The organism is Lysobacter capsici, from assembly GCF_018732085.1.
Taxonomy (GTDB): domain Bacteria; phylum Pseudomonadota; class Gammaproteobacteria; order Xanthomonadales; family Xanthomonadaceae; genus Lysobacter; species Lysobacter capsici_A.
The window spans coordinates 2751672-2867014 of record NZ_CP076103.1 but is presented as its reverse complement, the minus strand read 5'-3'; the positions used below and the strand labels follow the sequence as shown (position 1 = coordinate 2867014).

The following is a 115343-nucleotide window of genomic DNA, read 5'->3' as shown; positions in this document are numbered from 1 at the left end:
CCGCGCGCACACCGGCATCGCCCGCGCACTGCGCCAGCGCATCGCGCTGACGATCGAGCTTGTCTTCGAGCGTACGCACCTGGTTCTCCTTCTCGACCCGGTTGAACCCGAGCGGTCCGAAACCGCGCGAACGCACGAACGCGATGAAGGCCGGATCGCGATACAGCCCGGCCAGCTCGCGCCCGGTGTCGTACAAGGCCTGGGTGCCGGTCGCGCAACGCGCCGACTGCGCCTGCGCCGCATCGAGCTGCTTGGCCAGCGCAATGCGCTCGGCTTCCTTCTGTTGCGCCAGCTGCGCGGCCTGCTGTTGCGCCGCCTGCCACTTGCCGGCGCTCGCGCGCGCTTGCTCGGACGCGGCCGCGTTCTGCTCGATCTGTCGCTGCAACGCCGCCAGCCGTGCGCTGTCGTCGCGCACCGCAGGTTTCGCGGCCTGGGCCTTGAGCGCGTCGCGCTCGCGCTCGGCCGAGGCGGTCGCCGCCTGCTGCGCGGCCAGTGCGGCTTCGGCGGTGCGCAGGCGCGCGCCGGTGTCGCGCAGCGCATCGCGCAGGCGGGTCTCGTTGGCGGTCTGCGCCTGCGCGCCGGGCACGACGAAACACAGCGTCAGCGCCAGTGACAGCGACAAGCCGCGGGCGATCGAACGACGCACAATCCGGTTCGGATCAGGCATGCGTACCGCACGGGCAGGCATGCGCGTCACCGCCGCGCCGGTCGCCCTCGACACCATCGCATCGCAACCCGATGGGTTCGACGCACACAAACGCTCAGGATGCAGACGCATCTTCATCGCTCCCGTGCTCAGAATTCAGTACTGAGATCGAGCTGGACCACGTCCACCGAATACGGCGCACCGGTCATCTCGTTCGCGCTGAGCCAGCGCAGCCCCAGCCAGGTGTTGCGCGCCAGGCCAAGCGCGCCGCCGACGATGAAGCCGCGCGCGTTGGTGCCGCCCAGGTGGAAGTCCGAATCGGTGAAGGCGTCCGGCACGGCGTCGGATTCCAGGCGCTTGTAGCCGATGCTCGCGTTCCAGTCCCAGGCCTTGGCGATCTTCGGCTGACCGACCAGCAGGTTGACGTAGTAACCGCTGTCGCCGCCGTCGTGCTGCAGCGGCTCGATGTTGGGCTTGAAGTTGTTGAGCGGGCCGAGCGCCTGGATGCGCTTGGCGTCGTACTTGAGGTTCTTGACCACGTCGGCCTCGATCACGATCTTGACCGGATCGAAGCTGGCGATCTCCAGCGCCGCGTGCAGGTTGGCCACGCCGAATTCGCTGGCGTAGCCGAAGTACTGCAACTGCGGGCCGTCGGGCGCGCCCGAGGCCGGCACGATGTCGCGGATCGCGAACATGGTGTTGCCGAACTGCTGGAACTGCGGCCGCGACAGATCGGTGTCGCACACGTCCTTGGAGGTCGGCGCGATGCACGGCGACGAGCGCTCGCCGTTGATGTGGTCGAACAGGAAATACCCCAGGCCGAACTTCAGTTTCACGTCGTCGCTGAATTTCCAGTCCGCGCCGGCCTGCACGCCGTACAGCCATTTGTCGCGGCTGCTGGCCTTGTCGGCGCGCTGGGTCGAGCCGAAATCGAAGTCGGTGTTGAAGATCGGGAACGCGCCGACGTTGACGTAGGGATGGAAATCCGGGCCCAGATCGAACTCGGTCTTGACCGCCACGCCGTCGAAGCCCAAGTCGGTGTCGAACAGCAGATCGCTGGTCCAGAACGGACTGGGCGCGCGGCCGATGTCGGCGGTCAGCCAGTCGGTCGGCTTGAGCCGCAGGTAGGCGCGATCGAGCCACAGCGAGTACTTGGACAGATTGCCGCCGGCGCCGAGGGTCTGGTTGGTCGACACCGGGCTGCGGTCGCTGCCGGTGGCCATGCGCAGGTCGGCCTCGACCCAGTCGGCGATCTGCGCGTGGACGCCCAGGCGCGCGCGCATGCGCATGCGGCCGCGGTTCTTGGTGGTGTTGACGGTCGGCAGCGGATTGGACAGCGGATCGTTGACGTCGTAACCGGTGCCGGCGTTGAGCATGCCGAAATTCGGGAAGTCGTTGTAGTTCTCGCCGTCGTTGAGCACGTCCTCGGCGCGCGCGCGCAGGTCGCCGTAGACGCTGATGCGCTGGGTCCATTCGGGCAGCGCGTTCGGCGCCGCCCAGCCTTCGCTCTTGGCCTGCTGGGTGACTTCCGCGCGCAGTTCGTCCTTGATCTGCTGACGCACGACTTCGGGAATGTACGGCACGACCACCGCGCCGGGCGCGGTCTGGTACGCCGGCTGCGCGGCCACCGCCGTCGCAGGCCGGGTCGCGGCGCTGGCGCTCGCCTCGGCGATCAAGTCGTCGGCCTGCTCGCGCGTCATCACGCCTTTGGCGACCAGCAGATCGATGAGCTTGAGGGTGACTTCGGGGCTGATCTTGGACGCGTCGACCGGCGGCGCGGCCAGGGCGGGCGTCATGCACAGCGCGGCCAGCGCCAGCGTCAATGCGCTCAGTGTCAATGCGCTCAGCGTGAAGCGGCGATGCGGATTGGACAATGCGGTCATGGTGGTTCCCGGTGAGACGAAGACGAAACATTCGGGCGCGCTCACAGCGCTAGCCCGGCGAAATGGCGCCGATGCGCAGGTTGATCGGTTGCGGCATCTGCTCCGGCGGCGGCTGCGGCAGCGCGCGGCCCTGCAAGGCGGCGACGATGGCGCGGTCGAGGTCGGGCTTGCCGGTGGAGGTGATCACCTGCGAACGCTGGATCGTGCCGTCGGCGTTGAGCCACATCGCGACGGTCGCCGAATAGCGGCCCTTGCGGGTTTTCTCGTCGCGCTGCAGGTACTGCTGCACGTTGCGCTGGACCATCGCGGCATAGCCGGCATACGGATTGCCGCCACCGCCCTTGCCGCCGATGCGGGTGCCGCCACCGCCGCTGCCCGGGGTCAGGCCGAATTCGTTCGAACCCGGTCCGGCGTCGGCGGTGAGCGGATCGCCCGGCGGATCGGCCGAGTCGTCCTTGGGCGGATCGAGCGATTCGAACGGCGTGTTCTCGACCAGTTTTTCTTCCTCCGGCACCTTGTCGGGTTGCGGCGGAGGCGGCGGCGGTGGAGGCGGCGGCAGGATCACCTGGGTGATCCGCGGCGGCATGCGCTTCTGGGTCGGGCCGGCATCCTGCATCAGCGACCACACCAGCCACGCGAGCACCGCGAACACGCCCAGCGCGCCGAGCACGGTGAGCGCGCGCGACCAGCGCGAAGGTTGTCCGTAGGAACGGCTCACGATCCCCGCCCGCTCAACCGGCGGCCTGGCGCTGCGACGCCAGACCGATCGAGGAAATGCCGAGCTTGCTGCACAGGTCCAGCACCGCCATGACCTTGTCGTACTGCACCGCGCGATCGCCGCGCAGGATCACCGGCAGTTCGGCGTCGTTGGCCAGCGCGTTGCGCAGTTGCTGTTCGAGCTCGCTCATGCTGACCGGCACCGCGTCGATGCTGAGCTGGCCGGCGTTGTCGATCGCGATCACCTTGGTCTTGGGCACCGACAGCGGCTGGCTCGCGCTGGCCTTGGGCAGGTCGACCTTGATCCCCTGCACCGCCGCGGTGGTCATGATGATGAAGATCACCAGCAGCACGTAAGCCAGATCCAGCATCGGCGTGATGTTGATGTCGTCGTAGGGTTTCTTGCCCTGCACCTTCACGGCAGCGTCTCCGTCGACACGCTGCGGGTCAGCTGCGACGGCAGCGGCGCGTCGCCGGCATAGTCTTCGGCGATGCGCTTTTCCAGTTCGTCGACGAACACCTGCATATCCGCGCCGATCGCTTCGGTGCGGCTGAGCAGATAGTTGTAGCCGAACAGCGCCGGGATCGCGACGGCCAGGCCGGCGACGGTCGCCAGCAGCGCCGCGGCGATGCCGGGCGCGATCGCGTTGATGTTGACGTCGCCGGCCGCGGCGACCGCGGCGAAGGTGATCATCACGCCGACCACGGTGCCGAGCAGGCCGAGGAAGGGGCCGCCGGAAATCGCGATGGTCAGCAGCACCATCATCTTGTTCAGGCGCTGGCCTTCGCGCACCGCGGCGGCGTCGAGCGCGGAACGGATCGCGGCGATCGACTGGGTGCGCACCACCGAACGTCCGCCGCCGGCGGCGACGCGGTTGCGCAGTTCTTCCAGGCCGACTTCGAGCAAGCGCGCGAGATTGGATTTTTCGCCGTTGAGCGGGCCGCTGTCCTGCGCGCCCTTGACCCAGGCGGCGTCGTGCAGCGGGTACTCGCCGGCGTACTTGCGGAACGCCTGCAGGAAGCGCTCGTTGGCCTTGGCGGTGGCGTTGACGAACACGCCCTTGCCGATCATCACCCACCACGAGATCACCGCCATGAAGCCGAGGATCACGATCACGATCCAGGCATCGACGGTCAGCGCGCTGAACAAGATGCCGAAGTAGTTGTGGCCGCCATCGCCGGAGCGTTGTTCGACCGGCTGGAACGTAAGCAGGCGCGCGTCCAGGCCCTGGCTGTGCGCGGCGGCCTGGATCAGGCCGACCGGACGGGCGATTTTCGACACCTGCACTTCGTCGATCAGGCCGATGAAATTGGCGCGCGCAGCGTTGCCGTCGGCGGCTTTCTCGCCGCCGATCGACAGGCCCGCGTTCGCCGCCGGCAAGGCCGCGGCGACTTCGCCGACCGGCGCGCCGTTGAGGTACACCGTCACCTTGTTGTCGCCGGCGCGTACCGCGACGTGCGCCCAACTGTCACCGGTCAACGGCGCGCCGGCGGAGGTGCGCAGCACGCCGGCGGCGCTCGGCACTTCGGCGTACAGCACGCCCGCGTCGAGCAACACGGTCAGCGCGCCGGGCAAGGCCACGATCACGCCGCTCGCGTTCGCCGCGGCCGGTTTTATCCAGGCCGACACCGTCAACGCCTGCGCGGCGGTGATGTTCAACGACGACGAGGCCGGCACGTTCAACGGCGTCTGGCCGTTCATCTGCAGGCCCGAACCGATCAACGCGGCCTGGGCCAGGGTCAACGGCGGCCGCGCGTTGTTGGCGTAGGCGGTCTGGTCGTTGCCGGCGGTGCCCTGGTCGGCGAAGTGATACACCGCGACGCTGTCGGCGTCGTAGCTACCCTTGGCGTCGCTGCCCGGCGTCGCTTCGGGGTTGCCGAAGTAGACGTAGATCGACGCCGCCGCGTTGGCTTGCAGGTCCGGCAGATCGACCCAGGCCAGCGCGACCTGATCGACCAGGCCGTCGTATTTCTCGAAGTGGTACTTCAGCGGCGTGCGGTCGTCAGCGGCGATGAAACGCACGTCGCTGCCGTCTTCCTTGGCGTCGGCGAAATTGAAGTTGCCCGAGTGCAGGCGCACCAGTACCTGGGTGCGGCCGCCGGGTTCGCTCACGCCGGCGCCGGCCGAGGTGGTGTTGAGATCGACCTTGGCCCGGTAGTTCCACTTGCCGTCCCACCACGAGGCCGCCATCGCCGGCAGCGAGAGCAACAACAACACAGTGGCCAGCATCACGCGCAATCGGTTCACGACACATCCCCAGTAGGTGTAGTTCGGCCCCGCATGCGCGCCGGGCCGGCAAATCAACAGGTCGCGACGCCCGCGAGGGCGGCGCACCGGTGTTGCATGGTCAGAACTCGCCCCACAGGCGTACGCCGACTTCGACCCCATCGGGTTTGCGGTCGCGGCCGTTGGGGCTGGACAGCGGCTTGGCGACATCGACCGAGCCGTTGAAATGACCGAAGGCTTTCAGCGATGCGCCGAAGCCGGCGCTGACCAGGGTCTCGCTGCGCAGCTGATCGGGCAGCGGATCGTTGATCCGCGCATAACCGGCATCGACGAACGCGCGCAGGCGCAGTTCCTGGAACGCATCGCCGAGCGAATCGGAGAACGACGGCGTGCGCGCTTCAAGCGTTGCCGCCGCGCCCAGGTCGCCGAGCGATTCGGATTCGTAATAGCCGCGCACGCTGTCGAGGCCGCCGATGCTGAATTGCTCGTTGCTGATCAACGGCTCGCCGGCGAACTGGCTTTGCAGGCGCAGCATCAACTGCGCGTCGTTGCTGTATTTCCAGGTGTGCGAACCGGAGGCGCGCAGGTAGAAGAAATTCGGCTGCGCCTGATAGCGCTTGGCGTCGAACGCAGCGCGGCCGTCGCCGACGCCGCGCAGGTTGAACACCGCCGACAGGGCCAGGTCGCTGACCGAGCGCTCTTTCACCCAGTCGGCGTTGTAGTTGACGCTGATCGGCAGGTATTCGATCGGCACCGAACCGCGGTCGGCGCCCTGCACCAGGTTCTCGTTGAAGTCCTTGTAGTCCAGACCCAGGCTCAACGAGTGGAAGAAGCCTTCGCGCGCGGCGAACGAACGCATCAGCCGCACGCCGGCCAGGGTGCCGTTGCCGATCACGTTGAGATCGCCGACCACCGCGATGTCGCTCTTGCTGCGCACCGCGTAGCCGAGCAATGAATAAGGCGAGGCGCCGAAGCGCGCCAGGTACGAGGCCGAGAACACTTCGGCGTCCGAACGCCGCTGCGGCGCGATCTGCGCCGACAGGCTGATGCTGTGGCCGCGCTGCCACAGATTGTCGTAGCGCACGCTCGCCGCGAGGCGTTGCTCGGTGGTGTTGGCGCTGTTGCGGTTGTTGAGTTCCAGCGAGCCGTGCAGCGGCAGGCTGTCTTCGACATTGAGGTCGACATCGACCGTGTTCGGCGTGGCGCCGGCCTTGATCTCCGGGGTGACGCGGCGATCGGGCCATTGGTTCAGCGCAACGATATCGCGCTGCACGTCCTTGAAATTCGGCACCTGGCCTTGCGCCAGCGACGGCGCGGCGCGCTCGATGTCGTCGGGCGAAAAGTAATCCGCGCCGTTGACCCGCAGCCGGCCGACCTTCTGTTCGTTGACCTGCAAGGTGACCAGGCCGGTGGACGCGTCCTGCTCCGGGATCACCACGCTGACGGTCGGAAAGCCCTTATGGTCGTACAGCGCCTGCAACGCGGCGCGCGCGGCTTCGACATCCTGTTCGCTGCGCTGCGGCCCCAGATGCGGGTACACCGCCTTTTCTATATCGAGATTGCTCAGCTGGCTGTTGCCGAGCACCTGGTAGGCCATCACGTCGAAGCGAGCGATCGGCGCGGCGGCTTGCGCCGCCGTCGAGGTTTCCTGCGCGTGTAAGCGCGCCGGTCCGAGCAAGCTCAGTCCGACGGCTGCGATGAGGCGTAGAGACATCGAGCCGAAACCATCCCTGTTGCGCCGTCCCGAGTACCGGTCGGCAGACCGCGCAAAGGTAGGTTCGCTATGTGACGGTGTTGGAACTGCTACATGACAAGGCACATAAACTTGGTCATGTGGCTGTCAATGATCGAGGCCGAATGTCACAAGTTGCTGCGGTGACCAGCGAATTACGCACTGGATCACCTGCCATCTCATTGCGAGATGAGCGGTATCACACAGGTGAGAAATGTTGCGCGTTGTAGTTGCAGGTTCGATACATTTGTTTTCGCGGACTCTCGCGAACGCTGTCGATTCGTTCGTTTGCTCGGGTTTCGTGGTGTTTTATCCGCGGCGTGATTGCGCGCGCGTGCCGAGCTTGATCGATTGATGTTGCGGATACGCAACATCATCGGCCGATGCGATCGGAATGATCCGTCGCTGGCGATCGCTCGCGGCGAAACGCGGCGTCCGACTTCGCGACAAACGATCCGCAACGCAACTGTGCATGACCATCGCATCGATCGGCTTGGAATGTGTCGCCGTGCCACTTGCAACAGCGTCGATGCGCACGGCGAATTCGGCATTACCGATTTGTGGCAGTGGCATGTGCGCAAGGCTGTCGTTGGCGACGTGTTCGGGTACCGAAACCAGCCGCATCGGTGTACCGGGCGTGCTGGGTTCGCGCCGTGGATGCGTCGAAAGGCGGTCGGGTATATCGCCCACGCCGGCCGGCTGCCTCTCCAGCCGGCCAGCTGTCTTTCCAGATCGAGACTGACCGCGAATTCCGCGGCAGTGGCGGGCTGGTGCCCCCTTTGAAAAAGGGGGCGGCATCCGTGCAGCGGATGCGGGGGATTTGCTTTTGATCTTGCTCGTTCGGCTGGCGTTGCCTCAAAGCAAAAGCAAATCCCCCTCGCCCCCCTTTTACAAAGGGGGGAACGGCAACGGCAAAAGCGGCGCGGCTAGTTCGCCGAGCCGCTTGCGCTCGGCGCGGCCGCAGCCTTCGCCGCATCTTCCTGCTCGAGCACCGACAAACGCTCGAGGTTCTGCATCGACACCAGGTGCGTGTAGATCAAGCCGAGCGCACCGGTGCGCAACAGGTCCGGAATCACCGCGTCGCCGAGCTTGAGCAGGCGCTCTTCGGAAACCACATAGACGCCGCCGAGTTCGCGCTGCTGGCCTTCCCCGCCGAAACGGATCACGCGCTGCTCCAGCAAGTCCAGTTCCTTCAGGCGCGCGGTGAACGCCGCGGTGCGCTTGAACTCGCTGTGGAAGTCGGACAGGAAACCCATCGCCCGTGCGAGGTTCTCGCTGTCTTCGCCGTCTTCCTTGAACAGCAGGTCGCCGTCCTCTTCCGACAGGCCGTCGTAGGCCATGTCCACGCAGACCGTCAGCGTGCCGCTGTCGCGGTCCTCGGCCAGCATGAACGGGTATTGGCGCAGGAACGCCGGCACGTAGCCGCGCTTCCAGCGCGAATTCTCATCGACATACAGGTTGTGCTGGTTGCGCAGGCCGACCACCACCGCCGGCAGAAAATCGCCGTTCTCCAGGCGCGCGAACACGATCGTGTACTCGGACGCGGCGTGCGGGAACTCGACCGTGGTCAGCGGCACCGAATTGAGCTGGGCGGCGAAACGGGCATTGTGCGTGGCCGTGCGCAGGCGCAGGCGGCGATGGGTGTGGCGGTTCAACGGTACGACGCGGTCGTAAATCAGCATGGTGTTCCAGTTCCTGGTGGCTAAGCCGGGGCGAGGTCCCGCCGCCGGGGCGGGTGCGGCGAAGATGCGCGATCAAGGTGACAGTTACAACGCCAGGAAGACATGCCGCCCCGACCCGGCGGCATCGGCAAGGCCGGCGCATAGCATCGTCGGCGTGGCCCAGGCACTCATAAAAAGCCACTTTCGCGTGCATTGACGCCTGTCAAAGGTGTCATCACATCGGCTCCCATATCGTGATTTGCGGCACACAAAAGACCTGTGTGCCCTTTATGCGAGAGGGGAACAGGCTTTGTTCAAGGTGTCATTGCGGGAACACGCTCTGTTGAGCGTGCTGGTGGGACTGCAGCGCGGGGTGCAGCCGGAAACCAGCCATATGAAACATGCGCTGATCGAGGACGGGCTGGCCCTGAGCCAGGACGGCCGGCTGTCCCTGTCGGACGCCGGCACCACCTTGCTGCAGGCCTTGCAGCATATGGTCTGGGCCGAGGTCGAATCGCTGCAGCAGGTGCTGGCCAACAAGTCGCAGGCGCCCAGCGACGAGGTGCTGCGGATGACCCGGGTGCGGCCGAATCCGACGCTGGAGTAAGCACGGCTCGCGGCGGCGCGCGCGGATGCAACGGCCGCCGGCCAGTTCATCGATCGCGGACGCCGGCTGCCGCCCTCACAGCTTCGGCCACAGCGATTGCCCGACCCGCCAGCCGATCACGATCGCCAGCAGGCCCAGGCCGACATGCGCCGCGATCGTCAGCGCCAGCCAGTCGTAGCGCGCCGCGCGCAGCAGCGCGAGCAGGTCCACGCCGAACGCCGAGAACGTGGTCAGGCCGCCGAGCACGCCGGTCAGCAACAGCGCGCGCCAGAAATCCGCATCGTCGCGCTGACCGAGCCAGACCAAGAGCAAACCCGCGCACAGGCAGCCGACCACGTTGACGCACAGGGTCGACAACGCCGGCCACGGCGCCGACGCGCGCGGCAGCAGCGCATTGGCGCCGTGGCGCAGCATCGCGCCGAACGCGCCACCCAGGCCGACGGCAAGCAATTGCAGCAAGGCGGTGCGGGTCATCCGGTGGCTCCCTGGGTGCTCGAATGGCGCCGGTGCAGGCGGTGGTGCAAGCAACGGCAACAACAACAACAACAACAACATCGACATCGACATCGACGATGCAGCGTCAATACAAACAGCGTCGCAAGTCCGAAATATTTTGTGGGAGGGGCTTCAGCCCCGATGCTTTTCGCTCAGATTGCCTGGGTGCACCACTCCTGAGCGAAAAGCATCGGGGCTGAAGCCCCTCCCACAAAAGACCTCGCGGCTACGCTGCGCTTGCGAATTCATTCGTCGTCGCCCTCACCCCGCGCCTGCTCGCGCTGCGCCCGCAACCGGCTCAGCTTCTCGCGCAGCTTGATCTCCAGCCCGCGCTCGACCGGCTGGTAATACACCCGCTCGCCCATCGCATCGGGAAAACCGGTCTGATCCAGGGCGATGCCGCCCTCGGCATCGTGGTCGTACTGATAGCCCTTCGAATACCCCAACTGCTTCATCAGCTTGGTCGGCGCATTGCGCAGGTGCAGCGGGACGTCCTGGGTGCCGTGCTCGACCACGTCGCGCTTGGCCGCGTTGAACGCGGCATACGCGGCATTGGATTTGGCCGTGCTCGCCAAGTAGATCACCACCTGGGCCAGGGCCAGATCGCCCTCGGGGCTGCCCAGCCGGTCGTAGGTGTCCCAGGCGTCCACCGACATCTGCAAGGCACGCGGATCGGCCAGGCCGATGTCCTCGACCGCCATCCGGGTCAGGCGCCGCGCCAGGTAATGCGGGTCGCAGCCGCCGTCGAGCATGCGCGCGAACCAGTACAGCGCCGCGTCCGGATTGGAACTGCGCACCGACTTGTGCAACGCCGAGATCTGGTCGTAGAACTGCTCGCCGCCCTTGTCGAAGCGGCGGGTGCGGTCGGCCAGGACTTGCGCCAGCGTGTTCGCGGTGATTGCGCCGTCTTCGTCGGCGGCCAGTTCGGCGGCGATTTCCAGCAGGGTCAGCGCGCGTCGCACGTCGCCGTCGGCGGCGGTGGCGATCTGCATCAGCAACTCGTCCTCGACCCGGATCGTCTGCTCGCCCAGGCCGCGCGTGGGGTCCTGCAACGCACGCCGCAAGGTCTGGGCGATGTCGTCGGGCGACACCGCCTCCATCACGTGCACGCGGCAGCGCGACAGCAGCGCCGAATTGAGTTCGAACGAAGGGTTCTCGGTGGTCGCGCCGACGAAAACGATGGTGCCGCGTTCGATATGCGGCAGGAACGCGTCCTGCTGGGTCTTGTTGAATCGGTGGACCTCGTCGACGAACAGCACCGTGCGGCGGCCGTCGGCGAAGCGGTGCGCGGCCTCGGCCAGCACCTGGCGCACCTCCGGCAAACCCGACAGCACCGCCGAGATCGCCTTGAACTCGGCGTCGGAGTAATGCGCCAGCAGCAGCGCCAGGGTGGTCTTGCCGCAGCCCGGCGGGCCCCACAGGATCATCGAATGCACGCGTCCCGACTCGACCGCGCGGCGCAAGGCCGAGCCCGGCGCGAGCAAGCGGCGCTGGCCGACCATTTCGTCCAGGGTGCGCGGGCGCATGCGCTCGGCCAGCGGACGCAGGCCGTCGCGATCGACACTGAGCAGGTCGGGGCGGTCGGCGGCGGTCGGGGTGGTGCGGCGGGCCACTGCTCGAAGGGGTCCTGTTGCAGGTTCGCGGGGGCGGACACGATAACAAGATCGGCCGCGGCGGGATGCGAATGGGGTTTGCCGGATGCGGCCGGCGCGGCCGCGGCCCGGGCCGGCGCGGGGCGTAATCCGCTGCGCGAGCGACGGCGGGCCGCGGCCGTGACGGCGCGTTGCGCGGGCCGCCGCGGCCTTCCTGCGCCGGCATCCCCGTCCTCCTGGCCGACATGCGCCGCTCGGCAACCGCCCACATCCGCACTCACACGCCCACAGCCACGGCGTTGATACCCGTATGCGCGCCGCGCATCGGCAGCCGCGCGACCGCTTCGCGCGCCGCAGCCATCACCTTCCTTGCCGATGGAGCCCGACGGATGGCGAATTTCGACCTGTATCTCCCGCAACTGCTCAAGTTCGAAGGCGGCTGGGTCGACGACCCGGCCGATCCCGGCGGCGCGACCAATCTGGGCATCACCCTGAGCACCTTCCAGCACTACGCGCATCCCCTGCTCGGCGTGGCGCCGACCCTGGCCAACCTGCGCGCGCTCGACGCCGCGCAGGCCGGGGCGATCTACCGCAAGATCTACTGGGATCCGATCGACGGCGACGCGATCGAACTGCAGTTCCTGGCCGAGATCGTGTTCGACTTCTCCGTCAACGCCGGCTTCCACGCGATCGCGCTGTTGCAGCAGTTGCTCGGCCCGCCACTGACCGCTGACGGTCGCTTCGGTCCGCAGACCCTCGGCGCGCTGCAACGCGCCGATCAGGCCGCGCTGTACGTGCGCTATCGCCAGGGCCGGATCGACTACTACCGCAACCTCGCCGGAACTCACCCGGTGCTGCGCCGTTTCCTCAGCGGCTGGCTCAACCGGGTGCTGTGGTTTCCGCCGCAGGTGCCGAGCAACGCAGCGGCCACGCCGGGCAAGGCGAACAACGGCCCCGGACGCTGGGCCGCGTCATCCATTTTCGATGCGGTGAGCGGGAGCCGGACGACGACGTGACGTCGCTCGCCTTCGTTGCGTTTAGCCGCTCTCTTGCCGATGCAAGCGCAAAGCGCAATCGCGAACGCGCTCGTTCCCACTGCATCGTTCGTCGGGCACCGCATGCCTCGCACCTGACGATGCTGCCGACAACGCCGCATCGCTCAAGCCGCGCCCAGAAACTCCAGCACCGCGGCGGCGAACTCCTCCGGGAACTCGATATTGCCCAGATGCACCGCCGGCAGCACCAGAAGTTTCGCGCCCGGCACCGTCGCCGCGATCGCGTCGCTGTGACTGGCCGCGGTCACGGTGTCGTATTGGCCGGCGATCACCAGCGTGGGGCGATCGATCAGCGCGATCGTGCGGCGCAGGTCGGCGTCGCGCACCGCCGCGTACGAACCGGCCAGCCCCTGGCGATCGGTCGCCAGCAGCATGGCGCGGAAGGTTTCGACGATCGGTAGCCCGGCGTCGAGCATGGACTTCGGAAACCAATGGCCCAGGAACATCTGCGCGGTCTCGCCCATGTCCGCCGCGCCCAGCACCGACGCGATGCGTTCGTCCCATTGCCCGGCCGGGCCGAGATAGGACGAGGTGTTGCTGAGGATCAGGCGGTCGATCCGCTCCGGCGCATGCACGCCGAGCCACTGGCCGATGAAGCCGCCCAGCGACAAGCCCAGGAAATGCACGCGCTCGATATTCAAGGCATCGAGCAATTCGATCGCATCGCGGCCCAGGCGATCCATCGAATAGGCTCCGAGCGGAACCCCGGACGCGCCGTGGCCGCGGGTGTCGTAGCGCAGGACGCGGAAATGCCGGGCCAGCGCCTCGACCTGCCCATCCCACATGCGCAAGTCGGTGCCGATCGAATTCGACAGCATCAGCACCGGCAGGCCGGCCGCGCCGTCGATGCGATAAGCGATGCGGGTGCCGTCGCCGGCGGTGACAAAAGACAGGTCGTTCATGATCGGCGCCTCTGGATACGGTGCTTGGAAGCGCCGCGCCGGATGTCGCCGGCCGGCTCGCCTCTGCAACGGCGGTTGCCGTGGCGACCAGAGTGATTGCGGCCGAGCCGAACTGATATTACAAAGATCGCACACACTTTGTAAGAAAACCGGACATGAGCGCTTTCACCCTGCACGACCTGCAATGCTTCGATGCGGTGATCCGCGCCGGCGGCTTCCAGGCGGCCGCGACCGTGCTGCACCGCTCGCACCCGGCGGTGTTCGCCGCGGTCGCCCGGCTGGAAACCCAGCTCGGCCTGCGCCTGCTCGACCGCAGCGGCTACCGCGTGCAACCGACCGACGCCGGCCGCTCGCTGCATCGCCGCGCCCAGGCGCTGCTGCGCGAGTCCGAACAACTGCGCTCCCATGCCGCGCAACTGGCCATGGGCGAGGAAAGCGAACTGCGGGTAGTGATCGGCGACCTGTGCCCGCGCCCGCAGTTGCTCGCCCTGCTCAGCGCCTTCTTCAGCCAATGCCCCGGCACCCGCCTGCACCTGCACTTCGAAGCGGTGACCGGCCCGTGGGAGCGCCTGTTCGACGGCGACGCCGACCTGATCGTGCACCGCATCGACAAGACCGACCCGCGCCTGGAATGGATCGACCTGTGCACGGTCCCGCTGCTGCCGGTGGTCGCGCCGGGCCTGCTGCCGTTTCCGGTCACCCGCGCGATCACCCCGGCGCAGATGCGCGATGTCACCCAATGCGTCATGCGCGACACCGCGCGCCATTCGCCCGACATCAACTACTTCATGATCGAAGGCGCGCACCAGTGCGTGGTCGCCGATCAACTGATGAAGAAGGAAGTGATCCTGCACGGCATGGGTTGGGGTCACCTGCCGCGGTTCCTGATCGAACAAGAGCTCGATGACGGCCGCCTGCAGTCCATCGCCGGCCGTCATCTGCCGGGCGGTAGCGAGGAACTGGTCGCGGCGCGGCGCAGCGATCGGCCGCAGGGGCCGGTGGCGAACCGGTTGTGGGACTGCATTCGCGAACGCGCGCCGCGATTGCGGGCCGAACTGGAGCCGGCGGCATCCTTGGCGCGCAAGCGCGCGAGCGCCGGCAAGCGACGCGGCGCGCGCGCCTGAGCCTTCTCGTCCAGTTCGATCGCCTCCAGCGAATCGCACACGACCCAACGCCTGTCCAGGGTCAACACCAACTTCTTCTCGCTGCCGTCCAGCGTAGGCGGCGGCACCGCATTGACCCGCAACACGCCGCTCAACGCCTGCGCCAGCGCCTGGATCACCGCGTCCGGCCCTCGCGCGAGCATGCCGTTGCCGCTGGCCAGCAAGCGCTAGGAACGCTCGGCCGGATAGCACAGCACGCTGGCCGGGTCGCGCCAGCCTTGCGACGACGACGCGATCGCCGCATGCACGGCCAGACAGACCTCGCCGGCCGAAGCGGCCACGCTGGAAAAGAACAACTGCGACTGCGGTCCCTGGTGATTGAGCCGCAAGGGATGACTGGAATCGCACGCGATCTCGCGGACGCCGCCGAGTTGGCAATGCGCCTGCGTCGGCGAGCGGCAATGCAATTCGACCCGGCGCCGGCGGCAGGACTGATCCCAGTGCTCGAATTCCACCGTGATCGCCAGCAATTCGTCGCGTGTCCAGTGCATCGCGGTCAGCCATGCTTCGGAGCGTTCGCGGATCTTGCAAAAGTGCGGCGAGGTTCATCGCACTGAGCGTCCGTGTCGATCGCCGGGCCTGGAACCTCACGATAACGACCGGCCGCGCGCCGCGACGCGTGAGCCGCCGCGATGATGCGGCAGCTTGCGCACACCCCGCATCGACGTGGGCGCGATGCATCGCCCCTACAATCGCATCCAGCTTCGCCAACCCCGCAGTGGCGTCCGACCGAGCCAGACCATGCCCTCACCCGTAACGATCCGCCCCGCCCGCCGCGAAGACCGCGCCGTCCTGCTGGCGATACTCGCCGAAACCTTCGCCGACACCTGGCGCCCACAGCTGAGCGCCGCGGCGATCGACGACTACCACCGGCGGCGCGTGGCCGAGACCTTCGTCGATACAGTCCTGCCCGCGTTTCTGGTCGCCGAACTCGACGGCGCGGTGGTCGGCTTCGGCAACCGCGACGCCGGCTTCGTCGATTCGCTGCACGTGGCCGCCGCCGGGCGTCGGCGCGGTGTCGCCCGCGCCCTGATGGCCGGGCTGGAGGCGCAGATGCGCGCCGACGGCATCGCGCTGGCGGCGCTGGAAACCGATACCTTCAACGAAGGCAGCCAGCGGTTGTATCTCGCGCTGGGCTACGTCGAGGTGGCACGTTATCCCGACGAGGAGTGGAACAGTGGCCTGACCACGATCCGTTACGAGAAATCGCTGACGCCTTGAGGCACGGCGCACGCCCGTTTCGTTACGCGGCATCCATCGCGAACGCCAGGCAATAAAAACGCGGGCCGAAGCCCGCGTTTCTTGTTCGCTGCGCGGTGCTGCGCGCCTCAGCCTTCGCCGATCACATCCACGCCCTTGGCCGGGGTGTATTTGAAGGTGCTCGCCGGGAAGCTCGGGTTGCGCTTCCAGCCGCTGAAGCTGATCTCGGTCTTCTGGCCCAGCGCGTCGACGATTTCCATCTTGGCCAGGCCGCTGGCGTTGAAGCCGAGCTTGGCGTTGCGGAAGCTGGCATCGCCCGGGGTCTTGGGCTCCAGCGCCAGCCAGTTCAGACCGCTGCGGCTGCCGTTGTCCTTGACCACGAACATCGCATCGAGCTTGCTCGGGTCGATCAACGCGGCAAGCGGGCTGTTCTGTTCCTCGACGCCTTGCGGGCGCACGCTGACCTGCTGCAGGTCGGGCTCGTAGACCCAGACCTTCTTGCCGTCGGCGACGATCAGCTGCGGGTAGGGCTTGGTGTATTCCCAGCGAAACAGGCGCGGCGCCGACAGCGCGACCTGGCCACTGGAGGATTCCTTGAGCTTGCCGTTGGTGTCGAACACCTGCTGGGCGAACTGACCGTCGAGCCCCTTGAGGCCGCGGGTGAAGCTGCCCAGGTCCTCGCGCGCGCCGGCCGTGGCGGCGCCGGCGAACAAGGCCGTGGACAGCGAAAGCGCGATGGCGGCATGGCGGACGAGACGGTTCACGGGAAGCTCCTCAATGACGATGGCGGCAGTGTGAACAGGCGAGCCTGAACGCGGTATCGACGCCGGGCCGCGCGGTTTACCGGGCGCAATGGAAGGTCTTTTGTGGGAGGGGCTTCAGCCCCGATGCTTTCCGGTCAGGTAGCCCGAACATTCGGCACTGCTGATCGAAAAGCATCGGGGCTGAAGCCCCTCCCACAAAAGACCTCGGCGCCTGCAAGCGGCCAGCGCTTGCTTCTAGCGACGCTTACCCGGCAACCGTTTACTTCGGCGGCGGCGGCGCCAGCACGCTGCGGTCGCCGTTGTGCTCGGGCGGGGTGACGATGCCGGCCGCTTCCATCGCCTCGATCAGGCGCGCGGCGCGGTTGTAGCCGATCTTCAGGCGCCGCTGCACGCCGGAGATCGAAGCACGACGCGTCTCGGTGACGATGCGCACCGCCTCGTCGTACAGCGGATCGGATTCGTCGCCGCCGCTGCTCGCGGTTTCCGGCAGGCCGGTCGCGCCGACCACGGTGCCGTCGCCCATCGTCTGCACTTCGTCGAGCACGCCTTCGATGTAATCCGGGCGGCCGCCGATCTGCTTGAGGTGCTCGACCACGCGATGCACTTCCTCGTCCGACACGAAGGCGCCATGCACGCGCTCGGGCATCGCCGTGCCCGGCGGCAGGTACAGCATGTCGCCGTGGCCCAGCAGGGTTTCCGCGCCGGACTGATCGAGGATGGTGCGCGAGTCGATCTTGCTCGACACCTGGAACGCGATGCGGGTCGGGATGTTGGCCTTGATCAGGCCGGTGATGACGTCGACCGACGGACGCTGGGTGGCGAGGATCAAGTGAATGCCGGCCGCGCGCGCCTTCTGCGCCAGACGGGCGATGAGTTCTTCGACCTTCTTGCCGACGATCATCATCATGTCGGCAAATTCGTCGATGAAGATGACGATGAACGGCAAGGTCTCGAGCTGGCGCGGCGCTTCGTCCAGGTCCGGATTGGGCTTGAACAGCGGGTCCATCATCGGCTGGCCCGCGTCCTCGGCGTCGCGGACCTTCTTGTTGAAACCGGCCAGGTTGCGCACGCCGACCATCGACATCAGCTTGTAGCGGCGCTCCATCTCGGCCACGCACCAGCGCAGGCCGTTGGCGGCTTCCTTCATGTCGGTGACGACCGGCGCGAGCAGGTGCGGGATGCCTTCGTAGACCGACAGCTCCAGCATCTTCGGGTCGATCATCAGCATCCGCAGTTCTTTCGCCGAGGCCTTGTACAGCAGGCTCAGCACCATCGCGTTGACCGCGACCGACTTGCCCGAGCCGGTGGTGCCTGCGACGAGCAGATGCGGCATGCGCGCCAGATCGGCCACGGTCGGCCGCCCGGCGATGTCCTTGCCCAGCGCCAGGGTCAGCGGGCTGCCGGACTTGTCGTATTCCTTCGAACGCAGCAGCTCGGACAGGAAGATCATTTCGCGGGTGGTGTTCGGCGTTTCCAGGCCGATCACCGACTTGCCCGGGATCACGTCGACCACGCGCACCGACTTGACCGACAGGCCGCGCGCGATGTCCTTGTCGAGCGAGCTGATCTGGCTGACCTTCACGCCCGGCGCGGGCTGCACTTCGAAACGGGTGATGACCGGGCCGGGGTACGCGCCCATGACCTGGGCATCGATGCGGAAATCCTTGAGCTTGAATTCGATCTGCCGCGACAGGGTTTCCAGGGTTTCTTCGCTGTAGCCCTTGGGCTGCGGCTTGGGATCGTCGAGCAGCGCCAGCGGCGGCAGGCCGCTGCCGTCGCCGGTGTTGAACAGCGGGATCTGGGTCTCGCGCTTGGCGCGTTCGCTCTTTTCCACCACCGGCGCCGGCGGCGGTTCGATCTTGACCTTCTCGCGCTTGGAGCGCAGCTCGGTGTCGACCTTGCGCGCTTCCTCGCGCTCCTCGCGCATGACCTGGGTCTGGCGCCATTCGGTCGCCTGCTGGCTGCCGCGGCGGAACAGCTTGCTCAGCACCGGGCCGAGCGCCAGGGTCCACTGGCCCAGCTTGTCCATCACCGCGAACCACGAGATGCCGGTGGCCAGGGTCACCGAGATCAGCAGCAGCGCGAGCAGGAACAGATTGCCGCCGACCGGGCCGAAGCCCGAGTACAGCGAACGCCCGACCAACTGGCCCAGGATGCCGCCGCTGCCGGCGGAAAAATCCTCGGCCGGGCCGAAGCGCAGTTGCAGCAGGCCGGTCGCGGAGACCAGGAAACCGACGATGCCGATCAGGCGCAACGCCGGGCCGAGATCGGCCTCGCCGTCGCCGTCGGTGTCCATGCCGAACAGGGCGATCCAGGCGATCGCGCCGAGCATGATCGGCAACAAGAACGCGACATAGCCGCACAGGTAGAGCAGCACGTCGGCGATCCAGGCGCCGACCCGGCCGCCGAGGTTGTGCAGCGGCGCGGTGATCGAACCCGAATGCGACCAGCCGGGGTCGTTTGGCGAGAAGGTGACCAGACTGGCCAGCAAGTACAGCAGCAGCGGCGCGATCACGATCAGCGCGATGTCGCGCATGAGGCGCTGGCGCTTCGGGGACGGCGCGTTTTTCACCGCTTCGGGTGGCTTGGCCTTCTTGCGACTGGCTGTGGGAGCGGACGCCACCGTGATGTGCTGCCTTAGGATGGTTTCGTTAGTTGTTGAATATACAGGAAAGGGCTGCAATCGGCGTGTAGGCGCCTAGCGCTGGCCGGCGCCTGTTCCCGCCCGCCCCGCAACGCTATTCGCCTTGCCCCAGCGCCAAAAACGAAGGGCGGCCAGCGAACGGTAGCATCAAGCCCCGTCCCCTTGCCGCCCCGCGCTGGAACCCGGTCGGATCGGCCGAACCGATTCCCGATTCCCGACTCCCGATTCCCGGCTGTTACAGCTTCATGCCCTGCAACGCCGGATGAATCAGCTGGCCGCCTTCCACATTGATGCCGCGCACCAGCGCCTGGTTGCCGCGCCACTCGCCGCCGGCCAACTTGTTGACCCACGGCAGGATCGCCGCACAGATCGCCTGCGAGGAGGTCTGCGGCACCGCGCCGGGCATGTTGGTCACGCAGAAGTGGGTCACGCCCTCTTCCACGTAGGTCGGCTCTTTCCAGGTGGTCGGACGCGAGGTCTCGAAGCAGCCGCCCTGGTCGATGGAGATGTCGACCACCACGCTGCCGTCTTCCATGCCCTTGAGCATTTCGCGGGTCAGCACGTGCGGCGCGCGTGCGCCGGTGACGAGCACGGCGCCGATGACGAGGTCGGCCGAAGCCACTTCGCGCGCGACCACGTCCACGTACGGGAACAGCGTGGTGACGTTGTTGCCCAGGCGCATCATCTGCTCCATGCGGTCCTGGCGCATTTCAAACACGGTCACGTTGGAACCGCCGGCCGCGGCCAGCGCCGCCGACGCGCCGCCGGCCTGGCCGGCGCCGAACACCACGACCTTGCCGCGCTCGGTCGACGGCAGGCCGCCGAGCAGCTTGCCCTTGCCGCTCATGGGCTGGTGCAGCAGGTGGGTGCCGACCTGCACGCCGATCTTGCCGGCGATGATCGACATCGGCGCCAGCAGCGGCAGGTCGCCGTTGGGCAGCTCGACGGTCTCAAACGCCACGCCGGTCAGGCCGATGTCGAGCAGTTGCTTGGTCAGGGTCGGCTCGGCGGCCAGGTGCAGGTAGCAGAACAGCAGGTGATCCTTGCGCAGGTGCTGCAGGTCGCCGGCGATCGGCTCCTTGACCTTGACGATCAACTCGCCCTTTTCGTACAGCGCCGCCGCGTCGGGCGCGATCTTCACCCCCAGGCGGATGTAGTCGGCGTCCTTGAAGCCGCTCTTGATGCCCGCGTCCTGCTCCAGCCAGACCTCGTGGCCGCGATTGACCAGGTCGCCGGCCGCGGCCGGAACGAGCGCGACGCGCCCTTCGAGAGTCTTGGTTTCCTTCGGTACGCCGATACGCATTGCAATCTCCGGTGCGGCCTGGAAAAACGCCGCATGCGCGGCGCCCCTGGCCATGTTGTCTTGAGTGTCGTGTGGGGGAAGTGTCGCGTCTGAGCTTGGGATCTGACTTGGAATCGCTGAGCTTGGCCGCTGTGTCTGATGGGAGTCGCGTCGGAAGCGTGTGACCGGCGAGCCATTGCAAGGAACGCCGTTTGTCGAATCGGTGCCTCTAAGCGGGCCGACCCGGCGGCCTTTGTACGACCATCGCCCGGCAATACGCCAGCGTGCGCTTTGGCGGTTCGCTCGCAGCGCCGGCCTCGTGCCGTGGCACGCACCGTTGCATCGGCGCGATACGCCTTGTGTTGCCGGGACCGCGCCTCCAAGCTATGCCCTGTTCCGGAATCTTCTACACGCCGGCGTATGGCCGAAGCTGAGGATTCCTTCTGCGCTCAGCGCATTCCCAACTGCCCGCGATTATATACATGACCCCTTCGAAGCACTCCCGTGTCGTCATCCTCGGTTCCGGCCCGGCCGGCTGGACTGCCGCCGTCTACGCCGCCCGCGCCAACCTCAAGCCGCTGGTGATCACGGGCCTGCAGCAAGGCGGCCAGCTGATGACGACCACCGAAGTCGACAACTGGCCCGGCGACGCGCACGGCCTGATGGGTCCGGATCTGATGACGCGCATGCAGGCGCATGCTGAACGCTTCGATACCGAGGTCGTGTTCGACCACATCCACACCGCGGATTTGTCCAAGCGCCCGTTCCGGCTCAAGGGCGACAGCGGCGACTACACCGCCGATGCGCTGATCATCGCCACCGGCGCCACCGCCAAGTACCTCGGCCTGCCGTCGGAAGAAGAATTCAAGGGCCGCGGCGTGTCCGCCTGCGCCACCTGCGACGGTTTCTTCTACAAGGACCAGGACGTGGCGGTGATCGGCGGCGGCAACACCGCGGTCGAAGAAGCGCTGTACCTGTCCAACATCGCCCGCAAGGTCTACCTGATCCATCGCCGCGACACCCTGCGCGCGGAGAAGATCATGCAGGACAAGCTGCAGGCCAAGATCCAGGCCGGCAAGATCGAACCGGTGTGGCATCACACCGTCGAGGAAGTGCTCGGCAACGACGCCGGCGTGACCGGCGTGCGGGTCAAGTCGGTGCAGGACGGCTCGGTCCGCGACCTCGCCGTGCATGGCCTGTTCGTCGCCATCGGCCACACCCCGAACACCAGCCTGTTCGAAGGCCAACTGGCGATGAAGAACGGCTACCTGACCATCGAGACCGGCCTGGACGGCAACGCCACCCGCACCTCGGTCGAAGGCGTGTTCGCCGCCGGCGACGTCGCCGACCAGGTCTACCGCCAGGCCATCACCTCGGCCGGGTTCGGCTGCATGGCCGCGCTGGACGCCGAGAAGTTCCTCGACAAGGACGCCTGATCGATGGCGCACCGGTCCGGGAAATGGCTGGCGCTGACCATCGCGCTCGCGGCATGCGCACCCGGATGGGCTTCGGCCGCCAATCCACCCAATCCGGTTTGCCTCAACCAGGCAGAGTTCATCGAACAGGGGCGGCAGACCGTCAGCCCCGCTGCATTCAAGCTGATGTACGACCCTGCCGCGAAGTCGTCCTTCCTGCAAATGTTCAAGGCGCTGTTCGAACAGCGCAACGTGGTTGAACAGGCCGCGCAGTCTGGCGATGCCAAGGCCCGCGCGTGGCTTGGCGTGATTTGGGCGCAGTGCCGGTTGGATGGCTTCGAGTACGCGCCGGAAAAGCTCGAACGCGGACTGGAGTATCTCAATATTGCCCAGGCCAATGGCGACAGTGAAGCGCCATATTTGCTCGCCATGTATCGAGTCCTGGGCTGGGACGGCCAACCCGCCTCCTTGCTAAGGGCTTATCCGCTGATGGTCGAAGCCGGAAAGCTCAAGCCCCGTGCGCAGGCCGATGGCGTCGCCAAAGAGCCCGGCGACGATCAAAAAAGCAGCGCCGTTTACACCATCGCACTACAAGACCTGCTCGAAGCGCGCTTGAGTTCGGCCAAGAAACTCGTCAACTCGCCCTCCGCCACACCGATCAAGGTGATCGCGCGCTACCCAACCTGCGAAAAGAGCGTGCAGCTTGAGCCGACGCCCGAGACGGTCAATCGCGAAGCCGTGCTCAACCTGCTCAACGGCGTCGCTGCGATGCTTCCTGTCGACGGCCTGGATTGCAGTCAGCCGGCACTACGGGTGCCTTTGACATTCGGCGCTGCGGCAAAACCTTGATCCGATGACACCAATGGCGAACCGCGAACACAGCGACGCCTCGCTGCAACTGCGCCTGTTGGGTTCGCTGAGCGAAATCGACGCGGCGCAATGGGACGCCCTGCACGACGGCACCAATCCCTTCATCGCTCATGCTTTCCTGCACGGCATGGAAATTCACGGCTGCCTGCGCGAAGACTGGGGCTGGGCGCCGCATCACCTGACCGTGTGGGACGGCGACACGCTGATCGCGGCGATGCCGGCGTATCTCAAGCAGAACTCGCACGGCGAATTCGTGTTCGATCACGCCTGGGCCCATGCCTACGCGCAGCACGGCCTGGACTATTTCCCCAAATGGCTCGCGGCGGTGCCCTACTCGCCCGTCACCGGCCCGCGCCTGCTCGCGCGCGACGACGACCACCGGCGGGTACTGATCGCGGCGATGGCGCAGTTGTGCGCGCGGCAGAAGCTGTCGTCGGCGCATGTGAACTTCCACAGGCACGACGAGGATTCGTTGTTCGACGGCGACGATGCCGGTGGCGACTGGCTGCCGCGCATCGACGTGCAATACCACTGGCGCAACTTGCCCGATGCACAAGGCCAGCGCTGGAACGACTTCGAGCAATTCCTGGCCGCGTTCGATCACAAGCACCGCAAGAACATCCGCCAGGAGCGGGCCAAGGTCGCGCGCGCCGGAGTGACCTTCCGCGTCGTCGAGGGCCGCGACGCCAGCGCCGACGATCTGGCGACGATGCACCGCTTCTACCTGACCACTTTCGCCGAATACGGCAACCACGCCGCGCTGACCCTGGAGTTCCTCCAGCATCTCGCCCGCGAAATGCCGCGGTCGCTGGTGATCTTCCTGGCCCAGCGCGACGGCGAAGCGATCGCCGGCGCCCTGTGCTTGCGCGGCGGCGACACCTTGTATGGCCGCTACTGGGGCAGCGAGGTCAACCTGCCCGGGCTGCACTTCGAGACCTGCTACTACCAGGGCATCGACTACTGCCTGCGCGAAGGGCTCGCCCGATTCGAACCCGGCGCCCAGGGCGAACACAAACTCGCACGCGGCTTCCTGCCGAGCTTCGTGCATAGCCGCCACTGGATCGCCCACCCCGGCTTCCGCGACGCCCTGCGGCCGTGGTGCCGCGACGAGGCGGCTTCGGTCCGGCGCTATGCGCAGACGTTGAGTGCGCATTCGCCGTTCAAGTGAGGGCGGGAGTCGGGAATCGGGAATCGGGAATCGTTGAGATTCTGGCATCGTTGACCAGCCACAATCACGTTCCGAAGGTCAGATCGTCTTCCAGCATCTGCGCCACCCGCTTTTACGTTTCCCGATTCCCCATTCCCCATTCCCGACTCCCGAACAAAATGCGCCGCCTCCCCTTCCTGCTGGCCCCCGACCCCGCCGCGCCGTTCCCTCCGGGCGAACAGGCGCTGCGCGAGCCCGACGGGCTGCTCGCGGTGGGCGGCGACTTTCGCCCCGAACGCCTGCTCAACGCCTACCGCCACGGCATCTTCCCGTGGCCGTCGGACGGCTATCCGTTGCTGTGGTGGTGCCCCGACCCGCGCACCGTGTTCCGCACCGACGCGGTGCGGCTGGCGTCCAAGTTCCGCCGCGCGCTGCGACGCAGCGACTGGGTGGTGCGCGCCGATACCGCGTTCGAGCAGGTCATCGCCGCCTGCGCGCAGGCACCGCGGCCGGGCCAGGACGGCACCTGGATCAACGACGAACTGCGCGAGGCCTATGTCGCCATGCACCGGCTCGGGCATGCGCATTCGATCGAGGTCTACGACGGCCACGAATTGGTCGGCGGCCTGTACGGCATCGCGATCGGCCGGATGTTCTTCGGCGAAAGCATGTTCAGCGCCCGCCCGGGCGGTTCCAAGGTGGCGATCGCGGCCCTGGCCCGGCATCTGCATGCCTGGGGCTGGCCGCTGCTCGACGGCCAAGTCGAGAACCCGCACCTGCTGAGCCTGGGCGCGGTGTCGATGCCGCGGACGCAGTTCCTGGCCCAGGTCGAGCGGCTGACCGCGCTGCCGGGATTCGCATCGGGGCCGTGGACCGCGCATTTCGGCGACTACCCCGCCCGCGCGCTGGCCGACCCGGCCGGGGATGACGCGCCGCACGCAGGCGCCTGAGCACCGCGCAGCCTGCCATTGCGCCATGCCGCGCCGTCGCCGATCGACGGCCCGCGGGCGGAGTTAACGGTTTTTTTGCGCCGGGGCCGTTGCCGTGGCAGAATGTGCGGCTTCGCGGGCGCGCGACGCCCATCCTCGCGACATCGCGACTCCTCCTTGAGAACCACATGGCAAAAGACGACGTGATCGAATTCGAGGGCACGGTGGCGGAAACTCTTCCGAACACCATGTTCCGTGTGCGTCTCGAAAACGGGCACGAAATCATCGCCCACATCTCGGGTCGCATGCGCAAGAACTACATCCGCATCCTGACCGGCGACAAGGTCAAGGTGGAGATGACGCCCTACGACCTCACCAAGGGCCGCATCACCTACCGCATGAAGTAATCGCGGTAACTATCGAAAAAGGCGGCCATTGGCCGCCTTTTTCATGCCTGCGTCTCGGCCGGGGCCGGGCGCGCCGGCCGCCCTTACACCGGGCAGTTGTTACGGCGCTGACACGCGATCAACTTGGTCTCGCAGTCGGTCGCGGTGGTCAGGTTGCAGCGGTCGTAGGCCTGCCAGCAGGCCGTACAAGGATTGACCGGCGCGGCGCCCGCGCTGGCGACCAGCGAGCCGGCGAACACGAACCCGGCCAATGCGCTCAGCGACAGATGCTTCAACGTCATGGTGAACCTCCCTATTCCTTGAGTGGCGCGGCGAGCGTGCGAGCGCCCGCCGGTCCGCAACGATCGGTCGCGGACCGGCGAGCCTAGGCCCGATCCTGGCCGGGGCCCGTGACCGGGCGCCCAGTTCGGCCGCGCCCGTGATGCACGAGCGGGCATCGCCCGCATCGCGCCCCGCTCAACCGCCGGCGCTTACTCCAACGGGCAACCCGCCCCGATCAGGCAGGCGCTGAAGTCGCTTTCGCAGACCATGTCGTCTTGCGGGCCGCCGCTTTCGCTCATGCACACGTTGTAGGCGATGCGGCATTCGCGGCAGGGGTTGAGCGGCGGACGGGCGAAGGCGACGGCCGAGCCGGCGAAGACGAAGGCGACGACGGCGGTCAGGGTGAGCTTGCGCAAGTTCATGTGGTGCTCCTTTTCCATGGATCGGCGCGGGACCGCGGCCCCGGCCGGAGTGGCTGCGCCGCGAACGCGGTCGCAGTGGCGAATCCCGGTGCGTGCGAGCGGCCGGGACGGTTACTGCAGGGGGCAGTTCCTGCGGCGCAGGCAGTCGTCGCGCTTGTACTCGCAATCGAGCTGGCCCAGTTGCATGCAGCGGTTGTACAGGTCGTGGCAGACCTGGCAGGGATTGACCGCGGAACTCGCGGTGGTAAACGCGCCGCAACCGAACACGAAGGCGGCGAGCGCCGCTAACGCGGGTTTGGACAGTTTCATGATGATCGTCTCCGGATCGGTCAGGCCGTCGCTCAGGACGGCCGCCCGCGCCTTGCGGGCCGGTCGCACGCTAGCACCGTCGCGGCGGGCGAATCGAGCTGCACTGCGGCATGCCGATGCGCCGCATGCTCGCGACGACGTCCGGCGAACGATGAAAAAATCCGAGCGCGGGCATCGAAGCGACGACTCGATCACGAAGCACGCTCGCCCGCCGTCGCAGCCGCGCAGTCGCGACGACGACGCAATCCACGCAAACAGCGCGCGACTCAACCGTTTCGGCAAACTCCGCGCGCTCATCGATGCGAAAATCCGCCCACTCGCATCTGACCTGCAACAATGCACGATGCATGCAACGGGCCGATGGTTTACAGCCGATCGCATACAGTGACGAAGGTCATAGCGACTTCTTTCAGATTCCATATGCGTGCGATGCGTCTAGATTTCGCGGCAAGCTCAATCCGAGCCAGCCCCATCGAGGACGCCCCCAATGTCGCTGCTACGTACCGTCACCCTTACCTGTCTGCTGAGCCTGTCCGCCACCGCAGCGTCCGCGGCCACGCTCGATTCCTGCGTCGACCTGGGCGACAGCTCGCAGATCTCGCGCGCCGGCGCGCAGTTCGTCGTGGTCAAGCACGACAGCGAGTTCTATCGCGTCGGCTTCCGCCAGACCTGTTCGGACCTGACCACCACCAACAAGATGGAAATCTCCAGCGAGCAGCAGGCCAACCGCCTGTGCCCGAGCGGCAGCGTGGTCAAGACCGCGCGCGACACCTGCGACGTCGCCAAGGTCGACAAGATCGACGAGGCCGCCTACGACCGTTACCGTCGTCAGCGCTGAGCCCGCGCTATTGCGCTTGCCGCTTGAGTCCAGCGTGGCGAGCGTCCGAAGCGAAAAGGCGGCCGCAAGGCCGCCTTTTTCGTATCCGGTGCGAACGCGAGCGCCCTCGGCCCAGCCGAGATGGCGCGAAACGCGCGGGCCCGTGCCGGACCCGCGCGCGCTGCTTACTCCAGCCGATCTCACTCCAGCGGACAGCCCGCCGCAATCAGGCATTGACTGAAGGGCGTCTCGCAATCGCGGCTGCCGTCGGTGCCGCCGTTGTTCATGCAGCTTTGATATTGCGCACGGCATTGCTTGCAGGGGTTCAGCGGCGGCGGAACCGCCGCGACCACCGACGCGGAAAACGCGAACGCGGCCAACGCCGCGAACAGGGTCTTGCGGGACTTCATGCAACCTCCTTATCCATGCATCGCGGACAACACGCACCGGCGCGCTAGGTCGAGCGCGCCACTCACCACGGCGGATTCGGGCAGCCGTACCGGGTCAGGCACTGCGAGAGCTGGTAGTCGCAGTTCTGCACACCGGAGTTGACGCATTTGTTGTAGCGCACCCAGCAGGTATCGCAGGCATCGGCGGCCATCGCGGTGGTGACCACGGCGCAGCCGAACACGAACGCGGCCAAGGCCGCGAGAGAGCGTTTCTTCATCGAATCGGACTCCTGTTTCCAGTGAAAGCGGCCAGCCAGGCCGCCGCCCGCAATCCGCGGGCGACTGGACGCTAGCACCGGCATCGCTTCGCGCTGGCGAGCCCTGGCAGAACCGACAGGTCGCATGCGGCGGCAGACGCCGCAGTTGCGACGCGCGACGCGTTTCGCGCACTCGATCACGTTGCGATGTTGCGCGGTGCAGCACGGTACGCGTCGCGATTCGATCGCTATCCCAAGGCGGCCGACGCGCGATGCATCCAAGCCGACATTGCGCAGTGGCGAACGGCGCGGCGATCGTCACGTAGCGCGGCACGCGCCTTGCAGCCACCGCGCCACGCCAGACCCCGCGACCGCATCTCCACGAACGAAAAAGGCGGCCCGAAGGCCGCCTCTCTCTCATGCCGCCGCAAGCCGCGGCGTCGGATCACACCGTCGCCGGCAACAGCTTCTCCGGCTCGGCGTGCGCCTCGACCACCAGTTCGTCGTTGGCGACGTCGATGGTGACCCGGCCGCCGTCGATGAGCTTGCCGAACAGCAGTTCGTCGGCCAGCGGACGCTTGATCTTGTCCTGGATCACGCGCGCCATCGGACGTGCGCCCATCAGCGGATCGAAGCCGTGCTGGGCCAGCCAGTCGCGCGCGGTCGGCGTGGCGGTCAAGGTCACGTTCTTCTCGTGCAACTGGCTTTCCAGCTCGATCAGGAACTTGTCCACCACCCGCAGGATGTGCTCGAAGCCCAGCGCCTGGAACTGCACCACCGCGTCGAGGCGGTTGCGGAATTCCGGGGTGAAGGCCTTGCGGATCGACTCCATCGCATCGGTGGAGTGATCTTGCTTGGTGAAGCCGATCGAGCGCCGCGAGGCCTGCGCCGCGCCGGCATTGGTCGTCATCACCACGATCACGTTCTTGAAGTTGGCTTCGCGACCGTTGGTATCGGTCAAGGTGCCGCGGTCCATGACCTGCAACAGGATGTTGAAGATGTCCGGATGCGCCTTCTCGACCTCGTCCAGCAGCAGCACGCAGTGCGGGGTCTTGACGATCTTCTCGGTCAACAGGCCGCCCTGGTCGAAACCGACGTAGCCCGGAGGCGCGCCGATCAGGCGGCTGACCGAATGCGGCTCCATGTACTCGGACATGTCGAAGCGCACCAGCTCGATGCCCAGTTGCAGCGCGAGCTGCTTGGTCACCTCGGTCTTGCCCACGCCGGTCGGGCCGGAGAACAGGAAGTTGCCGATCGGCTTGTCCGGATTGCCCAGCCCCGAGCGCGCGAGCTTGATCGCCGAGGCGAGCGTCTCGATCGCCGGGTCCTGGCCGAAGATCACCATCTTGAGGTTGCGCTCGAGATTGCGCAGCACGTCCTTGTCGTTGGCCGAGACCTGCTTGGTCGGGATGCGCGCCATCTTGGCCACGATCATCTCGACTTCCTCGATGTCGATCACCGCCTTGCGCGCCGACTCGGGCAGCAGCCGTTGCCGGGCACCGGCCTCGTCGATCACGTCGATCGCCTTGTCCGGCAGCAGCCGGTCGCCGATGTGCTTGACCGACAGATCCACCGCGGCCTGCAACGCCTCGTCGGCGTAGGTCACGCCGTGGTGCGATTCGTACTTGGGCTTGAGGCCCTGCAGGATTTCGTAGGTTTCGCCCACCGTCGGCTCGACGATGTCGATCTTCTGGAAGCGCCGCGCCAGCGCGCGGTCCTTTTCGAAGATGCCGCGGTATTCCTGGAACGTGGTCGAACCGATGCAGCGCAGCTCGCCCGAGGACAGCGCCGGCTTGATCAGGTTGCTCGCGTCCATGGTGCCGCCGCTGGCCGAGCCGGCGCCGATGATGGTGTGGATCTCATCGACGAACAGGATCGACTCGGGCTGCTTCTTGAGCTGCGCGAGCACGGCCTTGAGGCGCTTTTCGAAATCGCCGCGGTACTTGGTGCCGGCGACCAGCGCGCCCAGGTCGAGGGCGTAGATGGTCGCGTTGCGCAGCACTTCGGGCACTTCGCCGTCGACGATGCGCTTGGCCAGGCCTTCGGCGATCGCGGTCTTGCCCACGCCGGCCTCGCCGACGTAGAGCGGGTTGTTCTTGCGCCGGCGGCACAGCACCTGGATGGTGCGCTCGACTTCGTCGCCGCGCCCGACCAGCGGGTCGATCTTGCCCTCGCGGGCGAGCTGGTTGAGGTTGCTGGCGAACTCGGCCAGGGCGTCGGACTTGCCTTCGCTGTCCGGGCCTTCCGGCGGCTTGGCCTCTTCCTCGTGGTGGCCCTGCCCGTCTTCGGCGCTGTGCTTGACGATGCCGTGCGACAGGTAATTGACCACGTCGAGCCGGGCCACGTCCTGCTGGTTGAGGAAGTAGACCGCGTGCGAGTCCTTCTCGCCGAAGATCGCCACCAGCACGTTGGCGCCGGTGACTTCCTTCTTGCCCGAGGACTGGACGTGGTAGACCGCGCGCTGCAGCACCCGCTGGAAACCGAGGGTGGGCTGGGTGTCGCGGTCGACATCGTCGGGCAGGACCTGGACCGAGGTCGCGATGGCCTGCTCGAGATCGCTGCGCAGGCGCAGGAAGTCGGCGCCGGTCGCCTTGAGCACGGCCTCGGCCGAGGGGTTGTCGAGTAATGCGAGCAGCAGGTGTTCGACCGTCATGTACTCATGGCGCGCTTCGCGGGCGCGCTTGTAGCACTGGCCGATGCTGTATTCGAGATCCTTGCTGAACATGGGGCGTAGCCTCCAGAACGTATGCACGCTACGTGGGGGCGCTCGCCGGCTTTTCCATGCCCCGCCCCAACGGGTGCGACAGCTCCCTTTTAGGCCCTTTCCATCGTGCACAGCAAGGGGTGCTGATGCAGTCTTGAAAATTCGTTCACCTGGGCGACCTTCGACTCGGCCACTTCGCGGGTGAAAATCCCGCATACGCCGCGGCCGCGGGTATGCACATGGAGCATGATCTGGGTCGCTTTTTCGACATTCATCGGGAAAAAGCGGGTCAGGACCTCGACAACGAAGTCCATCGGGGTGTAATCGTCGTTAAGCAGCAGTACGGAATACAGCGGCGGACGGGCGACTTCGGGCTTGCCGGTTTCCACCAGCACGCCGTGACTGTGTTCGTGTTCGGTCTGTTTTGCCATCGGACGATTATAGACCGCTGCCCCGATCCGGGCGTGGGGTGGAGGTGGCGCGGGCGCGCGGCGGCCGCGTGGCGACATGGACGCACCGCACGGCCGCATTGCAAAATGCCGCAGCGCCGCCATCTGTGTCGGAGCCGTCGGACTCAATTGCGCCGCCGCCGTCGAATTCAAGGACCTTCATGCGCCTGCCCCGTTGTCTGCTGCCCGTCGCCCTGCTCGCGCTGTCGCCGGTGGCCGCTTTCGCCGCCGCCGAACCGGCCGCCCAGGCGGCGCCCAAGCAAACGCAGGCCAAGCAGGCTCAAGCCAGCCAGGTGGAAGCCAGGAGCGATCGCGGCGACGCGGCCCGGGCCGAGCCCGACGCCAACGCGTCCAAGGCCGGCGATGCGCGCATCCGCCAGCAGCTCGACGCGCTGGGCTACAAGTACCAGGTCGACGAGGACGGCGATTTCGTCCTGACCTTCGGCCTGGACGGCAAGCGCAGCCAGATGGCCTACGTGCTCTCCAGCACCCAGAGCTACGGCAACCTGCAGGTGCGCGAGGTCTGGTCGCCGGGTTACCGCGGCGCCGACCAGGACTTTCCGGCCGATGTCGCCAACCGCCTGCTCGAGGACAGCCACCTGAGCAAGATGGGCGGCTGGGTCAAGCAGGACGGGGTCGCGGTGTTCGTGGTCAAGCTCGATGCCGGCGCGGCCCAGGACGACCTAGACGACGCCATCGACTACGTGGTCCGCGCCGCCGACCAGATGGAAGCCCTGCTCACGCCCGGCAAGGACGAATTCTGACGTGAGCTACCGCGAAGGCCGTTTCTGGCAACCCGACGTCACCGTCGCCACGATCGTGGTCGAGGGCGGCCGCCTGCTGATGGTCGAAGAGACGGTCGGCGGACAGTTGGTGATCAACCAGCCCGCCGGGCACCTGGAACCCGACGAAAGCCTGCTCGACGCCGCGCTGCGCGAGACCCTGGAGGAAACCGGCTGGGACGTGCGCCTGACCGCGTTCGTCGGCGCCTACCAGTGGAAAGCACCGTTGCAGCCCGACGGTTCCGGCGGCCGCCATTACCTGCGTTTCGCCTTCGCCGCCGAGCCGGTCCGGCACCACGCCGACCGAGCGCTGGACGAAGGCATCGTGCAGGCGCTGTGGATGACCCCGGCCGAACTGCAGGCGCGCGCGCCGCAGCACCGCGGCCCGCTGGTCTGGCAGGTCGTCGCCGACTACCTGGGCGGACGCCGCCACTCGCTGGACCTGGTGCAGCACATGGTCTCGCCCGAACCGCTGTGACCGTCATGGCAGGGTCGGCGGACACCATCGTGGGCATGTCGGGCGGGGTCGATTCCTCGGTCGCCGCGCTGTTGCTGCGCGATTCCGGCGAAGCCCTGTCGGGATTGTTCATGCAGAACTGGGCCGACGACGGAAGCGGCGACTGCCGCGCCGAGGACGACCGCCGCGATGCAGTCGCCGTATCCGGCCGGCTGGGGCTGCCGATCCACTTCCGCGATTTTTCCGGCGAGTACTGGGCCGGGGTGTTCGAACACTTCGTCGCCGAATACGCGGCCGGCCGCACGCCGAATCCGGACGTGCTGTGCAACCGCGAAATCAAGTTCAAGCATTTCCTCGACGCCGCGCAGCAACTGGGCGCGCGCTACATCGCGACCGGCCATTACGCGCGGGTCGACCAGGCGCCCGACGGTCGCTTCCGCCTGCTGCGCGCGCTCGACCGCGGCAAGGACCAGAGCTATTTCCTGCACCAGTTGGGCCAGGCGCAGCTGTCGGCGACCAAGTTCCCGCTCGGCGAACTGCTCAAGCGCGATGTGCGCGAGATGGCGCGCATGGCCGCGCTGCCGACCGCGGCGAAGAAGGATTCCACAGGCATCTGTTTCATCGGCGAGCGCGATTTCCGCGAGTTCCTGTCGCGCTATCTGCCGGCGAAGCAAGGCGAGATCCGCACCCCGGACGGGCGCGTGGTCGGTACGCATGCCGGGGTGTTCTACTTCACTCTGGGCCAGCGCGAGGGCCTCAACATCGGCGGCGTGCGCGGGTTCGAACCGGCGCCGTGGTACGTGGTCGGCAAGAACGTGGCCAGCAACGTGCTGTACGTCGACCAGGGCAGCGACAGCCCGTGGCTGCACTCGCAGCGGCTGCGTTCGGAAACCGCGCACTGGATCGCCGGCGCCCCGCCCGCGGCGCGTTTCGCCTGCACCGCACAGACCCGCTATCGCCAGGCCGACCAGGACTGCGAGGTCACGGTGCTCGACGACGGCAGCGTGGAGGTCGTGTTCGGCGAACCGCAGCGCGCGGTCACCCCGGGGCAGTCGCTGGTGCTGTACGACGGCGAGGTCTGCCTCGGCGGCGCGGTGATCGCCACGACCGACGCGCCGGCCTGCGACCGGCCGCTTTCATCCCCCTCTTTTCTTACCGCGAGCTCGTAATGGCCGATCTTTCCGAACGCGTTCTCGCCCTCGCCGGCCTCGCCCAGGCCCTGGCCCAGGTGCGGCGCATCGCCGATACCGGCCAGGCCAACGCGGCCGTGCTCGGCACCTGCCTGGACTCGGTGTTCCGAATCGACGCGTCCTCGACCGCCGCGGTCTACGGCGGCGGCGCCAACCTGCGCCCGGGCCTGACCTTGCTGCAGGACTATCTGGTCAATCGGGTCAGCGACGAACACCTGCCGCGCCTGGCGATGGCGGTGTTGCAGCTGGAGCGGCGCTTCGTGCGCGACCAGGCGATGACCGACAAGGTCCTGCGCAGCATTCACGACCAGGCCACCGCCGCGCATCGCCTCGGCAGCAGCCATCCGGACGTGATCGCCGCCCTGGGCGGTCTGTACGCCGACACCCTGAGCCACCTGCGTCCGCGCGTGCTGGTGCAAGGCAACCCGCATTACCTCGGCCAGCCCGGCGTGGTCGCCGAAGTGCGCGCCGTGCTGCTGGCCTCGGTGCGTTCGGCGGTGCTGTGGCGGCAGTTGGGCGGCAGCTATTGGGACATTCTGCTGCGGCGCAGGGCGATGGTGGATTCGATCGAGGAGCGGTTGGGCTGAGGATTGGCGGCGGCGATGCTGTCGTTCAAGTTGAGGCGGGCGCCGCGATCCGGGCGTCGCGGCGTGTGACCTGAAAAGCCCCATATAGCTGACGCCGCACGGCGCAATCCGCGGTCGCAGCTTGCGCAGCTCCTACAGGGGGCTATCGAGCCGCATCGCGACTTGGAGGAGCGACTGTAGGAGCGGCGCAAGCCGCGACTGCGACACCACGCTTATTGCGCCACGTGCCGCGGCTTCGGGGCCGCAACTGGCGAGCGAAATAACTCGCACGGGACGCAGCGCCTGCAATCGAGGTCCGCCCGCGTTGCGGCCTCAGTAATTCATCCGGTATTCGCAGCCCACCATGGTCTTGCCCGGATGGGTCGTGATCGTGCTGACGGTCTGCACGATCGTGGCTTCGATGCCGTCGCCGATCGGCTGCACCCGCACGGTGCGCGTGCGGATGTGCTGGGCCAGCGGTTCGGTGCTCGGGGTGAGCTTCAACTCGGCCGACAAGGCATCGACGTGATCGCCGTCCAGCACCGCCAACAAGCCCTGGCCCGCCATCATCACCTGCTTGGTCGCATGGCCGTACACGGTCACCGGCGTGGGCAGGTTCATCACCGCGACGAAGGAATTCTCGTCCTTGACCAGGCTCCATCCCGCCAACGCCGGTTGCGCCGGCTTTTCGTAGTAGATCGGCGTCAGCGCGCTGCCCAATCGTTCGTATTCGGCGCGATCGGCCTGGCAGGTCAGCACCTTGACCAGTTCGGCCTGCACTTGCGCCGCGTCGCGGTAGTTTTCGTCTTCGGCGGCGGCCGCCAGCGGCAGGGCGAAGAGCGTCGCCAGCACGGCGGCGGATACGACACGGAACGAGCATCGGTTCATTGCGAAATCCTTGTCGGGGTGGGTTGATGACGAACGGATGGGGCGAAATCCCCCACTCGCCCGTCTTGATCGACGCGGTCCATGCCGACCTGTCCGCAGACTGCGAAGTCGTGGCGGGACGACGCCATGGCTATTGGGCTGTGCCGAAGTAAAGCTGAGCCCGCTTGCGCGACCACGACGAGCGAGGCCGTCGCGGCCTGCATTCAAGCAACGCCAAAGCCGCCGGCACAAGCGCACCGGCAAACAAAAACCCCGGCCGTAGCCGGGGCTTTGTCCGTGCTTGCCGCAGCGCCGAATCAGGCCGCGGCGACGGTGTCGGCGACCGACTTGTAGTCTTCGATCTGATCGAAGTTCATGTAGCGGTAGATCTTGTCGCCGTCGGCCTTGAGCACGCCGACATCGGTCATGTACTCCTCGCGGGTCGGGATGCGGCCCAGACGCGAGCAGATCGCGGCGAGTTCGGCCGAACCCAGGTACACGTTGGTGTTGCGGCCCAGGCGGTTCGGGAAGTTGCGCGTCGAGGTCGAGAACACCGTCGCGCCCTCGCGCGCCTGCGCCTGGTTGCCCATGCACAGCGAGCAGCCCGGCATTTCCATGCGCGCGCCAGCGGTGCCGAAGGTGCCGTAGTGGCCTTCCTTGGTGAGCTCGGACGCATCCATCTTGGTCGGCGGCGCGACCCACAGGCGGGTCGGGATGTCGCGCTTGCCTTCGAGCAGCTTCGCGGCAGCCCGGAAATGACCAATATTCGTCATGCACGAGCCGATGAAGACTTCGTCGATGACCGCGCCGGACACCGCCGACAGGGTCTTCACGTCGTCGGGATCGTTCGGGCAAGCCACGATCGGCTCGACGATCTGGTTGAGATCGATATCGATGACCGCGGCGTATTCGGCGTCGGCATCGCCTTCCAGCAACTGCGGGTTGGCCAGCCAGCCTTCCATCGCCTTGATCCGGCGCTGCAGCGAACGCGGGTCGGCGTAGCCTTCGGCGATCATCCACTTGAGCAGGGTGATGTTGCTGGTCAGGTACTCGATGATCGGTTCCTTATCGAGCTTGACCGTGCAACCGGCGGCGGAACGTTCGGCCGAGGCGTCGGACAGTTCGAAGGCTTGCTCGACCTTGAGCTGCGGCAGCCCTTCGATTTCGAGAATGCGGCCGGAGAAGATGTTCTTCTTGCCCTGCTTGGCGACGGTCAGCAGGCCGCTCTTGATCGCGGCGAGCGGAATCGCGTTGACCAGGTCGCGCAGGGTCACGCCGGGCTGCATTTCGCCCTTGAAGCGCACCAGCACCGACTCGGGCATGTCCAGTGGCATGACGCCGGTAGCCGCGGCGAACGCGACCAGGCCGGAGCCGGCCGGGAACGAGATGCCGACCGGGAAACGCGTATGCGAGTCGCCGCCGGTGCCGACGGTGTCGGGCATCAGCATGCGGTTGAGCCACGAGTGGATCACGCCGTCGCCCGGACGCAGCGCGATGCCGCCGCGGTTGCTGATGAAGGCCGGCAGATCGTGGTGGGTCTTGACGTCGACCGGCTTCGGATAGGCGGCGGTGTGGCAGAACGACTGCATGACGAGGTCTGCGCTGAAGCCCAGGCAGGCCAGATCCTTCAACTCATCGCGGGTCATCGGACCGGTGGTGTCCTGCGAACCCACCGAGGTCATCTTCGGCTCGCAGTAGGTGCCCGGACGGATGCCCGGCTGCTTGCCATCGACTTCCGGCACGCCGCAGGCGCGGCCGACCATCTTCTGCGCCAGCGAATAACCCTTGCCGGTGTCGGCCGGGTTGGTCGGCAGGCGGAACAGGGTCGAAGTCGGCAGGCCGAGCGCTTCGCGCGCCTTCGCGGTCAGACCGCGACCGACGATCAGCGGAATGCGGCCGCCGGCGCGGACTTCGTCGAGCAGCACGTCGGACTTCAGCGCGAACTGCGCGATGACTTCGCCGTTCTTGAGCGCCTTGCCCTCGTACGGACGCAGTTCGACCACGTCGCCCATGTTCATCTGCGACACGTCGAGTTCGATCGGCAAGGCGCCGGCGTCTTCCATGGTGTTGTAGAAGATCGGCGCGATCTTCGAACCCAGGCACACGCCGCCGAAGCGCTTGTTCGGGATGAAGGGGATGTCTTCGCCGGTGAACCACAGCACCGAGTTGGTCGCCGACTTGCGGCTGGAACCGGTGCCGACCACGTCGCCGACATAGGCCACGAGGTGACCCTTGTCCTTGAGCGATTCGATGAAGGCGATCGGGCCGCGCTTGCCGTCCTCTTCCGGCTCGATGCCGTCGCGCTTGTTCTTGAGCATCGCCAGCGCGTGCAGCGGGATGTCCGGACGCGTGGTCGCGTCGGGCGCGGGCGAGAGATCGTCGGTGTTGGTTTCGCCGGTCACCTTGAACACGGTGACGGTCATGCTCTGCGGCACTTCCGGACGGCTGGTGAACCATTCCGCGTCGGCCCAGCTCTGCAGCACGCTGCGGGCGTGGGCATTGCCCTTCTCGGCCTTTTCCTGCACGTCGTGGAAGGCGTCGAACACGAGCAGGGTTTTCTTCAGCGCTTCAGCGGCGATCGGCGCGACCTGCGCATCGTCGAGCAGCTCGACCAGCGGCAGGATGTTGTAACCGCCGAGCATGGTGCCGAGCAGTTCGGTCGCGCGTTCGCGGCTGATCAGCGCGTTCTTCTCGCTGCCCAGCGCGAGCGCGGCCAGGTACGAGGCCTTGACCTTGGCCGCGTCGTCGACGCCGGCCGGAACGCGGTAGGTGATCAGGTCGAGCAGGAACTGTTCCTCGCCGGCCGGCGGCGCCTTCAGCAGCTCGATGACATCGGCGGTCTGCTGGGCGGTCAGGGGCAGCGGCGGAATGCCCAGCGCGGCGCGCTCGGCGATGTGGTGGCGATAGGCTTCCAACATGAACAAATCTCCGCGTGAATCTGGGTGGAAAAATTTGAGTAGACGGGCTGGGTAAACGGGTAAAGCGAAACGGGTTGGGTAACGCGCTTGGGTCAGAACACAAGCGATTGGATCAACCGGGTGTTACGTGGCTCAGGCTTGCGGCACGATCAGCTTCAGGCCCTTGAAGTAGTCGCGGTAAAACGTGTCGTTCCAGGTGATCAGGCCGTCGCACTGGAGCAAGGCGTGGGCACCGGTCAGGAAATCGCCGAGGCCGCGCGGTCCGCCGCCGCGCTGGCGGTGACGGCGATGCATCTCGCCCGCGCGCAACGCCGACTTGGCTTCCAGCGCGCTGAAATGGATGCCCATTTCTTCCAGCGCTTCCTGCACTTCGGCGCCGCCGCGCAGCGCCGCGCAGATCTGCGCCAGGCTGATGTCGCACACCACCACGCGGCCGCCGACCAGGCTTTGGCGCAGGCAGGACTCGACCGCGTCGGCCTGCGGGCCGTCGCTCAGCAGTTCGATCAGTACCGGCGAGTCGACCGCGATCACCGGCTCATTCCTCGTCGCGCGTCGCGCGCTCGGCGTCCGCGGCCGAGTCGAAGCCGTCCAGGGCGAACTTGCCGCGCGCCTTGGAGATCGCGTCGTCGACGCTCTTGCGCAGGATGATGCGGCTGCCGTCCAGCTCGACCTTCAGCAGCGTGCCCTTGGTCAGGCCGAGGGCATCGCGCACCGATTTGGGAAGGGTGATCTGGCCTCGTTCGGCGACGGTCGCTTCCATGGGCAGGCTCCAGCAGGTATGTACGCATTATACATACCTGAGCTGGCATACCGGCGGCGGCCCCAGCGGTTCCGCGGGCTTGCGAACGCCGGCCGCGGCGGTCAAAAAACCAATTGCAGACGGGTATTTAGCGTGTATCCCTCATCGGCTACGAGATACTTGCCGCTACGGTTGTCGGTCTGCCAGCGCACCAGGTCCAGCATCAGCCGACTGTAGTCGTTCAGGTACCAGTTGGCGCCGACGGTCCAGGCATGGCCGGCGCCGCCGCCGGGCAGATCGCGGAAATCCGCGTTTTCGTAACGGGCCTTGAGCTCCCAGGCGCCATGTCCGCCGGCCGTGACCGGGCGTTCGACCTTGACCCGGCCCCAAGTGCCGGTGTCGGCCACGTAGGCCGGCGCGGCGCCGCTCACAAACCAGCCGGCGGAGACGGCATAGGCATCGTAGTCGGCGGCGTAGTTGCCGCGGCGGTCCAGCCCTTCGATCCGGCGCCAGCCCCATTCGCCCGAACTCCAGAACGGGCCGGCCACCGTCGCCAGTTCCACGCCGTGGCCGCGTCCACGCTCGGCGCCCGTCACGCTGCCCGGCGCGATCTTGACCTCGTCGTTGAAGTGGCCGCCGATCGCCGCGGCGCGCACCACGCCGGCCGATCCGGCCGCGATGTCCTCGTGAAACGCCCAGGCCCCCAGATGCACGACCGCGCGCTCGCGCTTGAGCGGATTCCAGTGCGCGCGCGCCGCCCAGGTCAGGCTGTCGTTGCCGTCGCCGGCGTTATCCAGATCGTTGCCCGCCACCGACACGCTGGCGTGCCAGCCGCGGCCGAAAACGCGTTCGGTCAGCCCGACGCCGAACAGCCCGCGCTGCGGCAGCACCAGCGTCCCGACCACGTTGCGCTCCTGGAACGGCGTGTTGGAGGTGCTGCTGGAACCGTCGATGCCGCGATCGTTGAGCCGGTTGCCGACGCTCAATTCCGACTTGCGGCCGAACAGCGTGTGGGCGAAGGTCGCGTAGGCGGACTTCCAGCTCACGCCGTTGTCGGCGAAGTCGCCTTCCAGGACCCAGCCGATGCCGCCGTACGCGCCCTCGGCGCCCAGGCGCAGCGAACGCACTTCGGTGCCGCTGAGGTTGCGGCCGGCGAAATCGGAGCCGCCGGTGCTGGAGGCATCCAGGAACACGCGGCCGCGCGGCCGGAACACGACGCGGCCGTCGGCGCTGGTGAATTGCGGCGCGCCCTTGCTCCAGCTCACGCTCGGCTGCTTGCCCTGGGCCTGTTCGAGCTTGTCCAGGCGCGCGGCCAGGCCGACGGCTTCGGGCGCCGACGCGGGCGCCGGCGCCGGCGTCGCGGCGGCCACGCCTTCGACCGCGGCCAGGCGCCGCTCCAGCCGTTCGATCCGGGCCGCCTGCGCCTGTACCAGTTGCAGCAGTTCGGCGGCGTCGGGCGTCGGCCCGCGGGTCTGGGCGGCGACTTCGCCGCTGCCGCTCGCGGCGGCGACGAGCATCGCCAATGCGATCGGATGCAAGCCAAAACGATTCGTCACGAGCTTTCTCCAGGCAACAAGGCGCCGCTGGCGCTGCGCGCCAGGATTCGTGTCGCAAGACAGATCCGCGGCTAAGGGAGGTGGATGTCCGCCGCGGCGCGCTGCCGCGGCGGGGCCGGCGCGCGGGCCGGGCTCAGGCGCTTTCGCGCGCCGCGTTCGGACGCCACGCGATCAGGCGGTTCTCGGCGATATCCAGGAAGGCGTCGATGATCAGCACGAACACGGCCAGGATCGCGATGCCGGCGAAGACGCCGACGGCGTTGAAGTTGCCCTCGGCCTGGGCGATCAGATAGCCCAGCCCCGCCGACGCGCCGAGGTACTCGCCGATGATCGCGCCGACCACGGCAAAGCCGACCGAGGTGCGCAGCGAGGACAGGATCCAGCTCGCCGCGGCCGGGAAATACACGTGGCGCAGCAGATCGCTGCGGCCGGCGCCGAGAATGCGCGCGTTGGCCAGCACCGTCGGATTGACCTCGCGCACGCCCTGCATCGCATTGAAGAAGGTGGTGAAGAACACCAGCGTCACCGCCAGCGCCACCTTCGACCACAGCCCCAGGCCCAGCCACAGCACGAAGATCGGCGCCAGCACCACGCGCGGAATCGCGTTGAAGCCCTTGATGAAGGGATCGAGAATCCGCGCCGAACGCCGGCTCAGGCCCAGCCAGACGCCGCCGGCGACGCCCAGGGTCGTGCCGATCACATAGCCCAGCCCGGTCTCGGCCAGGGTGATCCCGACGTGCTGGTAGAACCCCGGGTCGGACAGCCACTCCCAGGCCTGCTGCGCGATCGCCATCGGCGCCGGGAAGAAGAACGGGTCGATCATCTGCGCCGATACGCCGGCCTGCCAGCCGCCGAACAGCACCACGACCAGCAGCAGTTGCACGATGCGGTCAGTCACGTTGTTGCGCATAGGTCTTCTCCACTTCGCCGCGCAGGCAGGCCCAGATGTCGCGGTACAGGTCGATGAAACACGGGTCGAGCTTGATTTCCGCGACGTCGCGCGGGCGGTCGAGCGGAACGTGGAAACTCTCGACCACGCGGCTGGACGGGCCGGCCGACAGCACCACCACCCGATCGCCCAGGGCGATCGCCTCTTCCAGATCGTGGGTGATCAAGATCACCGAGCGGCGCTGTTCCTGCCACAAGCGCAGCAATTCGTTCTGCATCAGGTGCCGGGTGTGGATGTCCAGGGCCGAGAACGGCTCGTCCATCAGGATCACCTTGGGCTCCACGATCAGGGCTTGCGCCATCTGCACGCGTTTGCGCTGGCCGCCGGAGAGTTGGTGCGGATAGCGCGCCTCGAACCCGGTGAGCCCCACCTTCGCCAGCCAGGCACGCGCCCTCGCCTCGCGCTCGGCCGCCGCCACGCCGCGAAAGCGCAGGCCAAGTTCGACGTTCTGCAAGGCGGTCTTCCACGGCAACAACGCGTCCTGCTGGAACAGGTAGCCCACGCTTTCCTGCACGCCCTTGACCGGCTTGCCGTCGATGGCGATACGGCCCTTGGCCGGCGTCAGCAGCCCGGCCACGGCATTGAGGATGGTGCTCTTGCCGCAGCCGGTCGGGCCGACGATCGCGAGGAATTCGCCGTCGCCGACGCCGATATCGACGTCGCGCACCGCGGTGAAGTCGCCGAACGACATGGTGATGCCTTCGATCGCGACCAGGGCGGCGGCGTTCGCGCCGGCCGGGTCTTGGTGCAGTTGTCGCACCGTGGCGGTGGTGGCCATGACGTGCGCTCCCATCGGTCAGCGCGACGACGCGGCGAGCGCGTCGTCGACGAAACGGTTGGTGTAGGTCTTGCTCAGATCGATCTGGGCAGCGGCGACGCTGCGATCGAATTCGCGCAAGACCGCCAGCGGCGTTTGCAGATCCGCCGGCACGAACCGGCCGTCGCGCGAGAAGATCGCCTTGGCGCGCGCCACCGCCTTGGCGTAGGCGGCGCGATCGCCGGAAACGTAACGGTCCGGCAGCGCGGCCACGATCTGCTCGGGCGGCGTGTCCTCGATGAAGCGCAGCGCCTTGAGCTGGGCACGCGCGATGCGCTCGGCGACCTGCGGATGCTTTTGCAGGAACGCGCTCTGCGCGTACAGCACCGAGGTCGGATACAGGCCGCCGTAGACCTCGCGCGCGCCCTCGTCGCTGCGCGCGTCGATCAGGATGCGGCCGATGCCGCGCGCCTCGATCAAGGTCGCCGCCGGATCGTAGTTCACCAGCAGATCGACCTTGCCCTGCTGCAGCGCCGCCACCGCGGCCGCGCCCGAGCCGACGCCGATGATCGACACCGCGTTTTCGTCGATGCGGTGGCGCGCGAGGAAATGGCGCACGAAGAAATCCGACGACGAACCCGGCGCGGTGATGCCGATCTTGAGGCCACGGATGGTCTGCGGCTGCTTCGGATCGAAGCGCGTGTCGTTGCGCCCGGCCAACACCAGCCCGGAATTGCGCGACAACAGCACGAACGCGGAAACGTCCTTGCGCTTGGCCTGCATCTGGATGGTGTGGTCGTAGAACCCCACCGCCACGTCGGTGGAACCGGCCACCAGCGCCTGCAACACTTTCGAGCCGCCCTGGGCGAAGTTCTCGGTGCGCACGTGCACGCCGGCCTCGGCGAAATAGCCCTTGGCGTCGGCGACGAAGAACGGCAAGTTGTTGAGGTTGTAGGACCCCACGCTGATGCGCACCGGCCTGCGTTCGCCGCCGACGATGTCGCCCTGGCCGCAGCCGGAGAGCGCCGCGGCGGCCGCTACCAAGGCGGCAGCGGCGGCGGCTATGAATTTCTTGCTGAACATCGATCCCTCCCAGGATGTCGTGTGCCTCATGAAAACCGATCTGAAGGCCCGCCCCTCACTGTCGTGGTTCGGGCCGTCGATAGCTACATCCTCGCGGCCCCGGACTCGGGTACCAGCGAAGTGAACACGCGCCCTTCCAACAGGCGCCGCGCCGTGCGCACCACGCTGGCGATGGCATCGCCCGCAGCCGTGCGTTCGAGCCGCACTTCCAAGGTGCCGCTGGGATGCTCGAGCGTGATCGGCTTAGCCAGATCGCGCTCACGCAACATCGCCTGCGCCACGGTTCCTTCGGTGGCGCAAGCCGTGGCGATGCCGACCGCGCCGGTGATCGCCAATGCGCTGTGGCACCGTTGCGGCATGAAATAACGCACTTGCAACGTGCCGCCATGCATCGGCGGCGACAGCAGCACCGGCTTGGGAATCACCCGCTCGGCAGCGTCGGCGATGCCCATGCGGTGGCCGGCTTCGATCCGTATCTTCTCCAGGCGCCGCAGCAGCGCCGCATCGGCATCCAGACGCGCCGGCGCTTCGTCGCCGCGCAAGCCCAGCGCCTGGGCCGGCACCAGCACCATCGGCATGGCGCAGTCGACGCAACTCGCGTCGACGCCGTCGATGCGTTCGCTGGCGTGACCGGTGGGCAGCAGGCGGCCGGTGCGGGCGCCGGCCGCATCGAGGAAGGCGAGCGAGATCGGGCTTCCCGCGCCCGGCGCGCCGGCGATGACGGTATCGCCTCGGTACTTCACCCGGCCGCCCGGCGTCTGCACGGTCGCGACCACGACCTTGCCGGTATTGACGTTGTGGATGCGCACCTGCGTCTGCGGATGCCGCGCCTGGACCAATCCGGCCTCGATCGCGAACGGCGCCACCGCGGCGAGCATGTTGCCGCAGTTGGGCGTGGTGTCGACGACGCGCTGATCGACCCGCACCTGCGCGAACAGGTAGTCCACGTCGGCGTCGGCGCGCGACGCGCGGCCGACGATCGCGACCTTGCTCGACAGCGGATTGCCGCCGCCGATGCCGTCGATCTGCAACGGATGGCCCGATCCCATCACATCGAGCAGGAAGGCATCTCGCAAGGCCGGGTCGGCCGGCAGGTCGTCGGCCAGGAAAAACGGCCCCTTGGAGGTTCCGCCCCGCATCAGGACGCAAGGCACGCTTAGCAGGTCGCTGGACATAGGCCCCACGGATTGATACCTGTATCGGATCAATGCGATCCAGTGATGCGATGCTGGCACGCCGTGATTTATCTGAGAAATGCTATTTTTCGAAGGATTGATCCACTATGAGCATCAATTGCGAAATCCTCGACCTGCGCGCTTTCCTCACCGTCAGCGAGACCCGCAGCTTCCATCGCGCCGCCGAAGCCCTGCACATCTCGCAGCCGGCCTTGAGCCGGCGTATCCAGAAACTGGAGGAAGCGGTCGGCGCGCCGCTGCTGGAGCGCACCACGCGCAGCGTGTCGCTGACCGCGGTCGGGCAGAACCTGCTGCCGTTGGTGCGGCGCATGCTCGAAGAGTTCGACGGCTCGCTGTTCGCCGCGCGCGGCATCGACGACGGACGCGGCAGCCAGGTCACCATCGCCTGCCTGCCGACCGCGGCGTTCTATTTCCTGCCCAGCGTGATCGCGCGCTTCCACGAGGAGCATCCCAAGGTGCGGTTCCGCATCCTCGACCTGCCCGCCACCGACGGCCTGCAGGCGGTGGAACGCGGCGAAGTCGAGTTCGGCATCAACTTCATGGGCGCCTCCGACCCGGAACTGAACTTCGACGTGCTGGTCGAAGACCCGTTCGTGCTGGCCTGCCGGCGCGACCACCCGCTGGCGCGCAAGCGCAAGGTGAGCTGGAACGACCTGGCCAGCCATCGCCTGATCACGGTGCACCGCACCAGCGGCAACCGCATCCTGCTCGACGGCGCCCTCGCCCGCGAGAACCTCAAGCTCAGCTGGTTCTACGAAGTGACCCATCTGTCGACCTCGCTGGGCATGGTCGAGGCCGGCGTCGGCATCTCGGTGCTGCCGCGGATGGCGACGCCGCAGCAGGAGCACCCCATTCTGGTCACCCGCCCGCTCGAGCACCCGGTGGTCTCGCGCACCATCGGCATCGTCCGTCGGCGCAACGCTGTGTTGTCCGCGGCGGCGGAAGAGTTTCTGCAAATGCTCAAAACCACCTGGCAGGGCGTGGCGAAATGACCTCGGCGCGGCGAGGCCGAGCGCCCGCGCGCGCATTCGTCGACACGCCGTGCACAAAGTTGCAGCGACAAGTGGTGGATAATCGGGCTCACCGCCCCGCCACGCATTGCGCCGTCCGCTCCACCGCAAGCAGATCCTCGCCCGGCGCGAGGCGCGAGCCAGCATCTCCACAGGAGTTCACCGCATGAGCGACTCGTTTTCCACCCGCCGCCAGTTGTCCGTCAACGGCCGCGACTACACCTATTTCAGCCTGCCGGCCCTGGGCGAGCGCTACGACATCAGCCGCCTGCCCTACTCGATGAAGATCCTGCTGGAAAACCTGCTGCGTCACGAAGACGGCGGGATGACGGTCGGCAAGGACCACATCGAAGCGGTCGCACAATGGGACGCGAACAAGGAACCCGACCAGGAAATCGCCTTCATGCCGGCGCGCGTGGTCCTGCAGGACTTCACCGGCGTGCCCTGCGTGGTCGACCTGGCGGCGATGCGCGACGCGGTCAGCAAGCTTGGCGGCAAGCCCTCGCAGATCAACCCGCTGATCCCGTCGGAACTGGTGATCGACCACTCGGTCCAGGTCGACGTGTTCGGCAGCCCGCAGGCGCTGGACCTCAACGGCAAGATCGAGTTCGAACGCAACATGGAGCGCTACAGCTTCCTACGCTGGGGCCAGAAGTCGTTCGAGAATTTCAAGGTGGTACCGCCCAACACCGGCATCGTCCATCAGGTGAATCTGGAAAACCTGGCGCGCGTGGTGATGGGCCGTGAGGTCGACGGCGTGCTGCAGGCGTTCCCCGACACCGTGTTCGGCACCGACAGCCACACCACCATGATCAACGGCATCGGCGTGCTCGGCTGGGGCGTGGGCGGCATCGAGGCCGAAGCGGCGATGCTCGGACAGCCCTCGTCGATGCTGATCCCGCAGGTGGTCGGCTTCAAGCTCACCGGGCAGTTGCCCGAGGGCGCGACCGCGACCGACCTGGTCCTGACCGTGACCCAGATGCTGCGCAAGCACGGCGTGGTCGGCAAGTTCGTCGAGTTCTTCGGCGACGGCCTGCAGCACCTGCCGCTGGCCGACCGCGCGACCATCGCCAACATGGCGCCGGAGTACGGCGCGACCTGCGGCATCTTCCCGATCGACGCCGAAGCGGTCACCTACCTGCGCCTGTCCGGCCGCAGCGAGGAACAGATCGCGCTGGTCGAGTCCTACGCCAAGGCCCAGGGCCTGTGGCACGAACCCGGCCAGCCGCACGCGACCTACTCGGCGACGCTGGAACTCGACCTGGGCGACGTGCGCCCGTCGATGGCCGGCCCCAAGCGCCCGCAGGACCGCGTGCTGCTCGAAAACGTGCATACCAACTTCGCCGACAACCTCGGCCCGCTGATCGCCAACCGCAAGGCCAAGGTCGGTTGCGCGATCGAGGAGCTCAAGGGCGAAGGCGGCGACCAGCCGCAGGCGCAGCACCTGGCCGCCAAGCCGGTGTCGAAGATCCGGATCAAGGACCAGGATGCCGCGCTGTGCGACGGCTCGGTGGTGATCGCCGCGATCACCTCGTGCACCAACACCTCCAACCCGGCGGTGATGCTCGGCGCCGGCCTGCTCGCGCGCAACGCGGCGCGGCTGGGGCTGAAGTCCAAGCCCTGGGTCAAGACCTCGCTCGGCCCGGGCTCGCTGGTGGTCACCGATTACCTGCGCAAGGCCGGCGTGCTCGCCGACCTGGAAACGCTGGGCTTCTACGTGGTCGGCTACGGCTGCACCACCTGCATCGGCAACTCCGGCCCGCTGCCCGAAGAGGTGTCCAAGGGCATCGCCGAGAACGAACTGGTGGTGGCCTCGGTGCTGTCGGGCAACCGCAACTTCGAAGGCCGCGTGCATCCGGAAGTCAAAGCCAACTACCTCGCCTCGCCGCCGCTGGTGGTCGCTTACGCGCTCGCCGGCACGGTCAATATCGACTTGACCCAGGAACCCATCGGCAAGGGTAGCGACGGCCAGGACGTGTTCCTGCGCGACATCTGGCCTACGAACAAGGAAATCGGCGACATGATCGCCGCGACCGTCGGCCCGGAACTGTTCGCGCAGAACTACGCCGACGTGTTCAAGGGCGACACCCGCTGGAACCAGATCGCCTCGCCCGACGGCGAGTCGTTCCAGTGGGACGCGGCCTCGACCTACATCAAGAACCCGCCCTACTTCGACGGCATGACCATGGACGTGGGCAGCATCGACGACGTGCACGGCGCGAGGGTGATGGGCGTGTTCGGCGATTCGATCACCACCGACCACATCTCGCCGGCCGGCAACATCAAGAAGGATTCGCCCGCGGGCCGCTTCCTGCAGGAACGCGGCGTGCAGCCGGCCGACTTCAACAGCTACGGTTCGCGCCGCGGCAACGACGACGTGATGGTGCGCGGCACCTTCGCCAACATCCGCATCAAGAACCTGATGTTCGGCGGCGAGGAAGGCGGCAACACCCTGTATTTCGCGAAGAACGGCGGCGAAGGCGAGAAGCTGGCGATCTATGACGCGGCGATCAAGTACAAGGCCGACGGCGTGCCGCTGGTGGTGTTCGCCGGCAAGGAATACGGCACCGGCTCCTCGCGCGACTGGGCGGCCAAGGGCACCAACCTGCTCGGGGTCAAGGCGGTGATCGCCGAAAGCTTCGAGCGCATCCACCGCTCCAACCTGGTCGGCATGGGCGTGCTGCCGCTGCAGTTCAAGGACGGCGAAAACGCGCAGACCCATGGCCTGGACGGTTCGGAAACCATCGACGTGATCGGCCTGGAGGACGGCAAGTCCAAGACCGCGACCCTGGTGGCCAGGAAGGCCGACGGCAGCGAACAGAAGTTCGAGGTGAAGGTGCTGCTGTTGACGCCGAAGGAAGTCGAGTACTTCCGCCATGGCGGCATCCTGCATTACGTGCTGCGTCAGTTGGCCGCAAAAAAGGCCGCCTGATCGGCTCTGTATCGAGCGCAAGCCCTGCCGGCGGCTCTAAGCCCCTCTCCCGCTTGCGGGAGAGGGGTTGGGGTGAGGGCACGAATCCGGCAAAAACGCGTGCATGCGCCGACACCCGCATCAAAGTGCCAAGCTCATCGCGCACATCACGTATTGCACTGCAGGAGCGGCGCAAGCCGCGACCGCGAAACCGCACTTAAGGCGCAAACCCCGGCATGACGGTCTCGCCTCGCGCCGCTCCTGCAGGGAGCCGGCCGAAGCAGTTGGCGATCATGGGACATCCCTGGGGACGCCGTTGCCGCGGAGCCGATAACCGCGCCCCTCATCCGCCCTTCGGGCACGTTCTCCCGCAAGCGGGAGAAGGACGCCACGATGCGGTCGTGCCGCGGCTACAACCGCCACGCGGCCACTGCAGCTACAGCTACAACTACAGCTACAACTACAACTACAACACCGGCGTCCACCGCGCCGAGGTCAACCGCCACTGCCCGTCTTCCTCGCGCCAGCCGGTCTGCACGTCGTAGATCTGCGCCGCATCGGGAATCGTGCCGGCCGCGCCGGTCAGCGCGGCGGTGAAATTCACCGTGGCGTGGCCGGGCTTCATCTGCACCTTCAACGGCCCCAGCTTGACCCCGACATTGCGATAACGCAGGAACAGCGCCATCGCCATGCGCCGCGCGCCGAGCCGATCCAGGCCGTTGGTGCCGACGAAATCCTTGGCCAGCAAGTCCTCGAGCGCGCTCGGGTCGCGCTGCTTGATGGTCTCGTGCATCTGTTGCACGGTCGCGCGCAGGCGTTGTTCGGGCGGCGCCTGTTCGCCGCATGCGCTCAGCAACAGCGCGAGCAGCCCCATCAACCACAGCGCGCGCGGCCTGGGCCGGCGAGCGATCGAACGACCCGCCGCGTGCGTCCGCGCCGCCCCTCGCAGGCCGGCGGGCGCGAAAAACCGGGCGATTGTCTGTGCATACCCCATCGGCAACCCTCTGCGTACCGGCCCCGCGGGCCGACGTCCTGTCTTCGCACGACCGTTCGGGCCGCCGCATCGGCGCTCATCGTGACAGGTTCGCGGTGCCGCGGACAGCATCCCCGGCCGCACGCGCGACACCGCCTTGCCAGCCAGTAGAGCCTATGCTCCAATCGAGCGAACACCGTACGGCGGCGCACACAGCAAGCCGGCGGCCAGTATCGGCGAAGCGATTTAAAGAGGGGATCGCGATGAGTTTGGAACGTCCGTGGCTTGCCCAATATCCGCAAGGCGTGCCCGCGCAGATCGACGTGGAGGAATTTCCGTCGGTGGTGTCGGTGCTGGAAAACGCGATCGAAAAGTACCGCGACCGCCCCGCTTTCTCCAATTTCGGCAAGGTCCTGACCTACGGCGACATCGACCGGCTCAGCGCGCAATTCGCCGCTTACCTGCTCGGCGAGCTCAAGCTCAAGAAGGGCGATCGCGTCGCGATCATGATGCCCAACTGCCTGCAGTACCCGATCGCGACCTTCGGCGTGCTGCGCGCCGGCCTGACCGTGGTCAACACCAATCCGATGTACACCCCGCGCGAGCTCAAGCACCAGTTGGTGGACTCGGGCGCGTCGGTGATCTTCGTGCTCGACAACTTCGGCGACACCGTGCAGAGCGTGGTCGCCGATACCCCGGTCAAGCAGGTCATCACCACCGGACTGGGCGACATGATCGGCGGGCTCAAGGGCCCGATCATGAACTTCGTGCTCAAGTACGTGAAAAAGATGGTGCCGGACTACGACATCCCCGGTGCCGTGCGGTTTCGCGACACGCTCACCCTCGGGCAGATGCACAAGCTGCCGCAGGTCGAGATTTCGCATGAAGACATCGCGTTCCTGCAGTACACCGGCGGCACCACCGGTGTCGCCAAGGGCGCGATGCTGACGCACCGCAACCTGGTGGCGAACATGCAGCAGGCCGCGGCCTGGGTCGGCGGCAACGCCAAGCTCGGCCAGGAAATCATCATCACCGCGTTGCCGCTGTACCACATCTTCGCGTTGACGGCGAACGGACTGGTGTTCATGAAGTTCGGCGGCCTCAACCACATGATCACCAACCCGCGCGACATGCCCGCGTTCGTGAAGGAACTCAAGAACACCCCGTTCACCGCGATCACCGGCGTCAACACCCTGTTCAACGGCCTGCTCAACACGCCCGGTTTCGACGAGGTCGATTTCTCCAAGCTGCACCTGACCCTCGGCGGCGGCATGGCCGTGCAGCGTTCGGTCGCCGACCGCTGGAAGGAAGTCACCGGCGTGACCCTGATCGAGGCCTACGGCCTGACCGAGACCTCGCCGGCGGCCTGCATCAACCCGATGGACCTGCCCGCCTACAACGGCGCGATCGGCCTGCCGATCTCCTCGACCGACGCCTGCGTGCAGGACGAGAACTTCAACATCCTCGGCGTGGGCGAAGTCGGCGAGCTGTGCATCAAGGGCCCGCAGGTGATGAAGGGCTATTGGCAGCGGCCGAAGGAAACCGACGACGTCATCGACAAGGACGGCTGGCTGCACACCGGCGACATGGCCCGGATGGACGAGAAGGGCTACTTCTATATCGTCGACCGCAAGAAGGACATGATCCTGGTCTCGGGCTTCAACGTGTACCCCAACGAGATCGAGGACGTGATCGCGATGATGCCCGGCGTGCTCGAGGTCGCCGCGGTCGGCGTGCCCGACGAGAAGTCCGGCGAAGCGGTCAAGGTGGTCATCGTCAAGAAGGATGAGGCGTTGACCGCCGAGGAGGTCAAGGCGCATGCGCGCCTCAACCTGACCGGCTACAAGCATCCCAAGTACGTGGAATTCCGCAAGGAACTGCCCAAGACCAACGTTGGCAAGATCCTGCGCCGGGAGCTGCGCGACGCGGCCAAGTAATCGCCGCGAGGCCGCGATCGGTTCGCGATGAACAGGCGGCACGCGCGGCTCGATGCCCGCCCCGATGTGCAGTCGCAATAATCGGGCGTGAGCCGGTGTTAGCGAAAAAGGTCCCGAAAGGGGCCTTTTTTGTGTAAGAACGATCGCCTCCATTAGCGTCAAAACGTAGTCTGAACGTTCTTCAGGTGAGGTGTAGCATCGCGACGTGGGTCCACCGCCCGCCCTCAACCTCCCAGGAGTCCGCCATGTCCATTCTTACTCGCGTGCCGATCGAGTCCGCTTCTTCGCTGCTGCGCCACGTCGCCGATCCGACCGGCAACGCCGACTGGTGCTACATGCACGCGCAGGCCGCCGAGCGGTCCGCAAACGGTTTCGGCTACCACCCGTGCTTTTCCGAATCGCTGCTGCACGAGATGAAATGGATGCAGGAACGCATCCGCCGCAGCCTCGCCGCCGACACCGCGCCGCGCGCCGGCATCCACCACTTCGTGCTCGCCTCCGACTCGGACGTGTTCAACCTCGGCGGCGACCTGTCGCTGTTCTCGCGCCTGATCCGCAACGGCGACCGCCAGCACCTGCTCGACTACGCGCGGCTGTGCATCGAGGTCGCCTTCAACCTGCATCGCCTGCACGAAGATCGCGTCCACAGCGTCGCGGTGATCCAGGGCGACGCACTCGGCGGCGGCTTCGAGGCCGCGCTGTGCTGCCACACGATCATCGCCGAGGCCGGCACCGGCATGGGCTTTCCGGAAGTGTTGTTCGACCTGTTCCCCGGCATGGGCGCCTACACCTTCCTGACCCGCCGCATCGCCCCGGCCCAGGCCGAGCGCATGATGCTCAACGCCCGCGTCTACCCGGTCGAGGAACTGCTGCGCATGGGCGTGATCGATCAGGTGGTGCCGCGCGGCGACGGACTGCAGGCCGCGGCCGACCTGATCAAGCGCCACCAGCGCATGAGCAACGCCCTGCGCGCGATGAACGCGGTGCGCGAGGCCTGCCGTCCGGTGAGCCTGGAAGAACTGCTGTCGGTGACCACGCAGTGGGTCGATGCGGCCATGCGCCTCAACGACCGCGGGCTCAAGACCATGGAACGCCTGGTGCGCGCGCAGCAGCGCCGGGCCGGATCGAACGAGCGGGCGCTGGCGCTCGCATAAGCTCGGCGCTCAGTCTTACGGGGGGGAGCCTGCCACGCTGGATGCGTGGCAGGATGCAATCACGAAACGTCGGGAACGTCCTTGCCGCGTCGATCGCGGCTCAAGCGGGCGACTTCCTGCCGGCTGATGTCGGCCACCGCCGCCAATTGCGCGGACAGGTCGACGATCAATTTGGCCTGCTCGCGCGCCAGCACTTCGTCGTTCGCGCGCATGATCTGCGAACAGCGCTCGGCGATCGAGTGCGCGCCCAGGTTCTCGGCCACGCCCTTGTAGGCATGGGCGATTTCGCGGAACTCGTCCCAGTCGCCCTTGGGCCCGACGCTCGCCAGTTCGAACTGGCACACGTAGGCGTCCTTGAGGCACTGCTCGACGAAGTCGCGCAGGAACTGCTCGCCCAGGCCCATCTCGGCCAGTTCCGTGAGCACCGCCGGATTGGTCATCGGCCGGGTCACGTCGCTAATCGCGCGCACCGTCGGCATGCGCTGGGTGTCGACCACCTCGGCGATGGTTTCCAGCAGCCGCCCGACCACGATCGGCTTGGTCAGAAACGCCATCGCGCCGGCTTCGCTGGCGGCTTCCGACGCCTGCAGGGTCGCATCGGCGCTGAGCACGATGGTCGGGGTGCCGCGCGTGCTGCCGGCCTGCATGAAACGCAGCTGCCGGATCACGTCCAGGCCGCTGAGCCCGGGCATGTGCATGTCCAGCACGGCCAGGTCGAACTGGCCCAGTTCGAGTTGATCCAGCGCCTGCTCGCCGTCGTTGACCGCGACCACGCGGTGCCCGGCGCGCTCGAGGATGCGGGTCAGCACGACCCGGTTGGCCGACTGGTCGTCGGCGATCAGTACCTTGAGGTTGCGCACCCGGGTCTTGTGGCGCACGAACGGGTCTTCGAACGAGACCACCTTGCCGTCGCCCTGGACCACGGCGGCCGCGTGGTCCGGCGTGGCCTGCTCCAGCCGCAGCGGCAGCTCGATCCAGAAATGGCTGCCGCCGCCGGGGTTGGCTTCCAGCGCGATCTGGCCGCCGAGCAGCAAGGTCAGGGTCTTGGCGATCGTGGTGCCAAGGCCGGTGCCGCCGAAACGACGGGTCGGGCCGTTGTCGAGCTGCTCGAACGCCTGGAAGATCCGGTCGACGTCCTCGCTGGGCACGCCGATGCCGGTGTCGCGCACCGAGAAACGCAGGCGCACCTCGCGGCCGCCGTCGGCGGTCGCGGTCGGCCCGCCCGCGGCCAGGCGGGTGATCAGCGACACCCCGCCCTTCTCGGTGAACTTGATCGCGTTGTGCAGCAGGTTCAACAGCACCTGGGTCAGCAGCGCGCCGTCGCCGTTGAGGCGCACCGGCACGTCGTGTTCGATGTCGACCTTGAGGGTGAGCCCCTTCGCCGCGGCCAGCGGCTGCAGCATGGTCTGCAGCCGCTTCATCACGTCTTGCAGGTTGAAATCGACGTCGCGGCGCTGCAGCTTGCCGGCCTCGATCGCGGAGATGTCGAGCACGTCGTTGACCAGCAACAGCAGCGACTGCGCCGAGGCGTGGATGACGTCGGCGTACTCGCGCTGCTCAGGCCCCAGCCGGGTGCCGTGCATCAGCTCGGCCATGCCGATGATGCCGTTGAGCGGCGTGCGCAGCTCGTGGCTCATGTTGGCCAGGAACCGGCTCTTGGCCTCGTTGGCGCGGCGCGCGTCGGCGGTGGCCTTGTGCAGGTTGCGCATCAGCGAAGACAGATACGCCGGGATCGCGACCAAGCCCAGCCACAATCCCACCGACAGATACGGCTGCTCGCGCCAGTACTCGTTGCCCAGCACCACCGCCATGAACGAGATCCCGGCCAGGGTCGCGGCGGTGAACAGGTAGCGGGTGCCGAAGCGCAGGCCGTTGCCGATGGTGACCCACAGGATGATCACGTACAGCGGCGCCAGCGACGGCGCGTCCAGCGACATCAGCATCGCCAGGGTCGAATAGTCGGCGAGCATGCCGATCCAGCGCCGCAGGTGCGACACCCCGGGCCGGCGCAGGATCGCCGCCAGCAGGCCCAGGCCGACCAGCGATTCGGCCGACATCACCCACAGCATGGTCTGGGTCGAGCGGCTGTCGCGGTCGAAGGCCTGCAGGCCGAACAGGTAGGCGACGATCAGGCAGGCGATGATGAGCCGGACCAACGCCTGCCCGTGCTCGCTGTCCGGGCGATTCGAAAGGCGCTCCTTGAACAAGCGCAAGATGGCATCCATCGGCTACTCCAAGCCGGGGCGGGTAGAACTCGTCGAATAGCGTTGGCAGATTTCGTCGAGTCGGGCGCGGCTGCGAATCAGCGCGTCCACGCATCGCGGGTCGAACAAGCGCCCGCGTTGGGCGTACATATACCCCAAGGCGGCGTCCACGTCCCAGGCTTTCTTGTACGGACGCGGCGAAATGAGAGCGTCGAACACATCCGCGACCGCCACGATCCGCGCTTCCAGCGGAATTTCGTCCCCGACCAGCCCGTCCGGGTAGCCGCTGCCGTCGTAGCGCTCGTGGTGGCGCAGGGCGATCAGGGCGCCGGCCTGGATGAAACGGTTCTGGCTGCCGCTGAGCAGTTCGTAGCCGATCTTGGGGTGGCGGCGCATGATCGCCGTCTCCTCCTCGGTCAGCGGGCCGGGCTTCATCAGCACCGCGTCGGGGATGGCGATCTTGCCGATGTCGTGCAGCGGCGCGGCCATCTCGATCACCCGGATCTCGTCCTCGAACATGCCCAGCTGCTCGGCGATCAGCCCGGCGATGTGGGCCATGCGCTCCAGGTAGGCGCTGGTGCCGGCGTCGCGGAACTCGATCGCGCGGGCCAGCCTTGAGAGGGTCTCGCGTTCGCGCTCCTCGACCTCGTGCATGCTCGACAGCAGCCGCTGCTCCAGCGACAGCGCGCGTTGCTTGACGTTCTCGGACTGCTGGCGCAGCTGCAGCAGGTTGCGGCAACGCGCGCGCAGTTCGCGCGGGCGCACCGGCTTGACCAGGAAATCGATCACCCCGGCTTCGAGCGCGGCCTGACGGACCGGTTCGTCGCCGACCACGGTGACCAGGATGATCGGAATGTCGCGGTGCATCGGCAGGCGGCGGAAACGCCGAGCGAACTCGAGCCCGTCGATGCCGGGCATGCGGTAGTCGAGCAGCAGCAGGTCGGGCTGATGGCTCTCGCACCAGGCCAGCGCGGCTTCGGGCTCGCCGAAATCATGCACCGACAGCTCGGACGCGATGTCCTCGATGATGTGGCGCAGCATCGTCCGCGCGGATGTCTGGTCATCGACGATAACGACGTTCACACCGATACCCGTAGTGAGGCCACCCCCTATGGCGACCGGCCTGCGAGCATACTCCGCCGCAATGCCTGTGACAGCCGCCGAAAGTCCCGATCGGTCATGCCTGAGTCGGGATACGTATGAGCCACGCGCGCCATTGCGCGCAGCTCGTCACGGTTTACACGTAAACGTAGAACGAAAACGGCCAGCGCTGGCTGGCCGGTGTACAGGTTAACCCGCGTTGACAGGCGCCGCCCTGGCGTCGGCGCGGCCCAGACATTCGGGCCGCATCGCCCGGCTCAGGCTTGAACTCAGGCTTGAACTCAGGCTTCCGGGCGCATGTACGGGAACAGCAGCACGTCGCGGATCGAGGACGAGCCGGTCAGCATCATCACCACCCGGTCGATGCCGATGCCCAGGCCGCCGGTGGGCGGCAAGCCGACTTCCAGCGCGCGGATGTAATCGGCGTCGAAATGCATCGCCTCGTCGTCGCCGCCGTCCTTCTGCTCGACCTGAGCCAGGAACCGCGCGGCCTGGTCTTCGGGATCGTTGAGCTCGGAGAAGCCGTTCGCCAGCTCCTTGCCGCCGACGAACAGCTCGAAGCGGTCGGTCAGCTCCGGATCGGCATCGTTGGCACGCGCCAGCGGGCTCACCTCGACCGGATGGTCGGTGATGAAGGTCGGCTGGATCAGCGTGTGTTCGACCGTCTTCTCGAAGATTTCCAGCAGCAGCTTGCCCCAGCCGTAGGACGGCTTGACCGCGACCTTCAGGCGCGCGCCGTGGGCGCGCATGGCCTCGAGGTTGCGCAGGTCCTCGCGCTTGATCTCCGGGTTGTGTTCGAGCACCGCCTCGGTCATCGACCAGCGGCGGAAGCTCGGCCCCAGGTCGATCGCGTTGCCGTCCCACTCGACCTGGGTCTTGCCGAGCACTTCCTGCGCGGCGTGGCGGATCACCGACTCGGTCAAGTCCATGATCTCGGTGTAGGTGGCGTAGGCCTCGTACAGTTCGAGCATGGTGAATTCGGGGTTGTGCCGGGTCGACACGCCCTCGTTGCGGAAGTTGCGGTTGATCTCGTAGACGCGTTCCAGCCCGCCGACCACCAGGCGCTTGAGGTACAGCTCCGGCGCGACCCGCAGGTACAACTGCAGATCCAGCGCGTTGTGGTGGGTGACGAAGGGCTTGGCCGCGGCGCCGCCGGGGATGTAATGCATCATCGGCGTTTCCACTTCCAGGAAGCGCCGGGTGTCGAGCCAGGCGCGCATCGCGCGGATGATCTTGGAGCGCTTGACGAACACGTCGCGCGCGTCGGGCGAGACGATCAGGTCGACGTAGCGCTGGCGATAGCGCTGTTCGACGTCGGCCAGGCCATGGAACTTGTCCGGCAGCGGACGCAGCGACTTGGTCAGCAGGCGCAGCGAATCGGCCTTGACCGACAGCTCGCCGGTCTTGGTGCGGGTGACCGTGCCTTCGGCGGCGACGATGTCGCCCACGTCCCAGCCCTTGAACTTGTCGTAGACCTCGCCCAGCGCGTTGGACTGCAGGAACAGCTGGATGCGGCCGGACTCGTCCTGGATCTGCACGAAGCTGGCCTTGCCCATCACCCGCTTGAGCAGGATGCGCCCGGCGACCGCGACCCGGCGGGCCTCGGCGTCCAGCGATTCCTGGTTCCAGTGCTCGGCGTCGGCGTACTGCGCCTGCAGGTCGCCGGTGTAGTCGCCGCGGCGGAAATCGTTCGGGAACGCGATGCCTTCCCCGCGCAAGGCCTTGAGTTTGGCGCGACGCTCCGCGATCAGATGGTTCTCGTCGATGGGCGGGAGGTTGTCGTCGGTCATGGTCTTGGGGTCTGGCCGGGGCTTGAGAAAGCGTGAGGAAGGAAGATTACTGAAGTCGCACGATGCGCGCTTGCGCGGGTGGGCGACGGTGGTGCGGAAACTGGGACGAATGCGGTGGTTGGCGTCGGGCGATTGCAGCGATGGGTCGGCTCGGATGGCGCGGGTTGTTCGGAGGCTTTGCCCGCCAAGCCGGTTCATGCCAGTACGGTCGTGATGAGAGCCGCCGGCTGGCGCGGTCTGGCTGGTTGGCGCGGTCCGCTTGGTTGGCGCTCGCTCCCGTCGGCCGCCGCTTTGTTACGGGCTGGGTTGTCGGGTTGATCGGCCCTTCGAACACTTCGCATCCCGCCTACCCGTCATCCCCGCGAAGGCGGGGATCCAGGGCTTCACCGCGACAGGACTCTGAAGTCTCTGGATCCCCGCCTTCGCGGGGATGACGACTTGAGAGGACGCGGCGAACCGGTGGGTGCAGAGCCGTGCCGCCGAACCGTTCGAGCCGCGAGCGATGCGGCGAATCGCTCAATGCCCAAATCGGTTCCTGCTGCGAGCCCGGCGTGCTGGGAGCCGGACGTGCCGCGAGCCCGGCGTGCTGTGAACCCATGTGCCGTGAACCCGATGTGCCCTCAACCCGATGTACTGCGAACCCGATCAGAGCCGGCGGGAATCACCCCATCGCGGACACGGCGCCGAACACGCCGCGACCGCCCCAGCACCCGAAACGACGCGGCCTACACCGCGTCGGTGCGTTTCGACCCCACCTGCAGGCCCGATTTGAGGCTGGCCTCGACGAATTCGTCCAGGTCGCCGTCGAGCACCTTCTGGGTGTCGCTGCGCTCGATGCCGGTGCGCAGGTCCTTGATCCGGCTCTGGTCGAGCACGTAATTGCGGATCTGGCTGCCCCAGCCGATGTCGGACTTGGTCGCCTCGACCGCGTCGCGCTCGGCGTTGCGCTTCTGGATTTCCAGTTCGTACAACTTCGCCGCGAGCATCTTCATCGCGCGGTCGCGGTTGGCGTGCTGGCTGCGCTCGGTCTGGCAGGCCACCACGATGCCGCTGGGCACGTGGGTGATGCGCACCGCCGATTCGGTCTTGTTGACGTGCTGGCCGCCGGCGCCCGAGGAGCGGTAGACGTCGGTCTTCAGATCGGCCGGATTGATGTCGATGACGATCTTGTCGTCGACTTCCGGTGACACGAACACCGAGGTGAAACTGGTGTGGCGGCGGTTGTCGGAGTCGAACGGCGACTTGCGCACCAGGCGATGCACGCCGGTCTCGGTCTTGAGCCACCCGTAAGCGAAATCGCCTTCGACCCGGAACGTCGCCGACTTGATGCCGGCCACGTCGCCGCCGCTGACTTCCATCAGCTCGGCCTTCCAGCCGCGCGATTCGGCCCAGCGCAGGTACATGCGCAGCAGGATTTCCGCCCAGTCCTGGGCCTCGGTGCCGCCGGCGCCGGCCTGGATGTCGACGAAGGCCGAAGCGCCATCCATCTGGCCGGAAAACATCCGGCGGAATTCGAGTTTCTCGACTTCCTTGGCGTAGCGTTCGACGTCCTCGACCACGGCCAGCGCGGTGGACTCGTCGTCCTCCATCTCGGCCAGTTCGAGCAGCTCCAGGCCGCCCAGCAGGCCGTCGGTGAGGGTGCGGATGCCGTTGACGACCTTTTCCAGCGCGGCGCGCTCGCGGCCCAGGCCCTGGGCGCGCTCAGAATCGTTCCACACGTCCGGGCTTTCCAGCTCGCGGTTTACTTCTTCGAGACGTTCGACCTTGGCGTCGTAGTCAAAGATACCCCCTGAGCGAATCCAGCCGGCCCTTGAGGTCGGCGATGCGCTGGCGGACGGGATTGAGTTCGATCATGTCCGGTGCTTGCTATGCGGAAGAACCGGTGATTCTAGCAGCCGCGGCCGGCGCGCGTAGCCGCCCCTGCCCCACATGGCCTACCTGTAAGGAGCGGCGCAAGCCGCGACCGCGTCACCGCAAACCCCGGCGCTGGCCTGGGCCTGCCGTGACGGTCAACCACCGTGCCCACCCTGCGCGGGCCTGTGGAATTCGCGGTCGCGGCTCGCGCCGCTCCTACAGGGGCCGCCGCGGCGTCGTTTCAGGTTGCAGGAGCGCCGCAAGTCGCGACCGCGACCTCTCGGCCACGACGCAGGCGCGGTGAGGCGGTCGCGGCTCGCGCCGCTCCTACAGGGAGCGGCCGCAGCTTCGTTTCAGGTTGCAGGAGCGCCGCAAGTCGCGACCGCGACCTCTCGGCCACGACGCAAGCGCGATGGCGCGGTCGCGGCTCACGCCGCTCCTGCAGGGGGCTATCGAACCGGCGCGGTCACTTGACCTCGAACTCGCCCACCAGCACCACGTCCTTCTGGTCCTTGAGCCGCAGGGTCACGCGCTGGTCGTTCTGCCGCTGGCCGCCGAAGCCGGTGCTCAGCCACAGGCTCAGCGTGGTCGCGCCGGTCACCAGTTGCTGGCGGTCGCCGTAGAAATTGGCCTCGACCTTGTACTTGCCGGGCTTGGCCTTGCGCAGCGAGAACTCCTCGGGACCGTAGCCGCCGGTGAAATCGTTGGTGATGCGCCCGCCCTGGTAGGTCAGCTTGTGGCTGTAGAAGCACTTTTCGCCGTTGGGGTCGGTCACCCACAGGTCCATGTCGGAATTGTCGCTGTCCCAGCTCAGTACCACGCGCAGGTCCAGCGGCAGGTTGCGGCTCAGGCGCGGATCGATGCGACGCGTGTCGACCTGGCCCGGGTGCGCGGCGGCGATGGCGTTGAGCTCGGCCAGGGCGATTTCCTCGATCCCCGGGAAGCGCTGGTCCCAGTCGCGCAAGGCCACTTCGTACAGGCTGTCGACCGCCTGCTGGTATTGGCCGTTCGCGGCGTAGGCCAGGCCCAGATCGCGGAAACTCTGCGGCTCTTCCTCGGCCAGGCGCAGCACCTGCTGCAACACCGGCACCGCCAGCGCGGGCTGGCCGGCCTGCATCAGCCGATAGCCGAGCACGCGCAGGATGTGGCGGTTCTCCAGGTCCATCTCGGCCAGGTTCGACAGCACCCGCAAGGCCAGATCGCGCTCGCCCTTTTCGCTCAGAACATCGGCGACGTCGAGGTAGAACGCGGTGCTGCCGGCATTGGAATCGCGTTCGTCCAGGTAGATGGCATAGACCTGGTCGCCGCTGGCCTGACGCAGGCGGCGCGCGTACGGCGAATCGGGTTGCCACGGTTGCAGGTTGATGCTGGCGCGGGTGCTGGAGCCCGCGCCACCCTCCGCCTCGATCTCGGCGAGGTCCTCATCGCTGATCCGCGAGCCGGTAACGGTGACGAGTTCCAGCGATCCCGCTGCCGCATCCGCCGCGATCGGCGCGGCCTCGGCCTCGGCCATAGGCGCCGGAGGCGACGCCAACGCCATCGGCAAAGGCGGCTGCGGAGGCGGAGGCGGCGGCGCTATCCCCATCACCGGGGCGCCCGCGCGCCGCGAGCTTTCCTCGCGTGCCTGCCGGGCGCGGCTGAGCTTGAGATCGTCGGCCGGCGTGGGCGGTGCGTTCTTCGGCCAGTCGCGCTGCCACCAGTCCAGGCGCTGCTTGTACATCTCGGCCACCCGGTCCAGGTTGGCCTTGCGCGCGCCATCGAGTTCGGCGGCCTGCTCGGCCTTGAGACGATTGAATTCGTCGAGCCGGTCCGGCGGGGCGATGTCGTAGCGCACGTAGTCGGCGATATCGTCGAGCACGATCAGCGAAGTCTCCGCAGTGACGATGCCGAAGCGTTGGCCCAGGCGCGCGATCGCGGCGCGGTTGAGGTCGGGATCGGCCTGCAGCGCGGCGATCGAATAACGCGCCCACAGCCCGGCCGGAAAGCCGCTCGCATCGCTGCCGGCATCGACCGCCACGGTCTGTTCACGCTCGCCGCGGCCATCGCGCACACGCAGGGTCAGCTGCGCCTTCGCATCGGTCAGCCGGCCGGCGATCCGCAGCAACCCGCCATCGGCGAACGGCGAATCGGCGACCACCTCGCTCGCGCCCAGCGCGCTCACGCCGAGCAATTGCGGCCCTTCGTTGAGCAAGGCATCGGCGGCGCGATCGAGTTCGCCGGCGCGCTGCCAGCTGATCAGCCGGCCGCCATTGGCTTGCGCCAATGCGCTCAGACGCGCGCCATCGGCGGCCGCGCCGGCCGAGTTCAGCGCGAACAGACGCTGCCGCGGCAACAGTTGCGGGAAATGCCGCGTGCCGTAATTGAACAGGCCGTCGCTGACCACGAGGTACTCCTCGATCCCGGCCTGCGGCTGCCAGCCGCCCGGATCGGTCGCGCCGTCGTACACCGTGCTGTCCAACTCGCGACGCAGCGCCGACCAATCGCCGCCGCTGACCGCGAAACTGCGCGCCGGCTCGGCGCGATCGCGCAGACGGATCAGGCTGACCTGCACGTTGCCGGCGGCGCGGAAGTAACGATCGAGCAAGGCCAGCTCGCTCGCGTTGTCGCGCTTGCGGCCCGACGCCGAACTGTCCCACAGCAGCCCGATCGATTGGGGCAACACGCGCGTCTGACGGGCGCCTTCCACCGGAATCTCCGCGAGGAAATAGCGCTCGCCGGCGAAATCCTGGGTGTAGGCACGCGCCGTGGCCGAGGCCGGGATGCTCAGGCTCAAGGCGTTGCCGACCGGCGGCTGGTTCAAGCTGACCGTGTAGCGGCCGCCGCGCGAACCGATCTGCACGCCGCTGGCCAGGCCGTCGACCCTGGGTTTCTGCGCGGCGCGGATCGCCAGATCGAAATGCCGCGCCTGCGCCGCGAACGCCAGCGGCAACTCGTATTTCCATTCGCCGTCGTGACGGCTCAGCGACTCGCTCAGTTCCAGTCGCACCCGGCGCGTGCCCTGGGCGGGGATCGGATAGATCCGCAGCTTGAACTGATTGCCGGCGGTCTGTTCGAGCAGCGCCGGATCGGCGCCGCGCCGTTCGATGGTCTCGAACACCTGCCGGCCCTTGGCCTTGGGCACCGGCACCGCGGGACGCAACGCGCCGTCGATGTCGAGCGCGAATCCGGCGACCTGCTGGCCGTCGCGCAGCGGGAATTGCAGTTCGCCTTCGAGCACGCGCGCATTGGGGTTGCGGAACACCAGCTCGATCGAAGTGCGGGCCAGGCCGCCGGCGACTTCGCCGTCGACCCGGGCCGATTCGAGTTCGATGGGTTTTTCGGCGTCGCGCACGACCAGCAAGGGCGGCAGGCGCGGCGCGGTGACTGGACCGTGGATGGGGCGATGGACCTGGGCCTGCGCGAGCGCGACCAGACCGAGCGGCAGGCTGAGCAGCACGCCGGCGAATACGGCGAACGGGAACGGTGATTTCACCGGGGACCTCTTCCTTGTGAGTGCGGGCTGAGACTCTCAACGCGCCGGGGCGCGAAAAGGGTTGCGCGGGCTTCCTTGCGCGAACGGAACGGGGCGCAGCGGCAATGCGCAGATACGGCGGCACGAGCCGCGAACCGGCGCTCGACTACCGCGAAGTCCTCGTGGTCAGACCACGCCCCTCCCCCACGTCACGGTCTATACAACGACCGCACGCTCAACCCTCGCCGCAGACTAGCCAGATCCGCCTTGGATTGCACCTCGATCTCGACCGTCTCCCCAGGCAACAAGGTCAACGCGTTATCGGCCAGGCTCACGTCCTGATCGCCGAAATCCACCCACACCGCGCGCGCCAGCGCATCGGCATGCACGCTCAGGCGATAGCCGTCGCCGTCGCGACGCAGCTCGGTACGCAGCTTCGGGTCCCGCCAGGCCAAGGTCCGCGCCTCGCCGAAATACACCGCGCGCCGCGCCACCGAACGGCCGTCGACGATCAGGTCGAACACCGCCGCGGTGCGGCGCGGGTCGGCGTCGCCGAGCAGTTGCGCATCGGTCCATTCGCCGACCCGGGTCGAAGCCAGCGCGGCCAGGTTCGCCGGCTTGCGTTCGTCGCGATGCACGCGGCCGTCGAAATCGATCACCCGCAACCGCCATTCGCCCTGCACCGCGGTGGTGCGGTCGTTCAACAGGCTCAGCTCGGTGCGCCCGCCGTAGCGGCCCGGCCGGCGCAGCGGCGCGATCGTCAACGGCGCGAAGAAACGCTTGGCGTGGAAATGCAACGGCTTCCACCGACCGAAGTAATCCAGGCTGGACCACGACGCGCCCGGCCAGACATCGTTCAATTGCCAGTACAGCGAACCCATGGTGCGCGGCCGCGAGGCGCGATGGTGCAGCGCCGCCAGCTCGATGCCCTCGGCCTGCACCTGCTGGCTGAGGTAGACGAAATCGGCGAAGTCGCGCGGCTCGCCGTACTCGCCGCGGATGTACTTGAGCAACCGCGTGTTGCCGTCGCCGGCGAGGAATTTCTGATGCGCGCGGATCACCGGGGCATCGATGCCCTGCTCCTGAGGCTTGGCGAACGCGGCGATGGTGCGCAGCGAGGGCCAACCCTGCAGCCCGTACTCGGACATGAAACGCGGGGTTTCGTCGAGATACGCGGTGGCCGGCAAGGCCGGGCCGCCCCACACGTCCCAATAGTGCTTGTCGCCGCTATTGGAATCGTTGGCCTTGTCGGCCAGGTCGTTGCTCGGCGAACTCGACCAGTACGGCACGCCCGCGCCTTCCTCGGCCACGACCGCGCGCAGGTCCTTGCCGAACAGCGCGACATAGCCGTCCCACACCGTCTGCGCGAACTTGGGATCGGCCTCGATCAGTTTCTTGCCATGGCCCCAATCCTTCCACGCGGTTTCTTCTTCGTTGTTGCCGCACCACAGCACGATGCTGGGATGGTTGCGCAGGCGGCGCACGTTGTCGCGCGCCTCTTCGACCACGTTGGCGCGGAAGGCGGGGTCGTAGCCGGGCTGCATGCCGCCGCCGAACATGAAGTCCTGCCACACCATCAGGCCCAGCTCGTCGGTCAGTTCGAAGAACTCGTCGGATTCGTAATAACCGCCGCCCCAATTGCGGATCATGTTCATGTTGGCGTCGCGCGCCGATTGCAGGTCGCGGCGCAGCCGTTCGCGGGTGACCCGCGCCGGAAACGCATCGAACGGAATCGCATTGGCACCCTTGGCGAACACCTCGATGCCGTTGACCACGAAAGCGAAACCCTGCCCGTTCGCGTCCTTGTCGCGGCGCAGCTGGATGCTGCGCAAACCGGTGCGGCGCTGGGCGACGGCTTGCACGCCGTCGTCGTCGCGCACGGTGGCCTTGAACGTATACAGCGCCTGCTCGCCGTAGCCGACCGGATACCACAGGCGCGGGCGCTCGATGCTCACCGGGATCGACACGAGATTGCGGCCGGGCTTGAGCCGGGTCGGATGACGCAGCGTTTCGGCGCGGCCATCGGGCCCGGCGTATTCGATCTCGACCGTCGCCGCCGCGGCGGCGGCGCTTTGAATCTCCAGTTCGACCGCCGCATCGGCGCGTTGCTGGCTGATCGTCTTGGGCTGCACATGCAGGTCGGCCACGCGCAGCCGATCCCAACTCTCCAGCCGCACGCCGCGCCAGATCCCCGCGGTGACATAGCGCGGGCCCCAGTCCCAACCGTAGTGATAACCGGGCTTGCGCACGAAATTGGCGGTCATCGCATCGCGCGGTTCGTCGCCGTAGGGCGAAGGATAGTTGCCGGCGATCTTGTCGCGCATCGCCTGCACCTGCGGCAGCAGACGGCGAATCGGCGAATCGAACACCACCCGCAACTCATTGCCGCGCTCGCGCAGCTTGCCGTCGACGGGCACGCGCCAGGTGCGGAAACTGTTGTCGGCCTTGAGCAGGTCCACGCCGTTGAGCTGCACGTTGGCGAAGGTGTCCAGGCCGTCGAACACCAGCTCGACGTATTTGCGCGCCAGAGTCTGACGATCCACATCGAAGCGGCTGCGGTATTCCCACTGCGACAGGCCGATCCATTGCAGCTGCGCTTCGCGCGCGCCGACGTAAGGGTCGTCGATCAGCTTCGCCGCCAGCAGATCGGTGTGGACATGGCCGGGCACCTGGGCCGGATGCCACTCGGTCGCCGGCGGGTGCTTTGCTGCCTGCGGATCGCCCGGCACCAGCCGGAACTGCCAGTTTTGATGCAAGGCCTGCGAATGCAGCGGCGCGGCCTGCGCACCGTAGGCCGCCAGCGCGGCGATCAGCATCAGCGCGATCGCGGCCAGGCTGCGCAGGCGCGAGACGGAATCGGACGAGGATCGGGCGATGGGCATGCGCGTTACCTGGTTGATTGGAATGATGCGAGTGACGCGACAGACCAAGATCGCCGTTCCCACATGGCCTGCCTGTAGGAGCGGCGCAAGCCGCGACCGCGCCGTCGCGACAGCGACGAAGAAATCGATGAAACCAAAAACCAACAGCACTAAGCAGATGCGAATTACGCCGTGACTGCGAATTCGCGGTCGCGCCTCGCGCCGCTCCTACATCCCCTACCTGTAGGAGCGGCGCAAGCCGCGACCGCGTCATCGCGACAGCGACGAAGAAATCGATGAAACCAAAAACCAACAGCACTAAGCAGATGCGAATTACGCCGTGACTGCAAATTCGCGGTCGCGGCTTGCGCCGCTCCTACAGGTAGGCCATGGAAGAACGGCTAGCCCGGCCAATGGAAGTCCGCACAAACCAAAAAAGCGGGAGCGCGATCCCCGCGCCCCCCTTTCCGACATCCGGAAAACCCGGCGAGCGCGCATTGCGACGCCCTCGCGGGGGTGACACCGCCTTGCCCGGGAGGTCCGCGCCGCGACCGCCGCATGCGCGTGGAGGGAGCGCATGCGACGGCCGAGGCCCGGGGCTTGCCGCCGATCGAACGGGCCCGGGCGGCCCGCTCGCTCGATACGAATAAATCGCCGCGATCGATCCCATCCGATCGACCGCGGCCGTCCGATCAAACCTCTTCAATCCTTCCAGCCCGATCGAGCCACGGGACTCGATCGAACCATCGGGCTCGATCGAACCACGGAACTCAATCGAACTTGTAGACGAACTCCGCCGAGATTTCACGCCCCACCCGCGAGAACACCCGCTCGTTGGCGTAGGCGAAGAACTTCTTGTACGGGTCCTTGTAGTCGGCCTCGTCGAGCAGGTTGTCGATGTACAGGTTGACCCGCGCCTGTTCGGTCAGCTGGTAGCCCGCGGTCAGGTTGAAATACACCGGCGCCTTGAGCTTGCCGACCATGTGGCAGGTGGTGTCGGTCTGGCCGGGCAGGATCGGCGCGCACTCGTTGTAGCTGTCGCCGTTGACATGGCCGATGCGGTTGGCGAACAAGGTCGCGTTCCACGGGCCGCGGCTCCAGCTGGCGCTGGCGCGGGCGAAGGTGCGCACTTCCTTGTCGCGGTTCTCCTGCATCGGCGAACCCGGGTCGCGCTGTTCGTTGTTCTTGAGCTGGTTGGTGTAGTTGAACTGGAAGCTGAAATCGCCGAAGCGGGTCGCCGGGATCTTGTAGCGCGCGGTCAGATCCACGCCGGCCACTTCGCGGTAGGCGATGTTGATCGGGCCGCTGAACACCGAGACCACCTGCCCGATCGGATAGTTCGGATCGGCCACGCCGAAGGCGTTGGTGTTCGGCGCGCTGCGGGTGACGCGCGAGACGATGTCGGCGCAGGTCGACGAACCCGGGGTGACCTGCATGCGGTCGCTGGCGCGGCGCGTGCGGCCGTTGCGGCACTGGCTTTCCAGATCGAGGATGTCGGCGATGTCGAAATCGCGGACCTGGTTGTCGATGGTCATGCGCCAGTAGTCGGCGCTGAACGACAGGTTGTCGGTCGCATCCCACACCAGCCCGGCGCTCCACGACTTGCCGGTCTCGCTGTCGAGCTTGAGATTGCCGGTGCGGGCGATGTTGTGGCGGTAGTACAGCGCCTGCGAGCCGCACTCCGGTCCGAGCCCGCGGCTGACGCAGGTGCTCACGTCGGTGTCTTCCTGGGTGCCGGTGCCGCTGGTGGCGAACAGGTAGTGCATGTCCGGCGCGCGGAACGTCGTGTTGTAGGCGCCGCGGATCAGCAGGCTTTCGATCGGACGCCACTCGATGCCGGCGTTCCAGGTGAAGTTGCTCTCCTTGCGCGCGTCGTCGTCGTAACGGTCGAAGCGGCCGGCCGTGGTCACGTCCAGGGTCTTGAACACCGGCACCTTGATCTCGACGCCCGCGGCGTAGCGCTTGCGTTCGCCGCCGCCCTGGTTGGTGCCGCCGGGCTGGTCGTAGAGCTTGTTCGGGCCATAGGTCAACGGATCGGGGTTGAGGCGATAACCCTGCGAGCCGGCTTCGATCACGCCGGCGAAACCGACCGCGCCGGCCGGCAATTCGAACAGATCGCCGGTGACCGCGAACTGGGCCTGGTTCATCCACGATTCCGCGCTGCTCTTGCCGCGCGTGGTGAGCTGACGGAAGGTCGCCGGCGACATCGGCGACCAGAACTTGCCCTGATCGAGCGCATACACCGGCAAACCGTTGTTGGTTCCCAACTGCGGCCCGAGGAAATAGCTGTCGACCGCGCCCTGCAGCATGCCCGGGAAGCTGAAGTCGACCTTGTACTCGGTGCGTCCGATCGTGGCGTCCCAGTTGAAACGTTCGCCGAAGCGGCCGCGCAGGCCGGCGGCGAGATCCCACGAGCGCTCGCTGGTGTTGAACAGGAACGGATCGCGGCTGCCGGCTTCGGCGACGGTGAAGGCGCGGCGCGCCTGATAGCTGCGGCCGGTGTTCTGGTCGTAGAACGCGCCGCCGCGGTTGAGTTCGAAGCGCAGCGCTTCGTCCTGGCGCGACTCGCCGTCGCTGTCCCACAGCGAAGCGCTGACCCAGGCCTGCATGCCGTTGTCGAAGTCGTAGCTGAAGTTGCCGAAGCCGGAGCGGTTGTCCGAGCCGTTGCGCAGGCTCCACAGCGAATTGCCGCGCGACTGCGAGCAGCTGTAGCCGGGGAACTCGGGCGCGTTGCCGTCGTTGCCCAGGAAGTTGTGCAGCGGCAGATCCTGGAAGCGGTCGCAGGCGCCGGCCGGCGGCGTGATGCGGCGTTTGGCGCTGGTGTCGATCAGCTCCACGCCCCACACCCACGGCCAGGGATCGTTGACCAGCGGTTTGACCGTGGCGGCCGGTTCCAGATCGGAAGCGAGAAAGCCGCGCTGGCCGGCGAAGATGGTTTCGCGGCCGCTCAACTGCACGCCGTAAGTAGCGCTCCACTTCTCGCCGGTGCGCCCGCCGGTCCACGACAGATCGTAGGAATCGCCGCCGCCGCGGCTGGTGGCGCCGCCCTTGATGCGGACCTCATCGCCGTTGAAGTTCTTCTTCATGATGATGTTGATCACGCCGGCCATCGCGTCGGAGCCGTAGATCGCCGAGCCGCCGCTGGCCAGCACTTCGATCCGCTCCACCGCCGACATCGGGATGTTGTTGAAGTTGGCGAAGTTGCCGCGGCCTTCGTACGGCAAGGGATAGTCGGCGACGCGGCGGCCGTCGATCAGCAGCAAGGTGCGGCCGGGGCCGAGGTTGCGCAGATTGAGCGGGCTCGCATTCGGCGTCGGGCCCTTGTTGACGTCGGCCTGGACCGAGCCGGTGACTTCGGTCAGCGAGCTCAGCGCCTCGTACACGTTGGCAAAGCCTTCGCGCTTGATCTGCTCGGTGGTGATCACCGTGACCGGCGCGGGGCCTTCGATCTCGGCGCGCTTGATGCGCGAACCGGTGACGGTGATCTTGTCGATCGCCTTGACCTCGCCGCTCGCGGCGGGCGCCGCGTCCTGCGCTTGCGCGAGCAGCGGCAGATACAAGGCGGCGAGCATCGCCGCGGTCAATGCGTCGCGCCGGACCCGTTGCCGGCGGCTGGAATGCGTGTGTTGTTGGTTCACCTGTGACCCCTCCCGATCGCGGCCGAACCCTCGGCCAAGGTTGCTTTTGTGGTTATTGATTTGGATCGATCTAAACTACGTCGTAAAAAAAATCCCGCTCCGCCCGTGCGAATTCCGCCCGCATGAGCTCCATTGCTTCGATCGCGCGCGGCCGCGTTCAATGCACCGCCCCGCGCAGATCGAGTTCCCGCAGCGCCTGCCCTGGCGCCGCCGATTGCACGCGCAGGCTCAATCCGCCTTCGCGCTGATACCAGGCCACCCGCAGACGGTGCCAACCGCGCCGCAGCGGCACCGAGGCCTGCATGGTCTGGTCGTAGCTGTCGTTGCGGATCAACGCCTCGCCGTCGAGGTACAGCGCCGAACGGTCGTCGCCCTGGATCGCGAAGCGATACACGCCGTCGGCCGGGACTTCGATATAGCCTTCGTACTGAAGGCCGAAGCGGCGGCTGCGGCCGAAGCGGTCGACCGCGAAGTCGGTGGCCGTGCCACGCTGCTGCGGCGTCGGCGCCCGTTCGAATTCGTCCAGGCTCGAATACAGGCCGTCGTACAGGCGATAACTCAGTCCCATGCTCGCGCGCTTGCGTTTCGCCGTCGCCGGCCGATAGCTGCGATAACGCACGCTGGCGCTGTGTACCCCACTGCGGCGGCCGTTTTCGAGCACGGTGACGGTGCGCAGGCTGCGGCTGCCGTCGAGCGGTACGTCGAGTTCGATCGGGCCTTGATAGACCGGCGAGCGCTGGTCGGGCTCGCTGCCGTCGACGGTGTAGTGGATGCTCGCGCCGGGTGCGGACGCGATCAGGGTGTAGCGATGGGTGTAGTGCGCGGGCTCACCGTTTTCCTGTACGTGCATGACATCGTCCAGACCGAGTGGTTCGGAAATCCGATAACCGACCCGCTCGCGATCCAGATGCGGCAACTGCGCGCGCAGGCGGCGCTGGAAATCGGCGTAGTCGCGATCTGTCTGCGGCGTCCACGCGACCTCGGCCAGCGCGAGCATGCGCGGGACCACCATGTACTCGACCATCGCCGGGGTCTTGAGGTATTCGCTCCACACATTGCCCTGCACGCCGAGCACATGCCGCGCCTGCGCGGCGTCGAGCACCTTGGGCACCGGGTCGTAGGCGTAGACCTTGTCCAGGCTCAGCTCGCCGCCGAGGTTCCATTGTTCGTGTTCGGCCGGACCCTGGCCGTAATCGAAATAGCAGCACTGAGTCGGGGTCATGATCACGTCGTGGCCCTGCCGCGCGGCCGCGATCCCGCCGGCTTCGCCGCGCCAGGACATCACCGTCGCATCCGGCGCCAGGCCGCCTTCGAGGATTTCGTCCCAGCCGATGATGCGCTTGCCGCGCGAATGCAGGAACTTCTCCATGCGCTGGATGAAGTAGCTCTGCAGCTCGTGCTCGTCCTTGAGCCCTTCGCGGCGCATCACCGCCTGCGCGAGCTCGCTGCTCTTCCAGCGCGTCTTCGGCGCTTCGTCGCCGCCGACGTGCAGGTACGGTGCGGGAAACAGGGCGACGACTTCGTCGAGCACGTTCTCCAGGAACTTGAAGGTCGTCTCCGACGGACAGTAGATATCGTCGTACACGCCCCAGTTGGTGCCGACCTCGAACGGCCCCGGCGTGCAGCCCAGTTCCGGATACGCCGACAAGGCCGCGAGCGAATGGCCCGGCATCTCGATCTCCGGGATCACCGTGATGTGACGGCTGCGCGCATACGCGACCACGTCGCGCACTTCGTCCTGGGTGTAGAAGCCGCCGTAAGGCGTGCCATCGCCGACATAGGGATCGATGTTGCGGCCGAGCACGGTTTCCTTGCGCTTTGAGCCGATACTGGTGAGCTTGGGGTAGCGCTTGATCTCGATACGCCAGCCCTGGTCATCGGTCAGGTGCCAGTGGAAGGTGTTGAGCTTGTAGCGCGCCATCAGGTCGAGATAGCGCTTGATGAAATCGACCGGATACAGATGGCGGCCGACATCCAGGTGCATGCCTCGGTACACGAAGCGCGGTTGGTCGTCGATGCTCAGCACCGGCACCCGCAATGCGCGCTCGCCGGATGCCGCGGGCAACAGCTGGCGCAGCGTCTGGTAACCGTAGAACAGGCCCGCGGGCGATCCGGCCAGGCGAATGCCGTTGGCGGTGATGTCCAGCGTATAGCGTTCGTTCGCCTTCGCACCGGCGGCGGCCGCGACCGGCTCGGCGACGAACTGCACGTAGCCGCTGGGATCGACCTGATGCGTGCGTGCGCGCGGCGCGCCGCTGCGCAGGCTCAGCTCCAGGCCCTGGACGCGGGCGAGTTCGTCGCGGAACAGCGCGGCGACCGCGCGGGCTTCGGCGTTGTTGGCGTAGAGCGTGGTGCTGGTGTCGAGGAGGAATTCGCCGTCGCCGCGGCGCAGTTGCGCGGGGCGTGGGACCAGTTCGGGTATGCGCGGTTCTTGGGTTGCGTCGGTTCCGATTCCGGCATCGGCGCTGGCAATGCCGCCATCGGCGTGGGCGAGCGGTGTGAAACCGATCGCCGCTCCGACCAGGCCGGTCACGGCCAGTCGGAGCTTCGACAGTCTCAGCTTCGAAAGTCGCAGCTTCACCACAGTGCTATTCATCGGCTATCCGAGGCTTTGTCCGAAGCATTGTCCGAAGTGTTCGCGATTGGAACGCCGCGCCACTTCCTACCGTCATTCCCGCGAACGCGGGAATCCAGTGCCTTTGACGCGACCTGCACGAAAGTCGCTGGATTCCCGCGTTCGCGGGAATGACGGACTGGGAGATTCGGCAGTGTCGGCGAGAGGATCGCGTTAGCAGTCGCAGTCACAAAGGTGGTCGTGGCCATCGTCATCGCCTCACCGCACCGACGCACACGCCGACTTCGGCAATGCCTGCGCCTGCGTCCCCCACCCGCCCACCGCCGGCGTCTTGTCCAGATCGAACCGCAACCGCCCGCCATCGCGCAGCGCCGACCAATCCAGCCAGACCTTGTCCTGCGCCTTGCCGTCGAAGCTCACGCCCTGCACGTACTGCAATGCGCGCCCATCCGCGCCCGGCGCTTCGATCGTCAAGGTCTTGCCCTGCCCCAGGTCCAGTTCGACCTTCTCGAACCGCGGCGTGTGCAGCAGCAGTTCGCCGCTGCCCGGCACCGCCGGATACAGGCCGATCGCACTGAACAGATACCAGGCCGACATCGTGCCCAGGTCGTCGTTGCCGGTCACGCCGTTGGGCGCGTTGGTGAACAAGGCCTGCGCCGAACGCAGCACAGTCGAGGTCTTCCACGGCTGGCCGATCAGCGTGTACATCCACGGGCTGTGCAGATCGGGTTCGTTGTTGGGGTTGTAGCGGTACTGGTTGTAATAGCTGTACGGTCCCACCACCCATTGCTTGCGCGCGGCATTGAGCGGATCGGCGACCAATGCGTCGTAAGCGAAGAACGCGTCCAGACGCTTGCCGGTGCGTTCCGCGCCGCCCATCGCCGCGACCACGCCGGGCACGTCCTGCTGGGTCAGCCACTGGTACTGCCAGGCGGTGCCTTCGTGGAAGCCGTGATGCGAACGCGGGCTGTAGCGGCCGTCGGTTTCCGAATAGAACCCGCCGTCGTCCAGGCGCGGACGCGGAAAGCCCTTGAACCCCAGTTCGGCGTCGACCGCATCGTTGTCCCAGACCTTGCGCCAGTTGCTGCCGCGTTCGCGCAAGGTCGCCGCGTCGTCGTTGTGGCCCAGCGCCTGCGCCATCTGCGACAGCGAGCAATCGGCCAGCGCGTATTCGAGCGTGGACGAACCGCCGTGATGCGGGTCCACGTCCATGCTCTTGGCCGGGAACGCGCGGTCGTACTGGACGAAACCGTTCTTGAGATAACTCGGATTGCCGGCGCGGCCCTGGCTGCGCACCAGCGCCGGCGGCGCGCCGTAGGCGTTCTCGCGCAAGGCGTCATACGCCGATTGCTCGCGGCCTTCGAGCGCGCCGAAGCGCCACAGATCGACCAGGAACGGCGTGACCGGGTCGCCGGTCATCACGTTGCTGTCGAAATTCGCATAGCCCCAGCGCGGCAGCCAACCGTTTTGCTCGTGGATCTTGAGCACCGAGTTGGCGATATCGCGCGCGCGCTGCGGACGCAGCATCGCCAGCAACTGGTTCTGCGAACGGTAGGTGTCCCACAGCGAGAAATACTCGTAGTAGGTCCAGCCCTCGGCCTTGTGGATCTGGGTGTCGTAGCCGCGATAGCGGCCGTCGCTGTCGCTGCCGGTCAACGGCTGCAGCAGCGAGTGATACAGCGCGGTGTAGAACACGGTGCGATCGTCGCCGCTGCCGCCGGTGACGCGCACCGAATCGAGTTCCTTGCGCCAAACCGCCTGCGCCTGCGTGCGCATCGCATCGAAGCTCAGCGCCTTGCCGTTCTTCATCGCCTCGTCGCGCAGGTTGCGGCGCGCGCCTTCGGCGTCGACGTGCGAGATCGCGCTGATCGCGGTCACCGCGCGGCCGTTTTTCGTATCGAAGGTGAACCACGCGCCGTGCGGCCGCGTGTCGCCCTGCATGCTGTTGTTGCCGCCGGGATGGCCGCCGGTTTCGTCCCAGGTGCCGTGGCTCGCGAACGGTCGGTCGAACTCCATGCGGAACCAGGTCGTGTACTGCTGGCCGCCGCAGAAACTCTTGGTGGTGATGCTGCCTTCGACCGCGCGATCGCCGACCACCTGGACGGTGCTGCCGATCACCATGTGACGCTCATTGGCCTGCCCGGTGTTGACCAGGATCGTGCCCTGCTTCGCACCGGCCGGAAACGTGTAACGCTCGGCCGCCGCGCGAGTCAACGCCGTCGCTTCGGCGTCGATATCGCCGCCGGCTTCGCCGGTCAAACGCACCTTGTAGTAACCCGCCTCGCCGACTTCGCCGTCGTGGCTGTAGCTCGATGCATAGGTTTTCTGGTCGAAGGACTTGAACTCCTTCGTGTCAAAACGCTTGCCCGGCCCGATCTCGCCGGTGGTCGGCAACACCGACAACTGGCCGCCCTGCTCCCAGCAACCCGCGCCGGACAGGAAGGAATGGCCGAAGCCGCGGATCTTCGGATCGTCGTAGCGCCAGCCGGTGTAGTGATCGCCGATCGGGCTGACCTGGATCAGGCCGAACGGCGCCGACGCGCCGGGAAAGGTATTGCCGTCGTCCTTGCTGCCGATGAAGGTGTTGACCTCGCGCACCGGATCGCGCGCGGGCGTGGCGGCCTGCGCGCTCACCGCGGCCAGCGCCAGGGTGAGCGCAAACGTCAGCGTCGCGCCGAGCGGCCGCGCGCTCGCGCCTGTCGCCGAAACCAAGTCCTGCCTGCGCCGTGCCGGATTGCGAGTCATCGTTGCGTTTGCCCTGCCAGTGGTGAGAGAAAGCCCGCTGCGACGGCAAGCGTCGCAGCGGGCGGATCGATCAATTGAAGTCGAGCACGTACTCGATCGCGACCTCGCGGCCCACCGGGCTGAAGATGCGGTCGGCGATGAAGGCGAAATCCTTCTTGTACGGGTCCTTGTCTTCGTTGACTTCGTCGAACACGTTGCTGACGTAGACGTTGACCTTGGCCTTGTCGGTGATCTGGTAACCCGCGCTCAGGTTCCAGGTGATCGCCGGCCCGACCCGGCCGTAGTACTTCTCGGTCTTCTGGCCGAAGGTCGGGCTGGCGGCGTCGTTGTCCACGCAATCGTCCGAACTGGGCACGTAGCCGTCGGCGAATTCGCGGCAGCCGCCGAAACGCACGCTCGGCACGCTGCCGACGCGGTCGGCATACACCGTCGCGTTCCACCTGTCGCGCTGCCAGTTGACGCTGCCGCGGAACTTGCTGCGCGGTTCGTCGGTGCGCTTGTCTTCCATCTCGGCGCTGGCGTCGCTCTGGGTTTCCAGCTTGAGCAGGTTGGTGTAGTTCAGGCCGACGCTGAAATCGCCCCAGCGCGCGGTGCTGAAGCGGTACTTGAGCGAGGCGTCGATGCCTTCGACGTTGCGCGCGGCGCGATTGATCGGCCCGGTGCGGATTTCGGTGACCGGGCCCAGCAGCGGACCGGCGCCGTCGGGATCGGCGCCGCGGGTGACGCGGCTGAGCTGCAGTTTGCAGCGATCGGCGCTGGGCGGGCTGATCCGGCGCTCGCCGGTCGGCGTCTTGCCGGTCAGGCAGTAAGCCTCGTCGAGCAGCACGTCGTCGGCGCCGATGTCGTCGATCTCGTCTTCCAGTTCGATCCGCCAATAGTCGGTCGACACCGACAGGCCCTCGGCGATGTCCCAAACGAAACCGGCGGTCCACGAGTTGCCGGTTTCGTACTTCAGGTTCGGCGTGCCCTGGCGCGAAATCTCCGCGTCCTCGACCTTGAAGCCCGAATCCCAGGTGCAATTGCCCTGTTGCCCGGCGCGCAGGCAGTTGAGGTAATCGGTCTGGTCCGACACCGAGGTGCTCGGCGTGGCGTAGACGAAATGCATGTCCGGCGCGCGGAAACTGGTCGCATAGGTGCCGCGCACCAGCAGATTGCTGAAAGGCCGCCATTCCAGGCCGGCGTTGTAGGTGCTGGCCGCATCGCCGGAAACCGCGTCGTACTTGTCGTATCGCCCGGCCACCGAGGCGGTCAGCGACTTCAACAACGGAATCTTGAACTCGACGCCGGCCGCGTAATGATTGCGCGAGCCCGAGCCCAGGTCGATGTTGGCGGTCTGCTCGTAGAGGCGATTGTCGCCGAGCGTGTTCGGGTCCGGCGCGAGGCGATAGCCCTGCTTGGCCGCTTCGAGTTGTCCGGCGAAACCGATCGGACCGGCCCAGCCTTCGAACAGATCGCCGCTGACGATGAAGTTGGCCGAGGTCAGCCAGGATTCGGCGCGGTTCTTGCCGCGGGTGGTGATCGAGGCGTAGTCCTGCGGCGAGATCGGGTTCCACAAGCGGCCCTGGTCGACGCGGTCGCGGTTGGCGCCGAGGAAGAAACGGTCCGCCTCGGCCGTGAGCACCGCCGGGAATTTTTCGTCGACGCGGTATTCGGCGCGACCGATGCTGAAATCCCAGTCGAAGCGATCGCCGAACTTGCCGCGCAGTCCGGCCGACGCGTCCCAGGACAATTCATCCGAACGGGTGTAGCCGTTTTCGGCGCCGCCGATTTCCTGCGGCGTGAAGTAACGCACTAGGTCCAGGTTCGCGCCGACGCCCTGGTCGAAATAGCTGCCGCTCGAACTCCAGGCCGGCATGAAGGTCATGTTGGTGCCGCGCGAGCTCCACACGCCCAGGGTCGCCCAGCCCTGCATGCCGTTTTCGAAATCGTAATTGGCGTACACATAGCCGGAGCGGTCTTCGCTGCCGTTGCGCAAGGTCCAGTGCTGGAACACCGCGCTCTGCCCGCACTGCCAGCCGGTGTTGTTGATGGCGTTGCTGTTGCGGTTGTAGGTGCGGCGGTTCTGCAGGAAGAACTCGCCGCCGAACTGGTCGCAGGCGCCCGGCGGCGGCGCCAGGCGCATGCCGGTGTCGGCGTTGAGCATGCGGATGCCGGTCGACGGCAGGATGCCGGTGGTGCGGTCCTGCGGATTGAGCGAGCGCGGCGGCGCGTCGAAATCCGAATCCATGAACGGACGTTCACCCGCCGGCAGCGCCTCGCGCTTGAAGTACTGCAGCGCGTAGGTCACCGACCAGTTGTCGCCGCTGCGGCCGCCGGCCCAGGACAGGTCCATCGCATCGCGGCCGCCGCGGGTCGAGGTGCCGCCGCGGATCTTGACCTGATCGCCCTGAAATTCTTTCTTGAGAATGACGTTGATCACGCCGGCGACCGCGTCGGAGCCGTAGATCGCCGAAGCGCCGCTGGCCAGCACTTCGATCCGCTCGACGATCGCGGTCGGGATGTTGTTGAAATTGGCGAAGTTGCTCTTGCCCTGGTACGGCAGCGGGTAATCGACCACGCGGCGGCCGTTGATCAGCAGCAGGCTGCGGCCCGGGCCCATGTTGCGCAGATTGAGCGGGCTGGCGTTGACCGTGTGCTGGCCCCAGGCGATGTCCGATTCGACCGTGCCCATCGCCTCGGTCAGCGTGGTCAGCGCGTCGTAGACGGTGTTGAAGCCTTCCTTTTCGATCTGCGCGGCGGTGATGGTGAACACCGGCGCCGGGCCTTCGATCTCGGCGCGCTTGATGCGCGAACCGGTGACGGTGACTTTGTCGATCTCGGTCGGCGTGCGCGTGGCGGCGGCTCGGTCGGCCGACGGCGCCGGCTCGGTCCGGGGCTGTTCGGCCTGGGGCTGATCGGCCGACGCATCGGCCGCCTGCGCCAGCGGCGCGAACAGGACCGACAGCAAGGCGCAGGTCAGCGCGCTGCGTCGCAGGGTGGAATGGCTCATCTGGCGGTGCTCCCCTTTGGTAGTGATTGCGAGCGACCTGTCCTTGGCCCCTGAATTCTTTTCACTCGATCTAAGTCGCAACGCCAGGACTGCCTTCTAGAGCAGCCCTGGCACATCCAATCCCCAAATTGGATCGATCTAAATTAACCACAGCAGGGGGGCCGATGCATGACGCGGCGCAGCAATGAAGCTGTGCTAGCCGATGGGCCGGACCGGGCCGGAAGCGTGCGGACGCTGGAAAGGATCGCTAAGTGGTTGTTTTGCCGAATCTGGCGTCGGGACCGGGGCTGGGGTCGGGCCGCTTGCGCGACGTGTGCGATCGGGTGCGGGCTGGGCGGATTCGTGATGCATCGCCGGTTCGTGAGTGCGGCGCAGCATGCTGCCGGCGTTGGGCAGCGGGATGTGGGGCGTGGCTCGGTCGCTGTTGCGATTGCATGCAACCAAGGGCATGGCGATCGGAGACGAGAGCGTCGGGGCTGAAGCTCCCTCCCACAAAAACCTCCTGGCCGAGTCCTGTGTCTGCAAAGGCATTCGTGTTCGAGTCATTTGTCTGCCAAGCCTTCGGGGCTGAGTCCTCTCCCAGCAACGACCCGCCCGTTCGCGATCACGACGGATCGGTGGGCAGGTCGAGGTCGAGAGGTCCGTGGGAGGGAGCTTCAGCCCCGACGCCATTCGATCGGACGTTTCGCGCCCTTCCCTCCCCCGCCCCAACCTCGCATCGATGCGGCAAAGACACCGGCGCAAACGCCGATGCCTTCGCAACAAAACCCGGTCAAGGCATCAGCCGATCCAACAACGGCGAAGCGAACACCCGCGCCGGATCGTAACCATTGAGAATCGCCACCGCCGCATCCCACCCCGCCCCCGCCGCCTGCCCATGCCGCAGCGACTGCGGGATCGTCTGCCCGATCACCGCCGCATCGCTCCACGCACCGCTGGCGTCGTAACCCCAACCCTTGCTCCACTCCACCCGCGCCAACGCATAGCTGCCGGAGAACTGCGCGAACACCCATTGCTCGACTTCGCGATAGAACGGCTCGGCCTCGGGCGTGCCCGGCAGGGTCAGCAGGTCCAGCCACACCGCGCAGTCCCAGTCGGGCCGGTCGCGCACCGGCCGCACCGCCGACAACAGCGGCTCCACCGCGTTGGGCATCGCGACTTCGTCGGCGCGGTCCAAGCCGGTGACGCGAATTTCCACCGGCCCGTTGACCGGAAATTTCCCCTGCGCGCGGTAGGCGTCGGCGCGCGCCTGGTAGAACGTCACGAACTCATGCACTACGCGTTGCACGTTGGCGCGCGAGGTGATCACCGCGTAACCGTTCGCGGTGACCCGCAGCGTGGTCGGCTTCACGTACAGCATCAGATTGCGCGACCAACCCCACAGATCGAAGCTCGCGGTGAACAGCAGGCCGGTGCTGACCAGGGTGTATTGCAACGCGCCCAATGCCGGCGTGCGGCTGACATCGCCCAGATTGATGTCGCGGATGAAGTCGGTGAGTTCCGGCGGGATGCTGTCGGAGAACGGGTAATTGAACGGCGCGGTGGCTTCGCGAACCATCGGCGGCAAGCTCGGCGTGAGCGTCCACACTTTCAGCCAGGGGTTTTTCGTGAACGGGAAATGGATGGTTTCCACGCGTCCGGATTTGTCGAGAAAACTCGCCAAGGTGCGGCCCGGCGATCCCGGCGCGGCGAACAACTCGCTCGCGGGAATATTGACGTTGCTCTGGCAACGCAGGCGCTGGTTCGGCCCCGCCTGCAAGGTCGCCTCGACGATCAGCGCGCGCCCCAGATGGGCCAGGAACGCGGCGCAGTCGGCTTCGTCGCGACGGAACGTGCGCAGCACATAGGCGCTCTGCGCCGGGTTCCACACCACCGCGGTCAACGACAGCACCAGATTGCTCAACGACCCGTAGCTTTGCCCTGTCGCCCGGGTTTCGCCGAGCGCGGGAACGGCGGTGCCATGCGCATCGATCGCGAGCACGCCGCCCAAGGTGAGATCGCCCGGCGCCGGCACATGCGCCCAGCCCAGGCCGACCTCTTCCATGCGCGCGAGCAAGTCCTGCATCAGCACGCCGGCCTGCGCCTTGACCCGCGCCGGCTGCGCATTGCGATCGATCTCCACGCGGGTCAGATGCGTGACGGTATCGATCAGCACGATGCGATCGTCGCAGGTCTGATCCGGCGACAGATTCAACGGCGACCAGTTGTGGGTCATGCCGCGCGGACGCACGCGGTAACCGTGCTGCCGCGCCCAATTGACAACCGTGACCACCTCCTCGGCGCTGCGCGGCGAGCACGTCCACACATTATCGATCTGGATTTCGCCGGACCAATTGCGGTACGCCTGTTGAAACAACGGTATCTGCGAAGGAAACGCCGGCGGCGCGGCGCAGGCCGCAGCGGTGCTGCCTGCTTCAACCTGGAACGCGGGCCACCAGCCGGCGGTGACGCCGGCCGCGCCGACCGCCAGGGCTTGCGTAATAAAGCGCCGGCGGCGCGGATCGGTTGCATCGTCGGCTGCATCGGCATGATCGTCGGGCGTCGACTCGGGACGTGGATCAATAGGCATGGCAATCGCTCCGCTAGGGCGGTGAGAGGAGACAGGCAGGGGAATCGACGCGGTGGCCGCGCGGGCTTCACGTCGTTGAGCGGTGTGGGCGACGCAGTAGCACGCAGGCTGCGCGCATGTATTCGAACGCCGCGATTGCACGATTAGCAGCGACGTCGACTCACGGCAACATCGGGTGTTCGGTTGCGCGAGCGCAGGCCGATTGTCGGCGTGATCCACGTCCGATCATCGAACGAACATGAATTTTTATTTTTCGAATCGCAGTGTTGACGATGCGCGAGTGCGGCTGAATTCAGCACGTCCTGTCGTTTCACGCTCGGCGCACGCGATTGGTCTCGGGCATGACAGGGCCGTCGACCCCCGCGAGAAACGCTCAAGACGCTCATCACGTTGCGTAAGCGCGACGAGGTTCACTTCGCCGATCGCAATGGGATCAAAGGACGGTCGCGTGACAGGATCGACGGTTGCGCGCAAAGACAAGACAAACCATCGATCGCGGCGACACGCTCACGATGAAAACCGCCCGCTCACGTTCCGCCATTTGATCCAGCATCTGGCAGGGTGTAACGCATTGCGATGCGGCCCGTACTCAGAACGAAGCCGACTCGCCGTCGTCGTCGACGTAACGCGCACCACCCGTACCGCCGATCAATGCCAGCACGACGCGCAAATCGTTGCGTACCGCGGTGCTCAACGCGGTCATGCAGGTCAGACGAACGCGGTCGTGACCGAACACCAACTGCACTTCCTCCCAGCCGCCCTCGGGCCGGCCCGGTTCGCTGAGCCAGATTTCGCGGGCACCGACACTGCGACTGAATGTCGGCAACGATTCTAGTTCGAGCGGCAGCGTGTCGCGACGACGCCGATAGTCGTCGACATCATTCGCGATCGCGTCGTATTCGTAGCCCATCGTCGCCCCTGGCCCTGCGCAACCCAGCCGCTATCGGCCGCGCAAGGCCGCCACCAGCTCGGCCACCCGTTGCGCATCGCTTTGCACCCAATCCGGCGACAAGCCGGCCAAGGTCTCGTTGCGATAGGTCATCGCCGATTGTCGTGGCGCTTTCGCCGACGCATGCAGTTCATGCACGTTCGCGCGCCGGGCGAGCGCAACGATGTTCTGTGCGGTCACCCCAGCGCCGGCCATCAACGCGATGCGGTCGCCGGCCTGTTCGGCCAGCGCGGCGATGCGATCGGCGCCGCTCCAGGCGTCGTCGGCGCCGCCGGAGGTCAGGATGCGTTCGCAGCCCAGGCCGATCGCGGCTTCCAGCGCGGCCGACTGATCGCGCGCGGCATCGAAGGCGCGATGAAAGGTCACGCCGAGCGGGCCGGCCGCCGCGACCAGATCGCGGCACAGCGCGGTATCGATATCGCCGCGCGCATCCAGGGCGCCGATCACGACCCCGTCGCAGCCCAGCCTCACGCAGTTTTCGATGTCCGCGCGCATCACCGCGCATTCGGATTCGTCATAGAGAAAATCGCCCGCGCGCGGCCGAATCAACACGTACAGCGCGATGCGCAGGCGATCGCGCGCGACCGCGATGCTGCCGTAGGACGGCGTGGTGCCGCCCTCGCCCAGGTTTTCGCACAGTTCGACCCGATCGGCGCCGCCGGCCTGCGCGGCCAGCGCCGAGCCCAGCGAATTGGCCGATATTTCCAGCGTCCGCGCGCGCATCGCCGCGCTCACGTCTGCTGCGTCGTATAGACCGAGCGCGACTCGAGCAGCGCGTCGCGCTTGCCCGCATCGCACACCGCGTAGACGAAGCCGCGATGCAGCGCATGCGCGCCGACTTCGCCGTGCTTGTTGATCGCGAGGAAGCACACCTGCAAGGTCTTGCTCGCCTGCGGGCGCTTACGCACCACGCGGTCGATCGCCTCGCGGCAGGCTTCATCGGGGCTGCGGCCCTGACGCATCAGTTCGACCACCAGGAAGCTCGCGGCGTTGCGCAGCATTTCTTCGCCGACGCCCGAGGCGGTGGCGGCGCCGACTTCGTTGTCGACATATAGGCCGGCGCCGATGATCGGGCTGTCGCCGACCCGGCCGTGCAGTTTCCAGGCCATGCCGCTGGTGGTGCAGGCGCCGGCGAGTTTGCCGCTGGCGTCGATGGCGAGCATGCCCAGGGTGTCGTGATTGGATTTGTCGCCGGGCTTGGCGTTATCCAGACGCTCGGCGTTGATCTGCGGCTGGTAGTTGGAAGTCTTGCGCCACTCGCTCCACGCCGCGCGCGCCTTGTCGGTCAACAGCGGTTCTTTAGGAAAGCCCTGCTCGATCGCGAACTGCTGCGCGCCCGCGCCGACCAGCAACACGTGCGGGGTGCGTTCCATGACCCGGCGCGCGACGCCGATCGGATGGGCGATGTCCTCCAGCGCGGCGACCGCGCCGCAGCGGCCGTCGCCGTCCATGATGCTCGCGTCCAGGGTCAGCACACCGTCGCGATCGGGATTGCCGCAGCGCCCGACCGTGCTGTTGCACAGATCGGCCTCGGCCCAGCGCGCGCCGGCCTCGACCGCGTCGAGCGCGGAACCGCCGGCCGCGAGCACCGGCCAGGCGGCCTGGTTGGCGCCGACGCCGAAGTCCCAGGTCGAAACCACGCGCGCGCCCTTGATCGCTCCGGGCGCGTTACCCGCGCCCTTGATTTCGCCTCGCGCCGCGTCGTCCGCGGGCGCGGCCAACGACGGCAGGGCCGCGGCGGACGCCGCCAGCACGGAGCTTTGCAGGAAACGGCGGCGTGAGGTCATGGCGATCTTCGGTGCTAGGCGCGCGCAGCGCGGACCGGCCACACGCTAGCGGCGGCGTGCGGTGTACGCAAGCGCGCGGCGCATACGGGCCTTGGCGAGCGCGCACCGAGTCCATCGATGCACGCCGCCCACGCCGGCGAACGCTACAGCCCGGACGGCCGTGCCGCCCGCGTCGCCGTCAGTTCCGCTTCCTGCCCATTGTGCGCGGGGGCCGGCGCGATCTCGCGATTGACCCGGCTCATCATCTCGGTCGCGCCACTCGCGTCCGGCACCGGGCCGGTGAACTTCACCCGCAACGCCGCCGGATTGTTCAACTCGCCCTGCACCAGGAAACCGCCGCCGTCCGGGCCGTCGGCCTTGACGATGTGATCGACTTGCTTGAGGCCTTTCGACCGCGCCAGTTCCGCCAACTCGTCGGCACGACGATCGACCGTCGCGTCGGCGACCGACTGCATGCCGTGCTGGGCCAGTTGGTGGCCGCCGAAATCCATGCCCTTGAGGATCAGTTCGGCCTGATCGAAATCCTGCTCCAGTCCGCGCACGTGCCGGCTCAGGACCGGATGCGGCGCGGGCGCGAACGGCGGCCCGTCCAGTTCGATCTTGGCGCCGTGCGGCCGCACCAGCGACGCGAAGCCCAGCGACTGCAGACCGTGCAGCGGCTCGCCCTTAATCACAAGTTCGGTCGTCGCCGGACCGTGCTCGAGTTGGTCGGCGGCGAGGCCGTGCTTGAGCAAGGTGGCGCGGTTCGGCCACGCCGGATTGGCGACCACGCACTCCACGTCGCACACCTGCGCGGCCAGATAAGCCTGGCCGCCGCCCTTGGAATGGCCGACCACCGCGTGCAGACCGTCGGGCAAGGCCTGTTGCACCTGCTGGGTCAACTGCACCGCGCCGTCGTACTGCGCGCTGCCGAAGCCGCCGCCCTGGCCGAAGTTGGTGATCCAGTCGCTGGCCTTGTCGGTGCCGCGGAAATTCAGCACGAACTGATCGTCCTTGCGGTACAGATCGGCGCGCAGGCCGCTGGCGGTGTCGTGGAACCCCTTCGGGTCCAGCCCGTGCGCCTTGAGTTCGGCGTCGCCGACGCGTTTCCAGCCGCTCAGGTCGGCTTCGCTGCGGTCGGCGTAGCCGTCGCGCATGATCGCGGCGGCGACGGTGGGGTCCAGGCTCGCCGCGCGCGGCGGCGCCGACGACGAGGACGACGCGACCGGCGGCGCGATGTCGTGGCGCGGAAACACCGCGTTCACGCCGTCCATGGCGAATCCCTTCGAGGCGGTGGACGCCGGGCGCGGATCGGGCGCGGCATCGCGGGTCGTCGAGGGCGCGGCGACAGGCGCATCGCGTTCGGGCGCGGTGTAGGACTCGTCGAAGGGATTGCCCACGCGCGGATACGTGCGTGGCGCGAAAGACGGCACGATCGGCGGAACCGTCGACGGCATCGCCGCACGCGGCGCCGCGGCGCCCGGCGCGGTGGAAGGCGTCGCCAGCGGCGCGGCGTTATTGCGTTCGACACCGTGCCCGGGTTCGAACTGATTGCCGTCGTCGCGATGGTGACGGACGAACGAACTGAGCACCGAATCGGGATCGCGCGCGCTCGCTTCGAACCGTGTCGTCCATCGATTGAAGGCACCGCCGATGCTGTCGAAAATCGAGGTTTTGGGCACGTTTGGCTTCGGATCGGACATCGTCCCGCTCTCCTTGGGTTGAGGGCGTGCCACGCTGCGCGGCACGACGAAATCGCCCAAACCAACGCATAAAGCGCGCGCATTCGGCCACGCCGGAGCCCATGGCGCCGGTTAAAACCGACCCAGGTCGCAAATCCGCGCATTCAATCGCGCAGCGCTATCCGCGCGCGCACCGATGAGCGCGCATCGAGGCGCCCTCACCGAAACTCGCCTACAGCGCCTCGCGGTGCGTGACCACCAGTTGCACCGCCGTGCCGCCGCGATAATCGTCGGGCTCCAGGCGATAGGCGATGCGCACCCACGGCGGCGGCGTGTTGCCGTCCCAGCCGCCGAACTCGATCGCGTTGAGGCGCAGGCCGTCGCGGCCCAGTTCCAGCTTGAGATGGCGTTCGCCGACCACGCGCCAGGACAGCACTTCGAACTCGCCGTCGAACTGCGGTTCGGCGAAACCCTGACCCCACGGCCCGCCGTCGCGCAGCGACTCGGCATGCGCGCGATCGAACTCGGCCGCGTGCAGTTCGCCGTCGCTGAGCACGTCGGCCTGCAGCAGTTCCGGGGTCAGCGCGAGCCGCGCGCAGTGTTCGAACGCATCGCGGAAGGCGTCGAATGCATCCAGGCGCAACGACAGACCGGCGGCCATGGCGTGGCCGCCGAAGCGTTCGATCAGGTCGGGATGACGCGCGGCGACGTCGGCCAGCGCATCGCGGATATGAAACCCGGGAATCGAACGCGCCGAGCCGCGCAACTGGCGGCTGCCGGGTTCGGCCGGGGCGAACGCGATCACCGGCCGATGCAGGCGTTCCTTCATTTTCGATGCGACCAGGCCGACCACGCCGGGATGCCAGTCGTCGTCGAACAGACACAACGCCATCGGCGCGGCCTGCGTGTCGATCGACACCCGCGCGAACGCGGCCTGCGCTTCGTCGGTCATCTGCTGCTGCACGGCGCGGCGCTCGGCGTTGATCTCGTTGAGGGTGGAGGCGATATCGCGCGCCTGCGCGACGTTCTCGGTCAGCAGGCATTCGATGCCGAGCGCCATGTCCTCCAGCCGCCCGGCGGCGTTGAGACGCGGCGCGACCGCATAGCCGATATCGGCCGCGGTCAATCGCCGGTAATCGCGCTGCGAGACTTCGATCAATGCACGCAGCCCGGCGCCGCCCTGCCCCGCGCGCAGACGACGCAGGCCCGCGGCGACCAGCGCGCGGTTGTTGGCGTCCAGCGGCACCAGGTCGGCGACGGTGCCGACCGCGACCAGATCGAGTAGGACGCTCAGGTCCGGCACGCTGTCCGCGCCGAACGCGCCGGCCTCGCGCAGCCGCCGGCGCAAGGCCAGCAGCACGTAGAACATGACCCCGACGCCGGCGAGCATCTTGCTCGGGAAGGTGTCGCCGGGTTGATTCGGATCGACGATCGCATCGGCCGGCGGCAGGTGTTCGCCGGGCAGATGGTGATCGGTGACCAGCACTTTCCAGCCGCGCGCGCGCGCCGCGGCGATGCCGGCGTGACAGGCGATGCCGTGATCGACGGTGACCAAAAGCTCTGGTTGCAGCCCCGCCAATTCCTCCACCAGCGCCGGCGACAGGCCGTAGCCATGCACCATCCGGTTGGGCACCGCATGCGACACCCGCCTGGCGCCGAGCAGGCGCAGACCGCGCACGCCGACCGCGCAGGCGGTGGCGCCGTCGCAATCGAAATCGCCGACCACCACGATGTGGCGATCGGCGGAGATCGCCTCGGCGAGCAATTCGGTGGCGGCGTCCAGCCCGAGCATGCCGTCGGGCGGCAACAACTGCGCCAGCCGCGGTTGCGCCTGCTCGACGCAGTTCGCGCCGCGCGCGGCGTAGACCCGGCGCAGCAGCGGCGGGACCGAATCCGGCCACAGCCCGGCATCAGCCACTTCGCGGCGGCGCAGGCGCGCGACCGGCTTCATCGGCGTCCACCCGGGCGCAAGTGGCGTGCGCTCGGCCTGCGCGACGCCGATGAGACGAGGTGCAACAGACTCATGGCGTGCTCAAACTTGCAGCGAGCGCAGCGATTTGCGCCAGAAGCGCCAGCGCTGCGAACGCGCCAGTTCGAATCGTTCGCCGTCGGCGAAGGCGAGCACCGCGCGATCCAGCGTTCGCGCATCGAGCGCGCGCGCGATCGGCTCGAGCCAATCGCGCTGCACCACCGCCAGGTCGCGCGCGCCGCGCAGGTCGAACAGACGCTCGCCCTCGCCCGCCGGCCACTGCGGCGGCAACGCCATGGCGGCGATGCCGGCCTGTGTACCGAACGCGGTCAGCCCTTCGTCGTCGCTGTAGACCTGCTGATACGTCGTGCGCACATGATCGGGCAGCACGCCGCCGCCCCAGAACCACAGCGAATTGATCGGCGCCAGCCCGGCGGCGATGCGCTGGGCATTGTGCGGATGGTTGTGCAGGACGATCTGCGCTTCGCTGAGCAGCGAACGCCAGCGGCGGCCTTCGCTGCCTTCGTTTTCCATGCCCGGCAGGTGCTGGAACATGTCTTCGCCCAGCGCCTGTTCGGGCGAGGCGAATTTCGGCAATCGGCTTTCGCGCGGCAGCGCGAGGTACCAGCGGCTCGGGTGCGGCGCGTCGATCGGGAAACCGGCGTCGCCGAACAAGGGCCGCAGCGCCGGCAGCAACGCGGCGCTGTCGCGTTCGCTTAACGACAAGGCCTGACCGTAGGCGAGCAGGCGCGCGCCGTTGATGTCGGGCCGCACATAGGCCGGGTCGGCGCGCAACCACGCGCCGTAGGCGGCGTCGCCGACATCGCGCTGCCGCGACACCGCCGCGATCGGCCAGCCGCGCGGCAGGATGTCGAACACGCGCGCGGCCTGATCGGCCGCCTCGACGCTGCGGTCGGCGCGACCGAGCCGCAGCCCGAACGCTTCGCCCAGACGCTGGCCGCCGAAACGCGCGCGCTCGGGCAACAGCACGGTGACGCTGTTCATGGCTGGCGGCTCATGCGCGCGCGCCGGCTGCTCATCCGGCGTTGTAGCTGACGCCGACGATTTCATACTCGTGGGTGCCGCCCGGCGCGTCGATGACGACGCTGTCGCCCTCGTTCTTGCCGATCAGCGCGCGCGCGACCGGCGAGGAGATCGCGATCAGGCCGAGTTTGATGTCGGCTTCCAGGTCGCCGACGATCTGGTACTTGCGCTCCTCCTCGGAATCCACGTCGATCAGCTCGACGGTGGCGCCGAACACGACCTTGGAGCCGGCGTTGAGCGTGCTGATGTCGATGACCTGGGCGTGCGACAGTTCGGCTTCGAGCTGCTTGATCCGGCCTTCGATGAAGCCCTGCTGCTCGCGCGCGGCGTGGTACTCGGCGTTCTCCTTGAGATCGCCGTGGGCGCGCGCTTCGGCGATCGCGTTGATCACCGCCGGCCGCTTGACCGACTTGAGTTCTTCCAGCTCCGCGCGCAAACGCTGCGCGCCCTGGGCCGTGATGGGTGGTCTCATTCCTTGCTTCCTCGGTAACGCGTCCTTTTCGGCCGGACGCCGGCATGTTGAATGCTGGGTTGGCCCCATTGTGCCGGGAACCTGGGCGGAAGGCATCCCAGGGGGATGGGGCCGGGTTGGGCGCTGGGATTCGGGCGGATGTCAAGACATCGCTGAAAACCAACCCACTCTTTCAGAACGTCATCCCCGCGAAGGCGGGGATCCAGAGACTTTAGAGTCATCTTTCAGACCGTCATTACCCGCGAACGCGGGCTCTGCTTCTCGTCGGCGGAGCCGAACATCCAGCGACTTCAAGCGTTCTCGCACGAAAGTCACTGGATTCCCGCGTTCGCGGGAATGACGTCCTGGAGAGGACTCGCTGAAGTCTCTGGATTCCCGCCTTCGCGGGAATGACGTCCTGGAGAGGACTCGCTGAAGTCTCTGGATTCCCGCCTTCGCGGGAATGACGATCTGGGAGGGACGCGGCAAGTTGACTTGCAGAGCCGGTCCATGCCGCAGTGGAAACGGTTATGGAATGCCACAACCGCGTCTATCCAAGGTCGTCATCCCCGGCGAACCAAGGCCGTCATCCCCGCGAAGGCGGGGATCCAGAGACTTCAGCGCGACACCCCAAGTCCGTCATTCACGCGAACGCGCAAATGACGGTCTGAGCGCGCGCGTAGCGCCTTACGCCGCGCCGATCTGCGCATGCAGCTCCTGCAACGACCACACCGGGCCCTTACCGCGATAGTCCAGCGAGCCCACCAGCGCGCGCGCGCCCGACACCGTGGTCGAGTACGTCACCCGCTGCTGCAGCGCCTCGCGACGGATCGAGAACGAATCCGAGATCGCCTGGCGGCCTTCGGTGGTGTTGATGATGTAGACGATCTCGCCGTTCTTGATCAGGTCGACGATGTGCGGGCGGCCTTCGGTGACCTTGTTGACCGATTCGCAAACCACGCCGTGTTCGGCGAAGAACGCCTGGGTGCCGCTGGTCGCGACCAGGCTGTAGCCGCGGCGCAGCAGTTCCTGCGCCACCGGCAGCACGCGCAGCTTGTCCGGGTCGCGGACCGAGACGAACACCTTGCCGACCGGCGGCGCCTTGATGCCGCCGGCTTCCTGCGCGCGCGCCATCGCCGCGCCGAAGTTCTTGCCCACGCCCATCACTTCGCCGGTGGAACGCATCTCCGGCCCGAGGATCGGGTCGACGCCCTGGAACTTGGCGAACGGGAAGATCGCTTCCTTGACCGAGTAGTAGTCCGGCACGATTTCTTCCAGCGCGCCCTGCGAGGCCAGGGTCTGGCCGACCATGCAACGCGCGGCGATCTTCGCCAGCGCCATGCCGGTGGCCTTGGACACGAACGGCACCGTGCGCGAGGCGCGCGGGTTCACTTCGATCAGGAAGATCGTGTCGTTGCCCTGCGCATCGGTCTGGATCGCGAACTGGGTGTTCATCAGCCCGACCACCTTGAGCGCCTTGGCCAGCGCCACGACCTGCTCGCGCAGTTTTTCCTGGGTGCCGGCGCTGAGCGAGTACGGCGGCAGCGAGCACGAGGAGTCGCCCGAATGCACGCCGGCTTCTTCGATGTGCTCCATCACGCCGCCGATCAGGACCCGGCCTTCGCGGTCGGCGATGATGTCGACGTCGACCTCGACCGCGTTGTCGAGGAAGCGGTCGAGCAGCACCGGCGAATCGTTCGACACCTTGACCGCATCGCGGATGTAACGGGTGAGATCGGCGTCGGAATAGACGATTTCCATCGCCCGGCCGCCGAGCACGTAGCTCGGACGCACCACCATCGGATAACCGATCTGGTTGGCCAACATCAGCGCTTCGTCGGGGTTGCGCGCGGTGCGGTTGATCGGCTGGGCCAGGCCCAGATCCTGCACGAGCTTCTGGAAGCGCTCGCGGTCTTCAGCCAGATCGATGCTGTCGGGCGAGGTGCCGATGATCGGCACGCCGTTGGCCTCCAGCGCGCGCGCGAGCTTGAGCGGGGTCTGGCCGCCGTACTGCACGATCACGCCCTTGGGCTTTTCGAGGTCGGCGATTTCCAGCACGTCTTCCAGCGTCAGCGGTTCGAAGTACAGGCGATCGGAGGTGTCGTAGTCGGTCGACACGGTTTCCGGATTGCAGTTGACCATGATGGTTTCATAGCCGTCCTCGCGCAGGGCGAGCGCGGCATGCACGCAGCAGTAGTCGAACTCGATGCCCTGGCCGATGCGGTTGGGGCCGCCGCCGAGCACGATGATCTTGTCGCGGTTGCTCGGATTGGCTTCGCACTCGTCCTCGTAGGTCGAATACATGTACGCGGTGGTGGTGGCGAACTCGGCCGCGCAGGAGTCCACGCGCTTGTACACCGGGCGCACGCCGAACGCGCGGCGCAGGGTGCGCACCGCGGTTTCGTCGGTGCCGGTGAGCTGGGCGATGCGCGCATCGGAGAAGCCCATGCGCTTGAGCGCGCGCATGCGCGGCTTGTCGAGCGCGCCCAGGCCGGCGTCGGCGACCTCGCCTTCGGTCGCGATCAGTTCCTCGATCTGGTCCAGGAACCACGGATCGACGAACGACAGCGCGTGCACGTCCTCGACGCTCATGCCGGCGCGGAACGCATCGCCGATGTGGAACATGCGCTCCGGGCCGGGCTCCTTGAGCTCGCGACGCAACTTGACCATGTCGAGTTCGTTGCTCAGATCCAGGCCGGTCGGATCCAGGCCGACCTTGCCGGTTTCCAGCCCGCGCAGCGCCTTCTGCAGCGATTCCTGGAAGGTGCGGCCCATCGCCATGACTTCGCCGACCGACTTCATCTGCGTGGTCAGGCGCGCGTCGGCCTGCGGGAACTTCTCGAACGCGAAGCGCGGGATCTTGGTGACGACGTAGTCGATGCTCGGCTCGAACGAGGCCGGGGTCGCGCCGCCGGTGATTTCGTTGCGCAGTTCGTCGAGGGTGTAGCCGACCGCGAGCTTGGCGGCGATCTTGGCGATCGGGAAACCGGTCGCCTTCGACGCCAGCGCCGAGGAGCGCGACACGCGCGGGTTCATTTCGATCACCACCACCCGGCCGTTCTGGGCGTTGATGCCGAACTGCACGTTGGAGCCGCCGGTGTCGACGCCGATCTTGCGCAACACCGCGATCGAGGCGTCGCGCAGGCGCTGGTATTCCTTGTCGGTGAGGGTCTGCGCCGGGGCGACGGTGATCGAGTCGCCGGTGTGCACGCCCATCGCGTCGAAGTTCTCGATCGAGCACACGATGATGCAGTTGTCCGCGGTGTCGCGGACCACTTCCATCTCGAATTCCTTCCAGCCCAGCACCGATTCCTCGACCAGCACTTCGGTGGTCGGCGACAGCTCCAGGCCGCGGGTGACGATCTCGATCAGCTCTTCGCGGTTGTAGGCGATGCCGCCGCCGCTGCCGCCGAGGGTGAAGCTGGGGCGGATGATGGTCGGGTAGCCGACGCGGGTCTGGATGTCGATCGCTTCTTCCAGCGTGCGCGCGACTTCGGCCTTCGGGCATTCCAGGCCGATCTCCTTCATCGCCACGCGGAACAGCTCGCGGTCTTCGGCCATGCGGATCGCGTCGCGCTTGGCGCCGATCAGCTCGACGTTGTATTTCTCCAGCACGCCGTTGTCGGCCAGGTCGAGCGCGCAGTTCAGCGCGGTCTGGCCGCCCATGGTCGGCAGTAGCGCGTCGGGCTTTTCCTTGGCGATGATCTTCTCGACCGTCTGCCAGTTGATCGGCTCGATGTAGACCGCGTCGGCCATGTTCGGGTCGGTCATGATCGTGGCCGGATTCGAATTGACCAGGACCACGCGGTAGCCCTCGTCGCGCAGCGCCTTGCAGGCTTGCGCGCCGGAGTAGTCGAACTCGCAGGCCTGGCCGATCACGATCGGGCCGGCGCCGATGATCAGGACGGTTTTGATGTCGGTACGCTTGGGCATGTCGTCCTCAGTAAAGTCGGTCCTGCCACGCTTCGCGAGCGAGCCAGGTGATTTGCTCGGGCGATCGCGCATCGATCGCTCCGTGGTCGACCGCGGCGCGAACTTCGCGCTGCATCGCGGTCCAGTTTTCAGCGGCGGCGCCGAGACGCGCGCCGATGCGGTTGTTGTGGGCGTCCATCGCCCGGCTGGCGTTGCCTTGTCCGCCCCGCTCCATCACCGCGGTCACCCAGTCCACGCAACGCGGCGACAGGGTGTAGGCGACGATCGCGCTGGCCAGGCTGTGACGGTACGCATCGGCCGGGCCGTTGCGTCCGCCGGGAAGATCGGCGGCGAACCATTGCGTGTAGACCGCGATCATCACGAACGCGGGGTACGCGCCGAGCACCGCCAGCAACGCCAATGCGCGCGAACGCCAGCGGCGTCGACGCGTCGGCGTGGCCGGCGCCGCGCTCATCAGGCGGCCTTGGCCTGTTCCATCGACACCACGAACCGGTCGAACAACGGCGACACATCGTGCGGGCCCGGGCTCGCTTCCGGGTGGCCCTGGAAGCTGAAAGCCGGCGCGTCGGTCAGGGCGATGCCCTGGTTGCTGCCGTCGAACAGCGAGCGGTGGGTTACCCGCACGTTGGCCGGCAGGCTGGCTTCATCGACCGCGAAGCCATGGTTCTGCGAGGTGATCATCACCCGGCCGCTGTCGAGATCCTGGACCGGATGGTTCGCGCCGTGATGGCCGAACTTCATCTTCAGGGTCTTCGCGCCGGAGGCGAGGCCGAGCAGCTGATGCCCGAGGCAGATGCCGAAGGTCGGGATCTTTTGCGCGATGAATTCCTTGATCGCCGCGATCGCGTAATCGCAGGGCTCCGGATCGCCGGGGCCGTTGGACAGGAACACGCCGTCGGGCTTGAGCGCCAGCACCTCGGCGGCCGAGGTCTGCGCCGGCACCACCGTTACGCGGCAGCCGCGCTCGGCGAGCATGCGCAGGATGTTGAGCTTGACGCCGAAGTCGTAGGCGACGACATGGAAGCGCGATTCCGCCGTCACGAATGCGTTGCGGTCGAGGTCGAGCTGACCTTGCGTCCACTCGTAGCGTTCGCGCGTGCAGACTTCCTTGGCCAGGTCCATACCCTTCAGGCCGGGGAACTTGCGCGCGGCTTCGATCGCCTTGGCGACATCGATCTCGCCGGCCATCAGCGCGCCGTTCTGCGCGCCGGTGTCGCGCAGCAGACGGGTCAGCTTGCGGGTGTCGATGTCGGAGATCGCGACCACGCCGCGCTCGGCCAGCCACTGCGGCAGCGCGATGGTGCTGCGCCAGTTGCTGGGGCGGCGCGGCACGTCGCGCACGATCAGGCCCGAAGCCCATACCTGATGCGCTTCGTCGTCCTGCGCGGTGATGCCGGTGTTGCCGACGTGCGGGTAGGTCAGCGTGACCAGCTGACGGGCGTAGGAGGGATCCGTGAGGATTTCCTGGTAGCCGGTGATCGCGGTGTTGAATACGACTTCGCCGACGCTGAGGCCGGGCGCGCCTACGGAAACGCCCTCGAACACGGTGCCGTCTTCGAGTGCGAGGATTGCGGGTTGGGTCACGGGGGGATCGCCTTGGCTGCCAAAGGATCTGATCCCGTGCGCGACATCGGCAAAACCGACTTGCAGCAAAACACGGACGCGGTGCGGGACCGGTCCGGCGTGCGGGATTCAGGCGAGCCGGAATTCTAGCGGCGATGGGCCTCCGGCGCCAGCCTCAATGTGGCCGCAGGCGGCAATTCGGGTGTTTGGGCGGGGCGGCGCTTCAGGTTTGGCGGGGGTTTGGTTGGGGATTCGGGTCGGGGGAGCTTAGGAGCAAATCCCCCCTGCCCCCCTTTTTCAAAGGGGGGGAGGCGTCTTGGGGAGGCGGCAAACAGCTAGGAATATCGCTTCGGACAGGCACTCCTGGTCCTGCGAATTGACGGATGCAGCGCCGTTTCAATGGGCGGAGTAAGCCAAAAACAGCGACAGCCCCGCTGTTCTTCCCCCTTTGAAAAAGGGGGATCGAGGGGGATTTGCTTTGCCGCTTTGCCTTTGCCGCTTTGCCGCTTTGCCGCGTCGCTACCGCCCGCAACCCCGTTCAGAGATTCGGAAACATCAGCTCCGCCAGCCCGTAGCGCCCCGGCGCCTGGTGGGCGACGCGCAGCGCCGCTTCGAGCGCGCCGCGCGCGAAGATGTCGCGGTTGCTGGCGCGGTGGATCAGTTCCAGCCGCTCGCCGGCCGCGGCGAACTGCACGGTGTGTTCGCCGACGATGTCGCCGGCGCGCAGGCTGGCGTAATGCGGCTGCTCGCCACGGCCGATCGCGGCGGCCGCGCCCAGGTGCAACGCGGTGCCCGAAGGCGCATCGAGCTTGCGGGTGTGGTGGGCCTCGATCACGTCGCAATCCCAACCCGGCAAGGCGGCCGCGGCGCGACGCACCAGTTCGGTCAATACCGCCACGCCGAGGCTGTAGTTGGCCGCCCACACCACCGCGATGCGCGCGGCGGCGTCGTTGATCGCGGTGTTCTGCGCCGAACTCAGGCCGGTGGTGCCCGAAACCAGGGCCTTGCCGCGTTGCGCGCACAACGCCAGCACCGGGTCGAACCCGTCGGGCAAGCTGAAATCGATCGCCACGTCGAACTCGGGCGCGCCGTTCAATTCGGACACGGCGAAATGCGGCACGCCGTCGATCACCCGCTGCGCGGGCTGCGAACGCGAATAGGCGGCGACCACGCGCAGGTCCTGGCGTTCGGCGGCGAGCCGCAGCAAGGCCTGGCCCATGCGGCCGGAGGCGCCGTGTATCAACAGTCGGGTGATTTCGCTCATGCGGTCAGGCTAGCGGCGCAATCGGGCGGCGACAAGCGCGGACGTTGCCCGGTTCACATAGCCGCGCGCACGCTGTGCGCGGTTCGCGCCACGGCGATGTCGACAACCTCGCCGCGACCGCGCTTAGTCGGCGCCGGGGCCGTCGTGGAAACGCGCTAGCGCGTCGCGCAACGAGCCGCCGTTCGGACCGACCAGATCGTCGACCCGCCAGCAGCCGCCTTCGCGCGCGAGCCGCAGCCGCGCCACCTGCGGCTGCGACGGCTGTCCGCCTCCCAGCTCGAACCGGTAACGCACCTGCACCACGTTCTTGCCCTGCGCGACGAAGCGCGGATCGCGCGCCTCGCCGTCCTGCGCGTCGAGCCAGGGATCGGCATTGATCGCGCAGACCTCGCCCGCGCCGGCGCAGGCCCGGTCGCGTTTCAACAGGCGCAACAATCGCGCCGTAGTGGTCTGCTCCAGGGTCGGCAGCGGATCGTTCCAGAAGCTGTAGTGGTCGCGGTAAAACGCGCTGGCCGTTGCGACCGGCGTATCGCCGAGGCAAGCGGCGCGTGCATTGCCCGCACCGGTCAGCAGGCCGGCGGCGAGCAGCGAGATCAACGGCATCGCAAAGCGCATCGAACCCTCCTTATTCGTACCAACGCCAGGCCGCGAGCAAGGCGTCGGCGCGTCGCCGGTCGCCGTCGAGGAAATCGGCGAGCGCGTCGCGCACCTGCGCCCTCGCCTGCGGGCGCAGGTCGTCGTCTTCGTCCAACGCGGCCTCGCCGAGCGCGGTGTAGGCATTGGCCACCGTGGCGATCGCGCCGAACGCGGTGGCCAGATCGTCGGCGATCGGCCGCGGCGACCATGGGCCGCCGGCGAGGTCGAACAGCACCTGGCCGCTGTGCATGTCGATAATGAAAGGATTGCCGCCTTCCATCGCCACCGTCAGCCATTCGTCTTTCCACGCCGGCAAGCGTTCGCCGCTCAGGCCATGCCAGCGATACCCCGCCTGCTGCGCCCACAGCTTGTGCAGCGGCGGGATGTCGACCGGATTGCCGCCGGCATCCAGGCTCAAGCCGATCGCGCCGACCGGCTCGTCCAGCGTTTCGCCCCACGGGCCGAGTTCGCGATAAAACGCTTCCAGCGTCGGCGGCAAGGCGATGTCACCGCGCCACTGCGACGCCGGCTGCGAGCGCAGTTCGCCCCAGGGTTGCAGCAACGGCCGCAAGGATTCGTAGCTGCGCGCCATGGCTTACTGATACACCAGCTGCGCCTTGAGATTGGGCAGCACTTTCTTCGCGAACGCCTGATAGGCGCGGTTGTATTCGGCGGTGCACACCGGCCCCAGGGTCACGTCCTCGATCACCCGGCTGGCTTCGAGCACGTTGCCCTTGAGTGTATAGGTCGCGGTGTAGCGCGAACCGCCCGATTCCAGGCTGAGATTCGGCGGCACCGCGATCACTTTCATCGTCGCCGGGAATTCGATCCGATAGGTTTCCTCCGAACTTCCGCCGCCGCAGGTGCCGTCGCCTTCGTCCTTGGCGATTTCCGCGGTGCCGCTGCCGACCAGCGCGCTAACCGGCATCGGGCTGAAGAAACTCGGCCCCAGCGCGAACGCGCCCGGCACCGGCAAGGCCTGCTTGACCTCGAACTGCGCGCGGTAACGATGCTCGCCGCGCAGCGGCTTGGGATCGTCCTGGGTGAAGCTGCCCTGCGCCTCCAGGCCGCCGCGCTTGAACACGTTCTTGATCATGTCCCTGGCATCGTCGGCGCTGAGTTCGCGCAGGCTCGCGCGCATCGAGATCGCCGGCATGCCGCTGAGTTCGACCTCGACCGTGCCCTTCATCGAGCCGTCTTCGAGCACGGTCAGGCGGGTGTCCATGCGCTGGCGGTTGTGCAGTTTGACGAAGCCCGGCGTGGCGGCCTTGAGTTCAGGCCGGTCGACGCGCAGCACCGGCTTGCCGGCGATCTGCGCCGGCAGTTCGCCGAACGGAATGCCCTTGGCGGTCGCATCCACGTACAGGTCCAGGCCCGGCAGGTAATTGAGCACGTGGTTGACGCTCGAGGCCACCGGCACCTTGGGCAGGGTGTAGACGTTGCCGGCGTTGATCAGCGCCTGGGTCGCCTCGATGCCCTTGGCCGCCAGCAGCGCCTGCAGCAAGGTCGCATGGTCCTTGCAGTCGCCGATGCGGTTGTCGAGCACGAAGTCCTGGTCGCGCGGCACCACCGCGCCCAGGCCGATGCAGTTGCCGGCGTAGTTGATGTGGGTCGACACCCATTCGTACAGCGCCTGCGCGACCGCGCGCTGGTCGGTCTTGCCGGCGGCGATTTCGTCGGCGAGCTTGCGCACCCGCGCGGTCGGCACCGCCTTGGGCAGCGCGCGCTCGCCGTAGGCCTTGGCGATGTCGCCGTAGCTGCGGAAGGTCGACAGGGCGTAGCCGTTGTAGCGTTCGAGCTCGAAGATCGTGGCCGGGTCGGAGTCGCGCTTGACCGGGCTCAGGTTCTGGTAGGTCCACTCGACGATGCGGCGGCCGCCGACGGTTTCGTCGCGCACCTGCTTGAGCTTGCCGAAGGTCTGCTGCTGGGTCCACAGCCCGGCGGGCAGGTCGATCTTGATCCGCAGATCACCCATGTAGGTGGTGTCGCTGAAACTGGTGATGTCGGAAAAATGCCCGTCGAACATCGCCTTCTTGCCGACCAGCCGGTAGTTCAGCACCACCGTGTCGCCGACCGCGACATCGGGGAACACGAGACTGGTAGTGGCGACGTCCGAGAATGCCGGGCCGCCGCCTTCGCGACCGTCGTTGGTCTCGACCTGGAAGTTCGACTTGGGCACGTCGATGCGGCGGCCGTCGGCCTTGCGGGTGTAGGCCTCGACCACGTCGAGGGTCTGGATGCTGGCGCTGTAGCCGATCGATTCGTGCTTGGCGTATTCGATCGCGCGTTCGTCGAGCACCTTGAACGCGGTCTCGTGCTGCTCGACGTAGCTGCCGTCGGCCTGCACGGTGTAGCTGAGGTAGGAACGCTCCCGGCGGATCGGGTCGTCCGAGGCTGCCGCTGCGGCGGCGGGCGTTGCATTGGCCGCGGCCGGCGCGGCGGCGGCGCGATCGGGCGGCGCGCTCTGCGCGAACGCCGCGCTGCCGATGAGTGCAAGACAAACCGCGGCCGACAGCCGCTGCATCGCGATGCGCATCCTTTCTTCCCCTGTTCCCTGCGTGGTAGACGGCCGCGCGATCGCGGATCGGCGCCGCCGCGCCGACGTCGGCGCGAAAACGTTCTACCACATCCCCGGCGTGCCGGAGTTGGCGATCGCTGCGACCGCAAATGCGCGCGTCGCTGCGTACCGATCGCGGGTGCGTGGCGGCGAACCGGGAGGCCGACGCGCGGTGTCGACGGACGCGAAAAAACTTATGCGCCGCCTACGAAAAAGGGGGCCGAAGCCCCCCTTGTCCGGACACGCGTCGCGCACCTGGCGCGACGCGCTGCGTGCGATGCACGCCGCTGCTATCAGGACGTCATCCGATCCCAGAATCCCTTGACCCCGTCCAGAAAGGTGGAGGACCGTGGCGAGTGCTTTCGCGCCCCCTCACCCACGAACGTCGCTTCGAATTTCTCCAGAAGCTCGCGTTGTTCCACGGTGAGGTTGACCGGCGTCTCGACCACGACGCGGCAGTACAGGTCGCCGGTCTTGCGGCTGCGCACCGACTTGACGCCCTTGTCGCGCAGGCGGAACAGCTTGCCGCTCTGGGTTTCGAAGGGAATGCGCAGCTCGACTTCGCCGCCGAGGGTCGGCACCCGGATGATGTCGCCGAGCGCGGCCTGCGAGATGCGGATCGGCACGTCGCAATGCAGGTCGTCGCCGTCGCGCTGGAAGATCTCGTGCTCGCGCACGCGCACTTCCACGTACAGGTCGCCCGGCGGCGAACCGGTCGGGCCGGCCTCGCCTTCGCCGGTCAGGCGGATGCGGTCGCCGTTGTCGACGCCGGCCGGAATCTTGACCTGCAAGGTCTTGGTGCGTTCGACCCGGCCCTGGCCGTGGCAATCGGCGCAAGGGTTGGCGATGGTCTTGCCGCTGCCGTTGCAGTGCGGGCAGCTTTGCTGCATCGAGAAGATGCCGCGCTGGATGCGCACCTGGCCGTGGCCCTTGCAGGTGCCGCAGGTCTCGACCTTGCCGTCGGCCGAACCGCTGCCGTTGCAGGTCTCGCAGGCGTCGAGGGTCGGGATTTCGATCTGCTTCTCGACCCCGCCGACCGCTTCCTCCAGCGACAGCTCCATCACGTAGCCGATGTCGGCGCCGCGGCGCGGACCGCGCGCGCCACCGCCGCCACCTCCGAAGATATTGCCGAAGATGTCGCCGAAGATGTCGCCCATGTCCGAGAAGCCCGGGCCGCCGGCGCCGCCGCCGTTGCCGTGCTCGAACGCGGCATGGCCGTGCTGATCGTAGGCGCGGCGCTTGTTGGCGTCGGCCAGGATTTCGTAGGCCTCCTTGCACTCCTTGAACGCGGCCTCGGCGGCCGCGTCGCCCGGATTGCGGTCCGGGTGGTGTTTCATCGCACAGCGGCGATAGGCCTTCTTGAGGTCGTCGTCGCTGGCGTTGCGCGCAACGCCCAGCACTTCGTAGTAGTCGCGTTTGCTCATGGGCTGGGTTCGGGAATCGGGAATTGGGAGTCGGGAATCGTTAAATCAAAAACGGGCGACGCGTCAGGACGACTGTCGCCCGCTACGGATACAAGAATAGGGAACCGGGTACTCGGCGAACCACACGTCAGATCGCGCCGCCATTCCCGATTCCCCATTCCCGATTCCCGGCTTACTTCTTCTCGTCCTTCACTTCAGTGAACTCCGCATCGACCACGTCGTCGGCCTTGGCCGACGCGCCGCTGTCGCCGGCCGGGGCGCCTTCGCCCGGCTGACCGGCGTTGGCCGCCGCGAACAGCGACTGCGCGGCCTCTTCCAGCGCCTTCGACTTGGCCTCGATCTGGCCCTTGTCGTCGCCCTTCATCGCCGTTTCCAGCTCCGAGATGGCGGCTTCGGCGCGGCCGATCTGGTCGCCCGGCAACTTCTCGCCGTTTTCCTTGATCGTGCTGCGGGTCATGTGGATTAGGCCGTCGGCGTGGTTGCGCGCCTGCACCAGTTCCTGGAACTTCTGGTCTTCCTCGCGGTTGGCTTCCGCGTCGGCGACCATCTTGGCGATCTCTTCCTCGGACAGGCCCGAGCCGCCCTTGATCTCGACCTTCTGTTCCTTGTTGGTCTTCTTGTCCTTGGCGCTGACGTGGATGATGCCGTTGGCGTCGATGTCGAACGACACCTCGACCTGCGGCATGCCGCGCGGCGAGGGCTCGATGCCGGACAGGTCGAAGCGGGCCAGCGACTTGTTGAAGCGGGCCTGGTCGCGCTCGCCCTGCAGCACGTGCACGGTCACCGCGGACTGGTTGTCCTCGGCGGTCGAGAAGGTCTGCGAGGCCTTGGTCGGAACGGTGGTGTTCTTCTCGATGATCTTGGTGAACACGCCGCCCAGGGTTTCGATGCCCAGGCTCAGCGGGGTCACGTCGAGCAGCAGCACGTCCTTGACGTCGCCGGCCAGCACGCCGCCCTGGATCGCGGCGCCGACGGCGACGGCTTCATCCGGGTTGACGTCCTTGCGCGGTTCCTTGCCGAAGAACTCGGCCACGGCTTGGCTGACCTTGGGCATGCGGGTCTGACCGCCGACCAGGATCACCTCGGCCACGTCGCTGGCGCGAAGGCCGGCGTCGTTGAGCGCGATGCGGCACGGCTCGATCGTCTTCTTGACCAGGTCCTCGACCAGCGACTCCAGCTTGGCGCGGGTCAGCTTGATGTTGAGGTGCTTCGGGCCCGACGCATCGGCGGTGACGTAGGGCAGGTTGACTTCGGTCTGCTGCGAGGACGACAGCTCGATCTTGGCGCGCTCGGCCGCGTCCTTCAGGCGCTGCAGGGCCAGCGGGTCCTTGCGCAGGTCGATGCCCTGGTCCTTGAGGAACTCCTCGACCAAGTAGTCGATGACGCGCTTGTCGAAGTCTTCGCCGCCCAGGAAGGTGTCGCCGTTGGTCGACAGCACTTCGACCTGCATTTCGCCGTCGACCGAGGCGATCTCGATGATCGACACGTCGAAGGTGCCGCCGCCCAGATCGTAGACCGCGACCTTGCGATCGCCGCCCTTCTTGTCCATGCCGTAGGCCAGCGCGGCCGCGGTGGGTTCGTTGATGATGCGCTTGACTTCCAGGCCGGCGATCTTGCCCGCGTCCTTGGTCGCCTGGCGCTGGCTGTCGTTGAAGTAGGCCGGCACGGTGATGACCGCTTCGGTGACCGGCTCGCCCAGGTAGGCTTCGGCGGTCTTCTTCATCTTGCCCAGCACTTCGGCCGAGATCTGCTGCGGCGCCATCTTCTTGCCGTCCTGGGTCGCGACCCAGGCGTCGCCGTTGTCGTGCGGGACGATCGCGTACGGCACCAGGCCGAGGTCCTTCTGCACTTCGGCGTCGGTCATCTTGCGGCCGATCAGGCGCTTGACCGCGTAGAAGGTGTTCTTCGGGTTGGTGACCGCCTGGCGCTTGGCCGACGCGCCGACCAGGACTTCGCCGTCCTTGGTGAACGCGACGATCGACGGCGTGGTGCGGTCGCCTTCGGAATTTTCGATGACCTTGGCCTTGCCGCCTTCCATGATCGAAACGCAGGAATTGGTGGTGCCCAGGTCGATGCCGATGATCTTGCCCATGGATGTTGCTCCCTCTCTCAATGCTTCAATGTTGGGGGCGGCGCGATTGCTGCAGGCCGCCGATGTGCGATATCTGGGGCTCGGTGCCGGGCAGTTCAAGCGCCCGTGCCCTGCCCTTTAACGTTTGGTGAACTTCGCGGACCGGGCCGTTCCAAGCCGATCGGGCCCCGGCCGCGTGCGATTGGATGGTTCGGCTCAGTCCTGGCTGACCACGACCAGGGCCGGACGCAGCAGGCGCTCGTTGAGCAGCCAGCCCTTTTGGTAGACCTGGACCACGTGGTTCGGCGCGACGCCCGGCGCGGGCACCAGGCTCATCGCCTGATGGTGCTCGGGGTTGAACGGCTGGCCGACCGGGTCGACCGCGACCAGGCCGTTGTCGCCGGCGACCTTGAGCAACTGGCGCAGGGTCAGTTCCATGCCTTCGCGCAGCGCGTTGGGCTCGCCGCCGGCCACGCCCAGCCCGGCTTCCAGGCTGTCGATCACCGGCAGCAGGTCGCCGAGCAGGCGCTCGTTGGCGAACTTGCGGGCCATGTCGATATCGCGGGCCACGCGCTTGCGCTGGTTGTCGAGTTCGGCGCGTTCGCGCAGCGAGTCTTCGCGCAACCGGGTCAACTCGGCGCGCAGGCTCTCGACCTCGGTCGGCTCGGCGTTCGCCGCGGCGGCTTGGTCGTCGAGGTTCAGTTCGGGATTGGGGTCGTTTTGGCTCATGCTGGGTCCTGGCGGTTTTTCCGCGACAGGCCAGCTATGGGGCCGCGGCCGGACCATTCAAGTGCCGGGATCTGCGGCGATCGTGCGGGATCGGCGCTCAGTTGCGGCGAGCGGGGGTGGTTTCGGGACAATCGCGGCAAGAGGCTGGATGCATCGGCCGGCTGATTCGTGGATGACGGGCGGCCCCTGTAGGAGCGGCGCGGGCCGCGGCCGCGCTACCACACACCCCGGCGCTGGCCTGGGCTTGCCGTGAGGGTTACCCGACGTAACCAATCCTGCGCGGGACGACGGGATTCGCGGTCGCGGCTCGCGCCGCTCCTACAGGGGGCCGACCCACAGACGCGAAAACTCGGCCAACACACACGCCGGCGCTGGTTCGGGCTTGCCGTGATGGTTGATCGACGTACTCAATCCTGCGCGGGAAGACGGGATTCGTGGTCGCGGCTCGCGCCGCTCCTACAGGGGGCTACCCCGCGGACGCGAAGATTCGGCCTTATTCGGCTTCGGGTGCCCCGAACGCATTACCCAGCGCGTCGGCCGCCGCCTGCACCACCGGGATCACCCGGTCGTAGGCCATCCGGGTCGGTCCGATCACCCCGAGCACGCCGAGCACGCGGCCGCCGGCGGTGTACGGCGCGGTCACCAACGACACGCCTTCCAGCGGCGCCAGCCCGGTTTCCTCGCCGATGAAGATGCGCACGCCCGGCGCGCGCACGGTGCGTTCGAGCAATTGCAGGATCTCGCGCTTGCGCGCGAAGGCTTCGAACAGCTCGCGCAGCCGGTCCAGGTCGGCCAGTTCCTGCACGCCCATCAGCCGGGTCTGCCCAGCCAGGACCATGTCGTCGTTGTCCGGGATCAGCACCTGCTCGGCCAGTTCGACCGACTGCGCCAGCAGCGTCTGCATTTCGGACTGGGCGTTGCGCAGCTCCAGCAGCAGCACGTCGCGGATCTCCGACACCGGCCGGCCGGCGAAATGCGCATTGAGGTAGTTGCCGACCCGCTCCAGCTCGCCGGCCTCGTAGGGACGGCGGGTCTGGATGATGCGGTTCTGCACGTCCTGATCGGCGAACACCAGGATCGCCAGCACCCGCTGCGCGTCGAGCGGCACGAAATCGATGCGTCGGAACGCGAACTGCTCACGCTTGGGCACGCTGACCACGCCGACGAAGTGGGTCATCGCCGACAGCAGTTCCGAGGCGCTGCCGAGCAGGGCCTGGGTGCCGGTGCCCGACGGCAGCTCGCTGCGCAGGCGCGCTAGGTCGCCTTCCGGCAGCGGCCGCACCTGCAGCAGCGAGTCGACGAACAGGCGGTAGCCCTGCGAGGTCGGGATGCGCCCGGCCGAGGCGTGCGGGGCGCTGAGCAGGCCGGCGTCTTCCAGGTCGCCTAGGATGTTGCGGATGGTCGCCGCGCTGACATCCAGCCCGGCGTGCTTGGCCAGGGTCTGCGACCCGACCGGCTCGCCGCTGTGGATATAGCGGCCGATCAGCGTGCGCAGCAATTGGCGCGCGCGCGGGTCGAGGCTGGGATCGGGGCGACGGTTCATGGGTGTGGATATAAGCGCCGGTGGGGGAAGGTGCAAGGGTTGGTTGGAGGCCGGGATTCGGGATTGGGGATTCGGGATTGGTGAAAAGCTCGGGAGTCGGGAGTCGGGAGTCGGGATTTGGGAATCGGGAATCGGGAATCGGGAATCGGGAATCGTAAGAAGGATGACGCGATCGGTTGCCAATCTGTCGGGCACGACTCCTCTTTGGCTCGTCATTCCCGCGAAGGCGGGAATCCAGGGCTTCACCGAGGCATGACTCTGAAGTCTCTGGATTCCCGCCTTCGCGGGAATGACGAGCAAAAGCAACGCGACCCTGTCCAGCAAAACCAACGAGGCCCCTGGCTGGCAAACCCTGGCAAACCAATGAGGACCAACCCGCAAACCCAAGCCAGCCCACCCTCCTCCCCAATCTCACCCCATGATCCACCCCGCCCCTACGCTCGCCCCCGCCGCCGCTCCCATTCCCAGCCCCGCTCGCTCAAGGCACAATCGCCGCCGCATGCTCGCCCACCTCTCGCTAAAGCAATTCGCCGTCGTCAGCGCCGCCGAACTCAGTTTCGGACCCGGCCTCACCGTGATCTCCGGCGAAACCGGCGCCGGCAAGTCGCTGCTGGTCGACGCCCTCGGCCTGTTGTCGGGCCTGCGCGCCGACAGCGGCGTGGTCCGCCACGGCGCCGACCGCGCCGAACTGGTCGCCGACTTCACCCTCGACGACGCCCCGCAAGCCGCCGACTGGCTGCGCGACAACGAACTCGACGAAACCGGCGACGGCGACGCGCCGGTCTGCCAGATCCGCCGGGTGATCCGCGCCGACGGCGGCTCGCGTGCCTGGGTCAACGGCCGGCCGGTAACGCTGAGCCAGCTCGGCGAACTGGCCGGGCGGTTGGTCGAAATCCACGGCCAGCACGAACACCAGGCGCTGATGGCCAAGGCCAGCCAGCTCACCCTGCTCGACGCCTACGGCCGCACCGACGCCGCGCGCAGCGCGGTCGAGGCCGCCGCGCGCGCCTGGAGCGCGCTGCTGCGCGAGCGCGACACGCTGATGGCGCAAGGCGACGTCTCCGACCGGATCGGCTGGCTCGAACACCAGCACCGCGAACTCGAACGCGAAGCGCTCGATCCCGAGGCGCTGGCCAAGCTCACCGCCGACCATCGCCGCCACGCCCACGCCGCCGGCCTGATCGCCGCCTGCGAGGCCGCGTTCGCGCGCATCGGCGGCGACGAAGGCCCCTCGCTGACCCGCACCCTGCAGCAGGTGCGCGGCGAACTGCAGCGCGTGACCGAGCACGAACCGCGCCTGGGCGAGGTCGACAGCATGCTCGACAACGCCGCGATCCAGATCGACGAAGCCCTGGTCCTGCTCGACCGGGTCCGCGACGATCTCGACCTGGACCCGTCCGCATTCGAACAGATCGAAAGCCGGATCGGCCGCCTGCACGAACTGGCGCGCAAGCACCGCATCGCACCCGAACAACTGGCCGCGACCCGCGACGGCATCGCCGCCGAGCTGGAAATGCTGCGCGGCGCCGGCGTGCGCCTGGAAACGCTCGACCTGGAAATCGAAACCGCGCGCAAAGGCTGGCGCAAGGCCGCCGACGTGCTGGGCAAGGCCCGCCGCGACGCGGCCAAGTCGCTGTCGTCCAAGACCACCGAACTGATCGGCGAACTGGGCATGGGCGGCGGCCGTTTCGACGTCGCGATCGAACCGCTGGACGAAGACCGGCCCGATCCGAACGGCGGCGAACGCATCGAATTCCTGGTCGCGGCCAACCCCGGCCAGCCCGCGCGCGCGCTGCGCAAGGTCGCCTCCGGCGGCGAGTTGTCGCGCATCTCGCTGGCGATCGAAGTGGCCGCGTTCGGCATGGACGCGGTGCCGACCATGGTGTTCGACGAAGTCGACTCCGGCATCGGCGGCGCGGTGGCGGAGATCGTCGGCCAGAAACTGCGCGCGCTCGGCGCCAGCCGCCAGGTGCTGTGCGTGACCCACCTGGCCCAGGTCGCGGCTCAGGGCCACGCCCACTACCGGGTCAGCAAGGCCGCCAGCGAAGGCGTCACCCAGAGCGCCGTGCAAGTGCTCGCGGCCAAGCAGCGCGAAGAGGAACTGGCGCGCATGCTCGGCGGCATCGAACTGACCAAGGAAGTGCGCGCGGCGGCCAAGCGGTTGCTGGCGGATGTGGGTTAAGGGCCGGGATTGGGGATTTGGGATTCGGGATTGGGGAAAGGCCGGGGATCGGGGATCGGGGATAGGGAATCGGGAATCGGGAATCGGTCAGAGCGTAGCGCTCTAGCTCGGCTGATATGCGACCTGTGCCGTTGCTCAATTCATCCATTGCCACGAAGGCTTAACTCCGTAAGGCACCCGAAGCAACGCTGAGTACCGATCGCCTCGCCCTAACCTACCGTCATTCCCGCGAACGCGGGAATCCAGGGCCTTTCGTGCGAGAACGCCTGAAGTCACTGGATTCCCGCTTTCGCGGGAATGACGTCCTGGTAAGACGACGCTGAAGTCTCTGGATTCCCGTCTTCGCGGGAACGACGTTCTGGCAAGACGGACGCTCAAGCCCCTGGAATCCCGCTTGTACGGAAATGACGTCCTGGCGAGACGATGCTGAAGTCTCTGGATTCCCGCCTTCGCGGGAATGACGTTCTGGTCGGATGACGCTGAAGTCCCAAAGCAAAGGCCCGCCATTGGCGGGCCTTGGTGCATCACGATTCAAACCATCAGCCGCCGCGATTCGCTCAGGCTTCTCACCAATCCCGAATCACCCATCCCGAATCCCGGCTTTCACCCCCCCGCCCTCACCGCTTCTTGCGCACGTACAACACCAACGAATGCTCCTCGATCTCGTAGCCGTGCTTGGCCGCGACCTTGCGCTGCAATTCCTCGATCTCCGGGCTTTCGAACTCGATGATCTTGCCGCTTTCGATATCGACCATGTGATCGTGGTGATGGCCGCGATCGAGCTCGTACACCGACTGGCCGGCCTCGAAGTTGTGCTTGAGCACCAGCCCGGCCGACTCGAACTGGGTCAGCACGCGGTACACCGTGGCCAGACCGATGTCCTCGCCTTTTTCCAGCAGCATCCGGTAGATGTCCTCGGCGGTCATGTGCCGCGGCTTGGCCTGCTCGAGCAGTTCCAGGATCCGCATGCGCGGGTGGGTGACCTTGAGTCCGACGTTGCGCAGGTCCTGCGATTCCATGGGTACTTCCCTTGAGCTGTGCGGCCCGGCACGGGCCGGACCGGAGGTGTTGACCGGCTGGCCGTCGCCGCGAGGGCTGCGCACTGGGCGGACGGAGCGGGCGGGCCGGAATGGCGGATGAACGCGCGGGGGTTGCCGACGCTGCGATCCGCCCTTGGTGGGGTCTGGCTTCAGTGTATCATCGGCCCCGTTGCCTTCGACTGCCGCAGACCCTCATACGATGCGTAAGCTCCTGCTCGTTCTCTCGATCTCCCTGCTCACCGCTGGCTGCGGCATCATCTACAAGCAGCCGATCTACCAGGGCAATCTGCTCGAGAAGACCGCCGTCGACCAGCTCCAGACCGGCATGAGCAAGCAGCAGGTGCAGCTGCTGATCGGCACCCCGTCGATCGAAGACCCGTTCCACCAGAACCGCTGGGACTACACCTCGACCCAGCGTGTCGACCGCGTCGGCACCACCCAGCGCAAGAACCTGACCTTGTGGTTCGAAAACGACGCCCTGGCCAAGTGGGAAGGCGACTACTTCCCCGAGCAGGACGAACAGATCGCCAAGGCCTCGGTCAAGCAGTTCGGCCGCAACCTGGCCCGCGACAAGGACAAGGACAAGCGCCGCCGGCGCTGATCCTCGCGGCGCGGCAGCCTGCCGCGCGCTGATCCGACTCACCCATCGATCCAGCGAGCGTGCCCGAACCGGCGCGCTTCAAACGCCGTGTCCGAACGGACGCGTCGCCGTGTCGATTCGCGACCCCGGCTATTTCTTGAGCGGCCGATCGGCCGCGCGACGCCTGCGTGCGTCCTTGGGATCGATCTGCAGCGGCCGCAGCAACTCGACCCGGTCGCCGTCGCGCAGTGGCGTGTCGGCCACCGCCTTGACCCCGAAGATCGCATAACCGCTGATCTGCGCGTCGTCCTGCCAACCCGCCGCGGCGACCGCGTCGCCCAGCACCGCGCCGTCGGCCAGTTCCAGCGTGAGCGCTTCGAACCGTTGCGGCCAGGCGCGGACGACCTCGACCTTCACGCCGAAGACGCACCGTCGGCCGGCGTCGCGGTCGGCACCGCCGGTTCCGCGCCGCGATCGGCGACGCGGACGAAGTCGTCGACCATGCGGTCGGCCAGACTCTGGAACCCGACCGCCATCGCCGGCCCGAGCAGCTTGATCGCCGGTTCGAATTCCAGGGTCAGGGTGACCTTGCAGGCCGACTCGTCGAGCGCATGGAATTCCCAGCGCCCACCGAGCTTGCGGAACGGCCCGTCGACCAGCTTCAGCTCGATGTGGTGCGGCGGCGACAAGGTGTTGTGGGTGGTGAACCAGGTCCGCAGCGCGCCCAGGCCCAGGTCCAGGCGCGCGACCATATGGCGCTCGTCGGCCTCCAGCACCTGCGCCTGCTCGCACCAGTCGAAGCGGCGCGGATAGGCGGCGACATCGTTGACCAGCGCGAACATGCGCGCGGCGGAGTGTTCGACCAGGGCGGAACGGCGGATCGTAGGCATGTGGCTATCGCAATTGGGGCCGCGGTGGGGAATTCAAGCCAAGGGTCGCGACGTGTCGCGCGGGAGTTCCGGCAGGTCCGAACCTGGGGTTTCTCGCGTTTGGGCTTCGGATCGGGCATCGCATTCGAGCAATAGTCCCGGGTGGCTACTCAAACCGCCTTCGGATCGTGGACAATCGCTCATGGCTAAAAATACGAACAACAAGGCCGGCAAGGATAAAGGAAAGGGCGCCGCCGGCGGCACCATCGCGCTGCACAAGCGCGCCCGCCACGAGTACCACCTCGAAGAACGCTTCGAGGCCGGCCTGGCCCTGCAGGGCTGGGAGCTCAAGTCCATCCGCGCCGGACGCGCGAACATCACCGAAAGCTACGCGGTCGTGCTGCGCGGCGAGATCTTCCTGATCGGCTCGCAGATGACCCCGCTGATCTCGGCCTCGACCCACGTCGTCGCCGAGGAACGCCGCAGCCGCAAGCTGCTGCTGCACCGCAGCGAGATCGACAACCTGATCGGCCGGGTCCAGCGCGACGGCTACACCATCGTGCCGACTGCGCTGTACTGGAAAGGCAACAAGGTCAAGGTCGAGATCGCGCTGGCGAAGGGCAAGCAGGACCACGACAAGCGCGAAGCCAGCAAGGATCGCGATTGGGCGCGTCAAAAGCAGCAGGTGATGCGGCGGCATAACCGCAACGCTTGATTCGGGATTCGGGATTCGGGATTCGGGATTCGGGATTCGGGATTCGGGAATCGGGAATCGGGAATCGGGAATCGGTCAGAGCGTAGCGGTCTGGCTGTGCTGCAGTGCAAGCCGGGCTACTGCTTCAGCCGGGCTAACGCCGAAGCCATCCACTTTCACGGATGCCTATTGTGCAAGGCGCTCGAAGCAACGCCGCGCTCCAGCCGCCTCGCTACTTCCTACCGTCATTCCCGCGAAGGCGGGCTCTGCTTTATTTCGTCGGAGCCGAACATCCAGGGCCTTTCGTGCGAGAACGCTTGAAGTCACTGGATTCCCGCGTTCGCGGGAATGACGTTCTGGAAGGGTCGCGCTGAAGTCTCTAGATTCCCGCCTTCGCGGGAATGACGTTCTGGAAGGGTCGCGCTGAAGTCTCTGGATTCCCGCCTTCGCGGGAATGACGAGCACAGATAAGCCAGGCAACGCGCGATTCACGCCCACTGCCCACGCGCAACTCACTCAAGCGCGCCCCTCAAGCATGCCCACCCTCACGCGGCAGCGTGAAATAGAACGTCGCACCCTCGCCCTCGCGCCCCTCGGCGCGAATCGTCCCGCCGTGACGTTCGACGATGCGCTTGACCGACGCCAGGCCGATGCCGTGCCCCGCGTAATCCTCGACGCTGTGCAAGCGCTGGAACGGCCGGAACAGCTTGTCGACATACGCCTGCGGAAAACCGGTGCCGTTGTCGCGCACGAAGAATTCGCGGCCGCCGCCGGGCGCCTGAGCGGTGCCGAACTCGATCAGCGCCGGGCTGCGATCGCGGGTGAACTTCCACGCGTTGCCGAGCAGATTGCCCAATAGATTCCTCAGCAACGGCGCATCGCCGACCACCTGCAGGCCCGGTTCGATCCGCACCTCGACCTCGCGCTGCGCATCGCCCATGCGCAGTTCCTCGATCAACTCGTTGGCGACGCGGCTCAGGTCGACGCTCTCGTGCTTGAGCTCGCTGCGGGTCACCCGCGACATCTTCAGCAGCGCGTCGATCAAATCGCCCATGCGCGCGGCGGCCTTGCGCACCCGCGCCAGGTAGCCGCTGCCCGATTCGTCGAGACGGTCGGCGTATTTCTCGCCGAGGATGCGGCTGAAGCCGTCGATCGCGCGCAACGGCGCGCGCAGGTCGTGCGAAACGCTGTAGGCGAACGTCTCCAGTTCCTGATTGGCCTGGCTGAGCTCGCGCGTGCGCAGCGCGACGCGCGCCTCCAGGGTGCGATTGAGCGCATGCACGCGCGCTTCCGCGCGCAGCCGCTCGGTCACGTCCTCGACCTGGACCAGGCCGGTGATGTCCTGGCCGACCTTGCCCGGCACCGGCGAATAAGTCAGCTGGACCTGCCGCGCGACACCGTGCTGGCGACGCAGCCGGCGGGTCGCGCGCAGCACGCCGTCCTCGTCGCTGCTGCCGCGCTCATGCGCCGGCAACTCGCCGTCCTCGTCCTCCAGCAAGGTGTCGAAACGCTGGTCGAGCAGGCGCGGCAATTCCATGCCGACGATCGACGCCAAGGCCGGATTGGCGTCGACGATGCGGCCCTCGCTGTCGAGCAGGGCCTTGCCGATCGCCGAATACTGCATGGCGCTGCGGAAGCGGGTTTCGCTGCGACGGAAATCCTCGGTCATGCGCGAAGCGATCTGGCGCGCGCGCGATTCGGTGTGCGCCAGCACCAAGGCGATGCCGTACAACAGCAAGGAGGTGAAAATGCCCAGCGCGAACAGATTGCGCAGGCCCTGCATGCGCGGCGCGGCCTCTTCGATCGGCGGCGATTCGTATTCGATGCGCCAGGTGCGCCCGTACACGTCGAACGTCGCCTTATGCACGAACGCCGCCGCCTGGGTCGGCTCCGGGCCCGGCGTGCGGAACAGCAGCGTGTCGCGTCCGGCGCTTTCGTCGTAGATGCGAAAGCGCATGTCGCGGTGGACCTTGCCGAGCGAGGTCTCGACGAATTTCTCCATCCGGAACGGCACGTACACCCAGCCCTGCATCTCGGCGCGGCGCAGGCTCGGACTGAGCGGCCGGCCGCCGCCGAGGTAGACCGGCAGCACCAGGATCATGCCGGTGCTGGTCACGCCCTCGTGCTGATCCTGCAGCAACTGGATCTTGCCCGACAGCCGCGCCTGGCCCGACTCCAGCGCCGCTTCCATCGCCGCGTGGCGGGTGGCCTCGGAGAACATGTCGTAACCGATCGCCTGGTCGTTGGCCGGCGACTTGGGCTCCAGGTACAGGACCGGCCCGTAGATATCGCGCTGCCCGAACGGCCGCACCGTCAGCAGGCCGTAGCCGGCGTCACGCCATTCGTTCTGCAACTGCACCAGCAGGTGCTGCGGCACGTAGCCGGTGAAGCCCAGCCCGAGCGTCGCCGGAAACCGGCGCTGCAGGTTCATGCCCTCGACATAGGCCTTCCACTGCGCCGCGGTCGGCCGCTGCACCGAGGCGAACAGCGCCACGCCGCCGCGCGCGACCAGTTCGTAGTTGACCAGGCGTTGCTGGATCAGCTCGGTGACCTGCACGGTCTGGCCGACGAATTCGGCCTGGGCCGAGCGCTGCTCGCGATCGCGCGCGATCCGCCACGCGGTCAGCACCAGCACCAGGGCGACGATGAATACGATGAAGGCGAGCAGATAACCGCGTCGCGGGGTCAGGCCCGACAAGTCGGAATAGGCCGCCGGGTCGTGCGGCGGCGCGGCGCGTTCGGCCGGATCGGTCGTCGTCATGGGCGCAGCATACAAGGCGCGTCGTGCGGATCACGTCGACAACGCCGCGGCGGCTAGCTCGCACGATCGCGCGGTTCGGTCCTGCGAGCGGGCTCATCCAGCATCAGCCGGTTGATGCACTCCAGATGATCCATCGCCAGGCGCCGGCACAGCCGCGGCCAATGCTGTTGCTGCCCGGTCGGATGGCCGCGCCGGGCCTGTTCGTAGAGATAGCACTCCATTTCGTCGGCCAGCGCCAGCAAGGCCATGCCGTTGCGGTCGGCGCGTCGCGCCATCGCGTCGCGGCTGTGGACCGGCCGCAGGCAATACAGCAGCCATGCCATCAACGCCGCCAGCGCCAGCACCGCCGCTGCCAGCAGCGCGTACGGCCACGACGAGCCGGCGTCCGGCATCGCATTCGCGAATGCCGCCCCCAGCCCGGCCATCACCGCCCCGTCCCCGTCAATGCCATCAACTCGGCCGGCTTGACCTTGAAGCGGCAAGCCTGGGCCATCAGCAAGGCGCGATGGCGCGTGGACACGTAACCGCGGCCGCGCATGCGCCGCAGCATCGCGGTCGAGATGCCGGCCGCCTCGGCGGCGGCGCGCGCGGTCGGAAAACAGGCGATATAGCGTTCGACCGGATTGGGCCGGCGCGGCAGCAGCGGATCGGGGTGGGACGCGGCGCCCGGCGGCGAGGCGCCCGCGCGCCCGGAGCGCTCCGATTCACCACCGCCTTTCGGCGAATCCGTCTCGGCGCCCGAGCGGATTGGGGCCGATGTTGCGGGACGCGAACCCGGTCCCAAATTGAGGCGACCATCCGGCCGGGTATTGCCTATCAATCGATTGGGTCGATCCATAACCTCTCCATCGGGCATCCATGCCAGAAAAAAATACCATTCGAAATTGCTCTTTTCAACCAGCAAAAAGAGTGATCTTTTTGCAAGGGGGTACGCAACAATGAGTTGCGCTATCCTCGCCCCGGCAGACGGTCGGGGACGAGCGGCCGCCCACGTTTCAGCCCTGCAGGATGCTCCGGCGAGACCTATGACCAACGCTCCCCATCAAGAATTCGCCAATCGGCTGCACCAGGCGCTCGACTTCTCCGGATTCGCCAAAGGCCGAGCCCGCACCGGTGCCCTATCCGCCTACTACGACGTCAGCCGCGAGACCGCTCGCAAATGGCTGGTCGGCCTGGCGCTGCCGGAACTCGAACGCATGCTGCAGATCGCGGTGCAGCAGCACGTGAGCTTCGAGTGGCTCGCCACCGGCCGCGGCACGATCGAAGGCAAATCGCTGTCGGTGCGCGAAAACGCGGCCAAATACAGCGATCCCGACGAGCTGCGGCTGATGGGCCTGATGCGCAAGCTGTCGCGCAAGAAGCGTCGCGCGCTGATCGAACTGCTCGACGGCAACTGAGGTTTTCGCGTTTACACACGCGTCGTGCTGGAACGGCGACGCTTCGGGCGAGTACGCGCCGTGCGTTCGCTCATGCCATCGGATGGCTACGCGACATGCGGGCCACTGCGCTCGGCGAATGCCCACGCATACCATCGACCCGACTGAATCAGTCACCACGTCGAACGCACACAACGCTTGAGAACGCGCCGCCAGGCCCTATACTGAACCTGTCAGCGAAACTGCTGTCCCCGGGGGTGCACTGGCTTCGACGGGGGTCGCGAAATCGCCTGGCGCATGCCGAGGGGGTAGCTTTCCTCGTTAATCCAGCTGCAAAACTCTAGTTGCCAACGACGACAACTACGCTCTCGCCGCTTAAGGCGTAAGCCTCGAAACTGCTTGTGTCCGTGCTCGCAGCGTAGAGTCATTATCACGGAATCGTCGGGAGCGGCTGCCTGTCAACGCCCGGTTAACCTCTAACAGGCTGGTTCCTGGATGCGCTTCGCGCACCGTGCTGTTCGGGAACGAGATCTAACGGAGCGCTAAGCATGTAGTGCCGGGGATGGAGTGCCTTCGGACGGGGGTTCGATTCCCCCCACCTCCACCATCTCAACAGATCAGGCTGAAGCTCCCAATCGGGACTTCGGCCTTTTTTGTGTCCGCAGCGGCGCCGAAGGAGCTTGCAATCGGATTCATCTTGACGGCAACAATGGCGATAACTCATCGGCCGCAAAAGCAGTGACCACCATGCCGCGCACCCTACCCGCCCATGCAGCTCTCACCCTCTGCGAAAAGATCACGCACCGATGACGGACGATCCCTATCGCCCGCCGACCCGCGCGGCGAGCGCGCCACCTGCGAGCCGATGGCCGCTTTACGTGGTGATTCTGAGTTTCTTGCAAGTGCTGTTGTGCGTAATGAACAACGCTCCTTCGGCCATCGAGATGACCCGCAACGGCGATCTGAGGCCCATCAGCTTGTTGGCTTTCGTCCTGTCCGGCGCTTTGATCCTGATCGGTGCCGCGATGTTGCTGTGGCGCAAGCCGTTATCGGCGTCGATCGCCTATGCGATGTCGAGCCTGTTCGCCGCGCTGGTTTTGGCTGAGTGGCGGGCGCCGCTGGCATTCACCGGCCTGGGCATCGGACTGATCGGGCTTTTGGTAGGCGTGCATATGCGCTTGCAGGCCAGAGCCGCTCGCTCACACTGAGGGCTGCACCTTACAACGGCGATATCGTGGGCGCTCCAACAAGCCACACTCATAGCAGGCGCCACCAACGCGGTGGTTGCGCAGCACGTACACGATCGCAGTCGGCGCTCGCCACATCTCGCCCGGTTGACTCGTTCAGCTCCAATTGAGACGATAATCACAGCGAGCATCAGGGGTCCGTCAGAGTTCTCACGCCAGCGAATCGGCTTTCGACCGAAAGCCGAATCATCCTTCGTGAGAACTTATGAATCGTCTGACCCTGGCCATCGGCCTGGCGCTGTCGGCTGGCCCGCTGTGCGCGAACGACGCGCCGGCCGCTGCGCAAACACCCGCCTCTGCGCCCTCTGCTTCCGTCTACACCTACGATCCGGTCAAGGTGATCGGCCAACGCCTGTTTCCGTATCAGGAAGGCCTGGTGCTGGACCGCGCGTACATCGACGAACAGATCCGCGGCAACGGCGACATCGGCAGCCTGCTGCGGATCAATCCGAACGTGCAGTTCGACGAGACCTCGCGCACCTCGCGCAACATGGGCGAGATCCGGCCGGCCGACATCAGCATCAACGGCGGCTTGTACTACCAGAACTCGTTCCTGCTCGACGGCGCCAGTTTCAACAACGACCTCGATCCGGTCGGCCCGTCCTCGCCCGCGAATATCCAGGACGTGCCGAGCCATACCCAGGGCATCGCGCTCGACACCAGCCTGATCGGCAGCCTCACCGTCTACGACAGCAACGTGCCGGCGGCTTACGGCGGCTTCAACGGCGGCGTGGTCGAGGCCGAAAGCCGCAAGGCGCGCGATGCGTTCTCCGGCAGCGTGGCGCTGCGCATGGCGCGCTCGGCCTGGAACGAAGCGCATATCGCCGAACCGGCGCTCGGCGATTTCCAGCAGTCGGCGACCGAAGCGCAACAGCCCAACTACGACAAGTACGAACTGCGCGCGACCCTCGAAGGCCGCAGCCACAACGGCCTGGGCCTGATCGGCAACATCGTGCGCACGCGCTCGGTGATTCCGCTGCGCGGCTACACCGCCGGGCGCAGCAGCGCGAGCGACGACAACCAGAAGGAGCAAGTACGCGAAAACACCAGCGCCAGCCTGCGCGCGGACTGGAGCAACGGCGAAGGTTTGGAGCTCGGCGCCAGCGTGACCTACGCGCCGACCGACGAGCGCTATTTCATCATCAACGCCAAGAACGGCTTCTACGACCTCAAACAAGGCGGCCCGGTCACCAGCCTCCGGATCAATTGGCAACGCGGCGCCTGGACCTGGCGCAATTCGCTCAG

Annotated in this window: 91 protein-coding genes, 1 other RNA gene and 1 pseudogene (2 of these 93 cut by a window edge); 26 read left to right on the top strand and 67 right to left on the bottom strand. The window is 67.0% G+C overall.

Annotated features, from left to right (window positions below):
• The 8 genes from KME82_RS12235 to KME82_RS12200 form a co-directional block, all read right to left on the bottom strand.
• Nucleotides 1-622: the 5' portion of a hypothetical protein gene (locus KME82_RS12235; RefSeq protein WP_215498746.1), read on the bottom strand. It extends 98 nt beyond the left edge of the window; only the first 622 of its 720 coding nucleotides appear in the window; the start codon lies at nt 620-622; the stop codon falls past the left edge of the window.
• Nucleotides 623-795: 173 nt separating this feature from the next.
• Nucleotides 796-2529 (bottom strand): putative porin, encoded by a 1734-nt coding sequence (locus KME82_RS12230; protein WP_215498745.1) that lies wholly within the window; start codon nt 2527-2529, stop codon nt 796-798.
• 49 nt (nt 2530-2578) lie between these two features.
• Nucleotides 2579-3247, bottom strand: coding sequence for a cell envelope integrity protein TolA (locus KME82_RS12225; RefSeq protein WP_215498744.1), 669 nt, complete (start codon nt 3245-3247; stop codon nt 2579-2581).
• Nucleotides 3248-3260: 13 nt separating this feature from the next.
• Nucleotides 3261-3665, bottom strand: a complete 405-nt coding sequence (locus KME82_RS12220; protein WP_036102888.1) for an ExbD/TolR family protein — start codon at nt 3663-3665, stop codon at nt 3261-3263.
• Nucleotides 3662-5494: a DUF2341 domain-containing protein gene (locus KME82_RS12215; RefSeq protein WP_215498743.1), complete on the bottom strand. Its 1833-nt coding sequence runs from the start codon at nt 5492-5494 to the stop codon at nt 3662-3664. The genes KME82_RS12220 and KME82_RS12215 overlap by 4 nt, the downstream gene beginning before the upstream one ends.
• Before the next feature lie 100 nt (nt 5495-5594).
• Nucleotides 5595-7187 (bottom strand): ShlB/FhaC/HecB family hemolysin secretion/activation protein, encoded by a 1593-nt coding sequence (locus tag KME82_RS12210; protein WP_215498742.1) that lies wholly within the window; start codon nt 7185-7187, stop codon nt 5595-5597.
• Nucleotides 7188-7514: 327 nt separating this feature from the next.
• Nucleotides 7515-7829 carry a hypothetical protein gene (locus KME82_RS12205; protein ID WP_215498741.1) on the bottom strand — a complete coding sequence of 105 codons (315 nt, stop codon included), beginning with the start codon at nt 7827-7829 and terminating at the stop codon, nt 7515-7517.
• 302 nt (nt 7830-8131) lie between these two features.
• Nucleotides 8132-8887, bottom strand: a complete 756-nt coding sequence (locus KME82_RS12200) for a SapC family protein (RefSeq protein WP_215498740.1) — start codon at nt 8885-8887, stop codon at nt 8132-8134.
• Between the two features lie 322 nt (nt 8888-9209).
• On the opposite strand from KME82_RS12200, the gene KME82_RS12195 reads away from it, so the two are divergent.
• Nucleotides 9210-9473, top strand: coding sequence for a hypothetical protein (locus KME82_RS12195; protein ID WP_215498739.1), 264 nt, complete (start codon nt 9210-9212; stop codon nt 9471-9473).
• A 75-nt stretch (nt 9474-9548) separates the two neighbouring features.
• Here the strand turns inward: KME82_RS12195 and KME82_RS12190 are convergent, their stop codons facing one another.
• Complete coding sequence (locus tag KME82_RS12190) at nt 9549-9947, bottom strand: fluoride efflux transporter FluC (RefSeq protein WP_215498738.1); 399 nt, start codon at nt 9945-9947, stop codon at nt 9549-9551.
• A 266-nt stretch (nt 9948-10213) separates the two neighbouring features.
• Complete coding sequence (locus tag KME82_RS12185) at nt 10214-11494, bottom strand: replication-associated recombination protein A (protein ID WP_215499056.1); 1281 nt, start codon at nt 11492-11494, stop codon at nt 10214-10216.
• Nucleotides 11495-11949: 455 nt separating this feature from the next.
• Between KME82_RS12185 and KME82_RS12180 the strand changes: the two are divergent.
• Nucleotides 11950-12471 (top strand): annotated as a pseudogene (locus tag KME82_RS12180) (glycoside hydrolase family 108 protein); the annotation flags it as partial.
• A gap of 248 nt (nt 12472-12719) precedes the next feature.
• Here KME82_RS12180 and KME82_RS12175 read toward each other — a convergent pair.
• Nucleotides 12720-13517, bottom strand: coding sequence for an alpha/beta fold hydrolase (locus KME82_RS12175; protein WP_215498736.1), 798 nt, complete (start codon nt 13515-13517; stop codon nt 12720-12722).
• Between the two features lie 155 nt (nt 13518-13672).
• Here KME82_RS12175 and KME82_RS12170 point away from each other — a divergent pair, with 155 nt between their 5' ends.
• Entirely contained in the window at nt 13673-14641 is a 969-nt protein-coding gene (locus KME82_RS12170; protein ID WP_215498735.1) for a LysR family transcriptional regulator, read from the top strand.
• 206 nt (nt 14642-14847) lie between these two features.
• Here KME82_RS12170 and KME82_RS12165 read toward each other — a convergent pair whose 3' ends face one another.
• On the bottom strand, nt 14848-15171 hold the full coding sequence (locus KME82_RS12165; protein ID WP_215498734.1) for a hypothetical protein: 324 nt from the start codon (nt 15169-15171) through the stop codon (nt 14848-14850).
• Nucleotides 15172-15421: 250 nt separating this feature from the next.
• On the opposite strand from KME82_RS12165, the gene KME82_RS12160 reads away from it, so the two are divergent.
• Nucleotides 15422-15901 carry a GNAT family N-acetyltransferase gene (locus KME82_RS12160; protein WP_215498733.1) on the top strand — a complete coding sequence of 160 codons (480 nt, stop codon included), beginning with the start codon at nt 15422-15424 and terminating at the stop codon, nt 15899-15901.
• A 107-nt stretch (nt 15902-16008) separates the two neighbouring features.
• Here the strand turns inward: KME82_RS12160 and lolA are convergent, their stop codons facing one another.
• From lolA to KME82_RS12145, 3 genes are all read right to left on the bottom strand, one after another.
• On the bottom strand, nt 16009-16644 hold the full coding sequence (gene lolA, locus KME82_RS12155) for an outer membrane lipoprotein chaperone LolA (RefSeq protein ID WP_215498732.1): 636 nt from the start codon (nt 16642-16644) through the stop codon (nt 16009-16011).
• A 259-nt stretch (nt 16645-16903) separates the two neighbouring features.
• Entirely contained in the window at nt 16904-19216 is a 2313-nt protein-coding gene (locus tag KME82_RS12150) for a DNA translocase FtsK (protein ID WP_252255800.1), read from the bottom strand.
• Between the two features lie 307 nt (nt 19217-19523).
• Entirely contained in the window at nt 19524-20591 is a 1068-nt protein-coding gene (locus tag KME82_RS12145) for an alanine dehydrogenase (RefSeq protein ID WP_215498730.1), read from the bottom strand.
• Between the two features lie 461 nt (nt 20592-21052).
• Between KME82_RS12145 and trxB the strand changes: the two genes are divergently transcribed.
• The 5 genes from trxB (at nt 21053) to infA (ending at nt 25338) form a co-directional block, all read left to right on the top strand.
• On the top strand, nt 21053-22006 hold the full coding sequence (gene trxB, locus KME82_RS12140) for a thioredoxin-disulfide reductase (protein ID WP_215498729.1): 954 nt from the start codon (nt 21053-21055) through the stop codon (nt 22004-22006).
• 3 nt (nt 22007-22009) lie between these two features.
• The gene (locus KME82_RS12135) at nt 22010-22834 is read left to right on the top strand and encodes a hypothetical protein (protein WP_215498728.1); all 825 of its coding nucleotides are present in this window, start codon (nt 22010-22012) and stop codon (nt 22832-22834) included.
• A gap of 13 nt (nt 22835-22847) precedes the next feature.
• Nucleotides 22848-24023 carry a GNAT family N-acetyltransferase gene (locus KME82_RS12130; RefSeq protein ID WP_215498727.1) on the top strand — a complete coding sequence of 392 codons (1176 nt, stop codon included), beginning with the start codon at nt 22848-22850 and terminating at the stop codon, nt 24021-24023.
• A 158-nt stretch (nt 24024-24181) separates the two neighbouring features.
• Nucleotides 24182-24952: a leucyl/phenylalanyl-tRNA--protein transferase gene (gene aat, locus KME82_RS12125; protein ID WP_215498726.1), complete on the top strand. Its 771-nt coding sequence runs from the start codon at nt 24182-24184 to the stop codon at nt 24950-24952.
• A 167-nt stretch (nt 24953-25119) separates the two neighbouring features.
• Nucleotides 25120-25338, top strand: coding sequence for a translation initiation factor IF-1 (gene infA / locus KME82_RS12120; protein ID WP_031372296.1), 219 nt, complete (start codon nt 25120-25122; stop codon nt 25336-25338).
• An 83-nt stretch (nt 25339-25421) separates the two neighbouring features.
• Here infA and KME82_RS12115 read toward each other — a convergent pair whose 3' ends face one another.
• From KME82_RS12115 to KME82_RS12105, 3 genes are all read right to left on the bottom strand, one after another.
• Nucleotides 25422-25619: a hypothetical protein gene (locus tag KME82_RS12115; RefSeq protein ID WP_215498725.1), complete on the bottom strand. Its 198-nt coding sequence runs from the start codon at nt 25617-25619 to the stop codon at nt 25422-25424.
• Nucleotides 25620-25808: 189 nt separating this feature from the next.
• Nucleotides 25809-26021 (bottom strand): hypothetical protein, encoded by a 213-nt coding sequence (locus KME82_RS12110; RefSeq protein WP_215498724.1) that lies wholly within the window; start codon nt 26019-26021, stop codon nt 25809-25811.
• A gap of 111 nt (nt 26022-26132) precedes the next feature.
• Nucleotides 26133-26330, bottom strand: a complete 198-nt coding sequence (locus KME82_RS12105) for a hypothetical protein (protein ID WP_215498723.1) — start codon at nt 26328-26330, stop codon at nt 26133-26135.
• Here KME82_RS12105 and KME82_RS12100 point away from each other — a divergent pair.
• Together KME82_RS12100 and KME82_RS12095 are read left to right on the top strand one after the other, a co-directional pair.
• Nucleotides 26329-26718: a hypothetical protein gene (locus KME82_RS12100; protein WP_215498722.1), complete on the top strand. Its 390-nt coding sequence runs from the start codon at nt 26329-26331 to the stop codon at nt 26716-26718. The genes KME82_RS12105 and KME82_RS12100 overlap by 2 nt on opposite strands.
• Before the next feature lie 99 nt (nt 26719-26817).
• Nucleotides 26818-27168, top strand: coding sequence for a hypothetical protein (locus tag KME82_RS12095; protein ID WP_215498721.1), 351 nt, complete (start codon nt 26818-26820; stop codon nt 27166-27168).
• Nucleotides 27169-27347: 179 nt separating this feature from the next.
• Here the strand turns inward: KME82_RS12095 and KME82_RS12090 are convergent, their stop codons facing one another.
• The 4 genes from KME82_RS12090 to clpS all read right to left on the bottom strand — a co-directional run bounded on the left by KME82_RS12090 (nt 27348) and on the right by clpS (nt 30928).
• The gene (locus KME82_RS12090) at nt 27348-27557 is read right to left on the bottom strand and encodes a hypothetical protein (RefSeq protein ID WP_215498720.1); all 210 of its coding nucleotides are present in this window, start codon (nt 27555-27557) and stop codon (nt 27348-27350) included.
• A gap of 62 nt (nt 27558-27619) precedes the next feature.
• Entirely contained in the window at nt 27620-27814 is a 195-nt protein-coding gene (locus tag KME82_RS12085; protein ID WP_215498719.1) for a hypothetical protein, read from the bottom strand.
• 424 nt (nt 27815-28238) lie between these two features.
• Nucleotides 28239-30518 (bottom strand): ATP-dependent Clp protease ATP-binding subunit ClpA, encoded by a 2280-nt coding sequence (clpA, locus tag KME82_RS12080; RefSeq protein WP_056114769.1) that lies wholly within the window; start codon nt 30516-30518, stop codon nt 28239-28241.
• 89 nt (nt 30519-30607) lie between these two features.
• Nucleotides 30608-30928, bottom strand: a complete 321-nt coding sequence (gene clpS / locus KME82_RS12075) for an ATP-dependent Clp protease adapter ClpS (RefSeq protein WP_215499055.1) — start codon at nt 30926-30928, stop codon at nt 30608-30610.
• Nucleotides 30929-31107: 179 nt separating this feature from the next.
• Between clpS and KME82_RS12070 the strand changes: the two genes are divergently transcribed.
• The 4 genes from KME82_RS12070 to hflD are packed head-to-tail and all read left to right on the top strand — an operon-like array spanning nt 31108 to nt 33962.
• A complete protein-coding gene (locus tag KME82_RS12070; RefSeq protein WP_215498718.1) occupies nt 31108-31710 on the top strand; it encodes a YbjN domain-containing protein in 603 nt (200 codons plus the stop codon).
• A gap of 1 nt (nt 31711) precedes the next feature.
• A complete protein-coding gene (locus KME82_RS12065) occupies nt 31712-32206 on the top strand; it encodes an NUDIX hydrolase (protein ID WP_215498717.1) in 495 nt (164 codons plus the stop codon).
• Between the two features lie 5 nt (nt 32207-32211).
• Nucleotides 32212-33354, top strand: coding sequence for a tRNA 2-thiouridine(34) synthase MnmA (gene mnmA, locus KME82_RS12060; protein WP_215498716.1), 1143 nt, complete (start codon nt 32212-32214; stop codon nt 33352-33354).
• Entirely contained in the window at nt 33354-33962 is a 609-nt protein-coding gene (gene hflD / locus KME82_RS12055; RefSeq protein WP_215498715.1) for a high frequency lysogenization protein HflD, read from the top strand. Before mnmA ends, hflD begins: the two co-directional genes overlap by 1 nt.
• 312 nt (nt 33963-34274) lie before the next feature.
• Here the strand turns inward: hflD and KME82_RS12050 are convergent, their stop codons facing one another.
• The 9 genes from KME82_RS12050 to KME82_RS12010 form a co-directional block, all read right to left on the bottom strand.
• Complete coding sequence (locus tag KME82_RS12050) at nt 34275-34829, bottom strand: hypothetical protein (protein WP_215498714.1); 555 nt, start codon at nt 34827-34829, stop codon at nt 34275-34277.
• A gap of 296 nt (nt 34830-35125) precedes the next feature.
• Nucleotides 35126-37726 carry a bifunctional aconitate hydratase 2/2-methylisocitrate dehydratase gene (gene acnB / locus KME82_RS12045; RefSeq protein ID WP_215498713.1) on the bottom strand — a complete coding sequence of 867 codons (2601 nt, stop codon included), beginning with the start codon at nt 37724-37726 and terminating at the stop codon, nt 35126-35128.
• A gap of 132 nt (nt 37727-37858) precedes the next feature.
• Entirely contained in the window at nt 37859-38257 is a 399-nt protein-coding gene (locus KME82_RS12040; RefSeq protein ID WP_215498712.1) for a type II toxin-antitoxin system VapC family toxin, read from the bottom strand.
• 4 nt (nt 38258-38261) lie between these two features.
• Nucleotides 38262-38486 carry an AbrB/MazE/SpoVT family DNA-binding domain-containing protein gene (locus KME82_RS12035; protein ID WP_036102928.1) on the bottom strand — a complete coding sequence of 75 codons (225 nt, stop codon included), beginning with the start codon at nt 38484-38486 and terminating at the stop codon, nt 38262-38264.
• A 101-nt stretch (nt 38487-38587) separates the two neighbouring features.
• Entirely contained in the window at nt 38588-39982 is a 1395-nt protein-coding gene (locus KME82_RS12030; protein WP_215499054.1) for an OprO/OprP family phosphate-selective porin, read from the bottom strand.
• Between the two features lie 172 nt (nt 39983-40154).
• A complete protein-coding gene (locus KME82_RS12025) occupies nt 40155-40931 on the bottom strand; it encodes an ABC transporter permease (RefSeq protein WP_215498711.1) in 777 nt (258 codons plus the stop codon).
• A complete protein-coding gene (locus tag KME82_RS12020; protein ID WP_215498710.1) occupies nt 40912-41748 on the bottom strand; it encodes an ABC transporter ATP-binding protein in 837 nt (278 codons plus the stop codon). The genes KME82_RS12025 and KME82_RS12020 overlap by 20 nt, the downstream gene beginning before the upstream one ends.
• Nucleotides 41749-41766: 18 nt before the next feature.
• On the bottom strand, nt 41767-42810 hold the full coding sequence (locus KME82_RS12015) for an ABC transporter substrate-binding protein (RefSeq protein WP_215498709.1): 1044 nt from the start codon (nt 42808-42810) through the stop codon (nt 41767-41769).
• A gap of 83 nt (nt 42811-42893) precedes the next feature.
• The gene (locus KME82_RS12010) at nt 42894-43985 is read right to left on the bottom strand and encodes a 4-oxalomesaconate tautomerase (RefSeq protein ID WP_215498708.1); all 1092 of its coding nucleotides are present in this window, start codon (nt 43983-43985) and stop codon (nt 42894-42896) included.
• Between the two features lie 107 nt (nt 43986-44092).
• On the opposite strand from KME82_RS12010, the gene KME82_RS12005 reads away from it, so the two are divergent.
• A complete protein-coding gene (locus KME82_RS12005) occupies nt 44093-44998 on the top strand; it encodes a LysR family transcriptional regulator (protein WP_036102937.1) in 906 nt (301 codons plus the stop codon).
• Between the two features lie 184 nt (nt 44999-45182).
• Nucleotides 45183-47948 (top strand): aconitate hydratase AcnA, encoded by a 2766-nt coding sequence (acnA, locus tag KME82_RS12000; RefSeq protein ID WP_215498707.1) that lies wholly within the window; start codon nt 45183-45185, stop codon nt 47946-47948.
• A 445-nt stretch (nt 47949-48393) separates the two neighbouring features.
• Here acnA and KME82_RS11995 read toward each other — a convergent pair whose 3' ends face one another.
• Nucleotides 48394-48801, bottom strand: a complete 408-nt coding sequence (locus KME82_RS11995) for a nuclear transport factor 2 family protein (protein ID WP_215498706.1) — start codon at nt 48799-48801, stop codon at nt 48394-48396.
• Nucleotides 48802-49163: 362 nt separating this feature from the next.
• On the opposite strand from KME82_RS11995, the gene KME82_RS11990 reads away from it, so the two are divergent.
• Together KME82_RS11990 and KME82_RS11985 are read left to right on the top strand one after the other, a co-directional pair.
• On the top strand, nt 49164-50837 hold the full coding sequence (locus KME82_RS11990; RefSeq protein WP_215498705.1) for a long-chain fatty acid--CoA ligase: 1674 nt from the start codon (nt 49164-49166) through the stop codon (nt 50835-50837).
• 245 nt (nt 50838-51082) lie between these two features.
• Nucleotides 51083-51991 carry a crotonase/enoyl-CoA hydratase family protein gene (locus KME82_RS11985; RefSeq protein ID WP_215498704.1) on the top strand — a complete coding sequence of 303 codons (909 nt, stop codon included), beginning with the start codon at nt 51083-51085 and terminating at the stop codon, nt 51989-51991.
• Between the two features lie 59 nt (nt 51992-52050).
• Here the strand turns inward: KME82_RS11985 and KME82_RS11980 are convergent, their stop codons facing one another.
• From KME82_RS11980 to hrcA, 29 genes are all read right to left on the bottom strand, one after another.
• A complete protein-coding gene (locus tag KME82_RS11980) occupies nt 52051-54216 on the bottom strand; it encodes an ATP-binding protein (protein WP_215498703.1) in 2166 nt (721 codons plus the stop codon).
• A gap of 3 nt (nt 54217-54219) precedes the next feature.
• Complete coding sequence (locus KME82_RS11975) at nt 54220-55308, bottom strand: response regulator (RefSeq protein ID WP_046656519.1); 1089 nt, start codon at nt 55306-55308, stop codon at nt 54220-54222.
• A gap of 269 nt (nt 55309-55577) precedes the next feature.
• Nucleotides 55578-57086, bottom strand: coding sequence for a lysine--tRNA ligase (gene lysS, locus KME82_RS11970; RefSeq protein WP_215498702.1), 1509 nt, complete (start codon nt 57084-57086; stop codon nt 55578-55580).
• Nucleotides 57087-57811: 725 nt separating this feature from the next.
• Nucleotides 57812-58940, bottom strand: a protein-coding gene (gene prfB / locus KME82_RS11965; protein ID WP_215498701.1) for a peptide chain release factor 2 whose coding sequence is annotated in 2 segments (ribosomal slippage) — nt 57812-58864 and nt 58866-58940 — 1128 coding nt in all. Because the reading frame shifts where the segments join, the coding sequence is not laid out codon by codon here.
• A 466-nt stretch (nt 58941-59406) separates the two neighbouring features.
• Complete coding sequence (locus KME82_RS11960; protein WP_252255715.1) at nt 59407-62412, bottom strand: VIT domain-containing protein; 3006 nt, start codon at nt 62410-62412, stop codon at nt 59407-59409.
• A 188-nt stretch (nt 62413-62600) separates the two neighbouring features.
• Nucleotides 62601-65273 (bottom strand): beta-mannosidase, encoded by a 2673-nt coding sequence (locus tag KME82_RS11955; RefSeq protein ID WP_215498700.1) that lies wholly within the window; start codon nt 65271-65273, stop codon nt 62601-62603.
• Between the two features lie 749 nt (nt 65274-66022).
• On the bottom strand, nt 66023-68890 hold the full coding sequence (locus KME82_RS11950) for a TonB-dependent receptor plug domain-containing protein (protein ID WP_215498699.1): 2868 nt from the start codon (nt 68888-68890) through the stop codon (nt 66023-66025).
• 157 nt (nt 68891-69047) lie between these two features.
• Nucleotides 69048-71486, bottom strand: a complete 2439-nt coding sequence (locus tag KME82_RS11945) for a family 20 glycosylhydrolase (protein ID WP_215498698.1) — start codon at nt 71484-71486, stop codon at nt 69048-69050.
• Nucleotides 71487-71723: 237 nt separating this feature from the next.
• Entirely contained in the window at nt 71724-74210 is a 2487-nt protein-coding gene (locus tag KME82_RS11940) for a GH92 family glycosyl hydrolase (RefSeq protein ID WP_215498697.1), read from the bottom strand.
• Between the two features lie 70 nt (nt 74211-74280).
• A complete protein-coding gene (locus KME82_RS11935; protein WP_215498696.1) occupies nt 74281-77199 on the bottom strand; it encodes a TonB-dependent receptor plug domain-containing protein in 2919 nt (972 codons plus the stop codon).
• Nucleotides 77200-77971: 772 nt separating this feature from the next.
• Nucleotides 77972-79768 (bottom strand): cholesterol oxidase substrate-binding domain-containing protein, encoded by a 1797-nt coding sequence (locus KME82_RS11930; RefSeq protein WP_215498695.1) that lies wholly within the window; start codon nt 79766-79768, stop codon nt 77972-77974.
• A gap of 589 nt (nt 79769-80357) precedes the next feature.
• Nucleotides 80358-80678, bottom strand: a complete 321-nt coding sequence (locus KME82_RS11925) for a hypothetical protein (protein WP_215498694.1) — start codon at nt 80676-80678, stop codon at nt 80358-80360.
• Between the two features lie 30 nt (nt 80679-80708).
• The gene (locus tag KME82_RS11920) at nt 80709-81440 is read right to left on the bottom strand and encodes a copper homeostasis protein CutC (protein WP_215498693.1); all 732 of its coding nucleotides are present in this window, start codon (nt 81438-81440) and stop codon (nt 80709-80711) included.
• A gap of 8 nt (nt 81441-81448) precedes the next feature.
• Nucleotides 81449-82504 carry a N(4)-(beta-N-acetylglucosaminyl)-L-asparaginase gene (locus KME82_RS11915; RefSeq protein ID WP_215498692.1) on the bottom strand — a complete coding sequence of 352 codons (1056 nt, stop codon included), beginning with the start codon at nt 82502-82504 and terminating at the stop codon, nt 81449-81451.
• Nucleotides 82505-82647: 143 nt separating this feature from the next.
• Nucleotides 82648-84186, bottom strand: a complete 1539-nt coding sequence (locus KME82_RS11910) for a lipase family protein (RefSeq protein ID WP_215498691.1) — start codon at nt 84184-84186, stop codon at nt 82648-82650.
• Nucleotides 84187-84397: 211 nt separating this feature from the next.
• Nucleotides 84398-86116, bottom strand: a complete 1719-nt coding sequence (gene recJ / locus KME82_RS11905; RefSeq protein WP_215498690.1) for a single-stranded-DNA-specific exonuclease RecJ — start codon at nt 86114-86116, stop codon at nt 84398-84400.
• 81 nt (nt 86117-86197) lie between these two features.
• Complete coding sequence (locus KME82_RS11900; protein WP_215498689.1) at nt 86198-87139, bottom strand: phosphoglycerate mutase; 942 nt, start codon at nt 87137-87139, stop codon at nt 86198-86200.
• A gap of 31 nt (nt 87140-87170) precedes the next feature.
• The gene (gene greA, locus KME82_RS11895; RefSeq protein ID WP_215498688.1) at nt 87171-87650 is read right to left on the bottom strand and encodes a transcription elongation factor GreA; all 480 of its coding nucleotides are present in this window, start codon (nt 87648-87650) and stop codon (nt 87171-87173) included.
• Between the two features lie 666 nt (nt 87651-88316).
• Nucleotides 88317-91562 (bottom strand): carbamoyl-phosphate synthase large subunit, encoded by a 3246-nt coding sequence (gene carB / locus KME82_RS11890; protein WP_215498687.1) that lies wholly within the window; start codon nt 91560-91562, stop codon nt 88317-88319.
• A gap of 7 nt (nt 91563-91569) precedes the next feature.
• Nucleotides 91570-92016: a DUF6973 domain-containing protein gene (locus tag KME82_RS11885; protein ID WP_215498686.1), complete on the bottom strand. Its 447-nt coding sequence runs from the start codon at nt 92014-92016 to the stop codon at nt 91570-91572.
• Nucleotides 92016-93146, bottom strand: a complete 1131-nt coding sequence (gene carA, locus KME82_RS11880; RefSeq protein ID WP_215498685.1) for a glutamine-hydrolyzing carbamoyl-phosphate synthase small subunit — start codon at nt 93144-93146, stop codon at nt 92016-92018. Before carA ends, KME82_RS11885 begins: the two co-directional genes overlap by 1 nt.
• A gap of 517 nt (nt 93147-93663) precedes the next feature.
• Complete coding sequence (gene dapB / locus KME82_RS11875) at nt 93664-94389, bottom strand: 4-hydroxy-tetrahydrodipicolinate reductase (RefSeq protein ID WP_215498684.1); 726 nt, start codon at nt 94387-94389, stop codon at nt 93664-93666.
• A 123-nt stretch (nt 94390-94512) separates the two neighbouring features.
• A complete protein-coding gene (locus KME82_RS11870; protein ID WP_215498683.1) occupies nt 94513-95004 on the bottom strand; it encodes a DUF3828 domain-containing protein in 492 nt (163 codons plus the stop codon).
• A gap of 10 nt (nt 95005-95014) precedes the next feature.
• Entirely contained in the window at nt 95015-95617 is a 603-nt protein-coding gene (locus KME82_RS11865) for a hypothetical protein (protein WP_215498682.1), read from the bottom strand.
• A gap of 3 nt (nt 95618-95620) precedes the next feature.
• Nucleotides 95621-97561, bottom strand: a complete 1941-nt coding sequence (locus KME82_RS11860; RefSeq protein WP_215498681.1) for a DUF3857 domain-containing transglutaminase family protein — start codon at nt 97559-97561, stop codon at nt 95621-95623.
• 314 nt (nt 97562-97875) lie between these two features.
• Complete coding sequence (gene dnaJ, locus KME82_RS11855) at nt 97876-99006, bottom strand: molecular chaperone DnaJ (protein WP_215498680.1); 1131 nt, start codon at nt 99004-99006, stop codon at nt 97876-97878.
• Between the two features lie 172 nt (nt 99007-99178).
• On the bottom strand, nt 99179-101098 hold the full coding sequence (gene dnaK, locus KME82_RS11850; RefSeq protein ID WP_215498679.1) for a molecular chaperone DnaK: 1920 nt from the start codon (nt 101096-101098) through the stop codon (nt 99179-99181).
• Nucleotides 101099-101293: 195 nt separating this feature from the next.
• Nucleotides 101294-101806 carry a nucleotide exchange factor GrpE gene (grpE, locus tag KME82_RS11845; protein WP_215498678.1) on the bottom strand — a complete coding sequence of 171 codons (513 nt, stop codon included), beginning with the start codon at nt 101804-101806 and terminating at the stop codon, nt 101294-101296.
• A 493-nt stretch (nt 101807-102299) separates the two neighbouring features.
• On the bottom strand, nt 102300-103349 hold the full coding sequence (gene hrcA / locus KME82_RS11840) for a heat-inducible transcriptional repressor HrcA (RefSeq protein WP_215498677.1): 1050 nt from the start codon (nt 103347-103349) through the stop codon (nt 102300-102302).
• Between the two features lie 499 nt (nt 103350-103848).
• Here hrcA and recN point away from each other — a divergent pair, with 499 nt between their 5' ends.
• A complete protein-coding gene (gene recN, locus KME82_RS11835; protein ID WP_215498676.1) occupies nt 103849-105531 on the top strand; it encodes a DNA repair protein RecN in 1683 nt (560 codons plus the stop codon).
• Between the two features lie 617 nt (nt 105532-106148).
• On the opposite strand, the gene fur is transcribed toward recN, so the two are convergent.
• The gene (fur, locus tag KME82_RS11830; protein WP_036102979.1) at nt 106149-106550 is read right to left on the bottom strand and encodes a ferric iron uptake transcriptional regulator; all 402 of its coding nucleotides are present in this window, start codon (nt 106548-106550) and stop codon (nt 106149-106151) included.
• 220 nt (nt 106551-106770) lie between these two features.
• Here fur and KME82_RS11825 point away from each other — a divergent pair, with 220 nt between their 5' ends.
• Nucleotides 106771-107172: an outer membrane protein assembly factor BamE gene (locus KME82_RS11825; RefSeq protein ID WP_215498675.1), complete on the top strand. Its 402-nt coding sequence runs from the start codon at nt 106771-106773 to the stop codon at nt 107170-107172.
• Between the two features lie 129 nt (nt 107173-107301).
• Here KME82_RS11825 and KME82_RS11820 read toward each other — a convergent pair whose 3' ends face one another.
• Together KME82_RS11820 and KME82_RS11815 are read right to left on the bottom strand one after the other, a co-directional pair.
• Nucleotides 107302-107568, bottom strand: coding sequence for an RnfH family protein (locus KME82_RS11820; protein ID WP_215498674.1), 267 nt, complete (start codon nt 107566-107568; stop codon nt 107302-107304).
• Nucleotides 107565-108041, bottom strand: coding sequence for a type II toxin-antitoxin system RatA family toxin (locus tag KME82_RS11815; RefSeq protein WP_215498673.1), 477 nt, complete (start codon nt 108039-108041; stop codon nt 107565-107567). The genes KME82_RS11820 and KME82_RS11815 overlap by 4 nt, the downstream gene beginning before the upstream one ends.
• Before the next feature lie 181 nt (nt 108042-108222).
• Between KME82_RS11815 and smpB the strand changes: the two genes are divergently transcribed.
• A complete protein-coding gene (gene smpB, locus KME82_RS11810; protein WP_215498672.1) occupies nt 108223-108735 on the top strand; it encodes an SsrA-binding protein SmpB in 513 nt (170 codons plus the stop codon).
• Nucleotides 108736-109243: 508 nt separating this feature from the next.
• Here smpB and KME82_RS11805 read toward each other — a convergent pair.
• The 3 genes from KME82_RS11805 to KME82_RS11795 are packed head-to-tail and all read right to left on the bottom strand — an operon-like array spanning nt 109244 to nt 112379.
• Nucleotides 109244-111475, bottom strand: a complete 2232-nt coding sequence (locus KME82_RS11805) for a CHASE domain-containing protein (protein ID WP_215498671.1) — start codon at nt 111473-111475, stop codon at nt 109244-109246.
• A gap of 53 nt (nt 111476-111528) precedes the next feature.
• The gene (locus tag KME82_RS11800; protein ID WP_215498670.1) at nt 111529-111867 is read right to left on the bottom strand and encodes a hypothetical protein; all 339 of its coding nucleotides are present in this window, start codon (nt 111865-111867) and stop codon (nt 111529-111531) included.
• 32 nt (nt 111868-111899) lie between these two features.
• Entirely contained in the window at nt 111900-112379 is a 480-nt protein-coding gene (locus tag KME82_RS11795) for a hypothetical protein (protein WP_215498669.1), read from the bottom strand.
• A gap of 121 nt (nt 112380-112500) precedes the next feature.
• On the opposite strand from KME82_RS11795, the gene KME82_RS11790 reads away from it, so the two are divergent.
• The 4 genes from KME82_RS11790 to KME82_RS11775 form a co-directional block, all read left to right on the top strand.
• On the top strand, nt 112501-112872 hold the full coding sequence (locus tag KME82_RS11790) for a helix-turn-helix domain-containing protein (RefSeq protein WP_031373591.1): 372 nt from the start codon (nt 112501-112503) through the stop codon (nt 112870-112872).
• A 232-nt stretch (nt 112873-113104) separates the two neighbouring features.
• Nucleotides 113105-113458: a transfer-messenger RNA gene (gene ssrA, locus KME82_RS11785) on the top strand.
• Between the two features lie 199 nt (nt 113459-113657).
• Nucleotides 113658-114059 (top strand): hypothetical protein, encoded by a 402-nt coding sequence (locus KME82_RS11780; protein ID WP_215498668.1) that lies wholly within the window; start codon nt 113658-113660, stop codon nt 114057-114059.
• A 244-nt stretch (nt 114060-114303) separates the two neighbouring features.
• Nucleotides 114304-115343: the start of a TonB-dependent receptor plug domain-containing protein gene (locus KME82_RS11775; RefSeq protein ID WP_215498667.1), read on the top strand. It continues 1492 nt past the right edge of the window; only the first 1040 of its 2532 coding nucleotides appear in the window; the start codon lies at nt 114304-114306; the stop codon falls past the right edge of the window.

Bases quoted from the DNA above. Each gene is read 5' to 3' on its own strand.
- KME82_RS12160 (WP_215498733.1), top strand. From the start codon at position 15,422: ATGCCCTCACCCGTAACGATCCGCCCCGCCCGCCGCGAAGACCGCGCC.
- KME82_RS12010 (WP_215498708.1), bottom strand. From the start codon at position 43,985: ATGTCCAGCGACCTGCTAAGCGTGCCTTGCGTCCTGATGCGGGGCGGA.
- trxB (WP_215498729.1), top strand. From the start codon at position 21,053: ATGACCCCTTCGAAGCACTCCCGTGTCGTCATCCTCGGTTCCGGCCCG.
- KME82_RS11940 (WP_215498697.1), bottom strand. From the start codon at position 74,210: ATGACTCGCAATCCGGCACGGCGCAGGCAGGACTTGGTTTCGGCGACA.
- KME82_RS12095 (WP_215498721.1), top strand. From the start codon at position 26,818: ATGTCGCTGCTACGTACCGTCACCCTTACCTGTCTGCTGAGCCTGTCC.
- KME82_RS11870 (WP_215498683.1), bottom strand. From the start codon at position 95,004: ATGCGCTTTGCGATGCCGTTGATCTCGCTGCTCGCCGCCGGCCTGCTG.
- KME82_RS11900 (WP_215498689.1), bottom strand. From the start codon at position 87,139: ATGAACAGCGTCACCGTGCTGTTGCCCGAGCGCGCGCGTTTCGGCGGC.
- smpB (WP_215498672.1), top strand. From the start codon at position 108,223: ATGGCTAAAAATACGAACAACAAGGCCGGCAAGGATAAAGGAAAGGGC.
- KME82_RS12185 (WP_215499056.1), bottom strand. From the start codon at position 11,494: ATGCGCCCGCGCACCCTGGACGAAATGGTCGGCCAGCGCCGCTTGCTC.
- KME82_RS11920 (WP_215498693.1), bottom strand. From the start codon at position 81,440: ATGCGCGCGCGGACGCTGGAAATATCGGCCAATTCGCTGGGCTCGGCG.
- KME82_RS12030 (WP_215499054.1), bottom strand. From the start codon at position 39,982: ATGCTCGTCGCCGCCGCGAGCGGCAGCGGCGAAGTCGCCGCCCAGACC.
- KME82_RS12145 (WP_215498730.1), bottom strand. From the start codon at position 20,591: ATGCGTATCGGCGTACCGAAGGAAACCAAGACTCTCGAAGGGCGCGTC.
- KME82_RS12165 (WP_215498734.1), bottom strand. From the start codon at position 15,171: ATGCACTGGACACGCGACGAATTGCTGGCGATCACGGTGGAATTCGAG.
- KME82_RS12090 (WP_215498720.1), bottom strand. From the start codon at position 27,557: ATGAAGTCCCGCAAGACCCTGTTCGCGGCGTTGGCCGCGTTCGCGTTT.
- KME82_RS11780 (WP_215498668.1), top strand. From the start codon at position 113,658: ATGACGGACGATCCCTATCGCCCGCCGACCCGCGCGGCGAGCGCGCCA.
- KME82_RS11790 (WP_031373591.1), top strand. From the start codon at position 112,501: ATGACCAACGCTCCCCATCAAGAATTCGCCAATCGGCTGCACCAGGCG.
- KME82_RS11990 (WP_215498705.1), top strand. From the start codon at position 49,164: ATGAGTTTGGAACGTCCGTGGCTTGCCCAATATCCGCAAGGCGTGCCC.
- grpE (WP_215498678.1), bottom strand. From the start codon at position 101,806: ATGAGCCAAAACGACCCCAATCCCGAACTGAACCTCGACGACCAAGCC.
- dapB (WP_215498684.1), bottom strand. From the start codon at position 94,389: ATGAGCGAAATCACCCGACTGTTGATACACGGCGCCTCCGGCCGCATG.
- KME82_RS12230 (WP_215498745.1), bottom strand. From the start codon at position 2,529: ATGACCGCATTGTCCAATCCGCATCGCCGCTTCACGCTGAGCGCATTG.
- clpA (WP_056114769.1), bottom strand. From the start codon at position 30,518: ATGTTCAGCAAGGATCTCGAATACAGCATCGGCCAGTGCTACAAGCGC.
- KME82_RS12100 (WP_215498722.1), top strand. From the start codon at position 26,329: ATGATGATCGTCTCCGGATCGGTCAGGCCGTCGCTCAGGACGGCCGCC.
- KME82_RS11945 (WP_215498698.1), bottom strand. From the start codon at position 71,486: ATGAATAGCACTGTGGTGAAGCTGCGACTTTCGAAGCTGAGACTGTCG.
- hflD (WP_215498715.1), top strand. From the start codon at position 33,354: ATGGCCGATCTTTCCGAACGCGTTCTCGCCCTCGCCGGCCTCGCCCAG.
- KME82_RS12110 (WP_215498724.1), bottom strand. From the start codon at position 26,021: ATGAACTTGCGCAAGCTCACCCTGACCGCCGTCGTCGCCTTCGTCTTC.
- KME82_RS12175 (WP_215498736.1), bottom strand. From the start codon at position 13,517: ATGAACGACCTGTCTTTTGTCACCGCCGGCGACGGCACCCGCATCGCT.
- KME82_RS11860 (WP_215498681.1), bottom strand. From the start codon at position 97,561: ATGCGCATCGCGATGCAGCGGCTGTCGGCCGCGGTTTGTCTTGCACTC.
- KME82_RS12170 (WP_215498735.1), top strand. From the start codon at position 13,673: ATGAGCGCTTTCACCCTGCACGACCTGCAATGCTTCGATGCGGTGATC.
- hrcA (WP_215498677.1), bottom strand. From the start codon at position 103,349: ATGAACCGTCGCCCCGATCCCAGCCTCGACCCGCGCGCGCGCCAATTG.
- KME82_RS12210 (WP_215498742.1), bottom strand. From the start codon at position 7,187: ATGTCTCTACGCCTCATCGCAGCCGTCGGACTGAGCTTGCTCGGACCG.
- recJ (WP_215498690.1), bottom strand. From the start codon at position 86,116: ATGAAGCCGGTCGCGCGCCTGCGCCGCCGCGAAGTGGCTGATGCCGGG.
- KME82_RS11910 (WP_215498691.1), bottom strand. From the start codon at position 84,186: ATGTCCGATCCGAAGCCAAACGTGCCCAAAACCTCGATTTTCGACAGC.
- KME82_RS11865 (WP_215498682.1), bottom strand. From the start codon at position 95,617: ATGGCGCGCAGCTACGAATCCTTGCGGCCGTTGCTGCAACCCTGGGGC.
- infA (WP_031372296.1), top strand. From the start codon at position 25,120: ATGGCAAAAGACGACGTGATCGAATTCGAGGGCACGGTGGCGGAAACT.
- KME82_RS11925 (WP_215498694.1), bottom strand. From the start codon at position 80,678: ATGGGCTACGAATACGACGCGATCGCGAATGATGTCGACGACTATCGG.
- KME82_RS11955 (WP_215498700.1), bottom strand. From the start codon at position 65,273: ATGCCCATCGCCCGATCCTCGTCCGATTCCGTCTCGCGCCTGCGCAGC.
- KME82_RS11915 (WP_215498692.1), bottom strand. From the start codon at position 82,504: ATGACCTCACGCCGCCGTTTCCTGCAAAGCTCCGTGCTGGCGGCGTCC.
- KME82_RS12085 (WP_215498719.1), bottom strand. From the start codon at position 27,814: ATGAAGAAACGCTCTCTCGCGGCCTTGGCCGCGTTCGTGTTCGGCTGC.
- aat (WP_215498726.1), top strand. From the start codon at position 24,182: ATGCGCCGCCTCCCCTTCCTGCTGGCCCCCGACCCCGCCGCGCCGTTC.
- acnB (WP_215498713.1), bottom strand. From the start codon at position 37,726: ATGTTGGAAGCCTATCGCCACCACATCGCCGAGCGCGCCGCGCTGGGC.
- fur (WP_036102979.1), bottom strand. From the start codon at position 106,550: ATGGAATCGCAGGACCTGCGCAACGTCGGACTCAAGGTCACCCACCCG.
- KME82_RS12015 (WP_215498709.1), bottom strand. From the start codon at position 42,810: ATGTTCAGCAAGAAATTCATAGCCGCCGCCGCTGCCGCCTTGGTAGCG.
- KME82_RS11980 (WP_215498703.1), bottom strand. From the start codon at position 54,216: ATGGATGCCATCTTGCGCTTGTTCAAGGAGCGCCTTTCGAATCGCCCG.
- lysS (WP_215498702.1), bottom strand. From the start codon at position 57,086: ATGACCGACGACAACCTCCCGCCCATCGACGAGAACCATCTGATCGCG.
- KME82_RS12005 (WP_036102937.1), top strand. From the start codon at position 44,093: ATGAGCATCAATTGCGAAATCCTCGACCTGCGCGCTTTCCTCACCGTC.
- dnaK (WP_215498679.1), bottom strand. From the start codon at position 101,098: ATGGGCAAGATCATCGGCATCGACCTGGGCACCACCAATTCCTGCGTT.
- KME82_RS12035 (WP_036102928.1), bottom strand. From the start codon at position 38,486: ATGGAAGCGACCGTCGCCGAACGAGGCCAGATCACCCTTCCCAAATCG.
- KME82_RS12135 (WP_215498728.1), top strand. From the start codon at position 22,010: ATGGCGCACCGGTCCGGGAAATGGCTGGCGCTGACCATCGCGCTCGCG.
- carB (WP_215498687.1), bottom strand. From the start codon at position 91,562: ATGCCCAAGCGTACCGACATCAAAACCGTCCTGATCATCGGCGCCGGC.
- KME82_RS11885 (WP_215498686.1), bottom strand. From the start codon at position 92,016: ATGAGCGCGGCGCCGGCCACGCCGACGCGTCGACGCCGCTGGCGTTCG.
- KME82_RS12025 (WP_215498711.1), bottom strand. From the start codon at position 40,931: ATGCGCAACAACGTGACTGACCGCATCGTGCAACTGCTGCTGGTCGTG.
- KME82_RS12190 (WP_215498738.1), bottom strand. From the start codon at position 9,947: ATGACCCGCACCGCCTTGCTGCAATTGCTTGCCGTCGGCCTGGGTGGC.
- KME82_RS12050 (WP_215498714.1), bottom strand. From the start codon at position 34,829: ATGAACCGATGCTCGTTCCGTGTCGTATCCGCCGCCGTGCTGGCGACG.
- mnmA (WP_215498716.1), top strand. From the start codon at position 32,212: ATGGCAGGGTCGGCGGACACCATCGTGGGCATGTCGGGCGGGGTCGAT.
- KME82_RS11800 (WP_215498670.1), bottom strand. From the start codon at position 111,867: ATGCCGGACGCCGGCTCGTCGTGGCCGTACGCGCTGCTGGCAGCGGCG.
- KME82_RS12070 (WP_215498718.1), top strand. From the start codon at position 31,108: ATGCGCCTGCCCCGTTGTCTGCTGCCCGTCGCCCTGCTCGCGCTGTCG.
- KME82_RS11815 (WP_215498673.1), bottom strand. From the start codon at position 108,041: ATGCCTACGATCCGCCGTTCCGCCCTGGTCGAACACTCCGCCGCGCGC.
- KME82_RS11985 (WP_215498704.1), top strand. From the start codon at position 51,083: ATGTCCATTCTTACTCGCGTGCCGATCGAGTCCGCTTCTTCGCTGCTG.
- KME82_RS12020 (WP_215498710.1), bottom strand. From the start codon at position 41,748: ATGGCCACCACCGCCACGGTGCGACAACTGCACCAAGACCCGGCCGGC.
- recN (WP_215498676.1), top strand. From the start codon at position 103,849: ATGCTCGCCCACCTCTCGCTAAAGCAATTCGCCGTCGTCAGCGCCGCC.
- KME82_RS11935 (WP_215498696.1), bottom strand. From the start codon at position 77,199: ATGAGCCATTCCACCCTGCGACGCAGCGCGCTGACCTGCGCCTTGCTG.
- acnA (WP_215498707.1), top strand. From the start codon at position 45,183: ATGAGCGACTCGTTTTCCACCCGCCGCCAGTTGTCCGTCAACGGCCGC.
- clpS (WP_215499055.1), bottom strand. From the start codon at position 30,928: ATGGCAAAACAGACCGAACACGAACACAGTCACGGCGTGCTGGTGGAA.
- KME82_RS11825 (WP_215498675.1), top strand. From the start codon at position 106,771: ATGCGTAAGCTCCTGCTCGTTCTCTCGATCTCCCTGCTCACCGCTGGC.
- KME82_RS12105 (WP_215498723.1), bottom strand. From the start codon at position 26,330: ATGAAACTGTCCAAACCCGCGTTAGCGGCGCTCGCCGCCTTCGTGTTC.
- KME82_RS11995 (WP_215498706.1), bottom strand. From the start codon at position 48,801: ATGGGGCTGCTCGCGCTGTTGCTGAGCGCATGCGGCGAACAGGCGCCG.
- KME82_RS11930 (WP_215498695.1), bottom strand. From the start codon at position 79,768: ATGCCTATTGATCCACGTCCCGAGTCGACGCCCGACGATCATGCCGAT.
- dnaJ (WP_215498680.1), bottom strand. From the start codon at position 99,006: ATGAGCAAACGCGACTACTACGAAGTGCTGGGCGTTGCGCGCAACGCC.
- KME82_RS12205 (WP_215498741.1), bottom strand. From the start codon at position 7,829: ATGCGGCTGGTTTCGGTACCCGAACACGTCGCCAACGACAGCCTTGCG.
- KME82_RS12200 (WP_215498740.1), bottom strand. From the start codon at position 8,887: ATGCTGATTTACGACCGCGTCGTACCGTTGAACCGCCACACCCATCGC.
- KME82_RS11805 (WP_215498671.1), bottom strand. From the start codon at position 111,475: ATGACGACGACCGATCCGGCCGAACGCGCCGCGCCGCCGCACGACCCG.
- KME82_RS12115 (WP_215498725.1), bottom strand. From the start codon at position 25,619: ATGACGTTGAAGCATCTGTCGCTGAGCGCATTGGCCGGGTTCGTGTTC.
- greA (WP_215498688.1), bottom strand. From the start codon at position 87,650: ATGAGACCACCCATCACGGCCCAGGGCGCGCAGCGTTTGCGCGCGGAG.
- KME82_RS12130 (WP_215498727.1), top strand. From the start codon at position 22,848: ATGGCGAACCGCGAACACAGCGACGCCTCGCTGCAACTGCGCCTGTTG.